Origin of the sequence: Burkholderia latens, from assembly GCF_902499045.1 — a bacterium.
In the GTDB taxonomy this organism is placed as follows: Bacteria; Pseudomonadota; Gammaproteobacteria; order Burkholderiales; family Burkholderiaceae; genus Burkholderia; species Burkholderia latens.
This window is the reverse complement of sequence record NZ_CABVPL010000021.1, coordinates 1-104,925: the sequence shown is the minus strand read 5'-3', so window position 1 is coordinate 104,925 and position 104,925 is coordinate 1. Positions and strand designations below refer to the sequence as shown.

94 protein-coding genes and 1 pseudogene are annotated in these 104,925 nt (G+C 68.3%); 35 read left to right on the top strand and 60 right to left on the bottom strand.

The annotated features are described in order from the left end of the window. Positions 1-228: 228 nt before the first annotated feature. The 8 genes from BSE24067_RS16600 to BSE24067_RS16565 all read right to left on the bottom strand — a co-directional run bounded on the left by BSE24067_RS16600 (position 229) and on the right by BSE24067_RS16565 (position 9,509). A complete protein-coding gene (locus BSE24067_RS16600) occupies positions 229-1,674 on the bottom strand; it encodes an NAD-dependent succinate-semialdehyde dehydrogenase (protein ID WP_151066013.1) in 1,446 nt (481 codons plus the stop codon). A 158-nt stretch (positions 1,675-1,832) separates the two neighbouring features. Continuing rightward, positions 1,833-3,161, bottom strand: coding sequence for a c-type cytochrome (locus BSE24067_RS16595; protein WP_244130438.1), 1,329 nt, complete (start codon positions 3,159-3,161; stop codon positions 1,833-1,835). Between the two features lie 16 nt (positions 3,162-3,177). Further along, complete coding sequence (locus BSE24067_RS16590) at positions 3,178-5,397, bottom strand: xanthine dehydrogenase family protein molybdopterin-binding subunit (protein ID WP_151066012.1); 2,220 nt, start codon at positions 5,395-5,397, stop codon at positions 3,178-3,180. An 84-nt stretch (positions 5,398-5,481) separates the two neighbouring features. Continuing rightward, the gene (locus BSE24067_RS16585; protein WP_151066011.1) at positions 5,482-5,937 is read right to left on the bottom strand and encodes a (2Fe-2S)-binding protein; all 456 of its coding nucleotides are present in this window, start codon (positions 5,935-5,937) and stop codon (positions 5,482-5,484) included. Positions 5,938-6,079: 142 nt separating this feature from the next. Continuing rightward, on the bottom strand, positions 6,080-6,379 hold the full coding sequence (locus tag BSE24067_RS16580; protein ID WP_151066010.1) for a putative quinol monooxygenase: 300 nt from the start codon (positions 6,377-6,379) through the stop codon (positions 6,080-6,082). A gap of 93 nt (positions 6,380-6,472) precedes the next feature. Next, positions 6,473-7,531, bottom strand: coding sequence for an NADP-dependent oxidoreductase (locus tag BSE24067_RS16575; RefSeq protein ID WP_151066009.1), 1,059 nt, complete (start codon positions 7,529-7,531; stop codon positions 6,473-6,475). Between the two features lie 196 nt (positions 7,532-7,727). Then, positions 7,728-8,348, bottom strand: a complete 621-nt coding sequence (locus tag BSE24067_RS16570) for a TetR/AcrR family transcriptional regulator (protein WP_151066008.1) — start codon at positions 8,346-8,348, stop codon at positions 7,728-7,730. Positions 8,349-8,471: 123 nt separating this feature from the next. Then, a complete protein-coding gene (locus BSE24067_RS16565) occupies positions 8,472-9,509 on the bottom strand; it encodes a DNA-binding protein (RefSeq protein ID WP_151066007.1) in 1,038 nt (345 codons plus the stop codon). A gap of 445 nt (positions 9,510-9,954) precedes the next feature. Here BSE24067_RS16565 and BSE24067_RS16560 point away from each other — a divergent pair, with 445 nt between their 5' ends. From BSE24067_RS16560 to BSE24067_RS16550, 3 genes are all read left to right on the top strand, one after another. Continuing rightward, entirely contained in the window at positions 9,955-10,620 is a 666-nt protein-coding gene (locus BSE24067_RS16560; protein ID WP_151066006.1) for a cation diffusion facilitator family transporter, read from the top strand. Positions 10,621-11,122: 502 nt separating this feature from the next. Next, the gene (locus tag BSE24067_RS16555; protein WP_151066005.1) at positions 11,123-11,539 is read left to right on the top strand and encodes a helix-turn-helix domain-containing protein; all 417 of its coding nucleotides are present in this window, start codon (positions 11,123-11,125) and stop codon (positions 11,537-11,539) included. Between the two features lie 2 nt (positions 11,540-11,541). After that, positions 11,542-12,876, top strand: a complete 1,335-nt coding sequence (locus BSE24067_RS16550; protein WP_151066004.1) for a type II toxin-antitoxin system HipA family toxin — start codon at positions 11,542-11,544, stop codon at positions 12,874-12,876. Between the two features lie 258 nt (positions 12,877-13,134). Here the strand turns inward: BSE24067_RS16550 and BSE24067_RS16545 are convergent, their stop codons facing one another. Next, on the bottom strand, positions 13,135-14,262 hold the full coding sequence (locus BSE24067_RS16545; RefSeq protein WP_151066003.1) for a 4-hydroxyphenylpyruvate dioxygenase family protein: 1,128 nt from the start codon (positions 14,260-14,262) through the stop codon (positions 13,135-13,137). Positions 14,263-14,627: 365 nt separating this feature from the next. On the opposite strand from BSE24067_RS16545, the gene shiA reads away from it, so the two are divergent. Continuing rightward, positions 14,628-15,935, top strand: a complete 1,308-nt coding sequence (gene shiA / locus BSE24067_RS16540) for a shikimate transporter (RefSeq protein ID WP_151066002.1) — start codon at positions 14,628-14,630, stop codon at positions 15,933-15,935. 199 nt (positions 15,936-16,134) lie between these two features. Next, a complete protein-coding gene (locus BSE24067_RS16535; protein WP_151066001.1) occupies positions 16,135-17,436 on the top strand; it encodes a UDP-N-acetylglucosamine 1-carboxyvinyltransferase in 1,302 nt (433 codons plus the stop codon). Positions 17,437-17,632: 196 nt separating this feature from the next. Here the strand turns inward: BSE24067_RS16535 and BSE24067_RS16530 are convergent, their stop codons facing one another. Continuing rightward, complete coding sequence (locus BSE24067_RS16530; RefSeq protein WP_174904798.1) at positions 17,633-18,220, bottom strand: hypothetical protein; 588 nt, start codon at positions 18,218-18,220, stop codon at positions 17,633-17,635. Positions 18,221-18,423: 203 nt separating this feature from the next. On the opposite strand from BSE24067_RS16530, the gene BSE24067_RS16525 reads away from it, so the two are divergent. After that, the gene (locus BSE24067_RS16525; protein ID WP_151065999.1) at positions 18,424-19,197 is read left to right on the top strand and encodes an IclR family transcriptional regulator domain-containing protein; all 774 of its coding nucleotides are present in this window, start codon (positions 18,424-18,426) and stop codon (positions 19,195-19,197) included. Positions 19,198-19,239: 42 nt separating this feature from the next. Here BSE24067_RS16525 and BSE24067_RS16520 read toward each other — a convergent pair whose 3' ends face one another. The 5 genes from BSE24067_RS16520 to BSE24067_RS16500 all read right to left on the bottom strand — a co-directional run bounded on the left by BSE24067_RS16520 (position 19,240) and on the right by BSE24067_RS16500 (position 25,349). Then, a complete protein-coding gene (locus BSE24067_RS16520) occupies positions 19,240-21,540 on the bottom strand; it encodes an ATP-dependent DNA helicase (protein ID WP_151065998.1) in 2,301 nt (766 codons plus the stop codon). Further along, positions 21,537-23,237 carry a VRR-NUC domain-containing protein gene (locus BSE24067_RS16515; protein ID WP_151065997.1) on the bottom strand — a complete coding sequence of 567 codons (1,701 nt, stop codon included), beginning with the start codon at positions 23,235-23,237 and terminating at the stop codon, positions 21,537-21,539. The genes BSE24067_RS16520 and BSE24067_RS16515 overlap by 4 nt, the downstream gene beginning before the upstream one ends. Positions 23,238-23,355: 118 nt before the next feature. Beyond that, positions 23,356-24,234, bottom strand: a complete 879-nt coding sequence (locus BSE24067_RS16510) for a MipA/OmpV family protein (RefSeq protein WP_151065996.1) — start codon at positions 24,232-24,234, stop codon at positions 23,356-23,358. A gap of 206 nt (positions 24,235-24,440) precedes the next feature. Further along, complete coding sequence (locus tag BSE24067_RS16505; protein WP_096498664.1) at positions 24,441-24,752, bottom strand: ATP-binding protein; 312 nt, start codon at positions 24,750-24,752, stop codon at positions 24,441-24,443. Positions 24,753-25,049: 297 nt separating this feature from the next. After that, positions 25,050-25,349: a hypothetical protein gene (locus BSE24067_RS16500; protein WP_151065995.1), complete on the bottom strand. Its 300-nt coding sequence runs from the start codon at positions 25,347-25,349 to the stop codon at positions 25,050-25,052. 148 nt (positions 25,350-25,497) lie between these two features. Here BSE24067_RS16500 and BSE24067_RS16495 point away from each other — a divergent pair, with 148 nt between their 5' ends. The 3 genes from BSE24067_RS16495 to BSE24067_RS16485 all read left to right on the top strand — a co-directional run bounded on the left by BSE24067_RS16495 (position 25,498) and on the right by BSE24067_RS16485 (position 27,066). Continuing rightward, on the top strand, positions 25,498-25,746 hold the full coding sequence (locus tag BSE24067_RS16495; RefSeq protein WP_151065994.1) for a hypothetical protein: 249 nt from the start codon (positions 25,498-25,500) through the stop codon (positions 25,744-25,746). A gap of 332 nt (positions 25,747-26,078) precedes the next feature. Further along, positions 26,079-26,510: a CBS domain-containing protein gene (locus BSE24067_RS16490; protein WP_151065993.1), complete on the top strand. Its 432-nt coding sequence runs from the start codon at positions 26,079-26,081 to the stop codon at positions 26,508-26,510. Positions 26,511-26,577: 67 nt separating this feature from the next. After that, on the top strand, positions 26,578-27,066 hold the full coding sequence (locus BSE24067_RS16485) for a PRC-barrel domain-containing protein (protein WP_151065992.1): 489 nt from the start codon (positions 26,578-26,580) through the stop codon (positions 27,064-27,066). 27 nt (positions 27,067-27,093) lie between these two features. Here the strand turns inward: BSE24067_RS16485 and BSE24067_RS16480 are convergent, their stop codons facing one another. The 4 genes from BSE24067_RS16480 to BSE24067_RS16465 form a co-directional block, all read right to left on the bottom strand. Beyond that, entirely contained in the window at positions 27,094-27,672 is a 579-nt protein-coding gene (locus BSE24067_RS16480; RefSeq protein ID WP_244130464.1) for a DUF4142 domain-containing protein, read from the bottom strand. A gap of 116 nt (positions 27,673-27,788) precedes the next feature. Next, a complete protein-coding gene (locus BSE24067_RS16475; RefSeq protein WP_151065991.1) occupies positions 27,789-28,334 on the bottom strand; it encodes a hypothetical protein in 546 nt (181 codons plus the stop codon). Between the two features lie 81 nt (positions 28,335-28,415). Beyond that, positions 28,416-28,826: a BON domain-containing protein gene (locus tag BSE24067_RS16470; RefSeq protein WP_151065990.1), complete on the bottom strand. Its 411-nt coding sequence runs from the start codon at positions 28,824-28,826 to the stop codon at positions 28,416-28,418. Positions 28,827-28,864: 38 nt separating this feature from the next. Continuing rightward, complete coding sequence (locus tag BSE24067_RS16465; RefSeq protein ID WP_151065989.1) at positions 28,865-30,850, bottom strand: hybrid sensor histidine kinase/response regulator; 1,986 nt, start codon at positions 30,848-30,850, stop codon at positions 28,865-28,867. A 376-nt stretch (positions 30,851-31,226) separates the two neighbouring features. Here BSE24067_RS16465 and BSE24067_RS16460 point away from each other — a divergent pair, with 376 nt between their 5' ends. Next, positions 31,227-32,267 carry a sigma-54 interaction domain-containing protein gene (locus tag BSE24067_RS16460; protein ID WP_151065988.1) on the top strand — a complete coding sequence of 347 codons (1,041 nt, stop codon included), beginning with the start codon at positions 31,227-31,229 and terminating at the stop codon, positions 32,265-32,267. Positions 32,268-32,310: 43 nt separating this feature from the next. Here BSE24067_RS16460 and BSE24067_RS16455 read toward each other — a convergent pair whose 3' ends face one another. The 3 genes from BSE24067_RS16455 to BSE24067_RS16445 form a co-directional block, all read right to left on the bottom strand. After that, on the bottom strand, positions 32,311-34,110 hold the full coding sequence (locus BSE24067_RS16455; protein WP_151065987.1) for a methyl-accepting chemotaxis protein: 1,800 nt from the start codon (positions 34,108-34,110) through the stop codon (positions 32,311-32,313). Positions 34,111-34,278: 168 nt separating this feature from the next. After that, on the bottom strand, positions 34,279-34,536 hold the full coding sequence (locus tag BSE24067_RS16450) for a DUF3562 domain-containing protein (protein WP_151065986.1): 258 nt from the start codon (positions 34,534-34,536) through the stop codon (positions 34,279-34,281). A 282-nt stretch (positions 34,537-34,818) separates the two neighbouring features. Next, positions 34,819-35,046, bottom strand: a complete 228-nt coding sequence (locus BSE24067_RS16445; protein WP_151065985.1) for a hypothetical protein — start codon at positions 35,044-35,046, stop codon at positions 34,819-34,821. A 52-nt stretch (positions 35,047-35,098) separates the two neighbouring features. Here BSE24067_RS16445 and BSE24067_RS16440 point away from each other — a divergent pair, with 52 nt between their 5' ends. Beyond that, the gene (locus tag BSE24067_RS16440) at positions 35,099-35,509 is read left to right on the top strand and encodes a hypothetical protein (protein WP_151065984.1); all 411 of its coding nucleotides are present in this window, start codon (positions 35,099-35,101) and stop codon (positions 35,507-35,509) included. A 471-nt stretch (positions 35,510-35,980) separates the two neighbouring features. Here BSE24067_RS16440 and BSE24067_RS16435 read toward each other — a convergent pair whose 3' ends face one another. From BSE24067_RS16435 to BSE24067_RS16420, 4 genes are all read right to left on the bottom strand, one after another. Further along, positions 35,981-36,916 carry a universal stress protein gene (locus tag BSE24067_RS16435; RefSeq protein WP_151065983.1) on the bottom strand — a complete coding sequence of 312 codons (936 nt, stop codon included), beginning with the start codon at positions 36,914-36,916 and terminating at the stop codon, positions 35,981-35,983. A gap of 304 nt (positions 36,917-37,220) precedes the next feature. Continuing rightward, positions 37,221-38,246 carry a DedA family protein/thiosulfate sulfurtransferase GlpE gene (locus BSE24067_RS16430; RefSeq protein WP_151065982.1) on the bottom strand — a complete coding sequence of 342 codons (1,026 nt, stop codon included), beginning with the start codon at positions 38,244-38,246 and terminating at the stop codon, positions 37,221-37,223. A 153-nt stretch (positions 38,247-38,399) separates the two neighbouring features. After that, on the bottom strand, positions 38,400-38,906 hold the full coding sequence (locus BSE24067_RS16425) for a cupin domain-containing protein (protein WP_151065981.1): 507 nt from the start codon (positions 38,904-38,906) through the stop codon (positions 38,400-38,402). 339 nt (positions 38,907-39,245) lie between these two features. After that, positions 39,246-39,719, bottom strand: coding sequence for a universal stress protein (locus BSE24067_RS16420; RefSeq protein ID WP_151065980.1), 474 nt, complete (start codon positions 39,717-39,719; stop codon positions 39,246-39,248). A gap of 318 nt (positions 39,720-40,037) precedes the next feature. Here BSE24067_RS16420 and BSE24067_RS16415 point away from each other — a divergent pair, with 318 nt between their 5' ends. Continuing rightward, the gene (locus BSE24067_RS16415) at positions 40,038-42,149 is read left to right on the top strand and encodes a PAS domain S-box protein (protein WP_174904797.1); all 2,112 of its coding nucleotides are present in this window, start codon (positions 40,038-40,040) and stop codon (positions 42,147-42,149) included. Beyond that, the gene (locus tag BSE24067_RS16410) at positions 42,146-42,793 is read left to right on the top strand and encodes a response regulator (protein ID WP_151064603.1); all 648 of its coding nucleotides are present in this window, start codon (positions 42,146-42,148) and stop codon (positions 42,791-42,793) included. The genes BSE24067_RS16415 and BSE24067_RS16410 overlap by 4 nt, the downstream gene beginning before the upstream one ends. An 87-nt stretch (positions 42,794-42,880) precedes the next feature. On the opposite strand, the gene BSE24067_RS16405 is transcribed toward BSE24067_RS16410, so the two are convergent. The 7 genes from BSE24067_RS16405 to BSE24067_RS16380 form a co-directional block, all read right to left on the bottom strand. Continuing rightward, entirely contained in the window at positions 42,881-43,285 is a 405-nt protein-coding gene (locus BSE24067_RS16405) for a lysozyme inhibitor LprI family protein (protein WP_151064602.1), read from the bottom strand. A 223-nt stretch (positions 43,286-43,508) separates the two neighbouring features. Continuing rightward, positions 43,509-43,838 carry a DUF4148 domain-containing protein gene (locus BSE24067_RS16400; protein ID WP_151064601.1) on the bottom strand — a complete coding sequence of 110 codons (330 nt, stop codon included), beginning with the start codon at positions 43,836-43,838 and terminating at the stop codon, positions 43,509-43,511. Between the two features lie 157 nt (positions 43,839-43,995). Beyond that, on the bottom strand, positions 43,996-44,130 hold the full coding sequence (locus BSE24067_RS32800; RefSeq protein ID WP_279612893.1) for a hypothetical protein: 135 nt from the start codon (positions 44,128-44,130) through the stop codon (positions 43,996-43,998). A 92-nt stretch (positions 44,131-44,222) separates the two neighbouring features. After that, on the bottom strand, positions 44,223-46,772 hold the full coding sequence (locus BSE24067_RS16395; protein ID WP_151064600.1) for a penicillin-binding protein 1A: 2,550 nt from the start codon (positions 46,770-46,772) through the stop codon (positions 44,223-44,225). 196 nt (positions 46,773-46,968) lie between these two features. Next, positions 46,969-47,976 (bottom strand): trans-3-hydroxy-L-proline dehydratase, encoded by a 1,008-nt coding sequence (gene lhpH / locus BSE24067_RS16390; protein ID WP_151064599.1) that lies wholly within the window; start codon positions 47,974-47,976, stop codon positions 46,969-46,971. A 55-nt stretch (positions 47,977-48,031) separates the two neighbouring features. Beyond that, a complete protein-coding gene (locus tag BSE24067_RS16385) occupies positions 48,032-49,153 on the bottom strand; it encodes a branched-chain amino acid ABC transporter substrate-binding protein (RefSeq protein WP_151064598.1) in 1,122 nt (373 codons plus the stop codon). Between the two features lie 131 nt (positions 49,154-49,284). Further along, on the bottom strand, positions 49,285-50,019 hold the full coding sequence (locus BSE24067_RS16380; RefSeq protein ID WP_151064597.1) for a FadR/GntR family transcriptional regulator: 735 nt from the start codon (positions 50,017-50,019) through the stop codon (positions 49,285-49,287). Between the two features lie 269 nt (positions 50,020-50,288). On the opposite strand from BSE24067_RS16380, the gene lhpI reads away from it, so the two are divergent. The 3 genes from lhpI to BSE24067_RS16365 all read left to right on the top strand — a co-directional run bounded on the left by lhpI (position 50,289) and on the right by BSE24067_RS16365 (position 52,611). Beyond that, complete coding sequence (gene lhpI, locus BSE24067_RS16375) at positions 50,289-51,224, top strand: bifunctional Delta(1)-pyrroline-2-carboxylate/Delta(1)-piperideine-2-carboxylate reductase (RefSeq protein WP_151064596.1); 936 nt, start codon at positions 50,289-50,291, stop codon at positions 51,222-51,224. Positions 51,225-51,412: 188 nt separating this feature from the next. Continuing rightward, positions 51,413-51,820 carry a response regulator gene (locus BSE24067_RS16370; protein ID WP_151064595.1) on the top strand — a complete coding sequence of 136 codons (408 nt, stop codon included), beginning with the start codon at positions 51,413-51,415 and terminating at the stop codon, positions 51,818-51,820. A gap of 17 nt (positions 51,821-51,837) precedes the next feature. Further along, positions 51,838-52,611, top strand: a complete 774-nt coding sequence (locus BSE24067_RS16365) for a helix-turn-helix domain-containing protein (RefSeq protein ID WP_151064594.1) — start codon at positions 51,838-51,840, stop codon at positions 52,609-52,611. A gap of 18 nt (positions 52,612-52,629) precedes the next feature. On the opposite strand, the gene BSE24067_RS16360 is transcribed toward BSE24067_RS16365, so the two are convergent. From BSE24067_RS16360 to BSE24067_RS16335, 6 genes are all read right to left on the bottom strand, one after another. Beyond that, positions 52,630-52,968, bottom strand: a complete 339-nt coding sequence (locus tag BSE24067_RS16360) for a metal ABC transporter ATPase (RefSeq protein ID WP_151064593.1) — start codon at positions 52,966-52,968, stop codon at positions 52,630-52,632. A gap of 152 nt (positions 52,969-53,120) precedes the next feature. Beyond that, positions 53,121-53,360, bottom strand: coding sequence for a UDP-glucose 4-epimerase (locus tag BSE24067_RS16355; RefSeq protein WP_151064592.1), 240 nt, complete (start codon positions 53,358-53,360; stop codon positions 53,121-53,123). Positions 53,361-53,376: 16 nt separating this feature from the next. Then, positions 53,377-53,667, bottom strand: coding sequence for a DUF1488 family protein (locus BSE24067_RS16350; RefSeq protein WP_151064591.1), 291 nt, complete (start codon positions 53,665-53,667; stop codon positions 53,377-53,379). Positions 53,668-53,789: 122 nt separating this feature from the next. Beyond that, positions 53,790-54,188, bottom strand: coding sequence for a DUF488 domain-containing protein (locus BSE24067_RS16345; RefSeq protein ID WP_151064590.1), 399 nt, complete (start codon positions 54,186-54,188; stop codon positions 53,790-53,792). A gap of 142 nt (positions 54,189-54,330) precedes the next feature. Beyond that, entirely contained in the window at positions 54,331-55,533 is a 1,203-nt protein-coding gene (locus tag BSE24067_RS16340) for an amino acid aminotransferase (RefSeq protein WP_151064589.1), read from the bottom strand. A 52-nt stretch (positions 55,534-55,585) separates the two neighbouring features. Further along, positions 55,586-56,971, bottom strand: coding sequence for an amino acid permease (locus BSE24067_RS16335; protein ID WP_151064588.1), 1,386 nt, complete (start codon positions 56,969-56,971; stop codon positions 55,586-55,588). A gap of 321 nt (positions 56,972-57,292) precedes the next feature. Between BSE24067_RS16335 and BSE24067_RS16330 the strand changes: the two genes are divergently transcribed. Next, positions 57,293-57,766 (top strand): Lrp/AsnC family transcriptional regulator, encoded by a 474-nt coding sequence (locus tag BSE24067_RS16330; RefSeq protein ID WP_151064587.1) that lies wholly within the window; start codon positions 57,293-57,295, stop codon positions 57,764-57,766. Between the two features lie 48 nt (positions 57,767-57,814). Here the strand turns inward: BSE24067_RS16330 and BSE24067_RS16325 are convergent, their stop codons facing one another. Beyond that, complete coding sequence (locus BSE24067_RS16325; protein WP_151064586.1) at positions 57,815-58,723, bottom strand: EamA family transporter; 909 nt, start codon at positions 58,721-58,723, stop codon at positions 57,815-57,817. Between the two features lie 346 nt (positions 58,724-59,069). Here BSE24067_RS16325 and BSE24067_RS16320 point away from each other — a divergent pair, with 346 nt between their 5' ends. Together BSE24067_RS16320 and BSE24067_RS16315 are read left to right on the top strand one after the other, a co-directional pair. After that, positions 59,070-60,743 (top strand): phospholipase C, encoded by a 1,674-nt coding sequence (locus tag BSE24067_RS16320; RefSeq protein WP_151064585.1) that lies wholly within the window; start codon positions 59,070-59,072, stop codon positions 60,741-60,743. Positions 60,744-60,851: 108 nt separating this feature from the next. Beyond that, the gene (locus BSE24067_RS16315) at positions 60,852-62,270 is read left to right on the top strand and encodes a cytochrome-c peroxidase (RefSeq protein ID WP_151064584.1); all 1,419 of its coding nucleotides are present in this window, start codon (positions 60,852-60,854) and stop codon (positions 62,268-62,270) included. A 24-nt stretch (positions 62,271-62,294) separates the two neighbouring features. On the opposite strand, the gene BSE24067_RS16310 is transcribed toward BSE24067_RS16315, so the two are convergent. The 6 genes and pseudogenes from BSE24067_RS16310 to BSE24067_RS16285 all read right to left on the bottom strand — a co-directional run bounded on the left by BSE24067_RS16310 (position 62,295) and on the right by BSE24067_RS16285 (position 67,721). Next, positions 62,295-63,026 (bottom strand): class I SAM-dependent methyltransferase, encoded by a 732-nt coding sequence (locus BSE24067_RS16310; RefSeq protein WP_151064583.1) that lies wholly within the window; start codon positions 63,024-63,026, stop codon positions 62,295-62,297. A 114-nt stretch (positions 63,027-63,140) separates the two neighbouring features. Beyond that, entirely contained in the window at positions 63,141-63,593 is a 453-nt protein-coding gene (locus BSE24067_RS16305; RefSeq protein ID WP_151064582.1) for a type VI secretion system amidase immunity protein Tai4, read from the bottom strand. Between the two features lie 76 nt (positions 63,594-63,669). Beyond that, positions 63,670-64,005: pseudogene (locus BSE24067_RS32795) on the bottom strand (type VI secretion system amidase effector protein Tae4); the annotation flags it as partial. Positions 64,006-64,424: 419 nt separating this feature from the next. Further along, positions 64,425-65,759, bottom strand: a complete 1,335-nt coding sequence (locus tag BSE24067_RS16295; protein WP_151064581.1) for a chloride channel protein — start codon at positions 65,757-65,759, stop codon at positions 64,425-64,427. A 172-nt stretch (positions 65,760-65,931) separates the two neighbouring features. Further along, positions 65,932-67,182, bottom strand: a complete 1,251-nt coding sequence (gene codA, locus BSE24067_RS16290; RefSeq protein WP_151064580.1) for a cytosine deaminase — start codon at positions 67,180-67,182, stop codon at positions 65,932-65,934. Between the two features lie 74 nt (positions 67,183-67,256). Further along, positions 67,257-67,721, bottom strand: coding sequence for a VOC family protein (locus BSE24067_RS16285; protein WP_151064579.1), 465 nt, complete (start codon positions 67,719-67,721; stop codon positions 67,257-67,259). 310 nt (positions 67,722-68,031) lie between these two features. Here BSE24067_RS16285 and BSE24067_RS16280 point away from each other — a divergent pair, with 310 nt between their 5' ends. Next, positions 68,032-69,174: a porin gene (locus tag BSE24067_RS16280; RefSeq protein WP_151064578.1), complete on the top strand. Its 1,143-nt coding sequence runs from the start codon at positions 68,032-68,034 to the stop codon at positions 69,172-69,174. A gap of 226 nt (positions 69,175-69,400) precedes the next feature. Beyond that, on the top strand, positions 69,401-69,703 hold the full coding sequence (locus tag BSE24067_RS16275) for a DUF4148 domain-containing protein (RefSeq protein ID WP_151064577.1): 303 nt from the start codon (positions 69,401-69,403) through the stop codon (positions 69,701-69,703). 104 nt (positions 69,704-69,807) lie between these two features. On the opposite strand, the gene BSE24067_RS16270 is transcribed toward BSE24067_RS16275, so the two are convergent. After that, the gene (locus BSE24067_RS16270; protein WP_151064576.1) at positions 69,808-70,755 is read right to left on the bottom strand and encodes a LysR family transcriptional regulator; all 948 of its coding nucleotides are present in this window, start codon (positions 70,753-70,755) and stop codon (positions 69,808-69,810) included. Between the two features lie 189 nt (positions 70,756-70,944). Between BSE24067_RS16270 and BSE24067_RS16265 the strand changes: the two genes are divergently transcribed. Further along, positions 70,945-73,128: an FUSC family protein gene (locus tag BSE24067_RS16265; RefSeq protein WP_151064575.1), complete on the top strand. Its 2,184-nt coding sequence runs from the start codon at positions 70,945-70,947 to the stop codon at positions 73,126-73,128. A gap of 167 nt (positions 73,129-73,295) precedes the next feature. Continuing rightward, complete coding sequence (locus BSE24067_RS16260; RefSeq protein WP_151064574.1) at positions 73,296-73,508, top strand: hypothetical protein; 213 nt, start codon at positions 73,296-73,298, stop codon at positions 73,506-73,508. Positions 73,509-73,646: 138 nt separating this feature from the next. On the opposite strand, the gene BSE24067_RS16255 is transcribed toward BSE24067_RS16260, so the two are convergent. Both BSE24067_RS16255 and BSE24067_RS16250 read right to left on the bottom strand, forming a co-directional pair. Then, on the bottom strand, positions 73,647-74,756 hold the full coding sequence (locus BSE24067_RS16255) for a DmpA family aminopeptidase (protein WP_151064573.1): 1,110 nt from the start codon (positions 74,754-74,756) through the stop codon (positions 73,647-73,649). A 44-nt stretch (positions 74,757-74,800) separates the two neighbouring features. Further along, positions 74,801-76,207 (bottom strand): APC family permease, encoded by a 1,407-nt coding sequence (locus BSE24067_RS16250; RefSeq protein ID WP_151064572.1) that lies wholly within the window; start codon positions 76,205-76,207, stop codon positions 74,801-74,803. 129 nt (positions 76,208-76,336) lie between these two features. Between BSE24067_RS16250 and BSE24067_RS16245 the strand changes: the two genes are divergently transcribed. Further along, positions 76,337-77,137 (top strand): helix-turn-helix transcriptional regulator, encoded by an 801-nt coding sequence (locus BSE24067_RS16245; protein WP_151064571.1) that lies wholly within the window; start codon positions 76,337-76,339, stop codon positions 77,135-77,137. Positions 77,138-77,160: 23 nt separating this feature from the next. Here the strand turns inward: BSE24067_RS16245 and BSE24067_RS16240 are convergent, their stop codons facing one another. Beyond that, positions 77,161-77,538, bottom strand: a complete 378-nt coding sequence (locus BSE24067_RS16240) for a nuclear transport factor 2 family protein (protein WP_151064570.1) — start codon at positions 77,536-77,538, stop codon at positions 77,161-77,163. Between the two features lie 647 nt (positions 77,539-78,185). Here BSE24067_RS16240 and BSE24067_RS16235 point away from each other — a divergent pair. Further along, positions 78,186-78,560: a COG4315 family predicted lipoprotein gene (locus BSE24067_RS16235; protein WP_151064569.1), complete on the top strand. Its 375-nt coding sequence runs from the start codon at positions 78,186-78,188 to the stop codon at positions 78,558-78,560. A gap of 132 nt (positions 78,561-78,692) precedes the next feature. Here BSE24067_RS16235 and BSE24067_RS16230 read toward each other — a convergent pair whose 3' ends face one another. Both BSE24067_RS16230 and aptA read right to left on the bottom strand, forming a co-directional pair. After that, on the bottom strand, positions 78,693-80,210 hold the full coding sequence (locus BSE24067_RS16230; protein WP_151064606.1) for a CoA-acylating methylmalonate-semialdehyde dehydrogenase: 1,518 nt from the start codon (positions 80,208-80,210) through the stop codon (positions 78,693-78,695). A gap of 49 nt (positions 80,211-80,259) precedes the next feature. Then, positions 80,260-81,618, bottom strand: a complete 1,359-nt coding sequence (aptA, locus tag BSE24067_RS16225) for an omega-aminotransferase AptA (RefSeq protein WP_151064568.1) — start codon at positions 81,616-81,618, stop codon at positions 80,260-80,262. A 105-nt stretch (positions 81,619-81,723) separates the two neighbouring features. On the opposite strand from aptA, the gene BSE24067_RS16220 reads away from it, so the two are divergent. Together BSE24067_RS16220 and BSE24067_RS16215 are read left to right on the top strand one after the other, a co-directional pair. Then, positions 81,724-82,686 (top strand): LysR family transcriptional regulator, encoded by a 963-nt coding sequence (locus tag BSE24067_RS16220; RefSeq protein WP_244130440.1) that lies wholly within the window; start codon positions 81,724-81,726, stop codon positions 82,684-82,686. Positions 82,687-82,829: 143 nt separating this feature from the next. After that, positions 82,830-83,321: a 2,4'-dihydroxyacetophenone dioxygenase family protein gene (locus tag BSE24067_RS16215; protein ID WP_151064566.1), complete on the top strand. Its 492-nt coding sequence runs from the start codon at positions 82,830-82,832 to the stop codon at positions 83,319-83,321. A 137-nt stretch (positions 83,322-83,458) separates the two neighbouring features. On the opposite strand, the gene BSE24067_RS16210 is transcribed toward BSE24067_RS16215, so the two are convergent. Both BSE24067_RS16210 and BSE24067_RS16205 read right to left on the bottom strand, forming a co-directional pair. Beyond that, a complete protein-coding gene (locus BSE24067_RS16210) occupies positions 83,459-84,607 on the bottom strand; it encodes an epoxide hydrolase family protein (RefSeq protein ID WP_151064565.1) in 1,149 nt (382 codons plus the stop codon). Positions 84,608-84,702: 95 nt separating this feature from the next. Further along, positions 84,703-85,665, bottom strand: coding sequence for a GlxA family transcriptional regulator (locus BSE24067_RS16205; RefSeq protein WP_151064564.1), 963 nt, complete (start codon positions 85,663-85,665; stop codon positions 84,703-84,705). A gap of 142 nt (positions 85,666-85,807) precedes the next feature. Between BSE24067_RS16205 and BSE24067_RS16200 the strand changes: the two genes are divergently transcribed. Then, positions 85,808-86,608, top strand: coding sequence for an SDR family NAD(P)-dependent oxidoreductase (locus BSE24067_RS16200; RefSeq protein ID WP_151064563.1), 801 nt, complete (start codon positions 85,808-85,810; stop codon positions 86,606-86,608). 129 nt (positions 86,609-86,737) lie between these two features. Here BSE24067_RS16200 and BSE24067_RS16195 read toward each other — a convergent pair whose 3' ends face one another. The 3 genes from BSE24067_RS16195 to BSE24067_RS16185 form a co-directional block, all read right to left on the bottom strand. After that, positions 86,738-88,087 carry an MFS transporter gene (locus BSE24067_RS16195; RefSeq protein WP_151064562.1) on the bottom strand — a complete coding sequence of 450 codons (1,350 nt, stop codon included), beginning with the start codon at positions 88,085-88,087 and terminating at the stop codon, positions 86,738-86,740. An 85-nt stretch (positions 88,088-88,172) separates the two neighbouring features. Further along, complete coding sequence (locus BSE24067_RS16190; RefSeq protein ID WP_151064561.1) at positions 88,173-89,549, bottom strand: MFS transporter; 1,377 nt, start codon at positions 89,547-89,549, stop codon at positions 88,173-88,175. A 181-nt stretch (positions 89,550-89,730) separates the two neighbouring features. After that, positions 89,731-90,690: an MBL fold metallo-hydrolase gene (locus tag BSE24067_RS16185; protein WP_151064560.1), complete on the bottom strand. Its 960-nt coding sequence runs from the start codon at positions 90,688-90,690 to the stop codon at positions 89,731-89,733. A 177-nt stretch (positions 90,691-90,867) separates the two neighbouring features. Between BSE24067_RS16185 and BSE24067_RS16180 the strand changes: the two genes are divergently transcribed. Further along, entirely contained in the window at positions 90,868-92,526 is a 1,659-nt protein-coding gene (locus tag BSE24067_RS16180; RefSeq protein ID WP_151064559.1) for an IclR family transcriptional regulator domain-containing protein, read from the top strand. 543 nt (positions 92,527-93,069) lie between these two features. Here the strand turns inward: BSE24067_RS16180 and BSE24067_RS16175 are convergent. Both BSE24067_RS16175 and BSE24067_RS16170 read right to left on the bottom strand, forming a co-directional pair. Further along, positions 93,070-93,261 (bottom strand): hypothetical protein, encoded by a 192-nt coding sequence (locus tag BSE24067_RS16175; RefSeq protein ID WP_151064557.1) that lies wholly within the window; start codon positions 93,259-93,261, stop codon positions 93,070-93,072. A gap of 135 nt (positions 93,262-93,396) precedes the next feature. Next, on the bottom strand, positions 93,397-93,879 hold the full coding sequence (locus tag BSE24067_RS16170) for an Lrp/AsnC family transcriptional regulator (protein WP_006755380.1): 483 nt from the start codon (positions 93,877-93,879) through the stop codon (positions 93,397-93,399). Positions 93,880-94,160: 281 nt separating this feature from the next. Here BSE24067_RS16170 and BSE24067_RS16165 point away from each other — a divergent pair, with 281 nt between their 5' ends. From BSE24067_RS16165 to BSE24067_RS16155, 3 genes are all read left to right on the top strand, one after another. Further along, positions 94,161-94,808 (top strand): LysE family translocator, encoded by a 648-nt coding sequence (locus BSE24067_RS16165; protein ID WP_151064556.1) that lies wholly within the window; start codon positions 94,161-94,163, stop codon positions 94,806-94,808. A gap of 216 nt (positions 94,809-95,024) precedes the next feature. Beyond that, positions 95,025-95,456 (top strand): YqaA family protein, encoded by a 432-nt coding sequence (locus BSE24067_RS16160; RefSeq protein WP_151064555.1) that lies wholly within the window; start codon positions 95,025-95,027, stop codon positions 95,454-95,456. A 144-nt stretch (positions 95,457-95,600) separates the two neighbouring features. Then, positions 95,601-97,577 (top strand): methyl-accepting chemotaxis protein, encoded by a 1,977-nt coding sequence (locus BSE24067_RS16155; RefSeq protein ID WP_151064554.1) that lies wholly within the window; start codon positions 95,601-95,603, stop codon positions 97,575-97,577. A 39-nt stretch (positions 97,578-97,616) separates the two neighbouring features. Here the strand turns inward: BSE24067_RS16155 and BSE24067_RS16150 are convergent, their stop codons facing one another. After that, positions 97,617-99,269, bottom strand: a complete 1,653-nt coding sequence (locus BSE24067_RS16150) for an acyl-CoA synthetase (protein WP_151064553.1) — start codon at positions 99,267-99,269, stop codon at positions 97,617-97,619. Between the two features lie 168 nt (positions 99,270-99,437). Between BSE24067_RS16150 and BSE24067_RS16145 the strand changes: the two genes are divergently transcribed. The 3 genes from BSE24067_RS16145 (at position 99,438) to BSE24067_RS16135 (ending at position 104,870) form a co-directional block, all read left to right on the top strand. Beyond that, a complete protein-coding gene (locus BSE24067_RS16145) occupies positions 99,438-100,205 on the top strand; it encodes a Crp/Fnr family transcriptional regulator (protein WP_170297462.1) in 768 nt (255 codons plus the stop codon). 228 nt (positions 100,206-100,433) lie between these two features. Then, positions 100,434-103,601: an efflux RND transporter permease subunit gene (locus tag BSE24067_RS16140; RefSeq protein ID WP_151064552.1), complete on the top strand. Its 3,168-nt coding sequence runs from the start codon at positions 100,434-100,436 to the stop codon at positions 103,599-103,601. Between the two features lie 36 nt (positions 103,602-103,637). Continuing rightward, positions 103,638-104,870: an efflux RND transporter periplasmic adaptor subunit gene (locus BSE24067_RS16135; RefSeq protein ID WP_151064551.1), complete on the top strand. Its 1,233-nt coding sequence runs from the start codon at positions 103,638-103,640 to the stop codon at positions 104,868-104,870. The last annotated feature ends 55 nt before the right edge of the window (positions 104,871-104,925 follow it).

The following is a 104,925-nucleotide window of genomic DNA, read 5'->3' as shown; positions in this document are numbered from 1 at the left end:
CGCCAGCATGCGCCGAAACCCTCGAACTACGACATTTCAACTTTGCTCAGATGCGACATTACAACTTTGCTCTTACATCAAAAAATGCGCTAATTCACCTTATGTAAAATCACAACGGCGACAGAAACCCCACCCGACATCGACGCTTCTTCCATTACCCCATCCCGCCGCAGCCCAAAAAAGCGCGCCGCGTACCCCGCGACGCGCCCCACACTCAATCCACGCCCATCAAACCGCCATCACCGTCACCGACTTCGTGACGAGATACGGTTCCAGCGCTTCCGGCCCGCCTTCGGACCCGTAGCCCGAATCCTTCACGCCGCCGAACGGCATTTCCGGCCACGGCGTCGCCGGCTGGTTGATCCACAGCATCCCGACCTCGAGTCGCTGCGTCAGCAGATGCACGTTCGCGAACGAACGCGTGAACGCATAGCCGGCCAGCCCGAACGGCAGCCGGTTCGCTTCCGCGATCGCGTCCTCGAGTGTGTCGAAGCCGCGGATCGCCGCGACCGGGCCGAACGGCTCGTTGTTGAATACGTCGGCTTCCAGCGGCACGTTCGCGATCACGGTCGGCGCGAAGAAGTTGCCTTCCGAGCCGATCCGTTCGCCGCCGGTCTCGATGCGCGCGCCGACCTTGCGCGCATTCTCGACGACCGACGCCATCGCGGTCAACCGGCGCGGATTCGCCAGCGCGCCGAGCGTCGTGCCTTCGTCGAGCCCGTTGCCGACCTTCAGCCCCTGCGCGTGCTGAACCAGCGCGCGCGTGAACTCGTCACGGATGCTGTTGTGCACGAGGAACCGCGTCGGCGAAATGCACACCTGGCCGGCGTTGCGGAACTTCGCGCCACCGGCGGCCTTCACGGCCAGCGCGACGTCCGCATCTTCGGCGACGATCACCGGCGCGTGGCCGCCCAGCTCCATCGTCGCGCGCTTCATGTGCTGGCCCGCGAGCGCGGCGAGCTGCTTGCCGACCGGCGTCGAACCCGTAAACGTCACCTTGCGGATCACCGGATGCGGAATCAGGTACGACGAGATTTCCGCCGGATCGCCGTACACGAGACCGATCACGCCAGCCGGCACGCCCGCATCGACGAACGCGCGCAGTAGCGCGGCCGGCGATGCCGGGGTCTCCTCCGGCGCCTTCACGAGGAACGAGCAGCCGGTGGCGAGCGCGGCGCTCAGCTTGCGTACGACCTGGTTCACCGGGAAATTCCACGGCGTGAATGCCGCGACCGGACCGACCGGCTCCTTCACGACCGTTTGCTGCGCGCCGAGGTTGCGCGGCGGCACGATCCGGCCGTACACGCGACGGCCTTCGTCCGCGAACCATTCGATGATGTCCGCGGCCGACAGCACTTCGACACGCGCTTCCGTCAGCGGCTTGCCCTGCTCCTGCGTCATCAGCTGCGCGATGGTGCCGGCACGTTCGCGCACCAGCGCGGCGGCCTTGCGCATCATGGCCGCGCGCTCGTGCGCGGGCACCTTGCGCCATGCTTCGAAACCGCGCTGCGCCGCGGCCAGCGCGCGGTCCAGATCGGCGATGCCCGCGTGGGCGACCTTGCCTATTACCTTGCCCGTCGCCGGGTTCACGACGTCGATCGTCTTGCCGCTCGCGGCGTCGACCCACTCGCCGTCGATCAGCAATTGCGTATCCGTATAAGTCACGTTAGCCATCCAGACACCCCTACTTGCGTCGATAAAAACGCGCGCGGCCACGAAGGCCGCGCGCCGGTTGACAGAAAGAGCTGCATTGCCGGTCGCCTTGCAACCGGCAACGTTCGAGGACGGGCACGCAGCACACGTGCCCGTCATCAACCGCAACGGCGGACCGCTCAGCGCGCCGCTGCCGTCGCCTTGCGGAGTTTCGCGACATCCGCCGCCTGTACGGCCGGCGCGCCGTTGTTCCAGCCGGCACGCATGAACGTCAGCACGTCGGCGATCTGCTGGTCGTTCAGCTGGTTCGCGAACGCCGGCATCGGATACGCGGACGGCACGCCGCCGATCACGAGCGTGTCGCTGCCGTTCAGCGTCACGTTGATCAGCGACGACGCATCGGCCTCGAGCACGTTCGGGTTGCCGGCGAGCGGCGCGAGCAGCGGCGCGTAGCCGCGGCCGTCCGCGCCATGGCAATGCAGGCAGTAAGCGTTATACACCTTTGCGCCCGGATCGTTCGCCGGCCGGCCCAATGCGACCTGCGTCGCCTTCGGCTCGTAACGGTAAGGCGGCGCACCGTTGCCGCCCGCGGCCGGCAACGACTTCAGATAGCGCGCGATCGCCGTCAGATCGTCGTCGGTGAGTTCCTGCGTGCTGTGGTTGATCACGCTCACCATCGAACCGAACGCGGTCGCGTGCCGGTTCGCGCCGGTTTTCAGGAACTGCGCGACGTCGGCCTCGTTCCAGCGGCCAAGCCCGGTGTTGTGCTCGCCGGTCAGGTTCGACGCGAACCAGTTGTCGATCGATGCACCGGACAGGAATGCCGCGCCGCTCTCGTCCAGCGCCTTCTCCTGGAAGCCGACGCCGCGCGGCGTATGACACGACCCGCAATGCCCGAGCCCCTGCACGAGGTACGCGCCGCGGTTCCACGTCGCGTCCTTCGCCGGCTTGTCGGTATACGGTGTCGTGTCGAGGAACACCGCATTCCACAGCGCCAGCGGCCAGCGCATGTTGAGCGGCCACGGAATGTCCGACGCACGATTCGCCTGCTTCACCGGCTCGACGCCGTGCATGAAGTACGCGTACAGCGCCTTCACGTCGTCGTCCTTCAGCTTCGCGTACGACGGATACGGCATCGCCGGATAGAGGTTATGGCCGTCCTTCGCGACGCCCTTGCGCAATGCGCCGGCAAACTCCGCTTCGGTATAGCGGCCGATGCCCGTGTCCGGATCGGGCGTGATGTTCGTCGTGTAGATCGCGCCCATCGGCGTGACCATCTTCAGGCCGCCGGCGAACGGCGCGCCGCGCGGCGCGGTATGGCACGCAACGCAGTCGCCGGCCTTCGCGAGATACGCGCCGCGGGCGATGAGCGCGCTGTCGGCCGGCGCCGTTTGCGCGGCTTGCGCTGCAGTACCGGCCATCAACGCGGACAGCGCGAGCAGCGATCCGCCGAGCGTGCGGGCCGCGCGATTCACGTGGTGCAGACGAGTCAGGGTCAGGTTTCGCATGGTTCGTCCCTCCCCCTCAAGCCGTCTTCAGCTGGTTGCCGACCGGCAGCTTGCGCAGCCGCTTGCCGGTCGCCGCGAAGATCGCATTCGACAGCGCCGCGGCCGTCGCGGCCGTGCCCGGTTCCCCGATGCCGCCCGGCGCTTCGGCGCTTTTGACGAGATGAACCTCGATCGGCGGCGTCTCGTTGATTCGCATCACGCGGTAGTCGGTGAAGTTGCTCTGCACGACGCGGCCGTCCTCGATCGTGATCTCGCCGTACAGCGCGCCCGTGATCCCGAAGATGATGCCGCCCTGCACCTGCGCGTCGATCGTGCTCGGGTTCACCACCATCCCGCAATCGACCGCACACACGGCGCGCTTGACCTGCACTTCGCCATCGTCCACGGCGACGTCGATCACGATCGAGAAAAAGCTGCCGAACGCGTGCATCACCGACACGCCGCGCCCTTGCCCCTTCGGCAGCGGCGCGCCCCAACCGGCCGCCTTCGCCGCGACGTCGAGCACGTTGCGCGCACGCGGCGTCTTGCCGAGCAGTGCGCGGCGGTATTGCACCGGGTCGGTCTTGGCCTGTGCGGCCAGTTCGTCGATGAAGCTCTCGACGACGAACGTACTGCGCGTCGGCCCGACGCCGCGCCAGAACGCGGTCGGCACGTGGCGCGGCTCCTGGCGCACGTAGTCGACGAGCTGGTTCGGCAGGTCGTACGGCAGCTCGGCCGCGACTTCCACCGCGTCCGGATCGACGCCGTCCTTGACCGCGGGCGGCGCAAAGCGCGCGAGGATCGACGAGCCGACGATCCGGTGCTGCCACGCGACCGGCTTGCCGTTCGCGTCGAGGCCGGCCGAGATCTTGTCGTAGTAGCACGGCCGGTACATGTCGTGCTGAACGTCTTCCTCGCGCGTCCAGATCACCTTCACCGGGGCATTGACCTGTTTGCCGACCTTTACCGCCTGGCCGATCATGTCGGTTTCGAGCCGCCGGCCGAACCCGCCGCCGAGCAGGTGGTTGTGCACGACGATCTTGTCCGGCGACAGCCCGGTAAGCTGCTGCGCGGTGTCGCGGGCGCGCGTCGGCACCTGCGTGCCGACCCAGATCTCGCAGCCGTCGCTACGCACGTGCACCGTGCAGTTCACGGGCTCCATCGTCGCGTGCGCAAGCAACGGCTGCTCGTAGACGGCATCGACACGCGTCTTCGCATTCGCGAACGCGTTGCCGACGTCGCCCTCCTTGCGAGCGACCGCGCCGTTGCCGTTTGCGGCCGCATGCGCGAGATCCGCGAAAAGATCCTTCGTCGACACCTTCGCGCCCGCGCCTTCGTTCCACTTGACGACGAGCGCCGACGCGCCGCGCTTCGCGGCCCACGTGTGATCGCCGACCACCGCGACCGCATTGTCGACGCGCACCACCTGGCGCACGCCCGGAATCTTCTTCGCGGCGGTGTCGTCGACGCTCGCGACCGTGCCGCCGAACACCGGGCTGTTCACGGTCACCGCGTACAGCATGCCGGGCAGGCGCACGTCGAGCCCGAACTGCGCGGTGCCGTCGACTTTTTCCGGCGAATCGAGCCGCTTCACCGGCTTGCCGATCAGCTTGAAATCTTCCGGTTTCTTCAGCGCGACGTCCTTCGGCACCGGCAGCTTCGCTGCGGCATCCGCGAGCTGGCCGTACGCCGCGCGCCGGCCGCTCGGCGGATGCTGGACTTCACCATTTTCGGCGCGGCACGTGGCCGGATCGACGTTCCATTGCTTCGCGGCCGCTGAAACCAGCAGCGTGCGCGCGGTGGCGCCTGCACGGCGCAACGGTTCCCACGCGTAGCGCACCGACGTCGAGCCGCCGGTAAGCTGGCCGCCGAGCAGCGGATCGAGGAACAGCTTCTCGTTCGGCGGCGCATGGTCGAGCGTCACGTTCGACAGCGGCACCTCGAGTTCCTCGGCGATCAGCATCGGCAACGCTGTGTAGACGCCCTGCCCCATCTCGACCTTCGGCATCACCAGCGTGACCTTGCCGCTGCGGTCGATCTGCACGAACGCGTTCGGCGCGAATACGCCGGCGCGCGCCGTTTCGTCCGCATCGCCGCCGATCACCGAGCGCCGCGCATCGTCGCCGGCGGCCGGCATGCTGAAGCCGAGCAGCAAGCCGCCGCCCGCGGCCGCGCCGAGCGACATGCCCAATTTGAGAAACGAACGGCGCGACACGCCCGCGCCGGCCCGGCCGGCTTCGATCAGTCCTCGTGACATGTGAGCCTCCGCAGAGCCGCCTCGACGAGGCCGAGCGCCCCCTTGGGGGGCAGGGAACGAAGTGAACGTGCGAGCGGTTTCATCTCACGCCCCCTTCGCGGCGTGCTTGACCGCCGCGCGAATCCGGTTGTACGTGCCGCAGCGGCAGATGTTGCCGGCCATCGCCGCGTCGATGTCGGCGTCGCGGGGGTTCGGATTCGATGCGATCAGCGCGGTGGCCGCCATCACCTGCCCCGACTGGCAGTAGCCGCACTGGACGACGTCGAGCTCGCGCCACGCTTGCTGGATTTTTTGCCCGGCCGGCGTCGCGCCGACGGCTTCGATCGTCGTGATCTTGCGGCCCGCGACGGCCGCGACCGGCAGCACGCACGAGCGCGCGGCGACGCCGTCGAGATGCACGGTGCACGCGCCGCATTGCGCGATGCCGCAGCCGAATTTCGTGCCGGTCAGGCCGACGACGTCGCGCAGCACCCACAGCAGGGGCATGTCGTCGGGGGCGTCGACCGTGCGGTTTTCGCCGTTGATATTGAGGGTGACCATTCAGCCTCCGAGGGCCGGTGTATTGGGGAAGCGGCGCGACCGGCGCGCCGGGTTGTTCATCGCCGTTGCGCCATGCAGCGGCTGCTGCCGCGCGGCCCGGGTGGGAACGAGCCGCGGCGGGAATGCTTCACTTCAATCCGGCTTATTCGGCCGCGTCGATGCCCGACAGCACCTTGATGACGGGCGGCGCCGAGAACCAGTCGGCCGACTTGCTGCGAAACGCGGTGAAGTGCGGACTCGCGAGGTGCGCGTCGAATGCGGCCTGGTCGTCGTAGATCTCGAACAGATGCAGCGCCGGCGAACCGTCCTGCTCGCGGAACAGGTCGTAGCGGCGATTGCCCGGTTCGGCGCGGGTCGCCGTGACCATGCTGCGCAATTCTGCCTCGACGGCCTGCGCGTGCTCGGGCTTCGGAAACACCGAAGCCATTACGTAAAGCGCCATGTGTTCACTCCTTGGGAAAACGGAATCGAGGATGCCACAAGCTGGCGTCGCGCGACGCCAGCGTGCAAACGAACGGAACTCGAATGGATCGCGTCAGGCCAGTTCGTCCGGCCCCACGCGCACGACGACCTTGCCGAAATTCTTGCCGGCGAGCAAGCCGATCAGCGCGTTCGGCGCATCGGCGAGATCGGGAATCACGTCCTCGCGTGTCTTGACCTTGCCCTGCGCGACCCACTCGCTCATCTCCTTCAGGAACGCCGCATAGCCCGTCGCATAGTGGTCGAGAATGATGAATCCCTGCATCCGGATGCGTTTGCGCAGAATCGTGCCCATCAGCGCCGGCACGCGGTCGCGACCGGTCGACGCCGCGGTCTCGTCGTAAGCGGCGTCGTTGTAGTGCGCGATGATGCCGCACACCGGCACGCGCGCATGGTCGTTGAGCAGCGGCCACACTGCGTCGAACACGGCGCCGCCGACGTTCTCGAAATAGACGTCGATGCCGTTCGGGCAGGCTTCCTTCAGCTTGGCTGCGAACTGCGGATCGCGATGATCGATGCACGCGTCGAAGCCGAGCGTGTCCTTTACGTACGCGACCTTGTCGGCGCCGCCCGCGACGCCGACCACGCGGCAGCCCTTCAGCTTCGCGATCTGGCCGACCACCGCGCCGACCGCCCCGCTCGCGGCGGCGACGACCACGGTTTCGCCGGCCTTCGGCTCGCCGATCTTCAAGAGGCCGGTGTACGCGGTGAACCCCGGCATGCCGAGTACGCCGAGCGCATACGACGGATGGGCGAAGTCGCGGCCAAGCGGAATCAGGTCGCTGCCGTCGGACAGCGAATAGTCCTGCCACCCGCCGCCCGCGACGACCAGGTCGCCTTCGCGATATGCGGGCAAATTCGATGCGACGACGCGGCTGACCGTGCCGCCGACCATCACGTCGCCGAGTTCGACGGGCGGCGCATACGACGGCGCGTCGCTCATTCGGCCGCGCATGTACGGATCGAGCGACAGCCAGACCGTGCGCAGCAGCACCTGGCCGGCGCCGGGCACCGGCACGGCGCCGGTCTCGAGGCGGAAGTCGTTCGGGGTGGGCGCGCCGACCGGGCGCGAATTCAGGACGATTCTGCGGTTTGCTGTGTTGCTTTGCGGCATGGGAATCTCCGTCAACAGGAATGGGCGTGCAACGGGCACGACCGGATCAACGTTGGGCACTCGTGATGCGCATCGCGGCGGCTGTCCCGGCCAGCCGGCAGCGTCGCAGCGATGCGGTGAAGCAATCCGGCTTCGGCGTAAGTAGACCAGTCGTCTAGCCCTCGCGGAAAAACAAGGCGCGCCAAAGCGCGCCGGGTTATGCCTGCTCGCCGTCATCCGCGACGGACGGCAGGTTCAGCATACGCCGCGTTTCGCGCATCGCGCGTTCGAGCGGTTTGCGGTTGCGGTGAATCTTTTCCAGCAGCGTGGCGCCGAGCCACAGCTCGTACAGGATCGCGGCCGTATGCGCCGGATCGTCGACGCCGCTCAACGACCCGTCGGCCAGCCCGGCCTCGATGCCGCCCGCGAGCCGCTCGATGATCTGGCTGGTGCCGCGCCGCAGAACCGCGCGCATCGACTCGGACAGATCGGACACCTCCGCGCCGAGCTTCACCGCGAGGCACTTGCCTTCGAGATCTTCCGCGCACTGCGTGTGCAGCCAGTTGCGCCAGTACGTCATCAGGCGCTGCGCGCCCGTGCCGGCCTGACGCTCGAGCAGATTGTCGAGATGCTCGAGATAGCCGTCGAAATACGATTCGAGCAGCGCCTCGCCGAATGCCTCTTTCGAGCCGAAGTAATGGTAGAACGAGCCCTTCGGGATCCCTGCCGCAGCGAGGATCTCGTTCAGACCGACCGCCGAAAACCCCTTGTGGAGCATGATCGGCTTCGCGATATTCAGGATGTGCTGGCGGACTTCCGCGCCTGAAGATGCATTCATGATGACGTATGGTAGCAACGATTAGACCGGTCGTCTAGCAAAGTCGAGCCGGCGAATTGAGCGGCACTTTACCCGAATCGCGACGCGTCGCGGGCGCGTCGTCACCCGTCTATCGCGCGGATGTCATGCGGGTTTGGGAGCGCGCTTCCGAATGACGGGCTTGGCCGCGCGCAGCGTGCCGCCGGCCGGGCGGCCCGGCGCCCTGCGCATGGGGCCGCGTGTTGCTCGTTCGGCTCGTTCCACTCGCTCGGTGCGTTCGGCGCGCAATGCGTCGAGTTCGGCGACGTACGCCGCGTTCGCCGCGCGCGCGCCGTCGAGCTGGCCTTCGAGCATGCCACAGCGATGTTGTGTGTCGGCCAGTAGCGCCTGCAGCGTCGCGAGATCCTTACGGTGCCGTGTGTCGCGCTGTTCGGCGCGCGCAGCCGCCGCGTCAAGTTCCTTTTGCAGCCGGGCGGCGGCGAGCCGCTCGCGGTCGATCTCCTGAAGCGCCCGTTTTTCCGATGCACGCAGACGGTCCTCGGCGCGGTTTGCGTCGTCGCGCAGACGATCGAGCTGCGACGTGAAATCGGCGCGGGCCTGCGCCAGTGCGCGATCGGCGTCTGCGTTGTCGGACTTCAGCCGGTCGACTTCCGCTTGTAATGCTCGGCGCGATGCTTCGTCGGCCGCCCTCGCCTGCTCGAGCTCATGGATGCGCACCTGCGCGGTCAGCAATGCCGCCGTGCGTTGCTCGAGCGCCGTTTCGGTGCGGGACAACTCCGTTTGCAGCGCGGCGACCTCCGCTTTCGCCGCCGTGCGCTCGGCCTCCACTTCGGCGCGCAACGCATCGAGCGCTGCGGCGGCTTCCGTGCTCGACCGATTCCATAACGCGGCGACCAGTTCGCCGGCTGCCGCCTGCAGGTCGGCCGGAAGGTCCGGATGCTCAATGCGAACGCGGCTCTTTTCCCGCAATTCGGCCCAGAACTCGCCGAGCACCGCGGTGGGCGTGCTCATGCTTCCCTTGCGCACGAGCTGGTAGAGGCGGTTCGCGGTCGGCGTGATACCGAAACGGAAGAACATCAATGCACAGACCTCGCGGTACAGCTCGCGGGTTTTGGGGAAATTGGCCTTCAGCCGGTCGATTTCGGCGATCAGGCGGTGTTCGTGGGCGGCGAGGTCGGACATGGCTGAGTTCGCATGGAATTTTTGTGAATAATATAACGTAAACCGTTAAATATCCAATCATAGCCGCTCTGATGTTTGACATTATTTCTATAATGTCGAGCTTCCAGCGCCGCACGGCCGTTCTTCGGTGTCACGCAACCCGTGCGCTTAGTCGCGTTCGTATTGCCGCTCCTCTCCCGCCACGCCTTCTTGAAGCTCAAGACGCGTCGACGACCGGTCTTCACCTGTTGCGTGGCCGCGTCCGGCTCACATTCCGACTGCCCCGCCCGCTGAGCGCCGTCAAGAATCGAGTCGCCGTAGTGGCGGCCAGTCCTCGGCCGTGGCCCGCGGTCCGCGGCACGCTTTGCCGCTTGACCGCGCCTCTGCTCCCCGTCGCTGTCACGTCCGTGCAATCGGCAACCGGTAGCGTTCCAGGCTGCTCACTCTTTCGACAGACAAATCCGCCATGCAACGCACCTCGCGTGCCATGCCCCACGTTTATGCGGCCACGTCCCGCGTTCTCGCTGTCAGTCTCGCGATCAACCTGCTGTTGCTCGTTGCGGAGGCGGTCGCGGCATGGTCCGCACATTCGTCCGGGCTGTTTGCCGACGTTGCACACGCTGCGATCGATCTCGCTGCCGACACACTGATACTCGTAGCCTGCCGGCTCGACGCGCGTCTGCCGCCGGAACGGCGCCCGGCGTACGAGCCGCTCGCGCTGGCGGGGCTCGGTGCGTTGCTGGTCGCGACGGGCGTGCAAATGATCTGGCATGCGGCGAGCCGGTTGGATGCGCCGCCCGCAGTGCAACCCGATGCGATGACGGTCGCGCTGATCGCCTTCACGTTGACAGGCAAGGCCGCGCTGTCGCGCTGGATGCTGTGCAAGGCTCGCGAAACCGGCTCGGCGCTGCTCGAAGCGAGCGGCTGGCATGTGCGGAGCGACGCGCTGTCCGCGTTGCTGGCGGCGCTGGCGACGTGTGCCGCGTGGGTCGGCCTGGGCCGGCTCGACGATGTCGCGGCGGTTGCGATCGGCGTCGTGGTGATTCGGACGGGCGCCGGATTCATCCGGCGCGGTTGCGCGCAATGGCCCGCATTGTCGGCGTGGGTAAATCGTTCGACGCGGGGATTGTGACGACGTGAGACCTGATGAAGCGCAAGTTTCGGCCACGCGCAGTGTAGGTGCCGCTCGCCTTTGCCGGCGGCTCATGAAACGAACGAGGCTCGCACTGCACGAGCGTCTTCTGCAACAGCACGTATCGACCGTATCGCCGTACGCCGCACGTTGACCATCGCCAATGTGCCGGCAGACGAACGCGTGCGTCGTCAACCGATGTAGGGCTGTACAGCGCGCGACGTCCGTCACGCCGAAAGCGCCGCACTCCCCGGCAGGATCGGCCCGAGCGTCGCTTGAATCACGTCCGTCTTCGAGACGTCGCGCCCAGATGCGTGCGCGCCGCGCATTGGCGCCCGCTGCGGGCCGCGTGATAGTGGGCTACCGGCGCTCGGCGAATGTCCGTCTGACAGGCTATCATTTGTTTTTATCAAATACAGTTTATGGTTTGTATTTTGACGATACATACCATAGACTGTATTTTTCCAATACAAGCGATCGCCTGTCATCTCGCGGAGAGCCTATGGCATTCCCTGTCCAGACCTTGAGCCAGTTGCGCCCGATCCTCGTCGGCTTCCGGAAGTCGGCGGGGTTCACGCAGGCGCAGCTCGCCGCCCGCCTCGGCGTGACGCAGCAGTCGTACGCGCAGCTCGAAGCGAATCCGTCCGCGGTCAGCATCGACAGGCTCTTCAAGGTGCTGAACGTGCTCGGCGTTCGCCTGACGCTCGAGCCCGCTACGCCGGACGTCGCATCGCCGCCCGACACGGCGCCCGCGCCCACGGCCAAGCGTGTGGCGGCCGCGCGACGGCGTTCGTCCGATACGTCCGATCCACCGGCCCGCCCGCCAGCCGCGGCGAACGCGCGATCCGCCGCCGAGCGAAAGCGCGCCGCCGCCGCGGCGCCGCGCAAGCCTCGCGACACCAAGCGGGAGGACTGGTGACGATGGCCCGCCGCCCTCGCCACGACCGCCTCGGCCTGTGGATGAACGGCATCGCGGTCGGCTACTGGGAAGTCCGGCGCGGCGTCGAGCGCCTCGTGTACCTGCCGGCGTGGGTCGACGATCCGCAGGGGCGTCCGCTGTCGCTATCGTTGCCGTTCACGCCCGGCAACCAGCCGCACCAGGGCGCGATCGTCGCCGATTATTTCGACAACCTGCTGCCGGACAGCCAGCCGATCCGCCGCCGTATCGCGCAGCGCTACCGGCTCGGGTCGACCACGCCGTTCGAGCTGCTCGCGTCGATCGGCCGCGATTGCGTCGGTGCGCTGCAGCTGTTGCCGCCCGACGACGCACCGGCCGACCTGCAGGCGATTAATGGCGCCGTACTCGACGACTCGGCCGTCGCCGACGTGCTGCGTCACGCGACCGCCGCACCGCTGCCCGGCCACGCGGAGCCCGACGGCGAGCTGCGCCTGTCGATCGCCGGTGCACAGGAAAAGACCGCGCTGCTGCGCCACGGCAATCGCTGGCTGCTGCCGTCCGGCAGCACGCCGACCACGCATATCTTCAAGCTGCCGCTGGGACGCGTCGGCAACATGCAGGCCGACATGCGCACGTCGGTCGAGAACGAATGGCTGTGTTCGAAGATCGTCGCCGGCTACGGCCTGCCCGTCGCCGCATGCGACATCGGCCGCTTCGAGGATCAGAAGGCGCTGATCGTCGAGCGCTTCGATCGCCGGCCGTCGCGCGACGGCACGTGGATCCTGCGGCTGCCGCAGGAGGACATGTGCCAGGCGACCGGTACGCCGTCCGGCGCGAAATACGAATCCGACGGCGGCCCGGGCATCGCGACGATCATGGGCATCCTCGCGAATTCGGCCGAGGCCGCGCAGGACCGGATCAACTTCTTCGTCACGCAGCTCGTGTTCTGGGTGCTCGCGGCGATCGACGGCCACGCGAAGAATTTCAGCATCGCGCACCTGCCGGGCAACACGTATCGCAGCACGCCGCTGTACGACGTGCTGTCCGCGCATCCGATCATCGGCACGCGGCGCAATCAGCTGCCACCGCGCCGCGCACGGCTCGCGATGGCCGTGTGCGGCAAGAACCGCCATTACGTGATCGGCGACATCCAGCCGCGCCACTGGATCGCGCAAGGTGCGCGCGTCGGCCTGACCGAGGACGACGTACGCGCGGCGATGGCCGGCGTGGCGGCACGCACGGAGCCGGTGATCGCCGACGTCGCGTCGCGCCTTCCCGCGGATTTCCCGATGGACGTGGCCGATGCGATCTTCGACGGGATGCGCCGCCACGCGCGCAAGCTGGCAGCGGCCGATTAGCGGCATGCGCAACTCGGTTGCGCGTTCCGGCCCGACTATGCGCCGGCGCTTCGCCGATTCCGCGCGCTCGCTCGGCTATCCGCCGAGCGAGCTGCCGTCACCGTTGAACAGCCGTCGCTGCGGCGCATGCGGCGCGGACGCGGCGGATCGCCCGGCGTTCCCGATCGAGATGCTGCAACGTATGTTCGATGCGATCGGCCGTGTTCGCGCAGTCTGCAAGATCGGCGTGATCGCTCGCGCTGCTGCGACCGTCGCCGCTCAACCGGCGTCGCGTGCGCGCGCGAGCGCTGCGAGGTTGCCTTCTCCGAACCCGTGGTGCCCCTGCCGCTGCACGATCTCGAAGAAGATTTCGCCGGGCCGGCGTTTGACGAAGGTCTGGAAGAACAGGCGCGGCACGCCGTCGCTGCCGACTTCGCCGTCGACCAGCACCGCGCGGCTGCGCAGCGCATCGAGATCGACACCATGCCCCGGCAGCCGCGCATCGACCTCGTCGTAATAGCGCGCCGGCGGCTCGATGAACTCGACGCCGTTCGCACGCAGCGCATCGACGCTCGCGAGGATGTCGTCGGTCGCCAGCGCGACATGCTGGACGCCTTCACCCGGATGGTCCGGCAAATACGCATGCATCAGCTCGGTGCGGCGCGTGCCTTCTTCATAGACCGGAATCCGCACCGCGCCGCACGGCGACACCATCACGCGCGATTCTTCCGACACATGCCAGTGCGCGTCGATTTCATGGATTTCGCGGAAGTGCAGCAGGTCGTGGTAGAAGTCGAGCCATTCGCGCATGCGCCCGGCGCCGACCGTCTGCGTGAAGTGGTCGACCTGCTGCAGGCCCGTGCCCGCGCAGTGGAGATCGGCATGCGCGGTCGCGATGTCGATCGGCCGGAAATCGATGTCGAAGATCGAGATGTCGCCGACGCCGCCCCGCTGGCCGCCGCGCCCGCGCCAGCGGTCGACGAAATAGAGGTGCGAATCGCCGATTCCCTGGATCGCGGGAATCTTCAGCTCGCCGACCCCGATGCGCTCGCCCTCGAACGCCCACGCGCCGAGCTCGATCGCGCGCTCGAACGCGCGCCGCGCGCTGGCCACGCGCAGCCCGATCGCGCAGACGCCCATTCCGTATTCCTCCGCGTAGCGCGCCGCGAAGGAATCGGGCTCGGCGTTGATCAGGAACTGCATCTGCCCTTGCCGATACAGCGTGACGTTCTTGCTGACATGGCGCGCGACCGCCTTGAACCCGAGTTGCTCGAAGCGTTGCGCGAGCGCGTCCGGCACCGGTGCCGCGAATTCGACGAATTCGAGTCCGGCCATCCCTAGCGGATTGGCGGCCGGATCGGCAACGGGCGGCGTATCGCTGGACAGGGGGTGGGAAGTGCCGGGCATTCCAGTCTCCGGGGGCATGCGTTGGATGGGGATGACGCCCGGCGTGCGCGGCACGCCCGGCCGATCGTGTGGCGGCCGGACATCCGCCCGATCCGGGCGAGGTTTTGATGGTCCCGATTTTAACCAGATCGTTCACGGCGGCACACCCTGGCTGAACGGGATATCGGCCGCTCGCCTGGTGCAAACCCCAAAATCGTTCGATGATCGCACGCAATCGAACGATAATCGCTCGCGCTGGCCGATCGGCCGATTGCAGGGACAGAGCGCGCGCCCTATCCTCCGTTCTCCCTTCGCCTTTGACTTAATGCAGCGTCAGGCGCGGCGCCGCCACGATTCCGCGATGCGCCGTGCCAGGAGACTCCGCCATGACCCCCACCTTCGACACCCTCGATGCGGCCGCGAGCGCACGCGCGCGCAGTCAGGCCCGCAAGGCCGCAATCGGCAGCTTTGTCGGCGCCGTCGTCGACTGGTACGACTTCCTGCTGTACGGGATCGTCGCCGCGCTCGTGTTCAATTCCGAGTTCTTCCCGAAGGTCGGCCCGACGATGGGCACGCTCGCGGCGTTCGCGACCTTCGGCGTCGGTTTCCTGTTCCGTCCGCTCGGCGGCGTCGTGTTCGGCCATTACGGCGACCGGCTCGGCCGCAAGCGGATGCTCGTGCTGACCGTGATGCTGATGGGGCTGTCGACCGTCGCGATCGGCCTGTTGCCGACCTTCGCGACGATCGGCTGGTGGGCGCCCGTGCTGCTGGTGCTGATGCGCGCGATCCAGGGCTTCGCGGTCGGCGGCGAATGGGGCGGTGCGGCGCTGATGGCCGTCGAGAGCGCGCCGAAGCGGAAGAAGGCGTTCTACAGCAGCGGCGTGCAGGTCGGCTATGGCGTCGGGCTCGTGCTGGCCACCGGAATCGTGTCGATCCTGAGCCATACGCTCGGCGAGGCCGCGTTCAAGTCGTGGGGCTGGCGCCTGCCGTTCGTGTTCAGCATCGTGCTGGTGCTGATCGGGCTGTGGGTGCGCAAGAGCATGGACGAGTCGCAGGAGTTCATCGAAAAGGTCGAACACGGCAACCGCAAGCTGCGCCTGCCGGTGCTCGAGGCGCTGACGCGCCATCCGAAGGCGTTTGTGCTGATCGTCGCGCTGCGGCTCGCCGAGCTGTTCACGATGTATATCGTCACCGCGTTCGCGCTCAGCTATTCGACGTCGAACCTCGGCCTGTCGCGCGACCTGTTCCTGAACATCGGCCTGCTGGTCGGCGCGGTCAGCTGCGTGACGATCCCGTGCTTCGCGTGGCTCGCCGACCGCTTCGGGCTGCGCCGCATCTACCTGGTCGGCGCGCTGATCGGCCTTGCATCGGCGGTGCCGTTCTTCGTCGCGCTGGAGTCGCGCTCGATCGCATGGATCGTGCTGTTCTCGATCCTGCTGGCCAATGCCGCGCACGACATGGTCGTGAGCGTCCAGCAGCCGCTTTTCACCGAGCTGTTCGGCGCGGAATACCGCTACAGCGGCGCGGGCGTCGGCTATCAGTTCGCGAGCGTGGTCGGCGGCGGATTCACGCCGTTCATCGCGGTGGCGCTGGTCAGCCTGGCCGGCGGTTCGTGGCATCTCGTCGCCGGCTATCTCGCGGTGGGCTGCCTGATCTCGCTGGTCGTCGCCGCGCGGATGCGGGCAGCGCAGTGATCGCGCGACCGGATGGCCGGCCCGACTCGCGGCCGGCCATTTCAACCACGGGTGCCGGTTACGGCGAGCCGCTCCGCCCAACGTCAAACACCGTCAATCGTGCGCGCGGAAGCCCTTTTTCCGCTCCGAACATTCCACGCCGGCCGCCGACCAATGGCATCATATGGGCCTACGTCAGTCACCGATACGCCCCCATATCATGTCGAATCTCATCGTCCACGGCGGCACCCCGCTGCGCGGGGACATCAAGCCGTCCGCGAACAAGAACGCCGTCCTGCCGATCCTGTGCGCCACCCTGTTGACCGATCAGCCGCTGCGCCTCGTCGGCGTGCCGGACATCACCGACGTGCGCAAGATCCTCGACATCTTCCGCACGCTCGGCAGCGACGTGTCGGTCGACTTCACGACCGGCATCCTCGATCTCCACCACCGCAACACCACGTTCGACCCGGCCGTTCATCGCCTGCCCGAAGCGATGCGCTCGTCGATCATGCTGATTCCGCCGCTGCTCGCGCGTTTCGGCGTCGCGCGCCTCGAAAACGACGTGAAGGGCTGCACGCTCGGCGTGCGCGAAATCGATCCGCACGTCGAGGTGTTCGAGCGCTTCGGCGCGCACATCGAGCGCACGCCCGATTCGCTGATCGTCCGTGCCGACGGCCCGCTGACAGCCAACGATCACTGGCTCGACTACGCGTCCGTCACGACTACCGAGAACTTCGCGTTGTGCGCGACCGCGGCGAGCGGCACGTCGACGCTGATGAACGCGGCGTCCGAGCCGCACGTGCAGGAGTTCAGCCAGTTCCTCGCGATGATCGGCGTCGCGATCGAAGGCATCGGCACGTCGCGCCTGTGCGTGACGGGCGGCGGCAAGCTCGGCGGCGGCGAATTCCGCTTCGCCGAGGATTTCCACGAGATCGCGACGTTCCTCGCGCTCGGTGCGATCACGGGCGGCGACATCAGGGTCCGCAACTCGTCGCCGGAGCATTTCCCGCTGATCGACCGCACGTTCGCGAAGTTCGGCGTGAACGTCACGCATCGCGACGGCTGGTCGCGCGCGGAACGCGACGGCCCACTGCGCGTGCGCAGGCCGTTCACGCAGAACATCCTGACCAAGGTCGAAGCCGCGCCGTGGCCGTACCTGCCGGTCGACCTGCTGCCGATCTTCATCGCGCTCGGCGTGCGCGCGGAAGGCAGCGCGATGTTCTGGAACAAGGTGTACGACGGCGCGCTCGGCTGGTCGGGCGAACTGTCGAAGTTCGGCGCGCACGTGCTGCTGTCGGATCCGCACCGGCTGATCACGTTCGGCGGGCTGCAGTTGACGCCGGCGCGCGTCGAGAGCCCGTACATCATCCGTGTCGCGATCGCGTTGCTGATGGTGGCCGCGAGCATCGAGGGCCGCTCGGAAATCATGAATGCGCTGCCGATTCGCCGCGCGCATCCGCATTTCGTCGAAAACCTGCGTTCGGTCGGTGCGAACGTCGAGTGGACGAGCAGCGAGTAAGGTTCGTACCGATGCGGCGCGCGTCATGGTCGCGCCGCATCCCTGTTCTTGCACCTTCCTGCCGTATCGGCCGCTTCGATGAGCGGCCGCGTAATGCGCTGCCATCGGCTGCCATCGGTTCACCTGAGCGCACCTCGTGCTGCTTCACTCCTCTCCCCGCAGTCCACGCCAGCCCGATGAGGCGTCGTCGGGACGTCTACTCCCACGATCCGACGACTTGTTCCCGCTCGCGGAAAAGCAGATTCGGATCTGTCCAATTGCCGAGACGTAAGCTCCGGCCATAGGCTGCCTTCCTGGCCCGGCGGATACCGCCAAAAACCGCGCTCCCGCGCTTCATCAGGAAAATGCAACGCTTATGGAACCTCGCTTCACCCTGGCGCAGATGCGCGACGTCTGGATCGATGCGTATCGCCGCGCCGACGTCGAACAACTCGCTTTCGTCGCAAGCCCGTACTTCTTTGTCCAGCACGAGGTTCGCATTCGCACGAAAGCGCAATTTCTTGCGCGAATGCGCATCGTGGCGGCCGAGCGCGCGCCGGACAGCCTGGATATCGAATACCGGGACGAGACCAAGCAGATCGTCGTGCGCTGGCAATCGGCGACGATAACGGGCATCGGGTCGGTCTGGATCAACCAGGCAATCGATTCGCGGTTCGATTTCGTCGAACAGTGGTACGTGATCGACGCGCGATGGCGCATTGCCGGGCTGCGTTATGAACAGCGGTAAGCTGGAGCGTGCCGAGCCCGCACTCCCCGGCCGGCTCAGTGCGAGGCGCTCGGTCATCCCGCCTGAACCTGCAATCGCGGCGCAGCGTGCCCCTGAAGCGCCTCAACGGCAGCAGTAGCATTGACGTAACGAACGCTATATCTGCACGATCCGATTGACGAGCAAGGCGGATCGACTGCTCTCCCATTACACCGTTACCCTTGAATTCGCGCGATAATCGCCCACTCCCGCGCGAATATCGCGCACCCTGCCCGCCCGCGATGACGAAAAAGCCCGACCTCGACCGACGCGACTGGATTGCCGGCCTCGAAAAAGGACTGATGATCCTCGAAGCGTTCGACAGCCAGCACGCACGCATGACGCCCACCGAGGCCGCGGCCCGCACCGGCCTCACCCGCACGGCCGCGCGCCGCTACCTGCTGACGCTCGAATCGCTCGGCTACGTCTATTCCGACGGCAAGCTGTACGGCCTCACGCCGCGCGTATTGCGGGTCGGCTGGTCGTATTTCGATTCGGCACGCCTGCCGCGCACGGTCCAGCCGTATCTGCAGCAACTGAGCGCGTCGCTGAACGAATCGGCGTACGTGAGCGTGCTCGACGGCTGGGATCTCGTGTTCATCGCCCGCAACGGCGTGTCGCGCGTGATGACGACCGGCTTCGTGCTCGGCGCACGCGTGCCGGCCCCGCTGACGTCGCCCGGCGTCGTGCTGCTCGCGCATCATCCGGATCGCGAGGCCGTCCGCGCGTGGCTCGACGAGACCGAACTCGCGCCGTTCACGCCGCACACGATCACGAACAAGCCGCGCCTGCTCGAACAGGTCGACCGCGCGCGCGACGCGGGCTTCGCGGTGATCGAGCAGCAATTGCAGGTCGGCGTGCGCGGCATCGCGGTGCCGCTGAAGAATCGTCACGGCGAAGTCGTCGCCGCGCTGAGCACGAACATGCCGATCGGCGCGGAATCGACCGACGCGGCCGTGCGGCGCGTGCTTCCGCATCTGCAGGAAACCGCGCTGGCAATGCTGAACGTGTTGTAGCCGCAGTAGCCACGCTTACGACACCCGGCCTGCGCGACGGCATCACCGGATCCGCCACCATCGCGGCAACAGATCGCGCACCTCGCGCCGCCGGTAGCGATCGTCGATCAGATGCACGACGCCCTCGTCGTGCTCGGTGCGGATCACGCGCCCGGCCGCCTGCACGACCTTCTGCAAGCCCGGATACAGGTACATGTAGTCGTAGCCGTTGCCGAAACGCGCGTCCATCGCGCGCCGCATCTGCTCGTTGACGTCGTTGACCTGCGGCAGCCCGAGCGTCGCGATGAACGCACCGATCAGCCGCTCGCCGACGAGGTCCACACCTTCGGAAAACGCGCCGCCGAGCACCGCGAAGCCTACCCCGCGTCCGCCCGTGTCGAAGCGCGCAAGAAACGCGTCGCGCTCGCTTTCTGCCATGCCGGGCGCCTGCGCCCACACGGGCACGTCCGGATGGCGCGCCTGCATCAGTGCGACGACGCGCCCGAGATAGTCGAAGCTGCTGAGAAAACCGAGATAGTTGCCGGGCCGCGCCGCATACTGCGCGGCGATCAGGTCCACGATCGGCTCGAGCGAACGGTCGCGATCGCGCCAGCGGGTCGACACATGGCTCGCGACGCGCACGGTCAGTTGCTCGGCGCGAAACGGCCCGTCGACGTCGAGCCAGCCCGTATCGGCCGGCAGCCCGAGCGTGTCGCGATAGAAGTGAAACGGGCTCAGCGTGCCGGAAAACAGCACGGTCGCGCGCGCGGCTTCGTAGCGCGGTGCGAGAAAGCCGGCCGGAATCACGTTGCGCACGCACAGCGTCGACTGGATGCGACGCCGGCGGCCGGCCGGCGCGACGCCGTCGAACCCCGCCTGGCGCGGCGTCGGCTCGCCGTGCAGCATCGCGTCGAAGATCGACGCGCTGTCGAACGCGTCGGCCAACACGCCGAACTGGATCGCCTCGAAATGAAAACGCAGCAGCGCATCGTCGTTCGCGCGCGGCGCATCGATCAGGTGTTCGCCGATCGCCGCGACGAGGTTCTGGACCGCCGACACGATCGGGCCGGGAATGTCCGGATACGCGGCGTAACGCTCGGCCTGCGCGCGATTGAGCGCACCCCACGCGCGTGCGAGCCGGTCGAACGCCTTGCGCAGCGCCGCGGGCGCCGCTTCGCGCGCGGCCGCGAACGCGAACGGGTCGAGCGACGCGCTGTACATCTTGCGGGCGCGATCGAGCAGGTTGTGCGCTTCGTCGACGAGCACGCCGACGCGCCACTGGTTCTGCTGCGCGAGCGTGTGCAGCATCGCGCTGCCGTCGTAGTAGTAGTTGTAGTCGCCGATCACCATGTCCGACCAGCGCGCGAGCTCCTGCGCGAGGTAGTACGGACAGACGTCGTGCGCGAGTGCGGCCGCGCGTACGGTGCCGCGATCGAGCAGTCCCGCACCGATCGCCGCATCGCGCGCGGCCGGCAGCCGGTCGTAGAAGCCCTGCGCGAGCGGGCACGATTCGCCGTGACACGCGCGGTCCGGATGCTCGCACGCCTTGTCGCGCGCGACGAGTTCGAGCACGCGCAGCGGCAGCGCCGGCGTACCGGCGCCGAGCGTCGTCGCCGCCTCGAGCGCGAGCGCGCGGCCGGGCGTCTTCGCGGTCAGGAAGAACACGTGATCGAGCTCGCCCTCGCCGCACGCCTTCAGCAACGGGAATATCGTGCCGAGCGTCTTGCCGATGCCGGTCGGCGCCTGCGCCATCAGGCAGCGTTCGTCGCGCGCGGCCCGATAGACAGACACGGCGAGCTCGCGCTGGCCGCTGCGGAACTGCCCGTGCGGAAACGTCAGCGCCCGCAGCGCCGCATCGCGCGCGGTTCGATGCGCGCTCTCGCGCTCGGCCCAGCCGACGAAGCACGCGCACTGCTCGGCGAAGAACGCGGCGAGCGCGCTTGCGCTCAGCGTTTCCGTCAGTACCGTCTCGCGCTCGGACACGATGTCGAAATACACGAGCGCGACGTGGATTTCCGCAAGGCCGCGGGCCTCGCACATCAGGTGCGCATAGACTTTCGCTTGCGCCCAGTGCAGCGCGCGATGATTGCCCGGCATCGCGTCGAGGCTGCCGCGGTAGGTTTTGATTTCGTCGAGCCGGTTCGCGACCGGGTCGTAGCCGTCGGCGCGCCCGCGCACGGTGAGCGTGCCCCAGGTGCCGGTGAGCGCGATCTCGGTTTCGTAGCGCGCGCCGCGTTTCGACGTGACGGCGCCATGACCGGCGATGCCTTCGAGCGCGGTCGGCGCGGGCGTGAAGCGCAGATCGAGATCGCCGCGCCGCGCGGTGAACTCGCACATCGCGCGCACCGCGACGACATAGCTCATGCCGACAGCCCCGCCGCTTCGGCCTGCCCGATACCGACGCCCGAGCCCGCCCATTCGACATCGACGACACGCACCGGCATCCCGTGCGCGATGCAGTACGCGAGCCAGCGTGTCTGGTTGTCCTGCAGGCGATCGCCGGGCCCCTTCACCTCGATCAGCTCGTAGCGCCGCTCGCCGGGCCAGAACCGCACGAGGTCGGGCAGCCCCGAACGGTTGCTGCGAACGTCCGCGAGCAGGCGCGTGAACCACAACCGCAGATGCTCGGGCGGCAGGCAAGCGAGCGCCTGGTCGAGCAGCTCGTCGGTCAGCACGCCCCAGAACACGAACGGCGATTGCAGCCCCATCTTCGTCGCGTAGTGCAGGCGAATCGTGTCGCGGTACGCGCCCGAATCGAGTTGCGCGAAGCACGCGGCAAACGCGTCGGCGCGGCGCAGCGCGAAATCGGGCGCGTGCAGATCGGCCGGCCCGCGCTGGAACGGGTGGAAGAACGCGCCGGGCACGGCCGCGAACACGGGCTCCCAGCACAGCAGACCGAACAGCGAATTGATCAGCGTGTTCTCGACGTAATGCACCGGCGCGTCGGGCTGGGCGAGATGGTCGCGCACTGCGAATTCGACGCAGACGAACGCCTCCGGGCGCGCCAGCACGAGCGTCTCGCGCGGCGCGCCGGGCGCGGCGGCCGCTCGTTCGACCGGCTGCCCGAGACGGCGCTGCAGGCGCGGCAGCATCCGTTCGACACGCTGGCGCTCCTCGTCGCTCTCGAATGCGCCGCGCGCGTCGAGCGCCAGCGCGAGCGCGTCGTCGTCGCGCCCGCAGCGCTCGAGCACGCGAATGCGCCGGTGTCGGCTGCCCGGCCACTCGCTGCGCGCATACGCGTCGAGCGCGGCGTTCCAGTCGCCGCGCCGTTCGCAGGCCTGCCCGAGCGCGAACAGCAGCTTCGCGCGACGCGTCGCGAGCCACGGCTGCGTGCAGCGGACCGCATCGATCGCGTGCAGCAAGTCGTCGAACGGCAGATCGTCGGGCCACCCGCCGAGCGCTTCGCGGCACGCTTGCAGCGCGAGGTACGCATCGACGTCGTCGCGGTGCTGGAACGCGCGCGACGACGGCGCGATCGGCACGCTTTCGTACTGGAACACGCCGAGATCGGCGAGCACGAATTCGCTCCAGTCCTGATGCAGATTGCCGAAGAACATCAGCCGCAGCCGGTCGCACAGCGCGCCGACGGTCACGCGCAGCACGCGATCGTCGGCCTGTGCGCACCACGCGTCGAGCGGCTGCGCGACGGCGTGCCCGGGCCGCAGCCGTTCGAGCCAGTCGGGCTTGCGCTCGCCGGCGTGCGCGGCAAGCGACGGGAACATCTTCAGCAGATCCGCCTTGGTCGACAGCGCGAACAGTTCGTCGAGCGTGAGCGCGGGGGCCGGATCGACCCAGTCGAGTTCGACGAGCGGCGCGGCGGCCGCGAGCGTGCTGCCGATTTCGTCGTACACGAGCTTGCTCGCGCGGAAGTCGGTGGCGGTGCGCATCAGCATCCGCACGAGCAGCGCGCGCGACGCTTTCGGCAACTGCGCGAACTGCGCGAGAAACGCGTGCTCGTGCACGTCGAGCAGGTCGTCGTAACGCTCGCCGAGCCAGGCCAGCGCGCGTTCGAAATTGGTCAGGTAGTAAAACGCCGGGGGCGTCGGCGATGCAGGCGTCACGGGGGATCGATCACTGTACGTTTGTACAGGTTCGAATCATATCAAATGTGCCGGAAAACGCCGCACGCGGACCGCACTGCGCAGCCGCCCCGGCTTCGGCACCGCAAGGCCGGGTGGCTCAGAACTGGTAATTGACCGACATGTCGAACACGCCGTTCGTCGACTGCTGCGTGATCGGGCTGCGCCGGGCGCGGCCGACGAGCTGTTCGATCGCGCCATCCATCGTCACGAACCAGTGCTTGTTGACGAACCAGACCATCGTCACGCCGGCGCCGAACGACTTCATCCCGGCGCTCGCCGAATAAGCCGGCAGCCCGGAACGCGCGGACGCGCCCGGGTTCACGCCGAACCAGCCGTTCATGTAGCGCGAGTCGGCGAACGACACCGTCGGCCCGGCGAACCAGAAGAAGTGCTCGTTGCTGCCCGGCATCGGCATGTACGCGGAGAAATCGCCGACCCAGCCGTTCGAGCCGCCGATGCTGCGCCGCACGTCGGCACGCAACACGAGCGGAAATTCCTTCGAGATCACGTAATCGGCCGCGAGTTTCATCACCGGGGCCGCGTTGATGTTGTCGAGGCCGTTCAGGTGATCGAGATCGTCGGCGGAGCGGCGTCCGAGGTCATAGCCGACCGACAGGCTCACGCGCCAGTTCGGCCCGCGCAGCACGTTCGCGCCGAGCCCGTCGCCGGTCGACAGGAAGAACAGGTCGCGATAGCGGATGTCGAGGTTCGGGCCGCCCATCACGCGATAGCGGTCGGAGCCCGCGTAGCGCGGCTGCAGCGTCATCGCCGCGCCGACGCTCACCTGCCACGTACGCACGTTCGGATCGAACAGCTTCTGCAGCGGGACGCCCGCCGAGTACTGCCACTCGCCGAGCGGCGAAGGCGTCTGGGCCGACGCATCGCGGGCGCCGGCGGCCATGAGTGCGGCGAAGGCCGACAGGCCCGTGACGAAGCGGCGAGTACCGGGTGACAGCAACGGGCGAGCAACGGTCATCAAGATGGTCTCCGTCGGTTGCGCTGAAGGCGCCTGAAGGAAAACGCGTCGCGTCTGTCCGGCTGCATCGGCAGACGGTCGACGGCGCGAACGTAGCGTGCGCTGAATAAGTGAACATCCTACGCGACGCGCGTGAAGCCGCAAAGCGCCCGTCGAGCACGGGCACTTTGCCGGTTTCCGGCACGAGCCGGCGGAAAATTGCGGATTCAGAAACGTTCGACGTGATAGTCGCCGGCGAGCGCGGCGGGGCTGCGGGTCGACATCATCCGCGAAAACCCGTCGGCGAGCCGGCCGAGCGCAAGCTGCTTCTGGCTCGCGTCCCAGTGCGTATAGGTGTCGTACGCGGAATCGTCGAACGACACGGTGACGGCGACCGGCCGGCCGCTGGCGCGAAAGCCGATATGCAGCACGCCGCCCGGCAGTTCCTCGATGTGGTAACGCAACGAACGCGATTCGAAATAGCGGCCCAGCACCTGAGCGATCGCGCGCTTGTCCGGAGATTGCACGTGAATGTCCATGATGGTCCTCCTTTCAGTGATCGCGCGGCCGGCGGCGGTCCGCTGCGCGGTCCCGGCATTCGCATCGGCGACGGCTGCGACGGCGGATCGCCGTGCGGCGGGCCCGGCGGCACGGGCGGATCGACCGGATCGTCGTGCTCGGGCAGCGTCGGGTCGGGATCGACGTCGGGCGTCGGTTCGGGACGGTGCAGCATGGATGGCGTGTTCATGTCGCTCCTGCGCGGCGGCTCGCGCGTGTCGATTGGCGCGGCGACCGTACGCAATCACCGTGCCCGTTCGCGCGTGCGACGCAGCCGGTCATGCGTCGTAAGCGGCCATCACGAGCCATATCGTCCGCCCTTCGGCGGCGAGCCGGACCGCGAGCGCGAACGGATCGGACGGCGCGCAGTGGGCGGCCAGCGCCCGCTGCGCGCTGGCGGGCCCCGTGTAGACCGTATGGTTCAGCTCGCGCACTTCTTCCTTGCCGTCGAACACGCGCCGCTCGGGCCGATAGACCCGCGATTCGCGCTTCCAGGTGTCGAAGCGCTCGCGCACATCGTCGAAATCGCCGCCGCACGCGTTCGCGTCGTAACGTATCCTTTTCGTGGGGTCGTTCATCACGATGTCCTTTCGTCCATGCCGGCGGCTCGCGGCGCGTCTGTCGATGTGCTGGCCGGCCTCCGACGCGCGACGGCTGCAAGCGTCATGCCGCGCGTCCGCGCAGGTACGGCGCTTGCGCCCCTGCAATCCGTAAGGAGGTTCGATCATGACCGCTCACGCCACCGGCCGCCGCGACGCCGTGTCACCGGCCGCCGGACCCAGCCTCTTCGCCGCATCGCGCAAGCGGTCCGACGACAAGACGGAGGAGCGCATCGACGAAGGGCTCGAGGAGACGTTCCCGGCCAGCGATCCGCCCGCCGTCGGCGGCGCGACCCGCATCGACCCCGCCAAGCCGTCCGGCGAACGCGACAAGCGCAAGCCCGACGCCCCACCACCGCCCCGCGATCACGGCTGACGGCGGCACCCCGGCCCTGGACGCGCGGCAGCGCTGCGCCGGGCCGGCACGACCGGAGTGAAGTGATGAAACGCATGGAACGAGCCTGGAACGAAGTCAGCGGCGCCGCGGGCGTCGCGGCGCTTGCCGCGATCGAGAGCGCGGTGGTATTCGCGATCGTCGTGATGACGGGCGTCGGCCACTGATCGACGCGCGCCACGGCTGCCGCCGTGGAAGATGTACAACCCGGCTGGCAAATTTCTCCGTGCCCCGGCCGCACACGCGCAACGCGTACCGGCCGCATGCGGCACGCGTCCTGCTACCGGATCGTCTCGCTCACTAAGGAGGCGTTCATGTATCGCGTCAACGAGATCATGTCGCGCGACGTGGTGTGCGTCGCGCCCACCGACACGATTCGCCATGCGGCCGCATTGATGCAGCGCTTCGACATCGGCGTGCTGCCGGTCTGCGACGGCGACGAACTCGTCGCGATCGTCACGGACCGCGACCTCGCGGTGCGCGCGCTGTCGCATGGGCACTCGCCCGACACGCCGGTGAAGGCCGTCGCGTCCGCACCCGTCCAGTGGTGCGTCGAGGACGACGGCGTCGGCGACGTGCAGAAACGCATGGCCGACGTGCAACTGCACCGGATGCCCGTGCTCGACGCGCAGCACCGGATCGTCGGCATCGTGTCGCTGGGCGACATCGCGACACGCGCGGGCGGGCCGGCCCGCGACGAGCTGGCGAACACGCTCGAGGACGTGTCGCTGCCGCGGCGCCAATGATCGGCCGTCCTCTCACCCGCGCCGCGCGCGCGTCGTGCGCTGCGCCGCTTCGACCAGGAGGCAAGCGATGACAACCGACACACCTTCGCGCATCGTCGGCGACAACGGCCGCTCGTCCGGCGGCCCCGGCCCGGACGTGATGGCCGCCGGCACGCTGGAAGGCGACCGCGTGCTGACGATCGACGGCGACGACATCGGCAAGGTCACGAACATCATGCTCGACGTGCGCGCCGGCCGGATCGCGTACGCGGTCGTGTCGTCGGGCGGCTTTCTCGGGATCGGCGACAAGCTGCTCGCGGTGCCGTGGAGCCTGCTGACGCTCGACGTCGAGCGCCGCTGCTTCGTGCTGCCGGTCCCGACCGAGCGCGTGCGCGAGGCGCCGGGCTTCGACAAGGACCGTTGGCCGTCGATGGCCGATCCGGCGTGGGCCGAAGCGGTGCACGCGCACTACGGCGCTGCGCCGTACTGGTTGATCGAGGAAGGCGAAACGGCGCTCGACTCGCCGCCGTACGAGGCATCGCCCGGCGGCCCGGAGAGCGACACACGACGACACTGACGAGCGGGTGCGCGGGCGCGGTCCCGGTCAGTGCGCGGCCGCGACCGACTTCGCGAGTTCGCGCGCGGCGCTCAGATGAGCACGCAGCGTCGGCAGCGCGGCGGCCGCGAACGCGCGAAGCTGCGGGTCGCGGCCGTCGCGCGCTTCGGTTTCGTACAGCCTGATCGCCGCTTCGTGCGCCGCCGGCCCGGCGATCGCGACATACCCGGCGTCGAATGCGCGCCCAGTCCTGGCGCGCAGCGCCGTCACGGCCGGATCGACCAGCATCTTCGTCTGCACCGGCACGCCTTTCTGCGCACCGAGCTTGCGCAAATCCGTGGTCATGCGGTCGTGATCGTCGAGCATCTTGCGCGCGAACGCCTTCACGCCCGGGTCCGACGAGCGGTCGAGCGCGAGCTGGCTCGCCTGCAGTTCCGTCTTGCCGATGATGCCGGCCTTGTCGACGAATTCGGCATCGATGCCGGTCGGCCGCCGCGTCATGTCCGCTTCGTCGGCCGTCTCGCCGGGACGAATCACGCCCGGCGCGACGTGCACCGACGATGCTGGCGGCGCCGGCGCATTGCCTGTCGCGCCGAACGCCGCCGCGAACATCCCTGATACCAGCATGCATGCGGCGGCGGCGAGCACGACGGAGCGGCGCGCATGCCGGCCGGGCAGTCGCCCCCGCACCGCGTTCGCCGCGGTCCGATCCAGTCCGGCCGCGCGCTTGATGAACGTGCCCGTCATGCCGGACGATGCGCGGACGTGAAGAAATCCGTCCACGCGCCGTTGCTCCACGCGCCCTCGACGCGCTCGATCGACAGCGCGCCGGCCGCCCGCAGCGTGCGCTCCGCGAACGTCGCGGTGCGGCGCGTCACGTGCGCGGCGAGTACGACACCGTTCTCGCACTCCTTCAGCGCGCCGTGTCCTTCCGGCGCGTCGCCGCGCATCTTGCCGAGCGCGCCGCACAACGCGCCGACGTAGCCGCCGACCAGCGGCACGCCGATCCACGCAAGCGGCGAATGGAGCCCGCCCAGGTACAGCAGCGCGGCTCCGGCCAGCCCGACGACCGCGCCGATGCCCACGCCTTCGAGCGCGCCGAGGCCGCCGGGGCGCGCCGCGGAATCCGCATACACGTCGCCGCCCAGCCAGAACAACGCATGCTGCCCCGGTGGGTTGAGAAAGAAGACCTTCACGTCGTCCCGGTGCATGGCGTGGCCGCGCAGTTGCGCGGCACAACGCTCCGCCTGCTCGAGCGTCGAGAAACGGCCCGCGATGATGGTGTCCATGTCGAACTCTCCTGCACGGTGCCGCGCAGGGCCGCAAGGCGCGCGACGCCCGACCGGCCCGACGCTTGCCCGCGCATCACGTTACTTCCGGCGGATTTGCAGCCTGTCGCGCACGCCGCTCACGCCGGGGATGTCGTGCACGACGCGCACCGCGGTCGCATGTTGCCGCTCGTCGGGCACGCTGCCCGTCAGCTCGGCCACGCGGCCGTGGACCTGCACGTCGATGTCGTCGGAGGCCAGCCCGCGCTCGGCGACGAGCGCCGCCCGGATACGGGACGCAAGGGTCGCATCGCGCAACTGGCCGCCCACCGCCGACGCCTGGCTCGCGAGCTTCGTCCGCACGCTCTCGTCAGCCGACGCGCTGCGCGGCGTCGCGATCCACACACACGACAGCAACAGTATGCGCGCGATCGGCACGACCGGCAGGATGCGTGTGACGCGTGCGGCGCGGGCGCGGATGCCGTCGCGCGGCGTATGGTCCGGTCGTCTCATCGTGCCTCCCTGTGTGGTTGAGCGGGCTGCGCCCTGCCTCAATGGCGGCGCTGGCCGCCGGATGCGGTGTCGACGGGCGACACGTCCGCGATTACGCCGGCGAGCGTCGGCATGTCGACCGGCTTGGACAGATACGCGTCGAAGCCGGCGGCCATCACGCGGTTCCGGTCGGCCGAGCCCGCGTGCGCCGTCACCGCGACGACGGGCACGTGCCTGCCGCCGTCCGGCAAGTGGCGGATGTGGTCGAGCAGCCAGAAGCCGTCGCCGTCCGGCATCGCGAGATCGGACAACACGACGCTCGGGCGCTGCCGGGCGATCACGCCGAGCGCATCGCGGCCCGACCGCGCGGTGGACACCTGCGCGCCGAGCGTTTCGAGCGCCGCCGCGAGGCTCGCGAGCGACGTCGCGTCGTCGTCGACCACGAGCACGCGCTGGCCATCGAGCGCGACGGCGGCCGACGCGCCGCCCGGCCGCAGCGGGCGGCCCGTCGAATCGTCGTCGCCCCACTCCGCCGGCAGCGTGACCGTCACGGTCGTGCCGCGTCCGGCGCCGTCGCTGGTCGCCGTGACCTCGCCGCCGTGCAGCCGTGCGATGTTGCGCACGATCGACAGGCCGAGCCCGAGCCCGCGTTTCGGCGACGCCGACGCGCCTTGCGGCCGGTTGAACGTATCGAACAGATGCGGCAGGCGTTCCGCGGCAATGCCCTGCCCCGTATCGGCGACCGACAGCCGCACGCGCGCGCCGGCGCGGGCCAGCGATACCGTGATGCGACCACCCGCCGGCGTGAACTTGATCGCGTTCGACAGCAGGTTCGTCAGCACCTGGCGCATGCGCTCGCCATCGGCCGAGATCACGCACGTCGGCAGTGCGCACTGCGTGGCCAGCTCGAGGCCGTTCGCCTGCGCGGTGCCGGCGACTTCGCGCACCGCGTCGCGCACGATCCGCACCAGGTCGACCGGCGCACGTTCGAGCCGCATCCGGCCGGTCGCGAGCGACGATGCGTCGAGCAGATCGCCGACCATCCGCGACAGCGAGCGCGCGCTGCGGTCGATCGCGTCGATCGCCTGATGCGCGAAGCCCTGACCCTCGACGCTGCGCAGCACTTCGACCCAGCCGTAGATCACGTTCAGCGGCGTGCGCAGCTCGTGCGACACGGTGGCCAGCAACTCGTCCTTCATCCGGTTCGCTTCGTCGGCCTGCACGCGCGCGTCGCGGGCGCCGCGCAACGAACGCAGGTGGCGCCGTTCGTCGTTGCGGCGCTCGTGCGCGTCGCGCAGCGTGATCGACATGCCGGTGCAGTTGCCTTGCGCATCGACGATCGGCGATGCCGCGAAGGTCGCGCGAAAGCACGTGCCGTCGCGGCGCACGCACAGAATGTCGAGCGGGCCGGCCGCCGCGTGCGCGCGCGCGAACGAAGCTGGAACCGGATGCCGCCGCAGCCAGCGCGGCGCGATCAGCGTCGTGACGTCGCGCCCGATCACGGCTGAGGCGTCGATGCCGAAGATGCGGCGTGCCGCCGGGTTCCAGCTGGTGATCCGCCGCGCCGCATCGACGCCGACGATCGCGTCCGGCGATGCGTCGACCACGCGCCGCAGCAGCACGTCGTCGAGCGCGCGCGCGGCGGGCGCCGGCTCGGCCCGCACCGAACGGGCATCGTCCTCGTCGGCGTCGTCGGCCCCGTGCAGCCGGTCGTTCGCCAGCAGCGGTTTGACGACCGTCACCAGCACGCATTCGATGAAACTGATCGCGACGAACGCGCCCGCCTGCGCGAGCCAGTCGGCCGGCGGCGCGGCCCGCCACCACAACGCGCTGATCACGGCGACGCTCGCGGCCGTCGCGGCGAGCCCGCCGACGAACGACGTCAGCCAGGCTGCGGCCGCGACCGCGGCGTAGAAAGGCAGCGGCGCAAACGGCGCATGCACGCCGACGACATGGATCGGCCACGCCTGCAGCGCGGACGCCAGCGCGACGGCCAGCACGACCCACGCACCCTGCCGAAACAGCTCACGGGTCAAGGTCCTCATCGTCTCCCTGCATCGCGCCGGCGGCCGTTGCTGGACGGCATGCGGCCTTTGCGGTCGGCATGCCGCGAAGCGTGCCGGGCGAGCGACAGTCGGCACGCAACGGGCGTACCCGTCGCGTCATCCCGGCCCGCGTCGCCGTGCCGCGCGTGGCGCGGAAATGTCCATGTTCGTTCGACCCCGCGTGCGCCGCGCATGAAACGGTAAAGATTGCGGATAACTTGCGCTTGTTTATCGGAGAAATGTAAAAACGCACCGCCAGGCCGAGTCCGCTGCCGGGAACCGGCAACGCTGCGTTGCGATCGCCGATCTCTAGCGCGCACGCGCCCGGCATTGGAAATTTCTATATCGCGGCACCTTCCCTTCCGTTCCGCTGTCGATGATAAATATTGCAACGAAGGGAATGCGTGGTGCCGATTTTCAAAACGGCCCGCTGACGCCTATGGCTGAAACCGCAAACCGTCCGAAGCAACGCGCCGACGCGCGCCGGCTGTCCGGCCGCTCCGCGGCGATGCGCACGTTGCTCACCCGTATCGAGAAAATCGCGCCGACTCGCGCGAGTGTGATGATTGCCGGTGAAAGCGGGGTCGGGAAGGACATCGTCGCGCGCCGGCTGCATGATCTGAGCGGACGCTGCAACGGGCCTTTCGTTCCGGTCAACTGCGGCGCGATTCCGGCGGACATCGCCGAAGCGCAGCTGTTCGGTCACGAGAAAGGCAGCTTCACCGGCGCGATCGCGCAGCGCGAAGGGTTCTTCGAAGCCGCATGCGGCGGCACGCTGCTGCTCGACGAGATCACCGAAATGCCTGCGTCGCTGCAAGTCAAGCTGCTGCGCGCGCTCGAATCGAACACGATCGTGCGCGTCGGCGGCACCGAAACGATTCCAGTCGACGTGCGCATCGTGTCCGCGACCCGCCACAATCCGGCCGAAGCCGTGTGCGACGGGCGGCTGCGCGAGGATCTGTTCTACCGTCTCGCCGCCTTCGCGCTGTACGTGCCGCCGCTGCGCCAGCGCAGCGGCGACGTCGAGGCGATCGCGCACGAGTTCGTCGACGCGCTCAACGCGCGGCACCGCTCGCACAAGCGGCTGACCGACGCGGCGCTCGCCGCATTGCGCGCGTATTCTTGGCCCGGCAACGTACGCGAGCTGCGCAACACGATCGAGCGCGCGTACATCCTCGCGGACGAAGGCATCGACATCGCGCTGCCGAAGCCGGCGCTGCAGCCCGACCACACGTCCGACGGTGCGATGGCGCTGCCGCTCGGCGCGACGCTGCACCACGTGCAGCAGCGCTTCATCGCCGCGACGCTGGAACACTTCGGCGGCAACAAGCCGCAAGCCGCCAAAGCGCTCGGCATCAGCCTGAAGACGCTCTACAACCGGCTCGCGCTGATGCGCGACAACGACCACCGCGCGTGAGCGTCGCCGCACGCGCGGTCGAGCGTGCGAGGTGCTTCGCAGGTCATGCGACCTTGAACTGCCCGACCGTCGTCGCGAGCGCGTTCGCCTGCGTCTGCAGCGCGGTCGCGGCTGCGGTCGATTGTTCGACGAGCGCCGCGTTCTGCTGCACCATTTCGTCAAGCTGCGTGACCGCGCGATTCACTTCCTGAATGCCGCGCGTCTGCTCGTTCGCCGCATGCGTGATCTCGGAGATGATCGTCGTCACGTTCGCGACGTTCGCGACGATCTCGCGCATCGTCTCGCCGGCCTGACGCACCTGCCCCGACCCGGCCGATACGCTCGCGACCGTCGATTCGACCAGCACCTTCACCTCGCGCGCGGCCTGCGCGCTGCGTTGCGCGAGACTGCGCACTTCCTGCGCGACCACCGCGAAACCGCGGCCCTGCTCGCCGGCACGCGCGGCTTCCACCGCCGCGTTCAGCGCGAGGATGTTGGTCTGGAACGCGATCCCGTCGATCACGCCGATGATGTCGCCGATCCGGCCCGACGCTTCCTCGATCTTCTCCATCGTCGACACCACGTCCGACACGACCACGCCGCCGTGCGACGCGATCCGCGACGCGGCGGCCGCGCGCTCGTCGGCCTGGCCCGCGGCGGCCGCCGACTGGCCGACCGTCGCGGTGATTTCTTCCATCGACGCGGCCGTTTCCTCCAGGCTCGCCGCCGCCGATTCGGTGCGCGACGACAGGTCCTGGTTGCCCGCGGCGATTTCGTTCGCAGCCGTGCGCACCGATTCGCTCGCGTCGCGAATCTGGCGCATCACGTCGTTCAGCTTGTCGACGAAGCTGTTGAACGAGCGCGCGATGTCGGCCACCTCGTCGCGGCCTTCGGCCGGCAGGCGCTGCGTCAGATCGCCCGTGCCCGAGCCGATCGACGCCATCGCCTGACGCACCTGCGACAGACGGCGGAACGCGGTCGTGGTGATCGCGCCGACGATCAGCGACGCGACGCCGACGATCACCACCAGCGTGATCAGCGAAGCCGTCAGCAGCGACCGCATGCCGGCCGTCGCTTCGGATTTGTCGAGCAGCACCAGCGCGTACCAGTCGGTGCCCGGCACGGCCTGCGCACGCACCAGCTTCGCGTCGCCGCCGACGTGCACTTCGACCGGCGCGGTGGCCGCGGCCAGCGACGCGGCGCTCATCCCGCCGAGGTCCGGCGACACGTCGGCGACCGGTTTCAGCGTGAGCTTCGCGTCCGGATGCGCGACGACGTGCCCGTTGCTGTCGATCAGCATCCCGAAGCTCGCGGGCGTCGGGTGGATCGTCTTCACGTTCGCGATCACGCTGTCCATCGCGACGTCGGCCGCGACGACGCCCTTCAGCGCGCCGTCGCGCAGGATCGGCACCGCGAACGTGACGACCAGGTTGCCGGTGCCCGCGTCGACATACGGCGGCGTGACGACCGGCTTGCCGGCCTGCGCGGCCTGCTTGTACCACGGGCGGCCCGTCGGGTCGTAGTCGGGCGGAATGCCGGTCGGGTCGGAGAAATGGAACGCCTTGTCCGCGTAGCCCGCGTACACGTTCGTGAAGCCGCCGGCCGCCGCCATCTGCTTGAAGACCGGCAGCGGATCGGGCGACAGCGCGGCATCCTGCAGCGACGCGATCATCCGGCTCTTGGTCGCGACCCAGTCGCCGATGCCGACCACGTGACCGCCCGCGACCGATGTCAGGTTGCGGTCGATCGCGTCGTCGTTGTACGAGCGCGCGATGAAGTAATTGATCAGCGTGGTGGCGACGAGCGCGAATACGACGATGGCGACGCACGCGGCAAGAATGCGGGTGCGGATGGACGAGAACATGGCAACGACTCGGTAAGGGAGCGCGAACGCGCGGTGGACGAATTCACCGGGTAAACGGCATTCGCGCGGCCGACTTGAGGCCGTCGTGACAATTCGATGAAACGTATGACGAAAGGCGCGCCCGATCGCAAGCGGATTGCCAGCACGCTCGCGTGCGGCGACCGAGCGTCAGCGATGCTGACGCGGGCCGGCATCCTGTTCGTCGTCGTGCTGCGTGCCGCGCGATGTATCGCGCTCGAGTTCGTCCTGCGCGCGCATCCGTTCGCGCAGGTGCCGGATCGCGAACACGTGGATGTAGTCGTGCACGCGTGCATCGGACGACAACGCGCGCACCTCGTCGTCGAGCATCGTACGCAACTGGTCGGCGCCGATCGCGCGCTGTTCGGCGACGGCCTTCAACGATTCAAGCAGATTGTCCTGGGACATCGACGGGCTCCTGACGGTCGAGGAACGAAAGGAAAATGGACGTTACGGAAGATTAGGATCTGGATCGCCGCCTGGCGTGCGATGCGCCGGCGCGTGCTTGCGCACGATCAACGGCACGTTGCGTGCCGCCGCGCCGATCCGTCGCCGGACCGGCACGTGCGCAGAATCCGCGGCGCGCATGGCCGCGAACGACTGGAAGGATTTACCGCGCCGCCCCGACGCGCGGCACCGCCGCTCGCGCTGACGATTCAACGTCGCGCGGCGCCGATGCAGTTGGGGAACTTAGACCTGCCGAAATCCCGAGTCAAGCACGCTGCCGGTTTTCATCCGTTCCAATGCGCCGGATCGCGGCGCGCCGCATCGCGCGGCGGCCGGGCATCGGTTCGGCGTGTCAGCGGATTCCGATAGCCGGCACGCAATGCCTGACAGCGACTTCAGCGTGCGCCGATTGGCAGCGCCGTCTTCGCGGCCGATACTGATGTCATGAACGATGCGTTCATACCCGGTCATCGCTCAGCCGGCCATCGAGCCGGCGCGCGGGGTCCGGCGCAGGAGACCAATCATGGCACATCGCAACTTCCCGGCCCGGGACGGACAGCGGCGCACCCGCGCACCGTCCGCTTCCGCGGCGCCGGCCGCTATCCGCCCGTCCGACGATCTCGACGCGTTGCTCGCGCTCGCGCGCGAATCGGGTCTGCTCGTCACGCTCGACGGACAGATCGGCCGCGAGAAATACCAGAGCGTCGCGGGGTCGGTACGCGCGCTGCAGCGGTTCGCCGCCGCGCTCTGCGCGCGTGCCGGCGCCGACGCGCCCGTCGTGTCGACGCCGCGCCGCAAGACCCGCCCCGGCTGGCCGCGACTGCGCAATCGCGCGCCAGGCGGACGCGCACGCCTGCGCGGCGTACGTCGGCGCGTTCGAGCGTGCCGAGGCGCACACTGCCGCTCCGATGTTCGCGCGCTCGGCTCCGCGTAGAAGCGCGTCATGCGGCCGGCGCGGCACGGAGCCGCGTCATGCGGCAACGCCAATTCGGCAGAGACCGCTGCGCGCCCGGCTCGCGACGGCACCGCGGATGTCGTCAACCATACCGATCGCGCCGCGCCGTTCAACGCGGCGACATCGGCGCGAAAAGTACTTGTGAGGAACATGCTTTGCATGGGGCCAGGAAAGCGGACGGGGTGAGATCACCCCGTCCGTTGTCCAAGGCAGCCGCCGGCTGCCTACCCTCGTGCCAGAGAGTTCGTCGAGCGATTCGCGAACGACGCGATGCGCGGCCCGTCTTCAGAAGACGAATGGACCGCCACGGCGCTGAACCGTCGCCACGCATTCGGACGCCTGCCGATTAGCCGCACCGGCGCGTTGCGCGACTGTCTCACGTGATGGGCTCGACGTTTCTGATGCAGGTCAACCCAAGTTCGCTCACATCGTCCGCGCGCGTTGCGCGCTTCACTCGGCGCCGCGCACGAGGAGCACCGGCACCTCCGCGAGATGCGCGACCCGGCGCGCGACGCTGCCGATCAGCCAGGCGGCGATGCCGCGCCGGCCGTGCGTGCCTACCACCAGCAACTCCGCGTGCCAGTGCACGGCTTCCCGCATCAGCGCATGCGCGACGTCGTCGCTGGTCGGACGGGTTTCGACGATTCCACGTTTGGTCGGATTCCCGGTCGCATGGAGCAGCGGACCGACGCGCGCGAGCGCATCTTCGCCCTCCGCGCGATACGCATCCTCGAGCGCTCGCACCGGCACGATATCCGTCAGACGAACCGCGCGATCGACGACGTAGGCCGCGTACAGCAGCGTCATCGGCGCCGCGAAACCGAGCCCCGCGCGTACCGCGTGCAGCGACGGCTCGCTGCCGTCGACCGCGAACATCAGGCGCTGCAGCGGCCCTTCCGACGGCCGCTCATAGCCGGCAGGCACGATCAGCAGCGCACAGCGTGCGCGTGCGGCCAGCGTGTCGGACATCGCGCCCTCGACGAGCCGCAGCAGGCCGTGGTGCGGATTGGCGCCGACCACGAGCACGTCGGCATGCCATGCCGACGTATCGTTCGCGAGCGCGCCGGCCACCGTGCCGCCCGTGACCGACGTATCGATGACCGCCTGCTTGATTTCCGCGCCGCTGCCGGCGAACAGCTCGGCGGCACGCGCGAGCGTCGCCTGCGCTTCGCGCGTCATGTCGTCGCGCACCGAGGTCAGCAGCGCGTCGATGCGCGGAATGTCGGGCAGTACGAGGCGCGGGTTGTCGATCGCACAGACGATACGCACGGGCATGCCGGGACGCAGCAGCGTGCGCGTGTAGCGGGCGGCGGACAGCGACTCCGGCGTCAGGTCGACGGCCAGCGCGATCCGCGCGAGTTCAGGGATGGTTGGTGCGGGCTGCATGGCGAAGGCCTCGTTGTTGACGCGTCGTCGCGGACGACGACCGGGGCTTCGCGGGGATGTGGCACGCGCGACCCGACGGCGAGCGCGGGCGCGGGAATCGGCGGATGACCACGCGAAGCGCGGACAAGCGATTCAGACAGCATATGACGTCCTGCCGGCGCGTGCATGATCGGGATCAAACGCGGGGCGGGCTGCGCCATGCGGCGCGCGTATGTTCGGCGCGCGCTGTGCAGCGCGGCCGCCCGCGCGTGGCTCGCTTACGGCGCGGTCGATGCGGGTGCGCACACGGCATTCCGCGCACGACTTATTTCGACAACGTCGCCCTCACCGTATATTCGCCGCCCAGCGCCGCATGCTCGGGCCGCACGAAATACCGCGACGAATCCAGATCGGCCGGCATCGGCTCGACCGGATAACCGTGCTTCTCCCACGCATCGAGGCCGCCCTTCAGCGCCTTGATGTTGTGAAGCATCTTCTTGCGCTGCATCTTCGCGATGAGCCGCTTCGCGGTTGCCTCGTTCGGGCACACGCAATACACGACGATCGGCCGCTTCAGCAGCTCGGGATCGAGCAGATCCGGCGAATCGAGATCGACCGGCACCGCCCCGGCGATCCGGTACGGCTCGCGCTCGCGGATCGCGCGCGGCCGCGCATCGAAGATCAGCGGCGGCTCGTTCGACGTCATCATCTCGACGAGCTGCGGCGGCGAGATGCGCACCTGCGCGAGGTAGCGCCGGAACTGCACGCGGCGCACCCAGCGGTACAGCAGGAACGTGATGAAGATCGCGAGGAACGCGTCGAGGATCGTGCCTCCGCTCGAACGCACCCACAGCACGAACTGAACGATCTGGTCATGCACGGCCGCGCCGCCGACGAGCCAGACCGCGGCCCACAACGACGCGCCGGCCAGATCCCAGAACAGGAACACGCCGACGCCGATCGCGGTGGTGCCGAGCAGCGGCGCCGACACGAGCCCGAGACCCGGCAGGAACTTGGAAAGGACGAGCAGCGGCGCGCCGTATCTTTCGAAAACGTTGCGCGCGAAGCGCAGCGTGGTGTCGAGCGACAGCGAGAAACGCACGAGCGCGTTCAGCAGACGCCGGCCGCGCGTGCGGCCCATGAAGAACCACAGCGAATCGGCGAGCATCGTCGCGCCGATCGCCGCCGCGAACATGCTCGCCCAGGACGCCTGCCCCATCGCCGCCATCGTACCGCCGAGAATCAGCATCGGCACGGCCGGCACCGGCACGCCGAGCTGCGTGATCAGTACGCTCGCGAACACGGCCCACGGGCCGAGCGACGAGGGAATCGCAATGGGAAAGTGCCACACGGCGGCGCTCCTGGAAGACATGCGGACCGTGCGACGGGGGCGCCGCCGATACGGCTGGCAGCGATCGCCGCGGCACGTCCGCGCCGATCCTGCACCACGCTGCATTCTAAACGGGTTTGGCCGGGGCCGCGCGGAACGGGCGCCTCGGCGCGCCTACGCGTCGCCGCGTTGCGCGAGGCCCGCGACGTATTCGGCGTACTCGGGGAAGACGGCGGCCAGGGCCGTCGGGTCCGCGAGCTCGAATTCGGCAAACTCGAACCCCGGCGCGACCGTGCAGCCGACGAGCGCGACGTGTTCGGCCGACGCGCACCGTGCGCCGAACCAGCGTCCGGCCGGCACGACCGCCTGGAACACCGTGCCGGGGTGCGTGAGCGGGTTGCCGAGCCGGTGAATCGTCAGCCCGTCGTGTTCGTCGAGCACCCACACTTCGAGCGGATCGCCCGCGTAGAAATGCCAGACTTCGTCGGAGCGGATCCGGTGCCACGACGAATACGCGCCGTCGCACAACAGGTAGTAGATCGCGGTGGACGCCGCGCGCGGCGCCCCGTCGGCAGGACGCACGACCGAATCGGTCGCACGGTACGTTTCCCGGAAGTAACCGCCTTCGGGATGCGGCTGCAAATCGAACTGGCGAATCAGGTCGGCGGCGGAGATCGGCATGGCGAATGACGTCGGTAAAGGGGGAAGCCGGGCACGCGGCGTATGGCCACGCCGATCGGGCAAGCGATCGGCCGCCGTCGCGTGCCGCTGCGTCGCTCGCCGCGGCCATGCGCGCGGCGGCGGAACCGCGCGCAACGAACGCGGCGCGCGACGATGAAGCGGACACCCGCCGATGCTGCCAGAAGTGCGGGCCGCGATGCAACCGGCCGCGCGTGATCACGCGGTCGCGATGCGGCGCTGTGCTGCATGGGGAGCCCCATGCGCGACGCACCACCGCGCATGCCGCCGACGCGAAGCGGGTGGGCGACGCACTGTGGGCCCCGCCGCGACGCGCCGTCGTCAGCGCGCCTTTGCCGCCGCAACCGGCTCGTCGTGCCGCACCAGCAATACCGGCCGGTCGGCCGCGCGCAGCAGCGATTCCGCGACGCTGCCGAGCAGCAGCCGGCGCAGGCCGTGCCGCCCGCTCGTCCCCATCACGATCAGATCGGCGTCGGCTTCGGCCGCGGTGCGCATCAATACCGCCGCGACGTCCTCGCCATACGCGTCGAGCGCGCGCACGGTGCCCGGCACGTGCTGCAGTTCGAGCACCGATTTCGCGTAGTCGAGCACCGGCGTCGCGGCGTCGACGGCGGCCACGTCGCCGTCGCGTTCGGCCGGGAAACCCGCATCGACGTCGACGAGTTGCGGCCTGTGTTCGACGACATACGCGCACGTGACCTCGCCGCCCGATGCCGCCGCGATCCGGATCGCCTCGTTCAGCGCGAGACGCGCGCTCGGGCTGCCGTCGAGCCCGACGAAAATCCGCTTGTACATGTCTGCCCTCCGACCGGGCACCCGTCGCGCACGCGCGCGGCGGCGTACCCGTCACCGCGGGCCGGCCCGATGCCGGCTCGCCTGCCGAACAGTCTGCCTCGGGCGCCGCTGCGCGGGTTGACACGCGTCAATCGCGGCCGGGACGCCCGCTGCTCCGCCCTACCAGCGCATTTTTTACTGACCCTATTACAAAAAACGTGTAAAACGCGCACAATTTCGTCTTGAAAACAGACGTCGCACGCGGCCGGTGCGAGTTTTCCCCGGTTTTGCCGCGCTGCCCGGTGCAATGGGCGGCCCCGCCACCAGAATGGCCACCGAATGACCGCTAGTGGAACCCCGTCGCGTGCCGCCCGAGGGCCCACGCGCTTCCAGATCATGTTACGCCAGCCGCTCGCGGCCGGCGTCGTCGCGCTGTTTGCCGGCGCGGCCCTGTCGCTCTGCGTCGCGCTGCTGGTGCGCGAACAATGGCAAGCCGCCGTCCATACACGCTTCGAGCGTCGCACGACGCACGTGACGGCGATGCTGCGCCATGAGCTGCAAGCCGGCGTCGCCGTCCTCGAAGGCGCGCGCGGCGCATTCGCGCTCGCGCCGCAGATGACGCCCGAACAATGGCGCCGCTATGCGGACACGCTCGATCTCGACAGCGGACGCTCGCCGGTCCGGCAAATCGGCTATGCGCCGTTGTCGCCGGCAGCGCGCGCTGCGCTCGCCGGCCACGCGCCGTTGCCGGCCGGTCCGCTCGCGGTCGCGGCGCTTGCCGCGCCGGCGTCCAGCTCGCCCGGCGTGCACTTCGGCGCGCAGGATCGCGCGCCGCTCGCGCGCGCGCTGGGAACCGGCGATGTCGCGCTCGGCATCCATCCGGCGGACAACGACACGTCCCGCGACGCGCGCACGCTCACGCTGTTCCTGCCCGCGGCCGCGGCGTCGCGCACGGCCGTCACGCCGGCCCGCGCGCGTGACTCCGCCGCCGACGGCGTGCTGTTCGCCGAAATAAACCCCGGCCGCGTGGTCGAGCGCGCGCTCGATGCGGAACGCGGGCTGGACCTGCGGCTGAGCGCCGGCGACGATCCTCGGCCGATCGCGAGCGCCGAGACGACGACCGACGAGGCATCCGCATCGCCCGACCTGCTGCGGCGCACCGAGCGGCTGAATTTCGGCGGCACGGTGCTGACGCTCGCCTATTCCGCGGACGGCCGGCCGAGCGCGACCGGCGCGCAGCGCGCGGCGGGCACCGTGCTCGCCGCGGGCCTGATCGCGTCGTTCGCGTTCGCGGCGCTCGTCCATGCGCTGCTGCGCGGGCGCGCGGGCGGCGCCGATACCGGCGCCAGCAGCCGCGGCATCCTGAACGAAGCGCGGATGATGGGCATCATCCGTTCGTCGATGGAAGCGATCATCACGATCGACGAGAAGCAGACGATCGTGATCTTCAACCCGATGGCCGAACAGGTGTTCGGCGTGTCGGCGATGGAGGCGATCGGCGCGCCGTTGTCGCGCTTCATCCCCGAGCGGTTTCGTGCCGCGCACGCGAAGCACGTCGACCAGTTCGGCGTGACGGGCGTGTCCGAGCGGCAGATGGGCCGCCAGCGCGTGCTGTTCGGGCTGCGCGGCAACGGCGAGGAATTCCCGATCGAGGCGTCGATCTCGCAGATCCGCGATGCGTCCGGCAAGCTCTATACGGTGATGCTGCGCGACATCACCGAGCGGCAGCGCGCGGAGAATGCGCTGAAGCAGTCGCGCGAGGAACTGCGGGAACTGTCGGCGAACCTGCAGAACGTGCGCGAGGAAGAGAAGACGCGGATCGCACGCGAACTGCACGACGACCTCGGCCAGCAGCTCACCGCGCTGAAGATGGACCTGTCGGTGGTCGAGCAGCAACTGCGCGCGCGGGCCGATACGCAGCCGGACGACAGCCTGCTGTCGCACCTGCGCGGCATGCGCCGGCTGATCGACGCGACGGTCGCGTCGGTGCGCCGCATCGCCGCCGACCTGCGCCCCGTGATGCTCGACGACCTGGGGCTCGTGCCCGCGATCGAGTGGCTCGCGAACGACTTCACGAACCGCTACGGCATCGACGTCGAGCGGCACATCGAAACGGGCGGCCTCACGTTCACGAGCGCGGGCGCGACCACGCTGTTCCGGATCGTCCAGGAAGCGCTGACGAACGTCGCGCGCCATGCGGATGCGACACGCGTCGCGTTGCGGCTCGACATCGAGGACGGCTTCTGCGTGCTGCGCGTCGCGGACAACGGCCGCGGCGCGGCACCGGGCGGCACCGCGCACGAGGACAAATCGTTCGGCCTGATCGGCATTCGCGAACGCGCCCACATGCTGGGCGGCAGCGTGACCATCGACACGGCGCTCGCGCGCGGCTTCTCGATCACCGTCGCATTCCCGCTCGCCTCCGTTCAACAGGAAACCACCCTCACATGATCAAGGTGCTCATCGCCGATGACCATACGCTCGTGCGCGACGGTCTGCGGCACATTCTCCAGAACGCCACAGGATTCGAGGTGGCGGGCGAAGCATGCGACGGCCCGTCGACGATCGCGCTCGTTCGATCGACGCCCGCGCAGGTGCTGGTGCTCGATCTGTCGATGCCGGGCCGCAACGGCGTCGAGCTGATCAAGCAGATCAAGGACGAGAAACCCGCGTTGCGCGTGCTCGTGCTGACGATGCACGCGGAACAGCAATACGCGGTGCGCGCGTTCCGCGCCGGCGCGTCCGGCTATCTGACGAAGGAAAGCGCGAGTGCCGAACTGGTCGGTGCCGTGACGAAGGTCGCGACGGGCGGCGTCTACGTCAGCCTCGCGATGGCCGAGCAGTTCGCGCAGAGCCTGAACGAGCCGGCCGAGACGCTGCCGCATCAGCGGCTGTCCGATCGTGAATTCGACGTGTTCCGCCGGATCGCCGCCGGCCAGACGCTGACCGAGATCGCGCAGGCGCTCTGCGTGAGCGCGAAGACGGTCAGCACGTACAAGACCCGGATCCTGGAAAAGATGCAGATGCCGCACGAAGCGGCGCTGGTCCGCTACGCGCTGCGGCACAAGCTGCTCGACGAAACGGACGACGTGTAACGGACGACGTGTACGCGATCCGGCCGGCGACCCGCGCGGATCGCGCCGGCCGCGCGCCCGGCTGGGCGCGGCGACGCGCCAGTTGCGTTATTTGGCCGGCACCGGGCACGCGAGATCGCCTTCCTCGCAGGACAGATACCCCCTCAGCGTCTCGTTGCGCGTCTTGGTCAGATCGTCGAGGCAGGTCGACACGACCATCGGATATATGCTGCCGCCCTCGGCGTTCGCGCTGGAGAAGTTGCATTCGGCATCGCGGTACGCGATCCATGCGCGCTGCGCATTCACGAGTTTCTCGGCGAGCGGCTTCGCGTCGCGCAGGCGCGCGGTGACGGCCTGGTAGGTGCGGTTCAGCTCCGCGTCGGATTTCTTGTACGCGCGATCGGCACACGCGGTCAGCGTCGCCTGGTCCGTCGCGTTCGCGCAATTCGCCTGCGCGTGAGCAAGGTTCGCCGTCAGCGCGAGCGCGCACAGCAGGCCGGTCGAGACACGCATGGATGCTCCTGTTTGTTTTCGTTGAAGTCGTGGAACGGTGGTGCCGGGTTGGCCGCCGCGCCTCGGCGCGCGGCGATGCCGACCGCGATGCTAGCGCACGCGCGGCCGATTGTCAGCCGGTGCGATGCTTGCCGCAGATGCACGAAAGCCCGCACTCGACATACGAGTGCGGGCTTTCCGGTGCGGCCTCGCGTAGCGGCCCGCAGGCCGCGCGGCGCACCGCTCAGTGGCCGAAGTAGACCGACGAGCGATCGGCCACGGCCGGCACGGCCACGCGCTGACCGGACTGCGATGCCGCGACCGGGTTCGAGCCGTAGCCCGTTGCGTCGGCTTGCGCGCCGGTGTTCTGTGCCGCGGCGATCTTCGCCTGGGCGGCCTGGATGTTTTCCGGATAGTTCATCCAGTCGTTCGGGTTGTAGCCGGCCTTTTCGAGCTGGACCAGTTCGGCGCGAACTTGCGCGCGCGTCAGCGGCTGCTGGTTCGACTGCGCAAACGACACGACCGGGGCGGCCACCAGAGCGGCCAGTGCAACTGCGTTGATCAGCGACTTCATGATGCGTTACCTCCAGATTGTCTTGTCAGGCGCTTTCGACTCGGTAGTCGTTGCGCATGAGTGGAAGTCTAGGCGGCACCGCTATCAGGGTAAATACTTAAATCGCAAATTCACTGTTGATCGAATCCGTACAATTGCCGTGCATTCGGGTGAATCATCAGATGATTATCGCCACGTCCGTACCCAATAAGTGGCCGCAATTATTCGCGGGCAACCGCCACGCGGCGCCGCCCGCATCGCCGAGATCGAAGCCGAGCGGAACGCCGGCGCTGACGTCATCGCGCGCGAGCACGACATGATCGTGGGTAAGCCGCATCGGAGTGGCCGCGCGAGCGGTCGTGACAACGGTATGACGGCAGCCTCGCGCGAAATCCGAACGGTCCGTTACTGGGTACTGCTGGCCGCGTCGGGCGAAACCGGCGCAGGTGCCGGCGAAGGCGCGGCGGCCGGTGCGGAGCCGACGCTCCCGCTCCCCGCGTTGGCCGGGCTCGCCGCGCTGCCGCCCGCTGCCGGCGGCTGTCCGGGCTGCGGCTGCGATGCGCCCGCCGACAACGCAGCGGCCGACGCGGCCACTTCCGATGCCGGAATCCATTCCTCGACGATGCCGCCGGACGCAGCGTCGGGCGCCGATGCCGCGGAGGCAGCCGACGCCGCACTTTCGTCCGCCGCCGACTCCGGCTCCGGCTCGATCCGCTGCGTCCTGACCGGCGTCGGCGTCTTCTTCGGCTCGGACCCGAACCATCCGTCGAACAGGTCCGTCACGCGATCGCGCACCGACGCGAACCAGCCGGGCGACGGCTCGGTATCGAATTTCAGCTTGGCATCGACGATCCGTGCACGCTGCGCGCGCTGGAAGAAGTCGCCGACGATCGGCAGCGCACTGTGCGCGCCTTGGCCCCAGTAGTCGCTGCGCAGGGTCACGCGGCCGTCGTCGAAGCCGACCCACGCGCCGGCGACGAGCCCCGGCTGCATCAGAATGAACCAGCCGTCCGCGTTGTCCTGCGTGGTGCCGGTCTTGCCGGCGACGTCGCCGCGCACGCCGAAGCGCGTGCGGATGCTGCTGCCGGTGCCGCGCGTCACGACGTCGCGCATCACGTCGAGCAGCGTCTTGTCGGTTTCCGCATCGAGCGCGCGCTCCGGCGGCGCCGGCGCGTATTCGGCGAGCACGTCGCCGTGACGGTTCTCGATGCGCGTGACCATCTGCGGTGCGACGTACAGTCCGCCGTTCGCGATCGTCGCGTACGACGCGACCATTTCCTTCAGCGTCACGGGGCTCGTGCCGAGCGCGAGCGACGGCACGCGCTCGAGCGGACTTTCGCGCACGCCCATGTCGCGGGCAAGCCGCGCGACGGCAGACGGGCCGACCTTCTCCATCACCTGCGCGGTGATCCGGTTGCGCGACAGCGCGACCGCGTCGCGCAGCGTCATCGGCTTGCCGGTGGGCGGCACGTCGTCGTTCGGCCGCCAGATCTCGCCGCCCTTCAGCGGAATCTCGACTGCCTGGTCGATGAACGTGTCTTCGGGCTTCATCCCGTTCGCGAACGCGACGCCATAGACGAACGGCTTGAACGTCGATCCCGGCTGGCGCCGCGCCTGCGCGACGTGATCGAACGGCTCGCTCGTGAAATCGCGGCTGCCGACCCACGCGCGGATCTGCCCGTCGCGCGGATCGATCGCGACGAAGCCGGCCTGCACGTCGGTCTTCGCCTTGCATAGCGCGCGCATGAAGCCGCGATCGGCAGCGAGCTGCTTCATCGCCGCCGCGTCGTTCTTGCCGGCATCCAGCGCGGCCTTGTACTCGGGCGATTCGCGCATGAACGTGCGGAATACCTCGTTGTCGGTGCCGCAGCCGTCGCGGCCGCTCCATGCGTTGTTCGCGATTGCCTGCAACTGGTTCGCCTGCTGCGTCAGCGCCTGCGTCGCGATCCGCTGCAGCCGCGCATCGATCGTGGTGCGCACGATCAGCCCGTCCGAATAGATGTTGTAGTCGTTGCGGTCGGCCCAGCCGATCAGCCATTTGCGCAGTTGCTGCGCGAAATGCGGCGCGGGCCCCGGCGGCTCCTTCTGGCGCTCGAAGTCCACGCGCAGCGGCCGGCGCTGCAGTTGCGCGAACTGCGCGGGCGACAGCTTGCCGTACTTCACCATCTGGCCGAGCACGGTGTTGCGCCGCTGCAGTGCGCGCTCCGGGTTCAGCACCGGGTTGTAGTAGCTGTTGCCCTTCAGCATCCCGACGAGCGTCGCGCTGTCGAGCACGTCGAGCTCGTCGGCCGACTTGTCGAAATAGGTGCGCGCGGCCATCTCGACGCCGTACGCGTTGTACAGGAACGGCACCGTGTTCAGGTAGGTCTCGAGGATCTGGTCCTTGCTGTACACAGCCTCGATCTTCAGCGCGGTGATCGCCTCCTTCAGCTTGCGGGTGAGCGTCGGCGCACGGCCGATCTCGTCCGGATACAGGTTGCGCGCGAGCTGCTGCGTGATCGTCGAGCCGCCCTGGCGGTCGCCCGAGAACGTATGGAGCGCGGCCGACGCCGTGCGCTTCCAGTCGAGCCCGTGATGCTCGTAGAAGCGATGGTCCTCGGTCGCGATCAGCGCATCGACCATGTGCGGCGAAATCTGCTTGAGCGGCACCCATTCGCGATTCGACGGCTTGAATTCCGCGAGCAGCTTGCCGTCGGCGGACAGCACTTGCGCGGGCTGGTCGACGCGCGCCTTGCGGATGTCGCCGATGCCCGGCGTGAACGGAATCAGCGCCAGCACGTAAAGCAGGAACAGCGCCGGCACGGCGACGGCGGCGCGCAGCACGCCGCGGCGCGTCGGATGGCGGACATGGTGCCAGCCAGCGGCCAGCACACGCTTGATGGACACGGCGGCAGCGGCCGCGACGGGTTGGGCGCGCGCGACCCAGCTGGCACAAAGGTCACGCACTGACGACACGTTTCGGCGATTCACGCGGGTGGGGGATCTGCTGGAAAGGCTGCATCGTACCAAAAGTCGCGTCGCTCACCGGCTGGCGCGCGCCCCCCGCCGACGCGAATCGCGCCGGATCGCGCGGGTTGACGGCAAAAAAGGCGCGCGCCCGCAACGGGACGACGCGCCAGACCGGGTACGACTGCGTATCGCGCGCCGCTGTTCAGCGCACGAGGAAACCGTAGGTCAGCGGATCGCGCTCGTCGACGATCCAGTTCGCGAATCCGCAGATGTGCGCGCTGCCCTCCACTTCCGGGATCACGGCCGGGATGCCGCCGACCGTCGTTTCGCGCAGCACGCGCCCTTTGAATACCGTGCCGACGATCGACTCGTTGACGAGCGTGTCGCCGGCCGCGAGCAGCCCGCGCTGGTACAGCTGCGCGACGCGGCCGCCGGTGCCGGAGCCGGTCGGCGAGCGGTCGACCTCGCGATCCGCGAACACGCAGCAGTTCGCCTGCGTCGAGCCCGGGTGGCGCGGCGCGTTCGCGATGATCGTGCCGTAGATATGGTTGATTTCCGGAATCTCCGGATGCACGACCGGAAACTTCGCGTTCGCAGCGGCCTTCACTTCCGCGCCGAAGCGGATCAGCTGCTCCACCGCCGCCTCGCGCACCGGCAGGCCGAACGGCGCGCCGTCGACGTAGAAATAGAACGCGCCGCCGTATGCGATGTCGCCGGTCACGGCGCCGAACGACGGCGTATCGACCGACACGTCGCGCCGCCAGATGAACGACGGCACGTTGACGAAGCGCACCGGGCCCGCGTGCTCGCCGTCCCATTTGACGAATGCCTCGATGAAGCCGCACGGCGCGTCGATGCCCACGCGCGTCTCCGGCATCGTGCGCTGCACCCAGCCGAGCTCGACCGCGGCCGTCGACAACGCGATCACGCCGTGCCCGCAATGGTCGCTGTAGCCTTCGTTGTGCACGAAGATCACGCCGAAATCCGCGTTCGGCGACACCGGCTCGGTCAGGTAGCCGCCGTACATGTCGGCGTGGCCGCGCGGTTCGAACATCAGCGCGCGGCGGATCTCGTCGGCGTTCTCTTTGAGCCACGCGCGGCGCTGGACGATCGTGTCGCCGGGCAGGCGCGGCAGCCCGCTCGTGACGATGCGGAACGCTTCACCGCCGGTATGGACTTCGACGGTGGAAAGGGATCGGGAAATTTTCATCGAGGATCGAAAGCGTGAAGACGAAGGACAGCGCCCGCGCGCCGTCCGGTGACGATTACTTCGCGTACGGCACCGGCAGCCCGTTGCGGATCACGTAGACGGTGGTCGGCGCGCCCTTCAGGTCGCCGCGTTCGTCGAACGAATAGGTGCCCGCGACACCCGCGTAGTTCGATTTCGCGAGCTGCGCGATCAGCTTCGCCTTGTCGGTGGTCGTGCCGGCCTTGACCATCGCGTCGGCGAGCAGCTTCATGCCGTCGTAGTAATTGACGCCGTAGACCTGCGTATCGGTGTGATACGTGTCGTGATACTTCTTCAGGAATTCGCGGCCGGCCGGCGTCTTCTCGAGCGCGACGCCGCCCTGCGCGCAATAGACGATGGACGCGGCCTCGCCCGCGACCTTGCCCATGTCGGCCGAACAGATGCCGTCGCCGCCGAGCAGCTTCGCGCGCAAGCCGCGCTGCTTCATCTGCTTCGCCATCGGGGCGCCCTGCGCCGCATAGCCGCCGAGGAAGATCACGTCCGGGTTGCCGGCCTTGATCTTGGTGAGAATGCCGAGGAAGTCGGTGGCCGACGAGTTCGTGTACTCCTGATCGACGATCCGGATCCCGTTCGCCTTCGCGACGTTCATGAACTGCTCGGCGACGCCCTGCCCGTACGCGGTGCGATCGTCGATCACGGCGGCGGTTTTCGCGTTCAACGTCTTCGCCGCGAACGTGGCCATCGTGCCGCCGAGCTGTTCGTCGCTCGCGCCGATCCGGAAGATGTTCTTGAAGCCCTGGCGCGTGAGCGCCGGGTTCGACGCGACCGGCAGCATCGGCACGCCGGCATTCGCGTACACGCGCGACGCCGGAATCGCGACGCCGGAGTTGTACGGCCCGAGCACCGCAACGACACCCTTGTCGACCAGGTTCTGCGCGACCTGCACGCCCGCCTTCGGGTCGGCCTGGTCGTCCTCGGACACGAGCTTGAACGTGACCGTCTTGCCGGCGACCTTCACGCCGGCCTTGTTCAGCTCGTCGACGGCGAGGCGCGCGCCGTTCTCGTTGTCCTTGCCGTTCGCGGCCTGCGGGCCGGTCAGCGGCGCCGAATGGCCGATCATCACGACTTCCTGCGCGTGCGCGGAAGTCAGCGCGCCGGCGGCTATGGCCACCGAGAGCGCGGTCATGAGGTGTCGCATGGCGTCTCCTGATTGGTTTTATGCGAAACCAATGTAGGACACGCGTGGTTGCTACGCAAGCAATTTCAAAATGTTTGCGGTGAGGCTGGTCGATTCTCGAACCAGCCTGTCGAAGCCCAGCGGATTCGGCGTCACTTCGGCGCGATGTCGCGCCGCACGCGCCGAATGTGCTGCTCGACGTAGAACGCGGCCGCGTCGGCGTCGCCGGACACGACCGCCTCGTAGATCAGCCGGTGCTCGGACACGTAGAGCCGGATCCGGCCCGCGTCGTAGATGCCGTCGTCCTTCAGCCGCTTCCACAGCGGCTGATCCATCGTCTTCGCGACTTCGTCCGCGATCTTCACGATCAGCGCATCGCCGGTCATCAGCGCGAGCTGCCGGTGGAACAGCCGATCGCTCTCGTTCCACAGCGCGCGCTGCTGCGGATCGTCGATGTCGGTGATGGTCTCCATTTGCGCGAGGTAGCGCTCGGCGACGGGATCGGCGCGGCCGTGCGACGCCGCGAGCCGCGCGATCGCGGGCTCGAGGATGAGCCGCACGTCGAGCGTCGACGTCGGGCTGAAGTCCGCATCCGGCGTGTCGCGCGCGTCGCCCCGTTGCGCGAGCACGTCGAGCGGCGCCGATACGACGTAGGTGCCCGAATTGCGCTTGGTGAACACGAGCCCTTCGTTCTGCAACGCGCCGAGCGCCTCGCGCACGGCGGGCCGGCCGACCTGGAACAGCGCCGCGAGCTCGCGCTCCGACGGCAGCCGCGAGTCGGCCGGATAGCGGCCCGCGCGGATCTCGTCGCGGATCTTCTCGGCGACCTGTTCGTAGATCTGCAGCGGCCGGAAACCGGCTTCGAGCGATTCGGGACGTATGGACATCGTCTGGGACTCCTGCCCGGTCGGGACGGTGGTTCGGGAACGGGTTCGCACTATATCGGAGCCGCATCGGCACCGGTACAGCCGACGGCCCGTGTGGACGGATATTAGAACCAAAATCGGCGATCCGCCCGATTTCCCGGATTGCGGGACAGCGGGAAACTGGTATAGATTCGATCCACCATGCGTGCCGTCGCGCTGACCGGCGGCTTCCGCGGCGAGCGCGCGATGCGCGCGCCGCCCCGCGCTCCACGACACGACCGACCGACACGATGACCGCACTCACCCGGATTCCCGCCTTCGACGCTGCCGAAACGGCTGCGCTGCTCGACTACCCGGCGCTGCTCGCCACGCTGACGCACACCGTCGCCGAATACGCGGCCGGCGAAATCGGCAGCCCCGAACGGCTCGTCGTGCCGCTGCAGGCGGGCGGCGTGATGCTATCGATGCCGTCGAGTGCGCGCGACCTTGCGAGCCACAAGCTCGTGAACGTCTGCCCGGGCAACGGCGCACGCGGCCTGCCCACGATCCTCGGCCAGGTCAGCGCGTACGACGCGACGACGGGCGAAATGCGCTTCGTGCTCGACGGCCCGACCGTCACCGGGCGCCGCACGGCGGCCGTCACCGCGCTCGGGATCCAGGCGCTGCACGGCGCCGCGCCCCGCGACATCCTGCTGATCGGCACCGGCAAGCAGGCGGCCAATCATGCGGAAGCGCTCGCGGCGATCTTTCCGGATGCGCGCCTGCACGTACGCGGCTCGCGCGCCGGCAATGCGGCGGCGTTCTGCGCCGCACACCGCGCGCAGGCGCCGCAGCTCGCGCCGCTCGACGGTGACGCGATTCCCGACGCGATCGACGTCGTCGTCACGCTGACGACGAGCCGCACGCCGGTCTATCGCGAAGCGGCGCGCGAAGGCCGCCTGGTGGTGGGTGTCGGCGCGTTCACCGCCGATGCGGCCGAGATCGGCGCCGACACCGTGCGCCACAGCCGGCTCGTCGTCGACGATCCGGCCGGCGCGCGCCACGAGGCCGGCGATCTGATCGTCGCGCAGGTCGACTGGCGGCAGGTCGCGTCGCTGGCCGACGTGCTGGCAGGCCGCTTCGAGCGCCGCGGCCCGCTGCTGTTCAAGACCGTCGGCTGCGCCGCATGGGATCTCGCCGCGTGCCGCGCGGCGCGCGATGCGCTGGACGCGCGCCAGCGCGGCTGATTCGGCGACGACGGCGGCGGCCCCCGGCAACTGCTTGCGCGCCGCCCATGCGCCGCCGCGGCCCGCGCACGGCGCCGCCGGTTTTCCGTACGCGTTGTAGGAAACGCCCTACAACGCGTCGAAGCGGCCTACACGAACTTCCAATTCGGCCGATTTCATTTTTGGCGGCGCAACACGATACTGGCCGCATGAATGCCAGCCTGCCACCCGACGCCGCGCTCCGGGTGTTTCTCGTCGATCACGCCGTCGCCGTCCGGCAACGGATCGCGCTGCTCGTCGGCGCGATTCGCGGTGTCGTGGTGGTCGGCGAAGCGGAAGACGGCGAGGACGCGTGGATGCAGATCGTCGGCAGCGGCGCGGACGTGGTGATCGCCGACCTGCGGCTCGCGGACGGCAGCGGTCTCGACCTGATCGGCATGTTGTCGAAGGCCGCGCCGCGGGTCGTCACGATCGTGTTGACGAACCACTCGGCGCCGGCATTCAGAGAGGCATGTGCGGCAGCGGGCGCCGATCATTTCTTCGACAAGACCGCCGAATTCGACGCTGCATGCCGCGTCATCGAATCCCTGGTACGCGCTCGCGCGCACCACCCCTGACCGAGCCGGAGTGATTCATGTCTACCGCCACCGCCTGCGCCGTGCCCGTCGCGCGTCGGCCCGCGATTCCGCTTCATGAGGTTGCACGCACCGACGTCGCCAAACATCAGGTCGCGCGCTGCTCGGGCTGCGCGATGCGCTCGATGTGCCTGCCGCCGGATCTCACCGCCGACGACTACGGCCGGCTCGACGCGATCATCTGCTCGACCCGGCACGTTCGTCAGGGCGACGCGCTGTTCCGCACCGACGATCCGTTCCACAGCATCTACGCGGTGCGCGCGGGGTCGTTCAAGACGGTGATGATGCATCGCGACGGCCGCGAGCACGTGACCGGCTTCCAGATCGCCGGCGAAACGCTCGGGATGGACGGGATCGGCGGCGGCCAGCACTGCTGCGACGCGATCGCGCTCGAGGACAGCGTCGTGTGCATCATCCCGTTCGGCGCGCTCGAGGCCGCATGCCGCGAAATGAAGCCGATGCAGCATTTTCTCTATCAGATGCTGAGCAGCGAGATCGTCCGCGAATCGAGCCAGATGCTGCTGCTCGGAACGATGTCGGCCGAGCAGCGCGTCGCGCATTTTCTGCTGAACCTGTCGTCGCGCTTCGAGGCGCGCGGCTATTCGGCATCGGAATTCAACCTGCGGATGACGCGCGAGGAAATCGGCTGCTATCTCGGCATGAAGCTCGAGACGGTCAGCCGGATGTTCTCGCGGTTTCATCGGGACGCGCTCGTCGAAACGCGCGGCAAGCGCGTGCGGATCATCGACGCGCACGCGCTCGCGCAGGTCTGACGCACCGCGCGGCACGCGTTACCGCGTGACCGCCCGCAACCCCGCCGCGCCGGGCTCCCCCGCCTGCCACGCGGACAGCGCCGCCTCGGCCTGCGCGAACGCGCGGCGGATCGCGTCGTTCACGTCGCCGCTGGTGCTGGATGACAGCGATACCGGCGCACGATCGTTCGTCAGCAGCTCGAGCCGCACGTCGTATGCGCGGCCGCCGTCGGCGGTCGGCCGCGATTCGATCTCCAGACGGCAATCGTCGAGCCGCGCGCGGAATCGTTCGAGCCGCACCAGCTGCGCGCCCGCTTCCGCTTCGAGCGCGGCGGAACCCGCGAATCCGACGCAGACGATCTGCATGCCCACGCCCATGTCGTTTCTCCTGATGGGGCCGCACGCCGTCGACCGCGTTACCTGTTCCAGTGTGTGTCGGTTCCGTGCGCGGCGGAACCGCGCATCATGCGTATCGCGCCGCGCGGCGCTGGATGCAGCCGTGCGCCCCGCATCCGCCGGCGTGAAGCCGCTCATACGCTGAACGTCTGCGATGCCTTCATTTCGATCCACGTCATCCCGGCGCGCAGCCCTTCGATCGCCGCCTCGTGCTCGGTCGCGTACGCGTGACTGTGCTCGAACGTATGATGAAAACGCGCGGGCCCCGAGCCGTGCTCGACCGACACGCGACAGCGGAACTCGCCGGATCCGCACGGCCGCGTCTCGATTTCGACCGACCAGTCGCGTTCATGAAGCGTGCCTTGCAGTGTCATGCGCCCTCCTGCGGTATCAGACGCCGATCCGGAAATGACCGCTGTGCAGCAGCACCGGCCGGCCGCCGATTTCATCGAGCATTCGTCGTGCCATCGCCTCGATCGCCGGCCGATGCGCTTCGAACGCATCCAGCAAGTCGCGTTCGAGCAGCGACGGCGCGCCGAAATGGTCTTCCAGCGCTTCGGCCGTGACCGCGCACTGCACGCAGCGGCCGTCGACCAGCGCCGAAAACGCGACGACCAGATCGCGTGCGCAATATTCGGGCGGTTCCGGTGGAAAGACAATCTGCATCTGTTCGCCTGCCATCGTCGGGACACGTGATATCCATCACATCAGCATAGCGGCCGGCGCCGCCGCACGCTTGACCCACGTCAACGGGCTCGCTGCGCCGCACGTTGCGGCGCGTCATCGCATGGCCCGGCTGGCGCTCAGCTCGCGCCGGCGTCGATCGCCGCACCGCGCTCCGCCAGCAACTCGCGCAGCACGCTGCGATGGCAGCGGCGTTCGTCGTCGCAATAGCAGCCGATCGAGAACGCGCTCGTCGCCGACAGCGCGGCGAGCAGATCGAGCACCTTCGGCGCGTCGCCCTGCGCCATCTCCGTACGGAAGCGGCGCGCGAACGCGCGCCATTCAGCGTCGGTTTCAGCAGCCTGCGCTTGCGCGACGAGCTCGGCGCTCGGCGACAGCGTCGGCAACCATACATCATAGTAGTTGCGCGTCGCGAATTCAGCCTTGGGGACGCCGCGCGGCGGCCGCCGCACCGTGCCGATCCTCACGCCCTCGCCTGCCGTGCGCGGCGTGCCGAGCCGTACGATCCGAATTGCCATGCCGCTCCTTCATCGTGAATGCGATGCGTTCGATCCGTCATATCGTAACGCCGCGCCGCCGGCGCGCAAAAAAAACCGGCTGCCTCCGCGTGGAAGACAGCCGGTGTCGGCGACGGCGCCGGAGCGCCTGCAGGCGCTCCGGTCAGACGCCGCTCTTCAGCACCTTGCCGATCGCGTCCGCGACGATGCCGACGTTCGAATCGTTCAGGCCCGCGACGCACATGCGGCCCGAACGCAGGATATACACGCCGTGCACTTCGCGCAGCGCGTCGACCTGCGATTCGGTCAGGCCCGTGTACGTGAACATCCCGCGCTGCTTCACGTAGCGCGCGAGTGCCTCGCCGCCGACGTGGTCGCGCAGGCCGTCGTGGATCGACTGGCGCATGCGCGCGATGCGGCGGCACATCGCGGCGAGCTCTTCTTCCCATTGCTTGCGCAGCGCGGGCGTGTTGAGCACGGTCGCGACGACCTTCGCGCCGTAGGTCTGCGGGTTGCTGTAGTTCGAGCGCACCGCGCCGGCCAGCTGGCCCAGCACGCGCTCGGCAGCCGCCGCATCCTCGCAGACGACGCTCAGCCCGCCGACGCGCTCGCCGTACAGCGAGAAGTTCTTCGAGAACGAGTTCGCGACGAGCGCCGGCACGCCGCGGCGAGCCAGCTCACGCACCGCGAACGCGTCCGCGTCGAGGCCCGCGCCGAAGCCCTGGTACGCCATGTCGACGAACGGCAGCAACCCGTGCGCGTCGATCACGTCGATCAGCTTCTCCCACTGCCCTTCGTCGAGATCGACGCCGGTCGGGTTATGGCAGCACGCGTGAAGCAGCACGACGCTGCGTGCGGGCAGCGCGTCGATCGCCGCGAGCATCGCGTCGAACTTCAGGCCGCCCGTCGCTTCGTCGTAGTACGGATACGTGTTCACCGTGAAGCCCGCGCGCTCGAAGATGAAGCGGTGATTTTCCCAGCTCGGGTCGCTCAGCCACACCTGTGCGTCCGGAAAGTAGCGCTTCAGGAAATCCGCGCCGACCTTCAGCGCGCCGGAGCCGCCGAGCGTCTGCACGGTCGCGATGCGGCCGGCCGCGCGCGCCGGATGATCGGCGCCGAACACGAGCGCCTGCACGGCATCGCGATACGCGGCGAGGCCGACCATCGGCAGATACGGCTTCGGACCGAGATCGCGCTGCAACGCGGTTTCGGCTTCGCGCACGGCGTCCATCACCGGAATCCGGCCTTCGGCATCGAAATAGATGCCGATGCTCAGGTTGACCTTCCGATCGCGCGGATCTTTCTGGAAGTTCTCGTTGAGCGTCAGGATCGGATCGCCCGGGTACGCGTCGATGTGTTCGAACATGGCTATGTCGGTCTCGTTTGGAACAGTGGTCGGGGTGCCTGTGCCGGTGGGGTCAGCGCGCGGACGCGCGGTCGCGCAACGCGTAGCCGGCATTCTTCTGACGGAAGCGATACCCGATCGCGAGCACCGCGAGCCATACGGGGATCAGGTACACAGACAGGCGAAGGTCCGGCGTCAGGTACATCACGACGAGAATGCCGGCCATGAAGGCCAGGCACAGGTAATTCGTGAAAGGATAGCCCAGACTGCGGAACGAAGTCTGCTCCCCGGCGACGCGCTTGGCCTGGCGGAACTTCAGGTGGATCAGCGTGATCATCGCCCAGTTGATGATCAGCGCCGACACGACGAGGCCCATCAGCACCTCGAACGCCTTGCCCGGCATGAAGTAGTTGACCAGCACGCACACGCCGGTCGCGAGCGCCGACGCGCCGAGCGCGGCGAGCGGAATGCCGCGCTTGTTGACCGAGCACAGCACCTTCGGCGCGTTGCCCTGCTTCGCGAGGCCGAACAGCATCCGGCTGTTGCTGTACACGCCGCTGTTGTAGACCGACAGCGCGGCCGTCAGCACGACGACGTTCAGCACGTTCGCGACGACGTTGCTGCTCAGCGCATGGAAGATCAGCACGAACGGGCTGCCGCCGGTCACGACCTTCTCCCACGGATACAGCGACAGCAGCACGGCCAGCGCGCCGATGTAGAAAATCAGGATCCGGTAGATCACCTGGTTCGTCGCGCGCGGAATGCTGTGCTTCGGATCGTCGGCCTCGGCCGCGGTGATCCCGATCAGCTCGAGTCCGCCGAACGAGAACATGATCGCCGCCATCGACATCACGAGCCCCGACACGCCGTTCGGGAAGAACCCGCCGTGCTGCCACAGGTTCGCGATGCTCGCCTGCGGCCCCGCATGGCCGCTCACGAGCAACCAGCCGCCGAAGCCGATCATCCCGACGATCGCGGCGACCTTGATGATCGAGAACCAGAATTCCGTCTCGCCGTACGATTTCACGCTGGCCAGGTTCAGCAGGTTGATCGCGACGAAGAACACCAGCGCCGACACCCAGGTCGGCACGCCGGGCCACCAGTACTGCACGTAGATCCCGACGGCCGACAGCTCGGCCATGCTGACGAGGATGTACAGCACCCAGTAGTTCCAGCCGGACAGGAAGCCGGTGAAGTGGCCGACGTATTTGTCGGCGAAGTAGCTGAACGAGCCGGCAACGGGCTCGTCGACGACCATCTCGCCGAGCTGGCGCATGATGAAGAACGCGACGACGCCGGCCACCGCGTAGCCGAGCAGCACGGACGGGCCGGCCATCTTGATCGTCTGCGCGATGCCGAGGAAGAGCCCCGTGCCGAGCGCGCCGCCGAGCGCGATCAGCTGGATGTGCCGGTTCTTCAGCCCCCGCTTCAGGCCGTCCTTGTCGTTTCCAGAAACCATGTCTTCTCCACTCTGTCCGCCTCCGCCGGAAGCGGTGCGGCGCGCCTCGGTGTGCCGGGCGCTGTTTTTACTGTGCCGGCGGCCGTTCGTGGGGCCGCCGGGTTGGGGACTGCAATCTTCGTGCGACGACGCCCGATTCCCTGTCCGCGGGCCCGCCAGACCGGCCGCCGACCGTCGCTGCCGCCCGCAGTGCTGCGGCCGCACACGAAAATCCGGCGTCAGTTTAGCGTCGCGACGGCGAAATCGGGTTGCGTAACCCGCTCATGCAAACCCTACATTATGAGATAAGATTGCATCCGGGAGACAGATGAGGAAACAAAAATGCCTGAACCGGTTCTCGATCGCATCGATCGCCAGTTGCTGTCGGTGTTGCAGGAGAACGGCCGCGCGTCGAATCTCGACCTGGCGAAGGCCGTCGGCCTGTCACCCGCGCAGACGTTGCGGCGCCATCGACGGCTCGAGGAGATCGGCGCGATCCGCCGTTACGAAACCCGTCTGTGCCCCGACACGCTCGGGTTCGGCGTCACCGCGTTCGTGCATGTGACGATGGAGCGCGGGCATATCCGCGACCTGTCGAAGTTCCAGAAGCTCGTGTCGGACCTCGCACAGATCCAGGAATGTTTTTCGGTGACGGGCGACATCGACTACGTGCTGAAGGTCGTCGCGCACGATCTCAAAGGGCTGTCCACGTTCCTGCTCGAGACGCTGATGCGCATTCCCGGCGTGAGCGGCGTGCATTCGAGCGTGTGTCTCGACGAGATCAAGTGCACGAGTGCGATGCCGGTGGAGAGTTGACGCGGCGGCTCGCGCGACGCCGGCCGGCACGTTGCGCGGCGGCCGTGCTCAGTGCCCCGCGTCGAACGCACTGATCAATAGCGCGCCGCACGCAATCACCAGGCACCCGCCCGCCCGACGCGGCGTCAGCCGCTCGCCGAGATAGACGCGCGCGATCAGCGCCGCGAACACCACGCTCGTTTCGCGCAGCGCCGACACCGGCCCCATCGGCGCGCGATCCATCGCCCAGATCACGATGCCGTACGCGAGCGCCGCGAACACGCCGCCGCAGGCGGCCTTCGCCGTCTCGCCGACATCCTGCGTCAGCCGCAACGGCCCCGCCCGCAGCCGGTAGTACGCGGCCATCGTCGCGCCCGTCAGCACGAACATCCACGCGGTATAGCCGACCGTGCTGCCGCTCTCCCGCACGCCGATTCCGTCGACCACGCTGTACGCCGCGATCGACACGCCGGTCGCGAAAGCGGTCGGCAGCACCTGCATCATCCGGTGTTTCGCGCCGCGCCCGCGTTCCAGCCCGATCGCCATGATGCCCGCGCAGATCAGCACGAGCCCGCATTGCGCGCCGATGTTCAGGCGCTCGCCCGCGAACGCCGCCGCCCCGAGCGTGACCAGCAGCGGCGCGGTGCCGCGCGCGACCGGGTACGCGACGCTCAGGTCGCCGTGCTCGTAAGCGCGGACGAGCAGCAGCGTATAGACGACGTGAAGCGCGGCCGAAGCGACGACGTAGAACCAGCTCGCCGGCGTGATAGGCGCGGCGGCAGGCAGGAACAGCAGCGCGAACAGCCCGATCGCGATCTGTAGCACCGTGGCCGAGCGCAGCCGGTCGCCGCTGCTGCGAACCAGCGCATTCCATGATGCGTGCAGGAACGCCGCGCACAGAACGGCAAACAGAACGGGGATCGGCACGCGGGACCTCGATGACGGTCGGAGGCCGCGCGGCGCGCGGCAGGCGTTCATCGTATGAATGCGTCACCGGATTGTCAAAAAAGCGACGCATGGCGCCCCGAACACGTCCCGGCCACGGCTCGCCCTTTCCGTCCCGAGCCGCTTGCGCCGCCACATCCGGCACACGGCGGCATGTGACGGCGAAATTGCAGACGGTCTGGCCCTTTCCGTTCTCTTTCGCATCGCACCGGGTCGTAATGAAACCGATACCGCAGCGCAACCGTCGCGAAAACACTCCGTCCCCATATCTTCATACGCGGCTGTTCCAATGCGCGTGCTCCCTCGCGCGCTCCGCGCCGAACCGACACGGCGACGGGGCCGTTCTCCACCATCGATGACCTTAGCCTGGAGTTTCCCGATGTTCCGTCAAGCCTTGCTCGTCACTGCCTGCGCCGGTGCAGCGCTGGCGCTGTTCGCCTGCGGCGGCAGCGACGATCCCACGTCGACGCCTCCCGTGTCGTCGCAGGACGCACTGCAGACCGCCACGCCGATCAAGCACGTCGTCGTCATCTACGGCGAAAACGTGTCGTTCGACCACTACTTCGGCACGTATCCGAATGCGGCGAACCCGGCCGGCGAACCGGCGTTCACCGCGAAGGCCGGCACGCCGGCGATCAACGGGCTGACGGACACGCTGCTCACCGCGAACCCGAACTTCACGAACACGGCCAACGGCGCGGACGCCGCGAACCCGTTCCGCCTCGACCGCACGCAGGCCGCGACTGCCGACCAGAACCACGCGTACACGGCCGAGCAGCAGGCCGAGGACAACGGCCTCGCCGACCTGTTTCCGAAATACACCGGCAAGGGCTCGTCCGGCGGCGCCGGCGCGTTCGGCACGAAGGGCCAGGTGATGGGCTACTTCGACGGCAACACCGTCACCGCGCTGTGGAACTATGCGCAGCGCTTCGCGATGAGCGACAACGCGTATACGACGGTCTACGGGCCATCGACGCCGGGCGCGCTGAACGTCGTGTCGGGTCAGACCAACGGAATGCAGATCGTCAAGACGTCGAAGCAGCCGTCGACGCTCGCCGCCAGCTCGTACTACATCAACGACGGCCAGGGCGGCTTCACGATGATCAACGACGTCGATCCGGGCTACGACGTGTGTTCCAGCACGACCGATCAGGCGATGATGAGCGGCAAGAACATCGGCGACTTGCTGAACGCGGCGAAGATCACGTGGGGCGGCTTCATGGGCGGCTTCAACCTGTCGACGACCAACAGCAACGGCACGACCGGCTGCAACCGCAGCACCGTCGCCACTGCCGTGAACGCCGCGACGGCCGACTACATCCCGCACCACAACTGGTTCCAGTACTACGCGTCGACCGCGAACCCGCAGCACACGCGCCCGAGTTCGGTCGCGGCGATCGGCTCGAGCGTCGAAGCCGACGGCAAGACGCCCGAACCGGCGAACCACCAGTACGACACCGACGACTTCTTCGCGGCCGTGAAGGCCGGCAACTTCCCGTCGGTCAGCTTCCTGAAGGCGCCGGCCGCGCAGGACGGGCACGCGGGCTACTCGGATCCGCTCGACGAGCAGGCGTTCGTCACGAAGGTCGTCAACTTCCTGCAGCAGCAGCCCGACTGGCAGAACACGGCCGTGATCGTCACCTATGACGACTCGGACGGCTGGTACGACCATGCGTACACGACGCCGACGCATGCATCGTCCGACGCCGTCGATCAGGTCAACGGCAACGGCAAGTGCGGCACGGGCGGCACCACCGGCGTGAACGGCGGAACGGTGAACGGCCGCTGCGGCCCGGGCGTGCGCATCCCGCTCGTCGTGATCTCGCCATACGCGAAGCAGAACTACGTCGACCACACGCTGATCGACCAGGCGTCCGTCGTGCGCTTCATCGAGGACAACTGGCTCGGCGGCCAGCGCATCGGCGGCGGTTCGTTCGATGCGACGGCGGGCGACCTGCGCGGGCTGTTCGACTTCGCGTCGAAGCCGAACACGGCGCCGCTGTATCTCGATCCGACGCAAGGCACCGTGCTGAGCGCGGCGCCGTCGATCTGACCGGCATCGCGCAGCCGGTCGCGGCAAGCAGCAGGCCGGCGCATCGTGCGCCGGCCGTTTCCGTTTAACGCGCCGCGTTTGCGCGGCATCCGACTTTCGACCGACAGCATGACAGCTCGTCCCGCGTTCCCTTCTTCCGAATCATCCGGCGCCGCGGCGCCGCGCTCCGCTGCCCGCGTGCTGCGTCGCGCGGCGTTCGTGCTCGGCGCGGCGGTGCTCGGCTACGGCGCATTCGCGATCGCGTTTCCGGCGCGCACGCCGGCGGCGATCGGCGACGTCGTTGCCGGCTGGACCGGCGCGAACGCGCATCCGGTCGTGTTGCAGCGTCCCGCCGCGCAGCCGTTGTCGGCCGTCGCGCAACTCGGGCGTGCGCTGTTCGCCGATCCGTCGCTGTCGGCGTCCGGCAAGCAGTCGTGCGCGTCGTGTCACAGCCCCGATCATGCGTACGGCCCGCCGAACGCGCTCGACGTGCAGCCGGGCGGCCTCGCGATGACGCAGCACGGCTATCGCCCGCCGCCGTCGCTGATGTACCTGTACCGCCAGCCGAATTTCAGCATCGGCCCCGATGCCGGCGAAAACGATGCGGCGCCGAGCGTCGCGCAGCAGGCCGCGTCGGCGGCCGGTGTCGTCAAGGCGCAGAAGGTGGCCGGCACGGCGGCCGCGCCGCAACTCGTGCCGCAAGGCGGGCTGTTCTGGGACGGCCGCGCCGATACGCTACAGCAGCAGGCGTTCGGGCCGCTGCTGAATCCGGTCGAAATGGCGAACGCGAGCATCGGCGACGTGGCGCGCAAGCTCGCGCAGTCGCCGCATCGCGCGCAGTTCGAGCAGTTGTTCGGGCCGCGCGTGTTCTCCACGCCGCAGCTCGCGGTGTCGGAGGCCATGTTCGCGATCGCGCGGTATCAGGTGGAGGATCCGTCGTTCCATCCATACAACAGCAAGTACGACCGCTGGCTCGAGGGCCGCGCGCGCCTTACGCAGGCCGAGCTGCGCGGGCTGCGGCTGTTCAACGATCCGGACAAGGCGAATTGCGCCGGCTGCCACCTGTCGAAGCCCGGCAAGGACGGCTTGCCGCCGATGTTTACCGACTATCAGTACGAGGCGCTCGGTGCGCCGCGCAACCGCGCGCTCGCGCAGAACCGCAACCCGGCGTTCTACGATCTGGGCGTGTGCGGGCCGTTCCGCGACGACCTGAAGGACCAGACGCAATATTGCGGGATGTTCCTCACGCCGACGCTGCGCAACGCGGCGACGCGCCACGTGTTCTTCCACAACGGCGTGTTCCATACGCTCGACCAGGTGATGGCGTTCTACAACGAACGTAGCATCTCGCCGCAGAAGTTCTATCCGCGCGGCGCGGACGGCAAGATCGACATGTACGACGACATCCCGGCAAAGTACCGCGCGAACGTCGACGTGACCGATGCGCCGTTCGATCGCAAGCCCGGCGACAAGCCCGCGATGACCGAGCAGGACATCAAGGATATCGAAGCGTTTCTCGGCACGCTGACCGACGAGCCGGCACGCTGACGGCTGGGCCGCGGCCGCGTGCCGTCAGCGCCGCGTGCGGATGCACACGAACGCCGGCGCGAGCGACAGCTCCGCATGGAGCCGCTCCGACACGGCCTTCATCTCGGGCAGCGGCGCCGGTTCGACGAACCGGTCGAGCCGCCAGCCGGCGTCGGCAAGCGCGTTCAGGATGTCGGCAAGCGGCCGGCGCCACGCTTCGACATACGGCTTCGGTTCGCCGAAACCCGACCAGTGGAAGCCGAAACGGCTCGTGTCGAAGTACGTGCCGTCGCCGCGCGTGCGCGCGTCCATCCAGTCGCGCATCGGATGCGCCATCGAAAACACGAGCGTGCCGCCCGGACGCGCGACGCGCCGGAATTCACGCAGCGTCGGCGCGAGGTCGCGCACGTAGTCGAGCGCGAGCGAGCACAGCACCTTGTCGACCGACGCATCGGACAGCCACCCGAGCGGCGCCTCCAGGTCGCCTTCCACGACGTCGACCGCGAGCCCCGCGCAGCGCGTTCGCGCGAGCGCAACCATCTCCGGCGTCACGTCGAACGCATGCACGGTTGCGCCTTGACCGGCGAGATGCGCGCTGCAGATGCCCGGCCCGCAGCCGGCATCGAGCACCGTCAGGCCGCCGACGTCGCCGAGCAGCGCCAGCGTGGCCGGACGCTCGTACAGCGCGTTGTGCGCCTTCGTCGGCGCGATGTCCGCATAGCGTTGCGCGAAGCTCGCGTAAGCGCGGCGGCCGGGAGGCTCGGTCGGTTCGGTCATGCAGCGTCCGTCGGTGGAAACTGGGCAGGCCGATTCTGCCCGATCGGATAATGGTTGGCGACCTGCGCTCGCGCCGGCATCGGGGCAGGCGGTCGCGCAGCCGGGCGGGGATCGCTACTGCGGCTTCGTCGAATGCTCGGCGCGATAGGTACTGTTCGGGCGTAACACCAGCTGCTTCGCCGCGGCGTCCAGTTCGTTGCCGTGATACAGATCGATGCACTTCAGGAAATCGAACTTCACACCCGTGACTTCCGATTCGACAACCGGATTCCGGTAATCGCGAGCCAGGTACTTCTCGACCAGCGCGTGAATGACGTCAGGCGCACGCTCCATGTCGTAGTAGCTCCAGTCGCGCAACGCGCTCGTGCTGCTGCCGATGTCCTTGCTTACGCCGGGCGCCTGCTTGTACGCGGTAGCGAGGCACGCCGAGAGCACCATGTCCTTGAAGTTCTGGATGTAAGTCCGTGAGCCTGCCTCCGGCGACGCCTGTGCGGCATCCTTCGCCGCACCGATCGCCGGCTGAAGCGCGATGCACGCCAACGCGGCAGCGATCCAGGCTCCCCTCATGACGGACTCCAAAATTCGCGCGATCGGTGCGATACCGCGCGCCCGGTTCGTTGAAATAGCAGCGGTCGTAACACGTCCGCCCGTTGAACAGCGTAGCGTGACCCTGAGCATCCCTCCACCCGGACACCTCGAACAGGATGATGCCCTGTCGACCCGCAAGCGGACCTCCGGTCGACGGCGGGTATTTGACCGCCTCTGCCTTGCCCCATCGTTGCTCAAGAAAACGAATCAAGTCTCTGACACGAAAAAAGTATTGCCGATTGTCTCCGCCCGATACCGTTTGTCCGGGGATTCGCGGCATCGCCATACCGGCTTCGCCCAGGATATAACTCATCCTCACCGCACATGTATTGCTCCATCGCTCCGCTGGGTTCGGATTATTGACGTTCTTCTCGACGTATCCGCCTATCACTTTCGCGACGCGCTCGCCGGAATTTGCAGGGTCGTAGATTCGCCGAGATGCCGCCCAGGCAACGGTAAATGATGGTCTTGTCACTTTGGCTCCTTGTTATCGAAATGAATTCGACTCGAGGAACCGCATCGCGGGGTCGGGACTGCTCATGTCATCCGGATACCTTCGAATCCATCGAATCGAGGTGTCATGATGCGCGACTTGAAAGTTTTATGTAAGAATTGCGACCTGCCGGACGCCAGCCCCTAATTCCCGATTGTTGGGTCTTAGCATCGGATTTTCAGTGCTAATCCACTTTACAAGGGAATTACGCGCGCCCAGCGCCCTTCCAGTATCCAGGAGAGGCCCGCCGAACGCGCGAAGGCAAGACGCGGTTCGTCGCGCTCGCGGTACTCTGATGTGGCCGGCCGCGAGCCTGGCTAGCGCGCAACCGCCTCCGGCGTGCCGACGGCTGCGATCGCCTGCGCACGCCGCTCCGCCACCCGCTGCGCGAACCGGTACGCGACGAGCGAACCGGCCACGGCCAGCAGCATCGGCACGAGGCTGTCGTGATTCGCGCGCGTGAATTCGAGCAACAGCACGACGGCCGTGATCGGCATCTGCATCGACGCGGCGAGGAACGCGGTCGCGCCCACCAGCGCGCATCCACCAATCGACGCACCCGGCCAGACGACGCTCCACAGCCCGCCGAGCACGACGCCGAGCAGCGCGCCATTCGCGAGACCGGGCGTCAGCAGCCCGCCTTCGGCACCCGCGCGCAGGCTGCACGCCTCGATCGCCACCTTCAGCACGAGCAGCGTCGCCGCGAGCCCGATCGTCAGCGTGCCGTCGAACGCCATTGAAGCCGGCCCCTTGCCGTTGCCGAGCAGTTGCGGAAAGCGCATCGCCAGCACGCCGATCACCGCGAAGTTGAGCAGCGCAAGCAGCGGCAGCAGCCGGCCCTTCGGCGCATCGGCCCGTGCGCGCGTCGTGAGGCGCACGAAGCCGTACGCGGCGAAACCGAACAGCGGCCCGCAGACGATCGACCACGCGACGAGCGGCGTGCTCAGCACGAACGCAGGCACCGTGTACTGATGTTCGTTGCCGAGGCCGATCCACGCGACGGCCGCCGCGATCGCCGACGTGACGACGGCCACCACCAGCGCGCGCAGCTCGAACGTGCCGAGCAGCACTTCGAGCACGAACACCGCACCGCCGAGCGGCACGTTGTAGACGGCCGCGAGGCCGGCGCCCGCACCGCACGCGACCATCAATCGGCAATCCGCCGGCGTCAACCCCGCTTGGTGCGCGAGCCGCCCGGCCAGCAGCGAGCCGATCTCGCGCGGCGCGACCTCGCGGCCGAGCGGCGAACCGAGCGCGACGGTGACGATCTGCAGCAGCGCGTGGACCGTCGTGCTGACGAACGGCATCCGCGGATCCGCCGCGCGCACCGCGCGGCGGATGCTGACGAGCGGCCGGCCGTACCGGTACAGCGCCCACCAGCCGCCGCCCGCGACGAGCCCGCAGACGATGAGCACCGCAACGCGCCGCAGCGGGTCGGCCTCGCTCACACCGGTCAGGAAGCTTGTAGGGCCGACCACGTGCGCGAGGCTGTAGCCGTAAGCCACGTGCTGGATCGCGTGCAGCAGCAGTGCGAGCAGCATCCCGCCGAACCCCGCGCCGACGCCGGTCAGGATGGTGACGGCGGCCATCCGCGCGAGCGGACTGGCGGGCGGCGAAGCGGACGCGGGAGCGGACGGGAGATCGAGGCGCATGGTATCGGCGAACGAGCGTGGAAAAGACGGCGCGCACCGCGCACGCCGCTGTCAGCACCGAATCGTAGGCGTCGACCTCTCATGAAACAAACGTATTTTTTTGATCAACTCATGTATTTCACGCATACATAAACCAGCGCGACGCGTGCCGCCGTCGCCGCCGCACGCCTCCTCACTCCGGATACGCGACGCGCTCCGGCTCCCGCCGCATGATCACCTTGCCGTGGCGCATCGACAGCGTGGCCTTCGCCTGGCGGCGCACGGCTTCGTAGTCGCTGTCCGCGTCGAGCACGATCAGGTTCGCCGGGCGGCCGACCGCGATCCCGTAAGCGTCGCCGAGGTGCATCGTCGTCGCGCTGTGATCGGTCACGAAATCGAGGCAACGCTGCAGATCCTGGTAGCCCATCATGTGGCAGATGTGCAGGCCGGCATCGAGCACGCGCAGGATGTTGCCGTTGCCGAGCGGATACCATGGATCCTTGATCGAATCCTGCCCGAAGCACACGTTCAGGCCCGCGCGGTCGAGCTCCGCGACACGCGTGACGCCGCGCCGCTTCGGAAACGTGTCGAAACGCCCCTGCAGATGGATGCTCTCGGTCGGGCACGACACGAAGTTCAGGCCCGCTCGCTTCAGCAGCCGGAACAGCTTCGAGCAGTACGCGTTGTCGTACGAGCCCATCGCGGTCGTGTGGCTGGCCGTGACCCGCGCGCCCATGCCGCGCACGCGCGCTTCTTCCGCGAGCACTTCCAGAAAACGCGAATGCGGATCGTCGGTCTCGTCGCAGTGCACGTCGACGAGGCAGCCGGTGCGCTCGGCCAGCTCCATCAGGAAGCGGATCGAGCTGACGCCCTGCTCGCGCGTGTTCTCGAAATGCGGAATGCCGCCGACGACGTCCGCGCCGAGTTCGATCGCCTGCTCCATCAGCGCGCGGCCGCCGTCGAACGATTCGATGCCTTCCTGCGGAAACGCGACGATCTGCAGGTCGATCAGCCCGCGCGCCTCGTCCTTCACTTCGAGCATCGCCTTCAGCGCCGCGAGCGTCGGATCGGTGACGTCGACATGCGTGCGCACGTGCTGGATCCCGTGATCGCGCAGCATGCCGATCGCCGCATGCGCGCGCGTCTTCGTGTCTTCGTGCGTGATCGTCGCCTTGCGCTCGGCCCAGCGTTCGATCCCTTCGAACAGCGTGCCGCTCATGTTCCACGCCGGCTCGCCGGCCGTCAGCACGGCGTCGAGGTGGATATGCGGTTCGACGAGCGGCGGGATCGCGAGACGGCCGCCCGCATCGATATCGCCGGCACCGACAGGCGTGGCCGGCGTGATCGGCGCGGGCTGCACGTCGATCCGCGCGATCGTGTCGCCGTCGATGCCGATCGTGAACAGCCCGTCGCGGCCGCGCAGGCGTGCATTGAAAAGATTCATGTGGGTCTCGGCGTCATGCAGCGCCAGCGCGCCGCGTAGTGGGAAAAACCGGCATCGGGTGCGTGGTACCGCATTCAGTCGAAGTATTCGATCGTCAGTCCGGTCGCCGCGTGCATTTCTTCGTTCGTCACGTCGCGCACGTGCTTGCCGAACGTCCATACATGCCGGCCGGGATCGCGCGCCCGATACACGCGGTCGCCGTAGAACGCGTCGGCCGGCGCCTGCAGGATGTCCGCACCGGCCGCGCGCGCATGCTCGCAATGCGCGTCGATGTCCGCATCGTCGGGCAGATGCACGTGCACGTGCTGCGTATTGCGGTCGCCGGTGTCTTCCGGCGACGCGATGAAGTCGGCCCACGTGCCACCGATCATCACGAGACTGTCGCCGAATTTCATTTCGGCATGCGCGATGTCGCCTTCCGGTGTGGTCACGACGAGCGAACGCGCGAAACCGAATGCACGTTCGAGCCACGCGAGTGCGGCTTTCGGGTCGCGGTAGCACAGCGCGGCACTGAAGGACGGACGGTGATGCATGGTCATCGAAGTCTCCTTGTCTCGGCATGGATTCACCCATTCTCCACGCGCCCGGTGCGGCGATCAACTCCCCGCCCCGCCCGCACGCGTGTTGTCGATCCGCGACACGACACGTGCGCCGGCCGCGTGCCGGACATCGCGCCCTTCGCTGGAACGCCCGCCATTCCGCGGCCGCGCCGGATTGTGAACGCCGTGTGACGCACTCTTGCACGCATCGCAATGGAGCGCTCGCGGGCCGGCCGCCGGAATCGGGCGAACGCGCCCCTACACTTGCGCCCAACTTTGGTTATCCCATCCCACACGCAGGAGTCCCCGCATGAACAAAACCCTCGTTGCCGGCGCATGTGCCGCCGCGCTGTTCGCGCCGTTCGCGCACGCGCAAAGCTCGGTCACGCTGTACGGCCTGATCGACGCCGGCATCGCCTATACCAACAACGTGAATGGCGCCGCGCAGTGGCGCATGGCGTCCGGCGCGATCAACGGCAGCCGTTTCGGCCTGCGCGGCAGCGAAGATCTCGGCGGCGGCCTGAAGGCGCTGTTCGTGCTCGAGAACGGCTTCAACGCGAACAACGGTTCGCTCGGGCAGCACGGCAAGCTGTTCGGCCGGCATGCGTACGTCGGCCTCACCCGCGGCGGGTACGGCACGCTGACGCTCGGCCGCCAGTACGACACGATGGTCGATTTCGTCGCGCCGCTGTCCGCGACGGCCGGCGACTTCGGCGATGCGGGCTTCGCGCATCCGTTCGACAACGACAACCTGAACCACTCGGTGCGCATCAACAATGCGGTCAAGTACACGAGCGACACGATCGCGGGCTTCAAGATCGGCGCGCTGTACGGCTTCTCGAACTCGACGAACTTCGCCGGCAACCGCGCGTACAGCGTCGCCGCGAGCTACACGAACGGCCCGCTGAAAGTGGCCGGCGCGTACCTGCAGATGAACGGCACGAAGGGCTCGACGAGCGCGAGCGCCGGCGCGGCCGACGTGGCCGAAGCGAAGAGCGTGAGCCAGGGCGGCTGGTCGGTCGGCGCGGACCGCATGCGTACGTACGGCGGCGGCATCAGCTACGTGTTCGGCCCGGCGACGGTCGGCTTCGTCTATACGCGCTCGCAGTACGACAACACGGGTTCGTTCGGCTCGACCGGCCAGGTCGCGTTCAACAACTACGACGTGAACGTGCGCTATGCGGTAACGCCGGCCGTCAGCGTGGGCGCCGCCTATGTGTATACGGACGGCAGCGTGTCGAACCCGGACAGCAAGCACGGCACCGATCCGAAATGGCACCAGGTCGACCTGCAGGCCGTGTACAAGCTGTCGCGCCGCACCGACCTGTACGCGGAAGCGATGTATCAGCACGCGTCGGGACGCGGCTACCAGGCGTTCGTCAACACGTCGGGCGGCGCATCGAGCACCGCGAACCAGATCGTCGGCACGCTCGGCATGCGCACGCGGTTCTGACCGCCGCTTGCAGGATCCCGGCGCGCGCCGGCCGCCGGCCATGCCCGTATTGCGTGAAACGGGTTCGGCCGACACGGGCGGCGCGCGCCAATGTTGTGTCATCTGGAAAGCTGCCTGCCGGAAATCGGGGTTTTTGCCGCCGCACGCGCTGCATAGACTGGCACCGACGGTTCGGATCGCGCATCGGTCGCCGAACCGGCCTCACCCCCATCTACAGGAGAACATCGTGAAATCGCTCGTCGTCACCGCCGCTACTGCCGTCCTGCTTGCCGCACCGGCGCTGTCGTTCGCGCAGTCCGCCAGGTCGCCCGTCACGCGCGCGCAGGTGCTGCAGGAACTGTACGACCTCGAGTCGGTCGGCTACAACCCGGCGCTCGGCGACGCGGGCAACTATCCGGACGACCTGATGGCCGCGCAGGAACGCCTCGCGGCCAAGCGGCTCGCCGAGCGCAAGGCCGCGCAAGCCGCATATGGGACCGCCGGCGCGGGCGCAACCGAATCGGGCGTCGCGGCGAAACCCGCGCTGTGAATGCAGCGCGCCCGCATGACCGTTGTCGTGCGGGCGCGGTTTCCGTCGCGCGAGGCGGCCGGTCCAGCGTGCACCCCTGAACACGGCACACGCATGAACGGCGCTCAGGCGGCCTGCGGTTCGCTGCCGATTGCGTTCAGCGTCTCGACGTCGCGCGCGATCATCGCCGGCACCTGCGCACGCAGCATCTCGACCCACGTGCGCACCTTCGCATCGATGAAGCGGCGCGACGGATACAGCGCGTACACGTTCATCTTCTGCAGGATGTGGCTGGGCAGCACGCGCACGAGCGTGCCGTCCTGCAGCGCATCGATCGCCGAATACAGCGGCAGCATGCCGATCCCGATACCGTCGCGAATCGCGAGCGCGAGCGACTCGGCCGTATTGGTCTGCACGGGCCCGGCCACATGGATCTGCTCGACGCCGTCGGCGCCTTCGAGCACCCATTCGTGCGTCGGGAATGCCGGCGTGCAGAGCGTCAGGCACGCATGGGCGCCGAGATCCTGCGGACGCGCGGGCGCGCCGTGGCGCTTCACGTACTCGGGCGACGCGCACAGGATGCTGAACGTCGAGCCTAGCAGATGCGACACGAGTTCCGAATCGGGCAGCGACGACGCGGTCACGACGGCCATGTCGCTCGTGCCGTCGAACAGGTCGGGCATGCGCTGCGACAGCGACAGCTCGATCGACACGTCCGGGTACTGCGTGTGATAGCGCGTCAGCGCGGGCATCACGTAGTGATGACCGACGCTCGCGAAGCTGTGCATGCGCAGCACGCCAGCTGGCCGCTCGTGCGCGCAGCTTGCCTCTTCCTCCGCGCGATCGACGTCGGCGAGGATCTGGCGGCAGCGCCGCAGATAGCTTTCACCGGCCGACGTCAGCGCGAGACGGCGCGTCGACCGATTCATCAGACGGGTGCGCAGGCGCGCCTCGAGCTCCGACACCGCGCGCGACATCGCGCCCGTCGTGGAATTCAGCGATTGCGCGGCCGCGGTGAAGCTGCCCGTCTCGACGACGCGCGTAAACACCCGCATGTTTTGTAGCGTATCCATTCCTGTGAACCACGTGTAGCGGAGCCGCTATTTTCCTCCACCGGATGCGACAGATTGTTGCGCCGCCTGCAACTATCGTTTCCCCGTAGCCGCGTTAATGCGCGCGCGCCGCACTCCTACAATCGGCGCCTCATCAGTCGAACGGACCCGTCCGGACGCGCCGCGCCAGCGCACGCGCCCTTTCTTTTCATGAAGCCATCACCTGCGATCGAGCGACCTTCCATCGAACCGGCACGATGGAGCGCATGGCTCGATCCGCTGCTCGGCGCCGCGCGCGACTGGGCCGTGAGCGACGGGCTGATCTGGCTGCATCTCGCGAAGACCGTGCTGGCCGCGCTGCTCGCGATGGGCATCGCGATGCGGCTCGAGATGTCGCAGCCGCGCACGGCGATGACCACCGTGTTCGTGCTGATGCAGCCGCTGTCGGGGATGGTGTTCGCGAAGAGCTTCTACCGCGTGCTCGGCACGGCGGCCGGCCTCGTCGCCGCGCTCGCGCTCGGCGGGCTGTTCGCGCAACAGCCGGAGCTGTATACGGTCGGCATCACGCTGTGGATCGGCACCTGCATCGCGCTCGCGGTACGCAACCGCCACTTTCGCTGGTACGGGTTCGTGCTCGCCGGGTATACGGCAGCGCTGATCGGCCTGCCCGCGGTGATGACGCCGCAGACGCTGTTCCAGTCCGCGCTCACGCGCGCCGCAGAGGTCGCGCTGGGCATCGCGTGCTCCGGCGCGGTCAGCGCGCTGATCCTGCCGCTCAGCTCCGCGAAGGCGCTGCTGCGTTCGCTTGGCGCACGTGATGTGAAGTTCGCGGCATTCGCGGCCGGCGCGCTGTCGGGCGAGCTCGCGCGCGGCGATTTCGAACGGCGCTTCGCCGATTTCGTCGACGAGATCGTCGGCTTCGAGGCCAATCGCGCATTCGCGTCGTTCGAGGACCCGCACATTCGCGCGCGCAGCCGCCGGCTCGCGCGGCTGAACAGCGAGTTCATGAACGCCTGCACGCGGCTGCATGCGCTGCACCAGCTCGTGAAGCGCCTGCGCGCGAACCGCTCGGACGCCGTGCTCGACGCGCTCGCGCCTCACGTCGACGGGCTCGCGCAGCGGATCGCCGCGTTGCGCGACGAACGACAGCGCGGGATCGCGTCCGCGACCGGCGCGCTGCTCGAACTGCGCCGCTTTCATCGCGCGTTGCCGAAAGCCGCGCGCGCGTCGCGCCGTACGATCGAGGCGCATGCCGCCGGCGGCCTGCTCGATTTCGATACCGCGATCGAGCTGATGTATCGCTTCATCGGCGAGTACGTCGGTTATGCGGATACCTGCGCATCGCTCGACCGCGACGATCACGCGCTCGAACGCTCGGTCACGCGCTACGCGGTAAAGACCAATTCGTTCTTCGTCGGCTTCGCGTTCCTGCGCACACTGGTCGCCGTCGGTGCGATGAGCGCGTTCTGGATCGCGTCCGAATGGCCGAGCGGCTCGCTCGCCGTGATCGCGACCGCGATCGCGTGCGCGCTGAGCTCGACGTCGCCGCGTGCGCCGAAGTTCGTCGCGCAGATGGCCGTCGGCGCGGCGTTCGCGACGGCCGCCGGCTACGTGTTCCTGTGCTACGTGTATCCGAACATCGACGGCTTTCCGCTGCTGTGCGCGGCGCTCGCACCGGTGCTCGGCCTCGGCGCGTTTCTCGCGATGCGGCCGGGGCTGTCCGGCTACGGAATCGGCTTCGCGGTGTTCTTCTGCCTGCTGGCCGGCCCCGACAACACGATCGCGTATACGCCCGAAGTGCTGATCAACAACGGCTTGGCCGTCGTCGTCGCGATGCTGGCGTGCTCCGTCGTGTTCGCTGTGGTGTTTCCGACCCACATGCCGTGGCTCACCGCGCGCATCGCGCACGACCTGCGCCGCCAGGTCACGCTCGCATGCGAAGGCGCGCGAGAAGGCGTCGCCGCGCGCTTCCAGTCGAGCACGCACGACCTGATGGCGCAGTTGCGCACGCTGCTCGTCAAGCGCACGCGGCAGCATCGCGACGCGCTGCGGTGGATGCTGTCGACGCTCGAAGTCGGCCACGCGGTGATCGACCTGCGCGACGAGCTGCACGGGTTCTGCGTGTCGAAGCCACCGCAGGCGCTGCGCTGGACCGCGTCTGTCGATGCGGTACTGCACGAGCTGCCGCGCTTCTTCGACGATCCGACGCCGGTGCACCACGCGCGCACGCTGAAGTCGGTGAACCTGGCGATTCGCGCCGCGCAGCACGCGCTGCACGCGTGGTACGCGGTGCCTGATGCGCGCCGCCGGATGCAACGCATCGTCGGCTGCCTGCACTTCATCCGCAGCGCGCTGCTGGACAAGGACGCGCCGTTCAACCGCCACCGTCATTGACGAGCGGGACCGATCGACCGCAAGCGGCCGCGATCGATGCGCGCGCAACGTGATCCTTGTTCCGAATGGAAATAAGCTCTCCACCCGCAGCGCTTAATCCTTAAGCAGTGCGAGCCTATAGTTTCGTCACTGCCAGCGAGACTGGCACTGAACCAGGAGAAATCGAAATGAAGCCGCTGCACCTCGCCGTCGTTGCCCTGTCGCTCACCGCCGCTGTCGCGCATGCACAGCCCGCGCCGGCCGATGTCGCGCAGCAACCGGCGAACCGCGCCGAAGCCGCCCATCCCGCCGTTCGCGTCGAACGGAGCCAATCGACGCAGGAAGACCCGAACGCATGCGTGGGCCCGGTCAGCTTCTGCAACGTCTACTTCGGCAGCTGAGCATGACGGCGCGTCGTCACGGCCTCGCCCGCCGCGCGCGCATCGCACGTTTCGCATGCATGCGCACACGGCGCGCCGGCCGCTCGCCACAACGACACTGCGTTCCACGCCGCTTCGATTGAAGCGGCGCTTGCCGTTTCACGCGCCGCGCCGCGGCCGCCACCCTGCTTCACGCAACGCGTCGAGCAAGCGCGCCGGCCCGAGCCCTTCGACCCGCACGCCGCGCGATTCGACGTCGGTGCCCGCCACCAGCGCGTTCACGATCGCCTCTTCCACCGCTTCGGCCGCCGCGGCGAACAACGCGGAGATATGGTCGTTGTTCACCATCTTCACGGCCGTCGTCGGCGCGCCCTTGCTGCCGTAGTTCGCGGCCGGCAGCCCGTCGTTGCCGGTGGCGAACGCGAGGAAAATGTCGCCGCTCGAATCCTCGGTTCCGCCGCCGACGCGGGCGAGCCCGACGCTCGCCCGCTGTGCGAGCCGCGTGCATTGGTGCGGCAGCAGCGGCGCATCGGTCGCGATCGTCACGACGATCGAACCCATTCCGGCTTCGCCGTGCGCGTGCGGCGCGCGAAACGGCGAATGCACGTGGCGCAGCACTTCGCCGACCGGATAACCGGCCACGCGCAGCATCTCGCGCACGCCGTAGTTCGCCTGCACGAGCGCGCCGACGGTCCAGCCGCCCGCGTCCGCCGCGACCACGCGCGACGCGGTGCCGATCCCGCCTTTGAACTCGTGGCAGATCATCCCCGTGCCGCCGCCGACGCCGCCTTCCGCGACCGGCCCGGACTGCGCGGCAGCCAGCGCGCGCTGCACGTGCGCGGCGCTGACGTGCTGCCCCCAGATGTCGTTGAGCAGGCCGTCGTAGGTTTCCATCACGACCGGCATGCACCAGTACACGCGACCGGCCGCCGCGTCGCGTTCGTTCGCGACCAGCGCATCGCGCACCGCGCCGACGCTGTGCGTGTTCGTATAGGCGATCGGCGTCGTCAGCAGGCCGGCCTCGCGAATCCACTCGAGCCCCGTCGCATCGCCGTTGCCGTTCAGCACGTGAACGCCCGCGAAACACGGCGAATCGTGCGCGGCGCCCGCGCGCGGCTCGATGATCGTGACGCCGCTGCGGATCGATGCGTCGCCGTTCTCGACGTTCAGCGTGCAATGCCCGACCCGCACGCCGGCAACGTCCGTGATCGCGTTGAAGCGGCCCGGCGTGCCGAGTCCGATGCGGATGCCGAGATCCCTCGTGCGCATGATGCAATTCCTCCAGGCTTTCAATGGTTCGGTGTGCCGCACGGTCAGAGCGAGCGGAACGTATCGCTGTGACGCGCCCACACCGCATACATCGCGAGCGCAGCCACCAGCAGAGCGCCGATGATGATCAGGTCGGTCGGCTTCGTCGCGGTCGCGAGCGTCGTGTAGAGCGTATACGCGGCGCCGGCGACCGCGACGAGCGGCGTCGCGGGCCACAGCGGCATCCGGTAGTGATGTTCGACGTCGCGGCGAACGAAGCGGCTTGCCAGCGCGGCCAGTCCGACGATCAGGTAGATCAGCAACAACAGGTCGACCGTGAACGCGGTCAGCTCGTCGAGGCTCGACACGAACACCAGCCCCGACGACGGCACCGCGAGCGCGAGCGTCGCGAGCCACGGCGAGTCGAAGCGCGGATGGATCGTCGAGAACGCGCGGTTGCAACTGCGCGACCAGAGCGCATGCCGGCCGCTGCTGTACAGCAGGCGCCCCATCGCGATCACGATCGCGATGATCGCGTTGAACACCGACAGGAAGATCCCGCCGCTGATCACGCGCGACACCACCGGATTGCTCAGCGAGCGCACGACATAGCCGATCGGGTCCGCGCTCTTCGTTAGCTCGGTCAGCGACGGCGCACCGAGCACGATCGCGGTGAGCGGCACCAGTTCGACGACGAGAATCACCAGCAGCGAATAGATCACCGCCTTCGCGACATTGCGGTTGCCGCCGCGCAAGTCTTCCGCGAGATACGCGGCGGAGCCGAAGCCGTTGTAGCAGAAGATCGCCGTGCCGATCGCCGGCACGATCGCCGCGAGCGTGGCCGGCACCAGCGCGGTGCCGCTCGCGACGACCGGCGCGACGAGCACGTCGACGCCGCGATGCGGCGAGCCGAAGCCGAGCCCCGCGATCAGCATCAGCACGCCGATTTCGACGACGAGAAACGCGCCGGTGATCCACGCGTTCGTCTTGATGTTCAGCATCCCGAGCACGTAGCTGAGCAGCACGATCGTCAGCGCAACCGACTGGTTTCCGAAGCGCGTGCCGAGCGCGTTGTTCAGATATGGCGCGGCGCCGCTCGCGAGCACGGCCGGAATGAATACGCTGACCGACAGCACCGTGACGAAGGTCAGGTAGCCGGGCAGCGTGCCGAACACGCGCTTGGCCATCACGTATTCGCCGCCCGCGCTGCGATGCGCGGCGCTGAGCTCCGCGTAGCAGAGCGCGAACGCGAGCGCGAGCACGCCGCCGAGCACGAACGACAGCACGGCGCCGCTGCCGGCCTGCTGGATCGCGAACGGCGCGATCACGAAGATCGAGCTTGCGGGCGTCACGCCCGACACGGTGATCATCACCGCGTCGCGCACGCTGAGCGTCTGCGACAACGCGCGCGGCCCGTCTTGCGTGGCAGGCGCCGCCTGCAGCGTGCCCGTCGATTCCGACATCATCGCCATTTCGTTCTCCTGTTGCTTTGCTGCCGTTTTTTGAACGCCCATACTCGGGCCCGAATCGTTGCGTGGCAGTCTAGGAAGCCAAATTCGGGACCGCTATTCCCCCTTCGTGTTACGCCCTCCGGTGGTGGTATGGATCGACTCTTCTCCGAAATCGCGATGCATCAGGCGCTCGGCCGCGCGATCGATCATCTCGGCCAGCCGCGCTTCTGGCGCTTCCTGGTGCTGCTGCTCAACGAGATGGTGCCGTTCGACAACGCGCTCGCCACCGCGATCGGCCGCGACGGCGTGCCGCTCGTGCTCGACGAATACGACACGGGCGGCACTGACAGCGCGTCGCCGGTGCCGCTTTACCTCAACGGGTTATATCTGCTCGATCCGTTCCTGCAGGCCGCGCACGACGGCCTCGCCGACGGCTGTTACCGTCTCGAGGAAGTCGCGCCGGACCTGTTCCGGCAGAGCGAGTATTTCCTGAGCTATTTCCGCGACGCGGTCGGCGACGACGAAATCCAGATCCTGCTGCGGCCGAACCCGGACCTGTTGCTGTCGCTGTCGCTCGGCGCGGCCACGCGCTTCGACGTCGAGCCGCTCGGCAAGCTGACGGCCGCGATGCCGTGGGTGCTCGCGGCGATGCGGCAGCACTGGCGGCTGGTCGGTGACGCCGCGCGCGCGACGCCCGGCGACGATCTCGGCGCGCGCGTCGAGCAGGCGCTCGCGCGCTTCGGCGCGGGCGTGCTCACCGAGCGCGAGATGGCGATCGCGAGAATGGTGCTGCGCGGCAATTCGTCGAAGGCGATCGCGGAGCGGCTCGCGATTTCACCGGAAACGGTGAAGGTGCACCGGCGGCATCTTTACGCGAAGCTCGGGATCTCGTCGCAGCCGGAGCTGTTTTCGCGATTCATTCAGGCGCTCGGCGACGACGTGCCCGGATAGGCGCGGCGATGCCCGCGGCGCGTTCAACGCGCCGATTCGATGAATCCGCCATCGGGCGCGTGGTGCGGCACGTACCAGCCGAAATACACTTCGGCCTCGACGATCCGCCCGTCGCGCACGCGCAGGCGCTCGGCATTCCGGAACCGCCGGCCGGCGGTCGTCGCGGCTTCGTATACGACGAACACGTATTCGCCTTGCACCGCAACGTCGACGAATTCGAAGCCGGCGAGCATCGTGCTGTTCGGCCAGCAGCGCGCCAGATAGGCGTCGCGGTCGAGCCGGTTGTCGAGCGGGCTCGTGAAATGAAAGTCCGGCGCGATCAGCGCTTCGATCGCGTCGCGGTCCTTGTCGACGTACGCGCGATAGCTCGCACGCGCGACGTCCCCGGGATCGTCAGGCATCGTCGTTCCCTCCGCGAAGAATCGGGGTATGCACCCTGCCGCACGCGTCGAAGAGAGCAATCCGCGTGCCGCCGCGCCGGCCGGTCATCCGGCGATGCGCTGTCACGATCGCCGGATATCGGACTTCGCACGCACCGGCGAAGCGCTCTCGCACACGCGGTCCGCCGTGAGCCTGCAGATCGGCTCGCGCGACAGCGCATACGACGGTCGGCAGTTCGATCGTGCGCGCCGGGCGCCGGTGCTGGCCGAAGCCGCTGCGCGATACGCATCCGTCGTTGCGCATGCACATAGCGGCCGGCACGCCGGCAAGCGGGCACGACGTCTCGCCGCCCATCGCGTGCGCGACCGACGCCTGCCGAACCGTGCATCCGCGCACACGTTCGGGGCCGGATCTCGGATGCCGGCGCGCACATGCGTACGCGCGCCGTTGCACGGCAGATACGGACCGCCGATGCGCACCCGGTTCGGCTCGCAGCACCGCCAAAAACCGCCTATGGTGAAAGAAGCGGGTCCGTTCCGCCGCCGTTCGACTTCACGTCGCTCGCACCGGCGGCCACGGCGCCGCGTTCCGGCACCATTCTCCGCGATCGTGCGCACGCCCGGCCGTGCATGCGATCGCGCCGCCAACCGGACTATCAGGAGGTCCCATGAAAGCCGTGCTGCTCGTCAGTTCCGCCGTACTCGCCATGGCGTCGGTTTCGGCCTCGGCACAAGGCTCGATCACGAAAGCCGAAAACGGCGCGCTCGTCGCCGCGAACGGGATGACCGTCTATTCGTTCGACAAGGACAAGCCCAACGCCGGCACCAGCGCATGCACGGGCCAATGCGAAACCCTGTGGCCGCCGTACAAGGCCAGCGCGACCGACGTCCCGGCCGGCCCGTACACGATCGTCAAGCGCGACGACGGCAGCCCGCAATGGGCGTACAAGGGTAAGCCGCTGTACTTCTTCTCGAAGGACATGAAACAGGGCGACCGCAACGGCGACAACTTCAACAACGTATGGCACGTGGTCGCGCCATAAACGTTCTTGCCGCGCGCTCAGGCCGGGCGCGCCCGCCGCGCGCGTAAAAAGGCCCGCCCGATCGGGGCGGGCTCGCGAGCACTCGCGCCGGCTGCGGCGCATCGCGCGCTGCAGCCGGACGCGCCGTGCGCGTCACCGGTTCGACGGGAAGCTGAACACAGTCCCTTCGCGCACGCCGGCCGACGGCCAGCGCTGCGTGATCGTCTTGCGCTTCGTGTAGAAGCGCACCGCGTCCGGGCCGTACGCGTGCAGGTCGCCGAACAGCGAACGCTTCCAGCCGCCGAACGAGTGATACGCGACCGGCACCGGCAGCGGCACGTTGATGCCGACCATGCCGATCTGGATGTTGTCGCTGAAGTAGCGCGCCGCTTCGCCATCGCGCGTGAACAGGCACGTGCCGTTCCCGTATTCGTGCGCGTCGATCAGCGCCATCGCTTCGTCGAGCGACTTCAGGCGGATCACGCCGAGCACCGGCCCGAAGATTTCGTGCTGGTAGATCGGCATGCCCGGCTTTACGTTGTCGAACAGGCACGGGCCGAGGTAGTAGCCGCCGTCGTGGCCGTCGACCTTCACGCCGCGGCCGTCGACGACGAGCGTCGCGCCCGCCGCCACGCCCGCTTCGACGAAGCCCGTGACCTTCTCGAAATGCTGCTTCGTGACGAGCGGCCCCATGTCGACACCTGCGCCGTTGCCGGGGCCGACCTTCATCTTCTCGATCTCGGCCTTCAGCCCCGCGACCACCTGGTCGCCCGTTTCGTCGCCGATCGCGACGACCAACGGAATCGCCATGCAGCGCTCGCCGCACGAGCCGTACGCGGCGCCCATCAGCGCGTTCACCGCGTTGCCGATGTCGGCGTCGGGCATCACGACGGCGAAGTTCTTCGCGCCGCCGAGCGCCTGCACGCGCTTGCCGTGCGCGCAGCCGGTCGCGTAGATGTATTCGGCGATCGGCGTCGAGCCGACGAAGCTCACCGCCTTCACGCGCGGGTCGGTCAGGATCGTGTCGACCGCTTCCTTGTCGCCGTTCACGACGTTCAGCACACCCGGCGGCAGCCCGGCCTCGAGCGCGAGCTCGGCCATGCGCAGCGTGGACGACGGCGTGCGCTCGGACGGCTTCAGCACGAACGTGTTGCCGCAGGCGACGGCCATCGGCCACATCCAGAGCGGCACCATCAGCGGGAAGTTGAACGGCGTGATGCCGGCGACGACGCCGAGCGCCTGGAACTCGCTCCACGAATCGATCGCGGGGCCGACGTTCTTGCTGTGCTCGCCCTTCAGCAACTCCGGCACGTAGCTCGCGTACTCGACGTTCTCGATCCCGCGCTGCAGTTCGCCCATCGCATCGGCGAGCACCTTGCCGTGCTCGGCCGTGATCAGCGCGCATAGCTCGTCCGCATGCTCTTCGAGCAGCGTCTTGAAGCGGCTCATCACGCGTGCGCGCTTCAGCGGCGGCGTGTTGCGCCATGCGGGGAACGCCGCCTGCGCGGACGCGATCGCGGCTTCGACGGTCAGCTTGTCGGCGAGCGCGACGCTCTTGTCCGATTCGCCCGTCGCCGGATCGAACACCGGCTGCACGCGGCTGCCGCCGTCGACGCGCTTGCCGTCGATCAGGTGGCCGAGGGTGGAGGTCACATTGCTGTCGTGTTTCATCTTCAACGCTCTGTCGTGAATTCGGTTATCGCTGCGGGCGAGCCGCGGCTCAGTCCACTTCGTTCAGCGCATCGGACAGCGCGTTCACGAGATTGTCGATCTCGCGCTTCTCGGCGACGAACGGCGGCGCGAGCTGGATCGTGTCGCCGCCGTAGCGCACGTAGAAGCCCTTCGCCCAGCAGCGCATCGCGATCTCGTACGGGCGCCGTGCCGGCTCGCCCGGCAGCGCGGCGATGGTCAGGCCGGCCGCGAGCCCGAAGTTGCGGATGTCCGTGACGTGGCGCTGGCCCTTCAGCCCGTGCACGGCCGCCTCGAAATGCGGCGCGAGATCGCGCACGCGGGCCACCGCGTCTTCCTTCACGAGCAGGTCGAGCGCCGCGATGCCGGCCGCGCATGCGACCGGGTGCGCCGAATACGTGTAGCCGTGCGGGAACTCGAGCATGTACTCGGGCCCGCCCGCGGCCATGAACGTGTCGTAGATTTCCTTCGTCGCGATCACGCCGCCGAGCGGCTGCGCGCCGTTCGTGACCTGTTTCGCGAAGTTCATGATGTCCGGCGTCACGCCGAATGCGTCGGCGCCCGTCATCGCACCGGCACGACCGAAGCCCGTGATGACTTCGTCGAAGATCAGCAGGATGTCGTGCGCGGTGCAGATGTCGCGCAGGCGCTTCAGATAGCCCTTCGGCGGGATGACCACGCCTGCCGAGCCGGAGAACGGCTCGACGATCACGGCCGCGATGTTCGACGCGTCGTGCAGCGTGATGAGATCGAGCAGACGGTCGGCCAGGTCGGCGCCGTTGTCCGGCATCCCGCGCGAGAACTTGTTTTCGGCGAGCTGCGTGTGCGGCAGGAAATCGGCATCGACGCCCTGGCCGAACAGCTTGCGGTTTGCACCGATCCCGCCGACCGAGATGCCGCCGAAGTTCACGCCGTGATAGCCCTTCTCGCGGCCGATCAGCCGCGTCTTCGTGCCCTTGCCCTTCGCGCGCCAGTAAGCGCGGGCCATCTTCAGCGACGTGTCGGCCGCTTCCGACCCCGAGCCGGTGAAGAACACGTAGTCGAGGCCGGCCGGCGTCAGCTCCTTGATCTTGTTGGCGAGCTCGAACGACTTCGGATGGCCGAACTGGAATGCCGGCGCGTAGTCGAGCTGCGCGACCTGGCGGCTCACGGCTTCCGTGATTTCCGCGCGGCCGTGGCCGAGGCCCGTGCACCACAGGCCCGACAGGCCGTCGAAGATCTTGCGGCCTTCGGCGTCCGTGAAATACGCATCTTTCGCCGACACGATCATGCGCGGGTCGGACTTGAACTGGCGGTTCGCGGTGAACGGCATCCAGTGCGCGTCGAGCCACGCGGCGTCGGTGCGGAGGTTCGTCTCTTCCTGCTGCTTGGCGATGGTCGTATCGGTCATGTCGGTCGGCGCGGCGCGCCCCTCCTTCTTGTGTTGATGTTGCGCATTGTCGGGACGCCAATTAGTCTTTTGAATATCGCAATATCAATGTTCACTTGCGCAACTATGCAAGCAAAGAAACCGAAGAGCCGCGCGCTGCTCGGCCAGCTCAGCGACATGGATCTGCGGCTGCTGCGGGTCTTCAAGGGCGTCGTCCAGTGCGGCGGGATGGCGGCGGCCGAACTGGAGCTGAATATCGGCATCTCGACGATCAGCCGCCACGTGAAGGACCTGGAAACGCGCCTCGGCCTCGTGCTGTGCCGCCGCGGCCGCGCAGGCTTCACGCTGACCGCCGAAGGGCAGACCGTGTACGAGGAAACGCTGCGGCTGCTCGCGTCGATGGAGGCATTTCGCAGCAGGATCGACGGCATTCACGACAAGATGGGTGGAGAACTGCACGTCGCGGTGTTCGACAAGACGGCCACCAACCCTCGCGCGCGGCTCGGCGACGCGATCCGCCAGTTCGCGGACGAGGCGCCCGACGTCGCGCTGAACCTGCACGTCGCGTCGATCAACGAGGTCGAGCGCGGGATCATCGACGGGAGCTATCAGGTCGGGATCATTCCCGCGCACCGCAATTCGGGCAGCCTCGTGTATTCGGAACTGTTCGACGAACGGATGCTGCTGTACTGCGGCCGCCAGCATCCACTGTTCGACGCGCCGCACGGCAAGCTCACGTGGACGACGATCCGCAACCACGCGTTCGCCGGGCTCGGCTTCCATTCGCCGAACATGGAGCTGAGCCACCGCGCGAAGCTCACGCGCAGCGCGACCGCGTCCGACCAGGAATCGATCGCGACGCTGATCCTGTCCGGCCGCTACCTCGGCTTCCTGCCCGACCATTACGCGGAAAGCTTCGAAAGCAAAGGGTTGATGCAGCCGGTCGCGCCGCAACGGTTCAACTACCGGTGCCGGTTCGTGAGCCTGCTGCGGCGCTCGCCGCGGCCGTCGCGGGCGGCGCTGCTGTTCCAGTCGTGCCTCGAGGCCGCACATACGGCGGCGCGGCCGGGCAGCGACGGCAATACGTAGCGGCCCGCGTCACGCGCCGCCGGCACCGCCGCCCGGCTGCGGCTGCCGCCGCATCCGCATCAGGAAATAGACGGCGACCAGCGCGGCCGCGCGAATCCGCTCTGCGATAATGCGCTCTTCCCGTTCCCGCTTCGCCTTTCGCCATGACGCAGCCGTTCTCCCCGCTCTCCACCGACCTGCCGCCGATTTCGTGCGTGCCCGGCGACGCGCTGCCGTGGCTGCCGATGAGCGCGGACCTGCCGGGGCTCGCGATCAAGTATCTGCATATCAATGCAGCGGAAGACACGCTGACCGCGCTGCTGAAGATGCCGGCCGGCGGCACGCTGCCGCGCCATCGCCACGACGGCGACGTGTTCGTTCATACGCTGCAAGGCGCGTGGCGCTACCGCGAGTACGAGTGGATCGCGCAGGCCGGCTCGACGGTGCTGGAGCCGGCAGGCTCCGTGCATACGCCGGAAACGCTCGGCGCGCCGGGGGAAGACGTGATCACGCTGAACGTGATGCGCGGCGACCTCGTGCTGCTCGACGACGATGGCCGCGAGACCGCACGGGAGAATTGCCGCGTCGCGCTGCTGCGCCAGCGCAAGCATGCGCGCACCGCGCCGCATGACGCGACGGCGTTCGTCACACGGTAAGACAAGCGGCATCGACAGGCGACGAACGGCGTGGCGGTGGTGGTCGCGATCGCGCGGATGGCCGCCGGTTCACACGTTTCATACGTTTCACACGCTTCGCGCGCTTCTGCTTCCGCTGCCGCCGCGTTCATCAGCCGCTAGCGAAACCGCCGGAAAAACCGCCGGATATCGTCGGCCAGCAGCTCCGGCTCTTCCATCGCCGCGAAATGGCCGCCGCGCGGCATGTCGGTCCACTGCACGACGTCGAACACACGCTCGAGCCAGCTGCGCGGCGGCCGGCTGATTTCCTTCGGGAAACGTGCGAACGCGACAGGCACCGTCACGCGTTGCCCGGCAGCAAAGCGCAGCGGCTGCAGCCGGTTTTCCCAATACATCTGCATCGACGAGCCAATGCAGCCGGTGAACCAGTAGAGCGAGATGCCGGTCAGCAGCGTGTCGTGCGAAAACCGCCGCGCGACGTCGCCGTCACAATCGCTCCATGAGCGGAATTTCTCGGCGATCCATGCGGCCAGCCCGGCCGGTGAATCGTTGAGCGCGACGGCCAGCGTCTGGGGCTTCGTCATGTGCACGTGCGCATAGCCGCCTTCCAGTGCCGCCCATTCATTGCGCTGCGCGACGAACGCCCGCTCGTCGTCGGTCGGCGGCGAAGCCGCGTCCGCCGGCGGCTCGTAGCTGCCGGGCAGATAGTTCAGGTGGATGCCGTCCACCGCGCCCGCATGTCTTGTGCCGAGCGCGATCGACACGCCTGCGCCGAGATCGCCGCCTTGCGCGCCGAAGCGCCGATAGCCGAGGCCGGACATCAAAGCGGCCCAGCAGTCGGCGACCTGAAACGCCGACACGCCGGGCGCCGCGGGAGCCGGCGAGAACAGGAAGCCGGGCAGCGAGGGCGCGACGACGTCGAACGCGTCGTCCGGATCGCCGCCGAACGCCGCCGGATCGCACAGGCGATCGAGCAGCGCGTCGAATTCGAACACGGAACCGGGCCAGCCGTGCGTGATCACGAGCGGATAAGGCGCTCGCCCCGTGCCGCGCCGATGGATGAAATGCACGCGTTGCCCGCCTATGTCCGCGACGAATTGCGGAAGCCGGTTCAGCGCACGCTCCGTTTCGCGCCAGTCGAAGCGATCGGCCCAGTACGCGGTCAGCTCGCGCAACCACGCGCCGTGCATGCCCTGCTGCCACGGCTCCGCGGGCGTCAGCTGCGGTGAGCGTACGTTGCGCAGGCGGCGGCGCAGGTCGTCCAGCGCGTGATCGGGTATCGCAATGTCAAACCGGGCAGCTTGCATCGTGGCTCCTCATGAAGCGGGTCGACGAATTCTGCGCGATTTTCGCAGCCCGCGCTGACGGCCCGCTACCGACGCCACCGCCGCGACCGCAAGCGTCAGCCGGTGTCCCGTTGCTCCGCGCGCGCTTCGCGCCGCACCGCCTGCGGCGGCACGCCGAAACCGCGCACGAACGCGTCGCGCAGGTGGCGGCGGTCGCGAAAGCCGTTTTCCTTCGCGATCACGTCGAGCGGATGCCGGCTCTGCTCGATCATCAGCCGCGCGGCTTCGAGCCGCAGCCGCTCGATCGCCTTCGCCGGCGACTGCCCGGTTTCGAGCGTGAAGACGCGGCTGAACTGGCGCGGACTCAGGTGCACCGCGGCGGCGAGTTCCTCGACGGTCAGCGCGCGGCTCAGGTTGCGCCGCGCATAATTCAGCGCGTTCTGGATCCGGTCCGATTTCGGCGCGAGATCGAGCATCTCCGAATGCTGCGACTGCCCGCCCGCGCGGCGCTGGTGCATCACGAGCTTGCGCGCGACCGTGCGTGCGGCATCCGCGCCGAGATCCTTTTCCACCATCGCCAATGCCAGGTCGAGGCCGGCCGTCATCCCGGCCGACGTCCAGATCGGACCGTCGACGATGTAGATCCGGTCGTCCTCGACGCGAATGTCCGGAAAGTGCTGCTGCATGTCGCGGCCGTACGCCCAGTGCGTCGTCGCGCGGCGCTGCGCGAGCAGCCCCGCCTCGGCGAGCACGAACGCGCCCGTGCAGATGCCGGCGATCCGCCGCGCACTCGCATTCGCGCGGCGAAGGAACGCGACGACGCCGGCCGGCGCCGGCGACGCGAGCGGATCGTTGACGCCCGCGACGATCCACGTGTCGACGTCGACGCGCCGCCCGCGCAGCGCGCGCGTGGCGACCGGCAGCCCGAGCGACGAGCGCACGTCGCCGCCGTCGACGGAATAATTGTCCATTACGTAGAACGGCTCGCCCGTGCTCAGGTTCGCGTACTCGAACACCGACTGCGCGGCGAGCGCCATGATCTGGAAGCCGTCGCTGATCAGAAAGCCGATTCGGTGCATGCTGGTCTCCGGTGCCGGGCGCGAGAACGGTGACGATCGGCCCGATGTCCGAAATCATACCTATCTACGTCATTTGTGTCGCGGCGATTCGAGGCCAGAATGCACTCACGCACTCACCCTTTCCACGACACGGAGCGACATCATGACTGAAGCACATCGCGGCACCGCCGTCATTACCGGCGCATCGTCCGGCATCGGCGCGATCTACGCCGACCGGCTCGCGCGCCGCGGCTACGACCTGATCCTGGTCGCGCGCAACCGGGACCGGCTGGCCACCCTCGCCGAGCGCATCACGAACGACACGCAGCGCAGCGTCGAGATCGTCGGCGCGGACCTGAACGATCGCGCGTCGCTCGCTGCCGTCGAAGCGAAGCTGAAGCAGGACGCGAGCATCACGCTGCTCGTGAACAACGCGGGCGTCGGCACGCATGCGCCGCTGCTCGACAGCGACGTCGACGCGATGACACGGATGATCGACCTGAACGTGACCGCGCTCACGCGCCTCACGTATGCGGCCGTTCCCGGCTTCGTCGCGCGCGGCCGCGGCGCGGTGATCAACATCTCGTCGATCGTCGCGATCTCGCCGGAGACGCTCAATGGCGTGTACGGCGGCAGCAAGGCGTTCGTGCTCGCGTTCAGCCAGTCGCTGCATCACGAGCTCGCCGACAAGGGCGTGCAGGTGCAGGCCGTGTTGCCCGGCGCGACGGCGACCGAGTTCTGGCAGACCGGCGGCCTGCCGGTCGAACATCTGCCGAAGGAAATCGTGATGTCGGCATCGGCGCTCGTCGATGCGGCGCTGGTCGGCTTCGAGCGCGGCGAGCTCGTGACGATTCCGTCGCTGCATGCGGCTGAAGAATGGGATGCGTACGAGGCCGCGCGGCGCGCGATGGCGCCGCACTTGTCGACGGATTCGCCGGCGCCGCGCTACACGGCCGCGCGCTAGTCGGGCGGTATCGGCCGCGTGCGTGGGCCACGCCGGCCCGCTGCGCGGTAGCCGCTCACCGCGTTCACCGCGCGCGGGCCGGACGGCATCGTCCGGCCCGCTGCGTCGACGCAGGCAGGCGCAGGCCGATCAACGTGGCGCATGCGCCGGCTCGCGCGGAGTCGCGCGCACCCCGACCAGCATCGCGACCGCGCACGCGGCCAGCAACGCGGCGATCATCAGCATCGCCGAATCCATGTTGCCGGTGCGCGTGCGGATCACGCCGACGATCCACGGCGTGATCATCCCGCTCGACACGCCGATGCTGCTGATCAGCGCGATCCCGCCCGCCGCGCCGGCCCCCGCGAAATACGCGGACGGCACGGCCCAGAACACCGGATGCGCGGCGAAGATCAGCATCGCCGCGATCGACAGCAGCGCCATCATCGCGACGATGCTCGGCAGGTGCAGCGTCAGCAGCGCGAGCGCCACCGCGCCGCCGAATGCGCACGCGGCGAAATGCCGGCGGCGTTCGCGCTTGCGGTCCGAGCGCCGCGCGATCGCGATCAGGCCGGCCGCGCCGATCGCGTTCGGCACGATCGACAACAGGCTGATGTGGACCACGTCGTGAATGCCGAACTCGCGAATCATCAGCGGCATCCAGAACAGCAGCATCAGCAGCGCGGTCGTCAGCGAGAAATAGATGAACGCGAACAGATACGTGCGCGGCTCGGCCAGCACCTGCCGCAGCGACGAAGCCGTGTGCGCGGGCGCATCCGCGCGATCGGCGGCCAGGTCGGCCGCCAGCCGCTGCCGGTCGTCGCCGGACAGCCAGCGCGCGTGTTCGGGGCGGTCGCACAGCCAGAACCACGCGATCACGCCGAGCAGGATCGCGGGCGCGCCCTCGATCGCGAACATCCATTGCCAGCCGTGCAGGCCGAGCACGCCGGCCATCCCGCGCATCAGCCAGCCCGACAGCAACCCGCCGACCATCCCGGCCACCGCGACGCCCGCATAGAAGATCGACAGCACCGACGCGCGCCGGCGCGCCGGATACCAGTACGTCAGATAGAACACCACACCGGGGAAGAAGCCGGCTTCGAACAGCCCGAGCAGGAAGCGCAGCACGTAAAATTGCTTCGCGCTGTCGACGGTGATCATCGCGACCGACACCAAGCCCCACAGGACCATGATCCGCGCGAACGTGCGGCGCGCGCCGAAGCGGCGCAGCAGCGCGTTGCTCGGCACCTCGAACAGCACGTAGCCGACGAAGAACAGCACCGCGCCGAGGCTGTACATCGCATCGGTCAGGCCGAGATCCTGACGCATCTGCAACTGCGCGAAGCCGATGTTGCTGCGGTCGAGGATCGACACGATGTAACAGACGAACAGGAACGGCACGATCCGCATGCCGATGCGGCGATACAGCGCGTCGTTGCCGGACGCAACGGAATCGGACGATGCCGCGTGAGCGGCATCCGCTTGCAGCGGGATTGACATCGATCGTCTCCTCGATGGATGCGAATACGAAGCGGACAGGAAATGCGCCGCCGACTGCCGACTGGCGGCGGCGACCGGCCATGGTTCACGCGCGCCGCGCGGTTTCGCCCTTCACGCCGAGCATCAGCGCGGCGCCGCTCAGCGCGAGCAGCGCGGCCAGCAGGTACACGGCGAGATCCATGCTGCCGGTGCGCGTGCGGATCAACCCGATCACCCACGGGCTGACGATCCCGCTCGTGATCCCGATGCTGCTGATCAGCGCGATCCCGGCCGCGGCCGCATTGCCCGACAGATAGCGGGTCGGCACGGCCCAGAAGATCGGCAGCGCGGCGAAGATCAGCGTCGCCGCGATCGACAGGCACGCGAGCATCGCCGCGAAGCTGTGCAGGTGCAGCGTCAGCGCCGCGAGCGCGAGCCCGCCGCCGATCGTGCAGCACGCGAAGTGCTTGCGGCGCTCGCCGGTGCGATCCGAGCGGCGCGCGATCAGGATCAGCCCGATCGCGCCGACCGCGTTCGGCACGACCGTGTAAAGGCTCACGGCCACGACGTCGGTCACGCCGAAGTCGCGAATCATCAGCGGCATCCAGAAATTGAGCGTCAGCGACGCGCAAGTCAGCGAGAAGTAGATGAACGCGAACAGATAGACGCGCGGATTCGCGAGCGCGGCGGCCAGGCTGCGCCTGTCGTGCGTGCCGCCATGCGCGCGGCCGTCGGCGCACAGTGCGGCGACACGGGCCTTTTCATCGGGCGAGAGCCACGCGGCATCCCGCGGCCGGTCGACCAGATAGGCGAACGCGAAAAACGCGAGCACGATCGCCGGCGCGCCTTCGATCGCGAACATCCATTGCCAGCCGTGCAGCCCGAGCACGCCGCCCATGTCGCGCATGATCCAGCCCGACATCAGGCCGCCGAGCACGCCCGCGACCGCGACGCCCGCGAAGAACACCGAGATCGCCGCCGCGCGCCGGTTCGCCGGGAACCAGTAGGTCAGGTACAGCACGATGCCCGGAAAGAAGCCAGCCTCGAACACGCCGAGCAGGAAACGCAGCACGTAGAAATGCGACGGCTGCGACACGAACATCATCCCGGTCGACGCGAGGCCCCACAGCAGCATGATCCGCGTGAACGTGCGGCGTGCGCCGAAGCGCGCGAGCAGCAGGTTGCTCGGCACCTCGCAGAACACGTAGCCGACGTAGAACACAGCGGCGCCGAGCCCGTACATCGCATCGCTGAAGCCGAGATCGTGCTTCATCTGCAGCTGCGCGAAGCCGATGTTGATGCGATCGAGGAACGACACGACGTAACAGAGGAACAGGAACGGCACGATGCGCCACGCGATCTTGCGGAACAGCCGCGCGTCGCCGGTATCGTCGGCGGATATGGAGGCGGATTCGTAGCGGGAAGCCGGCGCCGCGCCACTCGCGTGCGCGACCGCCGCTTCGGCGGGAAGCGATTGGGGCATGTCTCTCTCCAAACGGGCCGCGCGATTCGAGCGCGCGGCAGTCTCCGAGGGCGTGCGTGCGCCCTGCTTTTTCGTGAGATCGGAACTCGGCCCGCTGAGCGGCGGTGCCATGCCGCCGCCGCTCAGCGGCCTTCAGGAAAACGGCGCAGCGTCCGCCCGGACGCCCGCCGCCGCGACCCGCTCAGTCCTGCAGCGCGTCCCACATTTCCTTGTCGCGCTGCGCGGTCCAGATGCGCGGGTGCGTGATGCCGCTCGCCTCGTCGTACGCGCGCGACACGTCGAACGGCAGGCAGTGCTCGTAGATGAACACGTGGCCGAACTTCGGATCCATCGCTTCGCGCGTGAGCGCCATCGACGCCTTCAGGTCGAGCTTGCGCTCGACGGCCTTGCGGCCCTGTTCGAGCAGCGTCGTCACGAAGTCCTTCGTGTAGTCGAGGCCGTTGTTCACGTCAGCCGGATTCAGCAGCGCGGGGCCGCGGCCGGGCACGAGCTTGTCGGCGCCGAGCGCGCGCAGCGCCTCGAGCGTGGCCGGCCACTGTTCGAGCTGCGCATCGCCGCAATAGCACGCCGCGTCGTATTCGACGAGGTCGCCGGAGAACAGCACCTTCTGCGACGGCAGCCACACGATCGTGTCGCCCTTCGTGTGGCCGGAGCCGACGTGCATGATCTTCACTTCGAGCTTGCCGAGGAACAGCGTGATCTCGCGCTCGAACACGAGCGTCGGCCAGGTCAGGCCCGGCACCGTCTCGACGCCCGCGAACAGGCGCGGGAAGCGCTCGATCTCCGACTTCATGTCGGCCTCGCCGCGCTCGACGATCATTTCGTAGGTGCCGCGGCTCGCGATCACGTGCTGCGCGCCTTCCGCGAAATACGCTGACGCGCCCAGCACGCGCACCGCGTGGTAATGCGACAGCACGACATGCTTGATCGGCTTGTCGGTCACGCTGCGGATCTTTGCGATCAGGTCCTGCGCCATCGCGGGCGTCGCGGTCGTGTCGACGATCAGCACGCTGTCGTCGCCGACGATCACGCCCGAGTTCGGGTCGCCTTCGGCGGTGTATGCGTACGCATTCTCGGACAGCTGCGTCCAGGTAATTTTCTTCTCTTCCAGATCGGCTTGGGAGGCGAATGCTTTGGCCATTGTGCGTTCCGTGGCTGCGAGCCATGTGTTGAGGGGAATGAGCCGATCTTCCGCTCGCACCGATTATTTGTCAATGACAAAGTCGCTTGCTATTGTTTAATACGGGTAAACCTGCGGAGCCGTGCGCGAAATGGCGTCGGATACCATGCGGGGTTTCGTCAACGGAAGAATCATCGCGTGCAGAACCACGAAGTCAGCGCAGACGACGCGCCCGCGAAGGCGCAGCGCGGTATCCAGAGCGTCGAGGTCGGCGGCCGTCTGCTCGACGCGCTCGCGCGCCGGCGCAAGCCGCTCGGGCTGTCGGAGCTGGCGGCCGCGGCCGGCCTGTCGACCGCGCAGGCGCACACCTATCTGGTCAGCCTCACGCGGCTCGCGCTCGTGAAACGCGACGCGCTCACCGGCAATTACGAGCCGGGGCCGCTGTCGCTGCGGCTCGGACTGATGTCGATCGAACGACAGCCCGCGTATCGCGCGGCGCTGCCGCACGCGGCACGGCTCGCGGAGGCGGTCGGGCTGAGCGTCGCGCTGTCGGTGCCCGGCGTGCTCGGGCCGACGATCGTGCGGATCGAGCACGGTGGCTATCCGCTGCACGTGAACCTGCACGTCGGCTCGGTGATGTCGCTCGACACGACGGCCACCGGCCGCGTGTTCCGCGCGTTCGGCGAGCCCGCTCAGATCGACGCGATGGCGGCAAGCCAGGCCGGCGCCGGCGACACGCTCGCGGGCGCCGAAGACGATCGACGGACGTCCGAAGCCGGTGCGTGGCAGGCCGAACTCGACGCGATCCGCGCGCGCGGCATCGAGCGCGGCATCGATCGGCCGAGCCCGGGCGTCAGCGCGATGAGCGTGCCGGTGCTGGATGCCGACGGACGCCTGCAACTCGCGCTGACCGTCATCGGTTCGACCGGCTCGATCGACGTCGGCTGGGACGGCCCGATCGCGACGGCACTGCGCGATGCGGCGCGGCAGGCAACCGCATCGCTCGACGCCGGACGCGACGTGCCGCCGCTCGCGCCGGTGCCGGGCTCGCCGTCGGCTGCGCAGCGGATGCCGCCCGCGCTCGCCGACGACACGAAGACGCAGCGCGGCATCAACGCACTCGACAGCACCGGCGATCTGCTGCTCGCGCTCGTGTCCGCGGGCCGCGCGCTGCCGCTGCGCGATCTCGCGGCGGCGGCGGGGATGCCGGCCGCGAAGGCGTTTCCGCATCTGGTGAGCTTGCAGAAGATCGGGCTGCTGAGCCGCGACGACACCGGCTGTTTCGGCGGCGGCCCGCTCGGCCAGGCGCTCGGGCTGATCGCGATGCAGCGCGTGTCGCCGACGCGCGACGCGGAAGCCGAAATCGCCGCGCTGGCCGGCGCAACCGACATGAGCGTGGCGGCCGCGACGCTGGGGCCGCTCGGGCCGACCGTGATCCGCCTCGAAGAATCCGCGCGGCCTCAGCACGTGAGCCTGCAGGTCGGCACGGTGATGTCGCTCGTGAATACGGCGATCGGGCGGATCTTCGCGGCCGGCATGTCCGACGACGTGCTCGCCGGCCTGCTGGCCGACGAGCCGGTGCGCCTCGCCGGCGGCGCGCCCCGGATCGACGATGCGTTCCGCGCGCGGCTCGCGGCGATCCGCGCGGCGGGACTCGATTTCGCGTTCGACGCGCCGGTGCCGGGTATCGGGACGGTCGCCGCGCCCGTGTTCGATCACACCGGCAGCATCCGGCTCGTGATCGCGATCATCGGCTCGTCGCGCGGCTTCCCGCGCGGGCCGGACAGCGATCTCGCGCATACGCTGCTCGCCGCCACGCGCCGCCTGTCGTGGCGGTTCGGATGGATCGGCGGGTAAGCGCGGTCGCGCTGCCGCGCCCGCTCCGCGGCTTCACTTCCTTTTCCTTTTCCCTTTACCGCTCGCCAATGCAACGGGCCCGCTTCCGCCCGGGCCCCCGCCACGCCCGTACATTCCAGGAGGTCGTCACGACGCCCGTTGCGCGACAGCAACAGAAAGTGTCAGGAATTCTCATATAACGAAAACGCATTTCACAAAGCGGTGACGTTTCTCTATGATTAGGGTTATCCCTAACTCACCACTTATATGGGGCTTCGTCATGCAAACGTCTAATGTCTCCGATCGTTCCACCCAATCCGCTGGCTGGCTCGCACGCATTGGCGAGTTGCTCGCGGAAGCATGGGCTCTGCACCTGGAGAACTGCGAAGTCATCGCTGAAGCGCACGCACGCCTGCCGCGCTAAATGCTCCGGCTGGCCGCCCACCGGCGGCACGATATCGGCTGATCCGCTGTCGGGACGCGCGCCGAAAGGCCGCCGCGTCCGGCATCGGAGCGGCTTGCGGTATCAGTAAAAAGGGCCGAATGGCTCGGAAGTGAAGGCGCTCACGCGATCTCGGCGCTGTGATGCAGTTGCGGTGTCGTGCCCGCTCTGTTGGCACGATGCAAAGCGCTGACCTGCCGAATCACGTAGCTGTCCGGCTGCCCGCGCGGGCATTGCGCCACCGCGCCGGGCCGCCTCGCCGATGGTTCGTCGGGTTCGTCGCTCATCGCGCCAAGCAGCGACGGAAGAATCATCCGTTTCTCCCTGCGGGCCCGTTCCGCCCGTATCCGGCTCAGGCCGTGCACGACGGCCGCTAAAGTGCGCTTACGCCCTTCTTGCCCGCAGCCGCGAGCCCATAACCCGATGCGCCGCCGCTCGCCGCCCCGCCGTCAAACCTGGATCGACGGCACGTCCTTCATGCAACGCAGCGCGAACATCGACCGGCTGTGGCGAATGCTCGAAATCCTGTACAGCTTCTCACGCAGAAAGCGCTCGTACCCGGCCGTCCCGTCCACCGCGACCTTGATCCAGTAGTCGTACTCGCCCGACACCAGATACGCCTCGAGCACCTCCGGCAGCGCCGCCAGTTCCGCGCCGAAACGCGCGAGCGCGTCGTCCTCGTGGCGATCGAGCGTGACTTCGAGGATCACGATGTCCGCGTAGCCGAGCATGCGCTGGTTGACGAGCGCGACATACCCGTCGATGTAGCCGTCCAGCTCGAGCTGCCGCGTGCGGTTCCAGCAGGCGGTGGTCGACATGCCGATCTGCTCGGCGAGCTCGGCGTTCGACAGACGCGCATTCTTTTGCAGTGCACCGAGGATCTTGCGGTCCTGGTTGTCGAGAGTTTTCGGCGTGCGTTCGCGGGTTGCCATGACGTGAAGAATCTTCTACTGAAAATCCGCATTCTAGCTGAACAGGATTCCGGTTTCAGCGTCGTTTTGGTGGAAAACAGGAAGCCTTTTAACCGGCCCGCTTGATACATTTTCCCCATGCCTGTCGTCCGGCACGCTCCCCGCGACAACCCCCTCGCACGGGACGCCCGGCCGCAATCACGAGTTGCGGCGCCGGACACGCAGGCATGCAACGTCCCGCCTTCCGCGCGCCTATCCGGTTGCACGGGCGGCGCCTGATCCACCGTTTCCGCACCTCCGTCATGTCGTTCAGGCTTTATCTGTCGTTCCTCGCCGCATCCGCCGTTCTCATCTACGCCCCCGGCCCCGTCAACCTCCTCACGATGAACCACGCGTTGCGCGCCGGCTGGCGACGCGCGCTGCCGTGCGTGTGGGGCGGCACGCTGGCCGTGCTGCTGCAACTGGCGCTCACCGCGCTGTGCCTGAATTCGCTGGTTCACCTCGACGAGCGCGCGCTCACCGTGCTGCGCTGGGCCGGCGCCGCTTACCTCGTCTGGCTGGGCTGCAAGCAATGGCTCAGCCGCGCGCCGGCCGGGGCAGCCACCGCATCGGCCGAAACCGGCGGCCCGGCTGCCGACGACACCGACACCGGACGCGCGCTGTTCTGGCGCGGCGTCGCGACGTCCGGCCTGAACCCGAAGACGCTGCTGTTCTTCCCGTCGTTCTTTCCGCAGTTCATCATCGCGGACGCCGACTGGAGCCTGAACGCGCAGTTCCTGCTGCTCGCGGCGACCTTCGCGGTGCTGTTCGCCGGCGGCGTCGCGTCGATGGCGCTGTTCTCGCACCGGCTGAGCCGCGTATTGCAGCGCCCGGCGCGGATGCGCGCGATGAATCGCGTGACGGGCGGGCTGCTGGTCGGGATGGGCGCGATCATGGCCGGCTGGAACTGAACGGTCGCACGCGGTTGTCGGGCCTGGTTGTCGGGCCTGGTTGTCGGGCCTGGTTGTCGGGCCTGGTTGTCGGGCCTGGTTGTCGGGCCTGGTTGTCGGGCTGAGTGTCGGCCTGGGTTATCGGCACGGGCGTCAGGCTCGGCCGTCGACCACGGCAACCGCACGCCACCGCACGCCGCGTCATGCCCGACTCCGTGCGGCCGGTACAATCGCGCGATGTCCGAACTGCTCACCTACGGCGGCCTGTTCGCCGTGTCGATGGTCGCCGCCACGCTGTTTCCGCTCCAGTCCGAAGCCGTCCTCGCCGGCTTGCTGCTCGCCGGCCGCGAACCCGCGTGGGCGCTGGTGCTCGTTGCGAGTGTCGGCAACGTCGCAGGTTCGGCGATCAACTGGATGCTCGGCCGCGGCATCGAGCGCTTTCGCGACCGCCGCTGGTTTCCGGTGAAGCCGGCCGCGCTCGCGCGCGCCGAAGGCTGGTACCGGCGCTATGGCCGCTGGTCGCTGCTGCTGAGCTGGGCGCCGGTGATCGGCGATCCGCTGACGGTCATTGCCGGCGTGCTGCGCGAACCGCTGCCGACCTTCGTCGCTATCGTGACGATCGCGAAGGTCGGCCGCTATCTCGCCGTCGCGTGGCTCGCGACGTCCTGACACCCGGCCGCCCCGGCGCCGAATCCGCCACCTCGCGCCGCCTCGCGTCATCCGTCTAAAGATTTCGCCGAAGCTGCCGTATTCCTTACAGTAGTGCGGTGACGCGTGCGTTCCGCCTCTGTCCCACCCCACTCAGGATGCCGCATGAGATTGACTCAATTGGGCCGGGCGAGCGTCGGCGCGCGCCTTGCAGCACTCGCGTGCGCGCTCGTCGCACTGCTGTTCACCGTGTTCGCATGGGCGCTCGCCCATTTCGCCAGCCAGCAACTCGCCGATGAGGCGCACGCGCGCATCGCCGACAAGGAGCAGTCGATCCGCGCGATGGTCGAGCTGTTCGACAAGGCGCTGTCTGCCGAAGCCACCCGCGCGATGTCGCTGTTCGCGAGTTTCCTGCCGGCCGATTTCGCGCTCGACGCGACGCGCACCGTCGACATTGGCGGCGTCGCCGCGCCGGTGCTGTCCGCGGGCGGCCAGCCGCTCGACCTCGATTACTCGATTCCCGACCAGTTCCTGACGAAGAGCGGCGCGATCGCGACGATCTTCGCGCGCGACGGCGACGATTTCGTGCGCATCACGACGTCGCTGAAAAAGCAGGACGGCGCGCGCGCCGTCGGCACCAAGCTCGACCGCGCCGGCCCCGCATACGCGCCGCTCGTCGCCGGGCGCAGCTACACGGGCCTCGCGAAGCTGTTCGGCCGGCCGTACATCACGCAGTACAAGCCGGTGACCGACGCGACCGGCCGCGTGATCGGCGCGCTGTTCGTCGGCCTCGACATCAGCGGCGAGCTCAAGCTCGTCGAAGACGGCATCCGGTCGCTGAAAATCGGCGACAACGGCTACTACTTCGTGCTCGACGCATCGCAGGGGCCGTCGCGCGGCACGTTCGTCGTGCATCCCGACGCGGCGGGCCAGCGCGCCGACGACGCGCGCGCGCCGTTTGCGCAGATGCTCGCGGCCGGCCAGGGCCGGCTCGCGTATACGTCGACCGACCCGGCAGCGCGCGATGCCGGGCCGACCGCGAAATTCGTGTCGTTCACGACGATTCCGCAGTGGCAATGGCTCGTCGGCGGCATCGCGCTCGACGACGAACTGCTCGCCACGATGCGCGCCACCCGCAACCGCTTCCTGATGATCGGCGCGGTGCTCGTCGCCGCATTCGCCGCGCTGTTCGTCATCGTCGTGCGACGCGTCGTGAGCCGGCCGCTCGATGCGGCGGCACGCGCGTCGGAACGCTATGCGGCGGGCGATCTCAGCATCCGGATCCGCGACGGCGCGGGCGGCACCGCGCGCAACGACGAGATCGGGCGGCTCGTGCAGGCGGTCGACGGGATCGGCGACGGCCTCGCGCGGATCGTCGCGCAGGTGCGCAGCGGCGCGTCCGACATCGCGCGCGGCACGGTCGGCATCGCGGCCGGCAGCGGCGACATCGCCGCGCGGATCGCGACGCAGGCGAGCAGCGTCGAGCAGACGGCCGCGAGCATGGAGCAGATCACGGCCGCCGTGCAGCAGAATGCCGACCACGCCGCGCAGGCGAACGCGCTGGTCGCGGACGCATCGGCCGCCGCGACCGACGGCGACACCGCCGTGCAACGCGTGGTCGCGACGATGGACGACATCGGCCGTGCGACGCGCCGGATCGCCGAAATCACGAGCACGATCGAAGGCATCGCGTTCCAGACCAACATCCTCGCGCTGAACGCGGCCGTCGAGGCCGCACGCGCGGGCGAACACGGCCGGGGCTTCGCGGTGGTCGCGGCCGAAGTGCGCGCGCTCGCGCAGCGCAGCGCGGCCGCGGTCAAGGAAATCGACGCGCTGAGCGCCGAATCGTCGACGACCGTCGAACAGGGCTACCAGATCGCGGACGCCGCGCGCGGCACGATGCGCGACATCGTCCAGCGCATCGAGCAGGTCAGCACGCTGATCGGCGAGATCAGCGCCGCGTCGCGCGAGCAGTCGACCGGCATCGAGCAGGTGAACCAGGCGATCACGCAGATCGGCGAGGCGACGCAGCAGAACGCGACGCTGATCTCGGATGCCGAGCGCGCGGCCGTCGCGTTGCGCGACCAGGCCGCGCAACTGGCGGAAGCGGTCAGCGTGTTCCGGCTCGAACGCGCCGCGTGACGCGGGGGCGAACGGCCGGGCATCCGCCCGCCCCGCCCGTTACTTCTTGTCGCCCGCCAGGTCGATCGCCTTGTCCGAGCCGACCGCGTTGCGCAACTGGAATTTCTGGATCTTGCCAGTCGACGTCTTCGGCAGTTCGCCGAAGCGCACGGCCTTCGGCACCTTGAACCCCGCGAGCAGCTGCCTGCAGTGCGCGACGATCTCCTCCTCGGTCGCGCTCGCGCCGTCGCGCAGTTCGACGAACGCGCACGGCACCTCGCCCCACTTCGGGTCCGGCATCGCGACGACCGCCGCGACCGCGACGGCCGGATGCCGGTACAGCGCATCCTCGACCTCGATGCTCGAGATGTTCTCGCCGCCGGAAATGATGATGTCCTTGCGGCGGTCCTTGATGCGGATATAGCCGTCGGGCGTCAGCACGCCGAGATCGCCCGTATGGAACCAGCCGCCGTGGAACGCTTCGTCGGTCGCCTTCGGGTTCTTCAGGTAGCCCTTCATGCAGATGTTGCCGCGGAACATGATCTCGCCGAGCGTCTCGCCGTCGGCCGGCACCGGCGCCATCGTGTCCGGGTCGAGCACCGTCGCGCCCGCTTCCAGGTGATAGCGCACGCCCTGCCGCGCATTGAGCCGCGCACGCTCGTCATCCGGCAGGTCGTCCCAGTGCGCCTGCTTCGCGCACACGGTCGCCGGGCCGTAGACCTCGGTCAGCCCGTACACGTGCAGCAGGTCGAAGCCGATTTCCTTCATCTTCGCGATCACGGCCGGCGCGGGCGCCGCGCCCGCGACCATCGCGTGCACCGTGTGATCGATGCCTTCGCGCAGCTCGGCCGGCGCGTTCGCGATCGCGCTCTGCACGATCGGCGCGCCGCAGTAATGCGTGACGCGTTCGCGGCGGATCAGGTCGAACACCGTCTTCGCGTCGAACTTGCGCAGGCACACGTTCACGCCCGCGCGCGCGGCGACGGCCCACGGGAAGCACCAGCCGTTGCAGTGGAACATCGGCAGCGTCCACAGATACACCGCGTGCTTCGGCATGTCCCATTCGAGGATGTTGCTGATCGCCGCGAGATACGCGCCGCGATGGTGATAGACGACGCCCTTCGGGTCGCCCGTCGTGCCCGACGTGTAGTTCAGCGCGATCGCATCCCATTCGTCGGCGGGCAGCGTCCATGCGTAGTCGGGGTCGCCGCCGCCGACGAAGGCTTCGTAGTCGGTCGCGCCCGCGAAGCGGGCCGGGTCGGCCGGCATCGCGTCGGCGACGCTGACGATCTTCAGCCCCGGCAGTTCGAGCGCCGCGCGCTGCGCGAGATCCGCGTATTCGGTATCGACGATCAGCACCTTCGCCTCGCCGTGACGCAGCATGAACAGCACCGACGAGATGTCGAGCCGCGTGTTGATCGTGTTGAGCACCGCGCCGGCCATCGGCACGCCGAAGTGCGCCTCGACCATCGCCGGAATGTTCGGCAGCAGCGCCGCGACCGTGTCGCCGCGCGCGACGCCGGCCTGCGCGAGCGCGCTCGCGAGCTGCTTCGCCCGCGTGTACGTTTCGCCCCACGTGCGGCGCACGTCGCCGTGCACGATCGCGAGCCGCTCGCCGTAGACTTCGGCCGCGCGGACCAGAAAATCGATCGGCGTGACCGGCACGTAGTTGGCATCGCGGCGGCCGAGCCCGGCCTCGAACATCTGCGTCATGATCCTGTCTCCCGGTTTCTGCCGGCCGGCGTGCATGCACCCCGGCTCGTTTTGATGTGGTTCAATTGCCGACAGCCTAACGGGCGCTATTGTGAGCCGTCTGTCATCGAAACGACAGAGTACGCCGCGAGCGCTGCGCGTTATCCCTATCCTCGCAAACCCGCATCCATGCACGACCACTCCGTTGCGCCGCCCGACCCGGCCGCCACCGTTTCCAGCCCGCCGGCCGGCATGCCGCTCGACGCGGGCCCGTTGCCGCCGCTGTCCGCGCTGTTCGGCCAGTGCGCATGGTTCCGCGCGCTCGCGCCGGAACATCAGGCGCTCGTGCTCGCGCAATCGCGCGCCGAGCAGCGCGACGCCGGCGACGTGATCGCGCAGCGGCTCGCACCGTCCGAATACTGGATCGGCGTGCATCGCGGGCTGCTGAAGCTCGCGATCTTCAACGCATCGGGTCGCGGCTGCACGTTTTCCGGCGTGCCGTCGGGCGGCTGGTTCGGCGAAGGCAGCGTGATCAAGCGCGAGCTGCGCAAATACGAAGTGGTCGCGGTCCAGCGCTCGACCGTGCTGTTCGTGCCGGTCGACACGTTCCATGCGCTGCTCGACACGAGCCTGCCGTTCACGCGCTTCGTGATCCATCAGCTGAACAACCGGATGGGCGAATTCATCGCGTCGATCCAGAACAGCCGGCTGCTCGACGTCGACGCGCGCGTCGCGCAGGCGCTCGCGCAGCTGTTCAATCCCGACCTGTACCCGGACACCGGCCCGTCGCTCGCGATCTCGCAGGAGGAGCTTGGGATGCTCGTCGGCGTGTCGCGGCAGCGGATCAACCAGGCGCTGCAGCAGCTCGAGAAACTCGGCGTGCTGCGGCTCGCATACAACCAGATCGACGTGGTCGACCTGGCCGCGCTCGCGCGCGTCGGGATGGAGCAGATCTGAGCGACGCGCGATGAGCGGAATCGTCAATGCGGCGGCATGCGCAACCGGTGCGGCGGCAGCCCGCCCGACGGTGCGCGCGCATGCATTTGATCCGATGAATCGGCCGCCCATCGACGCATGCCAATCTGACAATCCCGCCAGTTTCGCGCCAGTAACCCGTTCCGCCCCGGCGCCTATCATTCGGGTTCCCTTCACCGCCGCCTGATCACCGCCTGTCCCGCCGCCTCCATGTGGATCGTCAACCTCGCGCTCAGGCGCCCCTACACGTTCATCGTGATGGCCATCATGATCGTGCTGGCCACCCCGCTCGCGCTGATGCGCACGCCCGTCGACGTGCTGCCCGCGATCAACATCCCCGTCATCAGCGTGATCTGGAATTACACCGGCTTCTCCGCATCCGAGATGACCAACCGGATCACGGCCGTCCATGAGCGCGTGCTGACGACCACCGTCAGCAACATCCAGCACATCGAGTCGACGTCGCTGCCGGGCATCGCGGTCGTGAAGGTGTTCCTGCAGCCGGGCGCGAACGTGCAGACGGCGATCGCGCAGACGGTGTCGTCCGCGCAGGCGATCGTGCGGCAGATGCCGCAGGGCGCGACGCCGCCGCTCGTGATCACGTACTCGGCGTCGAGCATCCCGGTGATCCAGCTCGGATTGTCGAGCAAGACGCTCAGCGAACAGTCGCTCGCCGACATCGCGCTCAACTTCCTGCGACCGCAGCTGATCACGATTCCCGGCGCGCAGATCCCGTTCCCGTACGGCGGCCGCACGCGCGTCGTCGCGATCGATCTCGATCCGCAGGCGCTGCTCGCGAAAGGGTTGACGCCCGCCGACATCGTCAACGCTGTGAACGCGCAGAACCTCGTGCTGCCGACCGGCACCGCGAAGATGGGCCGCACCGAATACCGGATCGACACGAACGCATCGGCCGACACGGTCGCCGACATCAGCAACCTGCCGGTCCAGACCGTCGGCGGCGCGACGACCTACCTGCGCGAAATCGCGTCGGTGCGCGACGGCTTCGCGCCACAGACCAACGTGGTGCGCCAGAACGGGCAGCGCGGCGTGCTGATGTCGATCCTGAAGACGGGCGACGCGTCGACGCTGAAGGTCGTGTCGGACCTGAAGGCGCTGCTGCCGAAGGTGATCCCGACGCTGCCGGAAGGACTCACGATCACGCCGCTGTTCGACCAGTCGGTGTTCGTCAACGCGGCCGTGCAGGGCGTGATCCACGAGGCGCTGATCGCCGCGGTGCTGACCGCGATGATGATCCTGCTGTTCCTCGGCAACTGGCGCAGCACGCTGATCATCGCGATCTCGATTCCGCTGTCGATCTTCACGTCGCTGATCGCGCTGTCCGCGCTCGGCGAGACCATCAACATCATGACGCTCGGCGGGCTCGCGCTCGCGGTCGGGATCCTGGTCGACGATGCGACGGTCACGATCGAGAACATCGAGCGGCATCTGCATCTCGGAACCGACCTGCACGACGCGATTCTCGAAGGCGCGGGCGAGATCGCGGTGCCTGCGTTCGTGTCGACGCTGTGCATCTGCATCGTGTTCGTGCCGATGTTCTTCCTGACGGGCGTCGCGCGCTACCTGTTCGTGCCGCTCGCGGAAGCCGTGGTGTTCGCGATGCTCGCGTCGTACGTGCTGTCGCGCACGCTCGTGCCGACGCTCGCGATGCTGCTGTTCCGCCCGCAGCAGGCAGGCAGCGCCCCGCATCGCCCGATGTCGCGTTTCGCGCGCGTCCATCATGCGTTCAACGCTGCGTTCGAGCGGCTGCGCGCGTGGTACATCGTGCTGCTGAGCATGCTGCTGGTGCGCCGCCGCTTCTACGCGACGTGCTTCCTCGGCTTCTGCGCGCTTTCGACCGCGCTCGTGTTCGTGCTCGGCCGCGACTTCTTCCCGAACGCCGATTCCGGCAACATCCGGCTGCACATGCGCGCGCCGACCGGCTACCGGATCGAGGAAACCGCGCGTCTCGCCGACCAGGTCGAGCGCGTGATCCGCGAGACGGTGCCGCCCGACGAACTCGGCGCGATCGTCGACAACCTCGGGCTGCCGGTGAGCGGCATCAACCTGTCGTACAGCAACAGCGGCACGATCGGCACGCTCGACGGCGAGCTGATGATCGCGCTGAAGCCCGGCCACCGCTCGACGCAGCACTACGTGCAGACGCTGCGCACGCTGCTGCCGCGGCGCTTCCCGGGCGTCGAGTTCTTCTTCCAGCCGTCGGACATCATCACGCAGATCCTCAACTTCGGTCAGCCGGCCGCGATCGACCTGCAGGTGCTCGGCAACGATCTCGCGAGTAACATGATTATCGCGAGCAGCCTGATGAAAAAGATCAGGCAAATTCCCGGCGCCGTCGACGTGCACGTGCTGCAGCGCAACGACGAACCGACTCTGGTGGCCGACATGGACCGTACGCGCATGCAGCAGCTCAGCCTCTCCGCGCAGAACGTCGCGCAGAACATGCTGATCTCGCTGTCCGGCAGTTCGCAAACGACGCCGTCGTTCTGGATCAACCCGCGCACCGGCGTCCAATACCCGCTGCAGATCCAGACCCCGCAATACGACATCGCGTCGATCGACGACCTGCTCGGCACGCCGGTGTCCGCGAGCGGCCGCACGGGCACGCCGCTGCAACTGCTCGGCAACCTCGTGCAGATCCGTCCGCTTGCGAACCCGGCCGTGATCACGCACTACAACATTCGCCCGGCGATCGACCTGTACGTGAGCGTCGAAGGCCGCGATCTCGGCTCGGTCGCGAGCGAGATCGAGCGGATCGTGTCCGACGCGCGCGCGACGCTGCCGCGCGGCACCGACCTGTCGGTGCGCGGCCAGGTCGAGACGATGCGCACGTCGTACCTTGGCCTCGGCGCCGGCGTCGCGATGGCGATCGTGCTCGTCTACCTGCTGATCGTCGTGAACTTCCAGTCGTGGCTCGATCCGCTGATCATCGTCAGCGCGATGCCGGCCGCACTCGCCGGCATCGCGTGGATGCTGTTCATCACCGGCACGCACCTGAGCGTGCCCGCGCTGACCGGCGCGATCATGACGGTCGGCGTCGCGACCGCGAACAGCATCCTGGTCGTGTCGTTCGCGCGCCAGCGCCTCGCGGCCGGCGCGCCGCCGCTGACCGCCGCGCTGGAGGCCGGCGCGACGCGGATCCGCCCGGTATTGATGACGGCGCTCGCGATGATCATCGGGATGGTGCCGATGGCGCTCGGTCTCGGCGAAGGCGCCGAGCAGAACGCACCGCTCGGCCGCGCGGTGATCGGCGGGCTGCTGTTCGCCACCGTTTCGACGCTGCTGTTCGTGCCGCTCGTGTTCGGCGGCGTGCATGCGCGGCTGGCCCGCCGGCGCGCGCGCCAGGCCGGACACTGACTTTCGCCCCACTACCCGGTTGAATTGGTTGAATTCATGGAAGAGAAACATCACAGCGCCGTCGGCATCCAGGTGGACGAACACGGCATGCACCTGCCGACGCGCACGTCGGTGTCGCGGCGCGCTCGGGTCGTGTTGATCGTGATCGGCGTGCTGCTCGCCGCGGGCGCGGCGCGCACGATCGTCGTCAACGTGCTGAACCGCAGCCATCTCGACGCGGTCGCCGAGCAGAACACGCGCCAGTACGTGAGCGTCGTGCATCCGGTCGACGCGGCCACCGGCGGCAAGCTGACGCTGCCCGGCACGCTGCGCGGCTTCGTCGAGGCGCCGATCTATGCGCGCGCGAGCGGCTACGTGCTGCGCTGGCAAGCCGACATCGGCGCGCACGTGAAGCAGGGGCAGGTGCTCGCCGAGCTCGACACGCCGGAGCTGAACCAGGAACTCGCGCAGGCCACCGCGCAGCGCCAGCAGGCGCAGGCCGCGCTCGCGCTCGCGAAGACGTCGTTCGATCGCGCGCAGCAGCTGCGCCAGCGCGATGCGGTGTCGCAGCAGGAGCTCGACGACCGGCAAGGCGCGTTCAACCAGGGCACGGCGACACTCGCCGCGGCCGATGCGAACATGCGCCGGCTCACCGAGCTGAAGGGCTTCCAGCGCATCGTCGCGCCGATCGACGGAATCGTCACGCAGCGCAACGTCGACGTCGGCGATCTCGTCAGCTCCGGCAACGCGGGCCGCTCGCTGTTCACGGTCGTGCAGGCCGACCGGCTGCGCCTGTACGTGCAGGTGCCGCAGGCCTACGCGCAGCAGATCAAGGTCGGCCAGCACGTGAGCGTCGCGCAGGCCGAGCTGCCGGGCCAGACCTTCGACGGCACGATCACGCGCACGTCGCAGGCGATCGACGTCGCGACGCGCTCGCTGCAGATCGAGATCACGCTGCCGAACCCGGACGGCCGGCTGCTGCCCGGCGCATACGTGCAGGCGACGCTGCCGATGACGCCGGTCGGCCGCCTGCAGATTCCGGCCAATACGCTGCTGTTCCGTGGCGAAGGGCCGACGGTCGCGACCGTCGACGCGAACGGCCGCGTGCACCTGAAAGCCGTGACGGTCGCGCGCACGATCGGGCAGACGCTCGAAGTCGACGGCCCGCTGACGCCGAACGACCGCCTCGTCGAGAACCCGGGCGACGCGCTCGCGAACGGCGACACGGTCGTCGTGCAGGCGGCGCCGGCGGCGAAGCCGGCGTCCACGGTCGCGGGAGCGAAGTCGTGAGCGCGATGCGCGCCCGGCTGCGTGCCGCCGCGCTCGGCGCCGTCGCGATCGCCGC

Coding starts and splice junctions, on each gene's coding strand:
- BSE24067_RS16565 (WP_151066007.1), bottom strand. CDS start 9,509: ATGTCCGACCTCGCCGCCCACGAACACCGCCTGATCGCCGAAATCGAC.
- BSE24067_RS16240 (WP_151064570.1), bottom strand. CDS start 77,538: ATGCCTGACGATCCCGGGGACGTCGCGCGTGCGAGCTATCGCGCGTAC.
- shiA (WP_151066002.1), top strand. CDS start 14,628: ATGACCCCCACCTTCGACACCCTCGATGCGGCCGCGAGCGCACGCGCG.
- BSE24067_RS16595 (WP_244130438.1), bottom strand. CDS start 3,161: ATGCGAAACCTGACCCTGACTCGTCTGCACCACGTGAATCGCGCGGCC.
- BSE24067_RS16560 (WP_151066006.1), top strand. CDS start 9,955: ATGCAACGCACCTCGCGTGCCATGCCCCACGTTTATGCGGCCACGTCC.
- BSE24067_RS16465 (WP_151065989.1), bottom strand. CDS start 30,850: ATGAGGACCTTGACCCGTGAGCTGTTTCGGCAGGGTGCGTGGGTCGTG.
- BSE24067_RS16170 (WP_006755380.1), bottom strand. CDS start 93,879: ATGGCAACCCGCGAACGCACGCCGAAAACTCTCGACAACCAGGACCGC.
- BSE24067_RS16295 (WP_151064581.1), bottom strand. CDS start 65,759: ATGCGCCTCGATCTCCCGTCCGCTCCCGCGTCCGCTTCGCCGCCCGCC.
- BSE24067_RS16310 (WP_151064583.1), bottom strand. CDS start 63,026: ATGACCGAACCGACCGAGCCTCCCGGCCGCCGCGCTTACGCGAGCTTC.
- BSE24067_RS16495 (WP_151065994.1), top strand. CDS start 25,498: ATGACCGCTCACGCCACCGGCCGCCGCGACGCCGTGTCACCGGCCGCC.
- BSE24067_RS16365 (WP_151064594.1), top strand. CDS start 51,838: ATGTCTACCGCCACCGCCTGCGCCGTGCCCGTCGCGCGTCGGCCCGCG.
- BSE24067_RS16600 (WP_151066013.1), bottom strand. CDS start 1,674: ATGGCTAACGTGACTTATACGGATACGCAATTGCTGATCGACGGCGAG.
- codA (WP_151064580.1), bottom strand. CDS start 67,182: ATGAATCTTTTCAATGCACGCCTGCGCGGCCGCGACGGGCTGTTCACG.
- BSE24067_RS16185 (WP_151064560.1), bottom strand. CDS start 90,690: ATGGCCAAAGCATTCGCCTCCCAAGCCGATCTGGAAGAGAAGAAAATT.
- BSE24067_RS16480 (WP_244130464.1), bottom strand. CDS start 27,672: ATGCTGGTATCAGGGATGTTCGCGGCGGCGTTCGGCGCGACAGGCAAT.
- BSE24067_RS16380 (WP_151064597.1), bottom strand. CDS start 50,019: ATGTCCATACGTCCCGAATCGCTCGAAGCCGGTTTCCGGCCGCTGCAG.
- BSE24067_RS16460 (WP_151065988.1), top strand. CDS start 31,227: ATGATAAATATTGCAACGAAGGGAATGCGTGGTGCCGATTTTCAAAAC.
- BSE24067_RS16410 (WP_151064603.1), top strand. CDS start 42,146: ATGATCAAGGTGCTCATCGCCGATGACCATACGCTCGTGCGCGACGGT.
- BSE24067_RS16270 (WP_151064576.1), bottom strand. CDS start 70,755: ATGGATACGCTACAAAACATGCGGGTGTTTACGCGCGTCGTCGAGACG.
- BSE24067_RS16575 (WP_151066009.1), bottom strand. CDS start 7,531: ATGCCGCAAAGCAACACAGCAAACCGCAGAATCGTCCTGAATTCGCGC.
- BSE24067_RS16580 (WP_151066010.1), bottom strand. CDS start 6,379: ATGGCGCTTTACGTAATGGCTTCGGTGTTTCCGAAGCCCGAGCACGCG.
- BSE24067_RS16445 (WP_151065985.1), bottom strand. CDS start 35,046: ATGACCGGGTATGAACGCATCGTTCATGACATCAGTATCGGCCGCGAA.
- BSE24067_RS16210 (WP_151064565.1), bottom strand. CDS start 84,607: ATGCAAGCTGCCCGGTTTGACATTGCGATACCCGATCACGCGCTGGAC.
- BSE24067_RS16350 (WP_151064591.1), bottom strand. CDS start 53,667: ATGGCAGGCGAACAGATGCAGATTGTCTTTCCACCGGAACCGCCCGAA.
- BSE24067_RS16435 (WP_151065983.1), bottom strand. CDS start 36,916: ATGCAGCCCGCACCAACCATCCCTGAACTCGCGCGGATCGCGCTGGCC.
- BSE24067_RS16345 (WP_151064590.1), bottom strand. CDS start 54,188: ATGGCAATTCGGATCGTACGGCTCGGCACGCCGCGCACGGCAGGCGAG.
- BSE24067_RS16490 (WP_151065993.1), top strand. CDS start 26,079: ATGTATCGCGTCAACGAGATCATGTCGCGCGACGTGGTGTGCGTCGCG.
- BSE24067_RS16260 (WP_151064574.1), top strand. CDS start 73,296: ATGAAGCCGCTGCACCTCGCCGTCGTTGCCCTGTCGCTCACCGCCGCT.
- BSE24067_RS16535 (WP_151066001.1), top strand. CDS start 16,135: ATGTCGAATCTCATCGTCCACGGCGGCACCCCGCTGCGCGGGGACATC.
- BSE24067_RS16455 (WP_151065987.1), bottom strand. CDS start 34,110: ATGTTCTCGTCCATCCGCACCCGCATTCTTGCCGCGTGCGTCGCCATC.
- BSE24067_RS16305 (WP_151064582.1), bottom strand. CDS start 63,593: ATGAGGGGAGCCTGGATCGCTGCCGCGTTGGCGTGCATCGCGCTTCAG.
- BSE24067_RS16545 (WP_151066003.1), bottom strand. CDS start 14,262: ATGCCCGGCACTTCCCACCCCCTGTCCAGCGATACGCCGCCCGTTGCC.
- BSE24067_RS16400 (WP_151064601.1), bottom strand. CDS start 43,838: ATGAAGTCGCTGATCAACGCAGTTGCACTGGCCGCTCTGGTGGCCGCC.
- aptA (WP_151064568.1), bottom strand. CDS start 81,618: ATGACCGATACGACCATCGCCAAGCAGCAGGAAGAGACGAACCTCCGC.
- BSE24067_RS16590 (WP_151066012.1), bottom strand. CDS start 5,397: ATGTCACGAGGACTGATCGAAGCCGGCCGGGCCGGCGCGGGCGTGTCG.
- BSE24067_RS16555 (WP_151066005.1), top strand. CDS start 11,123: ATGGCATTCCCTGTCCAGACCTTGAGCCAGTTGCGCCCGATCCTCGTC.
- lhpI (WP_151064596.1), top strand. CDS start 50,289: ATGACCGCACTCACCCGGATTCCCGCCTTCGACGCTGCCGAAACGGCT.
- BSE24067_RS16360 (WP_151064593.1), bottom strand. CDS start 52,968: ATGGGCGTGGGCATGCAGATCGTCTGCGTCGGATTCGCGGGTTCCGCC.
- BSE24067_RS16370 (WP_151064595.1), top strand. CDS start 51,413: ATGAATGCCAGCCTGCCACCCGACGCCGCGCTCCGGGTGTTTCTCGTC.
- BSE24067_RS16525 (WP_151065999.1), top strand. CDS start 18,424: ATGACGAAAAAGCCCGACCTCGACCGACGCGACTGGATTGCCGGCCTC.
- BSE24067_RS16570 (WP_151066008.1), bottom strand. CDS start 8,348: ATGAATGCATCTTCAGGCGCGGAAGTCCGCCAGCACATCCTGAATATC.
- BSE24067_RS16230 (WP_151064606.1), bottom strand. CDS start 80,210: ATGAAACACGACAGCAATGTGACCTCCACCCTCGGCCACCTGATCGAC.
- BSE24067_RS16520 (WP_151065998.1), bottom strand. CDS start 21,540: ATGAGCTATGTCGTCGCGGTGCGCGCGATGTGCGAGTTCACCGCGCGG.
- BSE24067_RS16415 (WP_174904797.1), top strand. CDS start 40,038: ATGACCGCTAGTGGAACCCCGTCGCGTGCCGCCCGAGGGCCCACGCGC.
- BSE24067_RS16335 (WP_151064588.1), bottom strand. CDS start 56,971: ATGGTTTCTGGAAACGACAAGGACGGCCTGAAGCGGGGGCTGAAGAAC.
- BSE24067_RS16510 (WP_151065996.1), bottom strand. CDS start 24,234: ATGACCGTTGCTCGCCCGTTGCTGTCACCCGGTACTCGCCGCTTCGTC.
- BSE24067_RS16280 (WP_151064578.1), top strand. CDS start 68,032: ATGAACAAAACCCTCGTTGCCGGCGCATGTGCCGCCGCGCTGTTCGCG.
- BSE24067_RS16135 (WP_151064551.1), top strand. CDS start 103,638: ATGGAAGAGAAACATCACAGCGCCGTCGGCATCCAGGTGGACGAACAC.
- BSE24067_RS16175 (WP_151064557.1), bottom strand. CDS start 93,261: ATGATTCTTCCGTCGCTGCTTGGCGCGATGAGCGACGAACCCGACGAA.
- BSE24067_RS16215 (WP_151064566.1), top strand. CDS start 82,830: ATGACGCAGCCGTTCTCCCCGCTCTCCACCGACCTGCCGCCGATTTCG.
- BSE24067_RS16505 (WP_096498664.1), bottom strand. CDS start 24,752: ATGGACATTCACGTGCAATCTCCGGACAAGCGCGCGATCGCTCAGGTG.
- BSE24067_RS16155 (WP_151064554.1), top strand. CDS start 95,601: ATGAGATTGACTCAATTGGGCCGGGCGAGCGTCGGCGCGCGCCTTGCA.
- BSE24067_RS16355 (WP_151064592.1), bottom strand. CDS start 53,360: ATGACACTGCAAGGCACGCTTCATGAACGCGACTGGTCGGTCGAAATC.
- BSE24067_RS16200 (WP_151064563.1), top strand. CDS start 85,808: ATGACTGAAGCACATCGCGGCACCGCCGTCATTACCGGCGCATCGTCC.
- BSE24067_RS16320 (WP_151064585.1), top strand. CDS start 59,070: ATGTTCCGTCAAGCCTTGCTCGTCACTGCCTGCGCCGGTGCAGCGCTG.
- BSE24067_RS16145 (WP_170297462.1), top strand. CDS start 99,438: ATGCACGACCACTCCGTTGCGCCGCCCGACCCGGCCGCCACCGTTTCC.
- BSE24067_RS16440 (WP_151065984.1), top strand. CDS start 35,099: ATGGCACATCGCAACTTCCCGGCCCGGGACGGACAGCGGCGCACCCGC.
- BSE24067_RS16325 (WP_151064586.1), bottom strand. CDS start 58,723: ATGAACGCCTGCCGCGCGCCGCGCGGCCTCCGACCGTCATCGAGGTCC.
- BSE24067_RS16285 (WP_151064579.1), bottom strand. CDS start 67,721: ATGACCATGCATCACCGTCCGTCCTTCAGTGCCGCGCTGTGCTACCGC.
- lhpH (WP_151064599.1), bottom strand. CDS start 47,976: ATGAAAATTTCCCGATCCCTTTCCACCGTCGAAGTCCATACCGGCGGT.
- BSE24067_RS16420 (WP_151065980.1), bottom strand. CDS start 39,719: ATGTACAAGCGGATTTTCGTCGGGCTCGACGGCAGCCCGAGCGCGCGT.
- BSE24067_RS16485 (WP_151065992.1), top strand. CDS start 26,578: ATGACAACCGACACACCTTCGCGCATCGTCGGCGACAACGGCCGCTCG.
- BSE24067_RS16205 (WP_151064564.1), bottom strand. CDS start 85,665: ATGCACCGAATCGGCTTTCTGATCAGCGACGGCTTCCAGATCATGGCG.
- BSE24067_RS16245 (WP_151064571.1), top strand. CDS start 76,337: ATGGATCGACTCTTCTCCGAAATCGCGATGCATCAGGCGCTCGGCCGC.
- BSE24067_RS16475 (WP_151065991.1), bottom strand. CDS start 28,334: ATGGACACCATCATCGCGGGCCGTTTCTCGACGCTCGAGCAGGCGGAG.
- BSE24067_RS16470 (WP_151065990.1), bottom strand. CDS start 28,826: ATGAGACGACCGGACCATACGCCGCGCGACGGCATCCGCGCCCGCGCC.
- BSE24067_RS16530 (WP_174904798.1), bottom strand. CDS start 18,220: ATGACCGAGCGCCTCGCACTGAGCCGGCCGGGGAGTGCGGGCTCGGCA.
- BSE24067_RS16585 (WP_151066011.1), bottom strand. CDS start 5,937: ATGGTCACCCTCAATATCAACGGCGAAAACCGCACGGTCGACGCCCCC.
- BSE24067_RS16140 (WP_151064552.1), top strand. CDS start 100,434: ATGTGGATCGTCAACCTCGCGCTCAGGCGCCCCTACACGTTCATCGTG.
- BSE24067_RS16450 (WP_151065986.1), bottom strand. CDS start 34,536: ATGTCCCAGGACAATCTGCTTGAATCGTTGAAGGCCGTCGCCGAACAG.
- BSE24067_RS16255 (WP_151064573.1), bottom strand. CDS start 74,756: ATGCGCACGAGGGATCTCGGCATCCGCATCGGACTCGGCACGCCGGGC.
- BSE24067_RS16385 (WP_151064598.1), bottom strand. CDS start 49,153: ATGCGACACCTCATGACCGCGCTCTCGGTGGCCATAGCCGCCGGCGCG.
- BSE24067_RS16190 (WP_151064561.1), bottom strand. CDS start 89,549: ATGCCCCAATCGCTTCCCGCCGAAGCGGCGGTCGCGCACGCGAGTGGC.
- BSE24067_RS16235 (WP_151064569.1), top strand. CDS start 78,186: ATGAAAGCCGTGCTGCTCGTCAGTTCCGCCGTACTCGCCATGGCGTCG.
- BSE24067_RS16265 (WP_151064575.1), top strand. CDS start 70,945: ATGAAGCCATCACCTGCGATCGAGCGACCTTCCATCGAACCGGCACGA.
- BSE24067_RS16330 (WP_151064587.1), top strand. CDS start 57,293: ATGCCTGAACCGGTTCTCGATCGCATCGATCGCCAGTTGCTGTCGGTG.
- BSE24067_RS16550 (WP_151066004.1), top strand. CDS start 11,542: ATGGCCCGCCGCCCTCGCCACGACCGCCTCGGCCTGTGGATGAACGGC.
- BSE24067_RS16165 (WP_151064556.1), top strand. CDS start 94,161: ATGTCGTTCAGGCTTTATCTGTCGTTCCTCGCCGCATCCGCCGTTCTC.
- BSE24067_RS16315 (WP_151064584.1), top strand. CDS start 60,852: ATGACAGCTCGTCCCGCGTTCCCTTCTTCCGAATCATCCGGCGCCGCG.
- BSE24067_RS16195 (WP_151064562.1), bottom strand. CDS start 88,087: ATGTCAATCCCGCTGCAAGCGGATGCCGCTCACGCGGCATCGTCCGAT.
- BSE24067_RS16150 (WP_151064553.1), bottom strand. CDS start 99,269: ATGACGCAGATGTTCGAGGCCGGGCTCGGCCGCCGCGATGCCAACTAC.
- BSE24067_RS16500 (WP_151065995.1), bottom strand. CDS start 25,349: ATGAACGACCCCACGAAAAGGATACGTTACGACGCGAACGCGTGCGGC.
- BSE24067_RS16160 (WP_151064555.1), top strand. CDS start 95,025: ATGTCCGAACTGCTCACCTACGGCGGCCTGTTCGCCGTGTCGATGGTC.
- BSE24067_RS16220 (WP_244130440.1), top strand. CDS start 81,724: ATGCAAGCAAAGAAACCGAAGAGCCGCGCGCTGCTCGGCCAGCTCAGC.
- BSE24067_RS16340 (WP_151064589.1), bottom strand. CDS start 55,533: ATGTTCGAACACATCGACGCGTACCCGGGCGATCCGATCCTGACGCTC.
- BSE24067_RS16425 (WP_151065981.1), bottom strand. CDS start 38,906: ATGCCGATCTCCGCCGCCGACCTGATTCGCCAGTTCGATTTGCAGCCG.
- BSE24067_RS16250 (WP_151064572.1), bottom strand. CDS start 76,207: ATGGCGATGATGTCGGAATCGACGGGCACGCTGCAGGCGGCGCCTGCC.
- BSE24067_RS16405 (WP_151064602.1), bottom strand. CDS start 43,285: ATGCGTGTCTCGACCGGCCTGCTGTGCGCGCTCGCGCTGACGGCGAAC.